The organism is Superficieibacter sp. (genome assembly GCF_032071645.1).
GTDB lineage: Bacteria > Pseudomonadota > Gammaproteobacteria > Enterobacterales > Enterobacteriaceae > Superficieibacter.
Genome location: NZ_DAMAPU010000005.1, coordinates 90,014 through 205,356, shown reverse-complemented (window position 1 = coordinate 205,356; position 115,343 = coordinate 90,014). Strand labels below are relative to the sequence as shown.

Sequence of the window (115,343 nt, the reverse complement as noted above, 5' to 3'; positions counted from 1 at the left end):
CAGCGTGCTGGCGGTTCTGCTGCTGATTGTGGTGATGATCGGCGAGAAACGGCATCATCAGCAGCTGGAGCAAAAACGACGTTAAACCGTGCCGGGCGGTGCAATGCCGCCCGGTAAAGCGGTTACATATCCAGTTCGATATCGCCTTTTGCCCGACAACAGCAGGGTAAAATTTCTCCCTGCTGTACCAGCGCCAGCGGCTGGGTCAACCATTCTACCTGACCTGCCACCAGACGCATCCGGCAGGAGCCGCAGTAACCTTCGCGGCACTGATATTCCACCGCAACCTGGTGAAACTCCAGCGCCGCCAGCAACGACGGATGTTCATCCTGGCACAGCAGATGCGTGCCGGAGATGCGTAGCGTGACCCGACTCATCAGAGCTGGAAATCGCTTAAATCGTCGGTGTTAACTTCCGAGTCAATCTGACCGACCAGATAGGAGCTGACTTCCACCTCCTGCGGCGCGACCTGAACGTTATCGGACACCAGCCAGGTGTTGATCCACGGGATCGGATTCGAGCGGGTCTGGAACGGCAGATCGAGGCCCACCGCCTGCATACGGATATTGGTGATGTACTCGATATACTGGCACAGAATATCTTTGTTCAGGCCAATCATTGAGCCGTCGCGGAACAGATAGCCAGCCCACTCTTTTTCCTGAAGCGCCGCGTGGACGAACAGGTCATAGCACTCCTGCTTACACTCCTGCGCAATCTCCGCCATTTCGGGATCGTCGCTGCCGGAACGCAGCAGGTTCAGCATATGCTGGGTACCGGTCAGATGCAGCGCTTCATCGCGGGCAATCAGGCGGATGATCTTGGCGTTGCCTTCCATCAGCTCGCGCTCGGCGAAAGCGAAGGAGCAGGCAAAGCTGACGTAGAAACGGATCGCTTCCAGCGCGTTAACGCTCATCAGGCACAGATACAGCTTTTTCTTCAGCTCGCGCAGATTAACGGTAACGGTTTTACCGTTTACCTGGTGCGTGCCTTCGCCCAGCAGATGCCAGTAGCTGGTCATCGCGATCAGATCGTCGTAGTAGTGAGAAATACCTTCCGCGCGTTTCTGGATCTGTTCGTTGGTTACGATATCGTCGAAAACAATCGCCGGATCGTTAACGATATTACGGATGATATGGGTGTAAGAGCGCGAGTGGATCGTCTCGGAGAACGCCCAGGTTTCAACCCAGGTTTCCAGCTCCGGGATTGAAATCAGCGGCAGCAGCGCGACGTTCGGGCTACGACCCTGGATGGAATCCAGCAGCGTCTGGTATTTCAGGTTGCTGATGAAAATATGTTTTTCATGTTCCGGCAACGCCTGGTAGTCGATACGGTCGCGGGAAACGTCAACTTCTTCAGGACGCCAGAAAAAGGAAAGTTGTTTTTCGATCAGCTTTTCGAAGATGTCATATTTTTGCTGATCGTAGCGCGCTACGTTCACCGGCTGGCCGAAAAACATCGGTTCCAGCAACTGGTTATTTTTCGTCTGTGAAAAAGTGGTATAGGCCATTAGGTGTGTCCTGTTGTTTATGTATCCCTCACCCAGGGGAGAGAGCCGGAGGGAGGAGGAGCGTTTGCGCTCCTTCCTCCACAGCGGCTGGATCAGATCTTACATGCGCCGCTTTCGCAGCCATCATCCTGAATAGAAGGGGCCAGATCGTCCTGCGCATCTTCGGCACCGTCGCGGGTGTTCTGATAGTACAGGGTCTTCACGCCAAATTTGTAGGCGGTGAGCAGATCTTTCAGCAATTGTTGCATCGGCACTTTCCCGGACGGGAAACGCGTCGGATCGTAGTTGGTATTTGCAGAAATCGACTGATCGATAAACTTCTGCATAATCCCGACCAGTTGCAGGTAGCCGTCGTTATTCGGCATTTCCCACAGCAGCTCGTAATCGTTTTTCAGATGCTCGTAGTCCGGCACCACCTGACGCAGAATGCCGTCTTTCGACGCTTTAATGCTGACGTGACCGCGCGGCGGCTCAATACCGTTGGTGGCGTTCGAAATTTGCGAAGAGGTCTCGGACGGCATCAGCGCGGAGAGCGTGGAGTTACGCAGACCGTGGGTTTTGATGGATTCACGCAGCGTTTCCCAGTCGTAATGCAGCGGCTCGTTGGCGATGCTATCGAGATCTTTCTTATAGGTATCGGTCGGCAGAATGCCTTTCGCATAGGTGGTTTCATTGAACCACGGGCAGGCACCTTGTTCTTTTGCCAGCTCGTTAGAGGCTTTCAGCAGGTAATACTGAATGGCTTCGAACGTTTTATGCGTCAGGTTGTTGGCGCTGCCATCAGAGTAGCGCACGCCGTGTTTCGCCAGGTAGTAAGCGAAGTTAATGACGCCAATACCCAGCGTGCGACGACCCATCGCCCCGCGTTTTGCCGCCGGGATCGGGTAATCCTGATAATCAAGCAGTGCATCCAGCGCACGCACGGCGAGGACCGCCAGATCTTCCAGCTCGTCGAGGTTTTTGATCGCGCCGAGGTTGAAGGCGGAAAGCGTACACAGGGCAATTTCACCGTTTTCGTCGTTAACGTCGAGCAGCGGTTTGGTGGGCAGCGCAATTTCCAGGCACAGGTTGGACTGGCGCACCGGGGCGATCTGCGGATCGAACGGGCTGTGGGTGTTGCAGTGGTCCACGTTCTGAATGTAGATACGACCGGTGGAGGCGCGCTCCTGCATCATCAGCGAGAACAGCTCAACGGCTTTGATACGCTGCTTACGAATGCTGTCGTCTTTTTCATAACGGGTGTACAGGCGTTCGAATTCGTCCTGATCGGCGAAGAAAGCGTCATACAGACCCGGCACGTCGGACGGGCTGAACAGCGTGATGTCTTCGCCTTTCAGCAGGCGGGTGTACATCAGCTTGTTAATCTGGACGCCGTAGTCCATGTGACGCACGCGGTTGCCTTCAACGCCACGGTTGTTTTTCAGCACCAGCAGGCTTTCCACTTCCAGATGCCACATCGGGTAAAACAGCGTTGCCGCACCGCCGCGCACGCCGCCCTGCGAGCAGGATTTCACTGCGGTCTGGAAGTGTTTATAGAACGGAATACAGCCGGTATGGAACGCTTCACCGCCGCGAATCGGGCTACCCAGCGCGCGAATGCGCCCCGCGTTAATGCCGATGCCTGCGCGCTGGGAAACATATTTCACAATCGCGCTGGAGGTGGCGTTAATAGAGTCGAGGCTGTCGCCGCACTCAATGAGCACGCAGGAACTGAACTGGCGGGTCGGGGTGCGCACGCCGGACATGATCGGCGTCGGCAGCGAAATTTTGAACGTAGAAACCGCGTCATAAAAACGCTTCACGTAATCCAGACGGGTTTCACGCGGATAGTTGGAGAACAGGCAGGCCGCCACCAGGATGTACAGGAACTGGGCGCTTTCGTAGATTTCACCGGTGACGCGGTTCTGCGCCAGGTATTTGCCTTCAAGCTGCTTTACGGCCGCGTAGGAGAAGGTCATATCGCGGTCGTGGACGATGAACGAATCCATCTGCGCGAACTCTTCTTCCGTGTAGTCTTCCAGCAGATGGCTATCGTATTTTCCCATCTCCACCATTCTGGTGACGTGGTTGTAGAGCGCGGGTGGCTCAAACTCCCCGTAGGCTTTTTTACGCAGGTGGAAAATCGCCAGGCGCGCGGCCAGGTACTGGTAATCCGGGGCATCGCGGGAGATCAGATCGGCAGCGGCCTTGATAATCGTCTCGTGGATATCGGACGTTTTGATCCCGTCGTAAAACTGGATATGCGAACGCAGCTCCACCTGCGAAATCGAGACGTTGTTCAGCCCATCTGCTGCCCAATCCAGCACGCGATGGATTTTGTCGAGATTGATGCGCTCGGTGCTACCGTCACGCTTTGTCACCAGCAGACTTTGATTCATGTATTTTTTACCTGTCCGTGAAAAAATGTCCCCCGCTTATCCACAAAACGTCGCTGTGACTAACTCTGTGGATAAATACTATATATAGGGGGTGATGGATAAATTGAACGCTATATGGTGAGTATTCTAGTAAGGATTCTTTTCAGCACAAGAGTTGATTTTGGTATGAATTTGATGTTGCAAAAGCGTAACAAAGGTAAAAAGCACGTCCCATCTGGCCTGGAGGGGATGTCAACCAGGTACAAAAAAAATAGAAATTTTGATCGAATGCTGCTTTCTTCTACGGATAAGAAATTGCGCAACGCGAGGTCGCGCAATCTTTAGCAGGAAAAGTTCTAACGTCAGTCGTTTTTAGCAGTGGTATGCAACATATAATTAACATCAACGCCCGGCGCGAGCTTAAAAGTATTGCTCAGCGGGTTGTAATGTAAACCGGTCATATGCACTTCTTTCAGCACGGTTTCGTCGACCCAGCCCAGCAACTCAGAGGGGCGAATAAATTTCTTCGCGTCGTGAGTGCCTTTCGGCACCATCCGCAGCACGTACTCCGCACCGACCACGGCCATCAGCCAGGCTTTACCGTTACGGTTAATGGTAGAGAAGAAAACGTGGCCGCCGGGCTTCACCAGCCGGGCGCAGGCGTTGACCACCGACTGCGGGTCCGGCACGTGCTCCAGCATTTCCATACAGGTCACCACGTCATATTGCTGTGCGTATTTGGCGGCGTGCTCTTCCACCGTTTCCTGCACGTAATCAATCTGCACGCCGGATTCCAGCGCATGCAGCCGGGCGACCTGCAACGGTTCCGCGCCCATATCCAGCCCGGTGACCGTTGCGCCTTCCCGCGCCATGCTTTCCGCGAGGATCCCGCCGCCGCAGCCGACGTCCAGCACCTTTTTACCAAACAGGCCGCCTGAACGCTCGGCAATGTATCCCAGACGCAGCGGGTTAATACGGTGCAGCGGCTTAAATTCACCTTCCAGATCCCACCAGCGTGACGCAACGGCTTCGAATTTAGCGATCTCTTGATGGTCGACGTTGTGAGCCACTGACGATTTTTCGGCATTCATTGGCGCTTCTACTCCTTATTTGGCAAGTGGTTCGAGTATATCAGCTGGCAGGCATGAATAAACTGTATTGGTTTACCTCTCTTAATACGACTGTGTTATAATTTGCGACCTTTGAATCCGGGATACAGTAGAGGGATAGCGGTTAGATGAGCGACCTTGCGAGAGAAATTACACCGGTTAACATCGAGGAAGAGCTGAAGAGCTCCTATCTGGATTATGCGATGTCGGTCATTGTTGGCCGTGCGCTGCCAGACGTCCGAGATGGCCTGAAGCCGGTACACCGTCGCGTACTTTACGCCATGAACGTATTGGGCAATGACTGGAATAAAGCCTATAAAAAATCTGCCCGTGTCGTTGGTGATGTTATCGGTAAATACCACCCTCATGGTGATACCGCCGTTTACGACACCATCGTGCGTATGGCGCAGCCTTTCTCCTTACGTTATATGCTGGTCGACGGCCAGGGTAACTTTGGCTCGGTAGACGGCGACTCCGCCGCAGCGATGCGTTATACGGAAATCCGTATGTCGAAAATCGCCCACGAGCTGATGGCTGACCTGGAAAAAGAAACGGTCGATTTCGTTGATAACTATGACGGAACGGAACGCATTCCTGACGTCATGCCGACCAAAATTCCTAACCTGCTGGTCAACGGCTCGTCCGGTATCGCGGTCGGGATGGCGACCAACATTCCGCCGCACAACCTGACGGAAGTGATCAACGGCTGCCTGGCCTACATTGACGATGAAGACATCAGCATTGAAGGGCTGATGGAACACATTCCGGGGCCGGATTTCCCGACCGCCGCCATTATTAACGGCCGTCGCGGTATTGAAGAAGCCTACCGCACCGGTCGCGGCAAAATCTACATTCGCGCCCGCGCAGAAGTGGAAGCCGATGCCAAAACCGGTCGCGAAACCATCATCGTCCACGAAATTCCCTATCAGGTGAACAAAGCGCGCCTGATTGAGAAAATCGCCGAGCTGGTTAAGGATAAACGCGTTGAAGGCATTAGCGCGCTGCGCGACGAGTCTGATAAAGACGGGATGCGCATCGTCATTGAAGTGAAACGCGATGCGGTAGGCGAAGTGGTGCTGAACAACCTCTATTCGCAGACCCAGCTTCAGGTTTCCTTCGGCATCAACATGGTTGCGCTGCATCACGGTCAGCCGAAGATCATGAACCTGAAAGATATTCTTTCCGCGTTCGTGCGTCACCGCCGTGAAGTCGTGACCCGTCGTACCATTTTTGAACTGCGTAAAGCCCGTGACCGTGCGCATATCCTCGAAGCGCTGGCGATTGCGCTGGCGAATATCGATCCGATTATCGAACTGATCCGCCGTGCGCCGACCCCGGCGGAAGCGAAAGCAGGGCTGATCGCGCGTTCATGGGATCTGGGCAACGTTTCTGCGATGCTGGAACGTGCGGGCGATGACGCCGCGCGCCCGGAATGGCTGGAGCCGGAATTTGGCGTGCGCGACGGTCAATACTACCTGACCGAACAGCAGGCCCAGGCGATTCTGGATCTGCGTCTGCAAAAGCTGACCGGCCTTGAGCATGAAAAACTGCTCGACGAATACAAAGAGCTGCTGGAACAAATCGCTGAACTGCTGCACATCCTCGGCAGCGCCGATCGCCTGATGGAAGTGATCCGCGAAGAGCTGGAACTGGTACGCGAACAGTTTGGCGATGAGCGTCGCACCGAAATCACTGCTAACAGCGCCGATATCAATATCGAAGATCTGATTAGCCAGGAAGACGTAGTGGTTACGCTGTCGCATCAGGGCTACGTGAAGTATCAGCCGCTGACCGATTACGAAGCCCAGCGTCGCGGTGGCAAAGGGAAATCAGCCGCCCGCATTAAAGAAGAAGACTTTATTGACCGCCTGCTGGTGGCGAACACCCATGACACCATCCTCTGCTTCTCCAGCCGTGGACGTCTGTACTGGATGAAAGTGTATCAGCTGCCAGAAGCGAGCCGTGGCGCGCGTGGTCGTCCTATCGTTAACCTGCTGCCGCTGGAAGCGAACGAACGTATCACCGCTATCCTGCCGGTGCGCGAGTACGAAGAGGGCGTCAACGTCTTTATGGCGACTGCCAGCGGTACGGTGAAGAAAACGGCGCTGAAAGAGTTCAGCCGCCCACGCTCTGCCGGGATTATCGCGGTGAATCTGAACGAAGGCGACGAGCTGATTGGCGTTGACCTGACGTCCGGCGCGGATGAAGTCATGCTGTTCTCCGCTGCGGGTAAAGTGGTGCGTTTCAAAGACAGCGCGGTGCGTGCGATGGGTCGTACGGCGACCGGCGTGCGCGGTATTCGTCTGGCGGAAAATGACAGCGTCGTTTCGCTGATCGTGCCGCGCGGTGAAGGCGCAATCCTGACCGTGACGCAAAACGGTTATGGCAAACGCACCGCAGAAACCGAGTACCCGACCAAATCTCGCGGTACGCAGGGCGTTATCTCGATCAAAGTCACCGAGCGTAACGGCTCCGTGGTGGGCGCGGTGCAGGTTGATGACTGCGACCAGATCATGATGATCACCGACGCTGGCACCCTGGTACGAACCCGCGTATCGGAAATCAGCGTGGTAGGGCGTAATACCCAGGGCGTGATCCTCATCCGCACGGCGGAAGATGAAAACGTGGTGGGGCTACAGCGCGTTGCCGAGCCAGTTGATGATGAAGAACTGGACTCCATCGACGGTAGCGTCGCGGAAGGGGATGAAGATATTGCCCCGGAAGCGGACACCGACGACGACGTTGCTGACGACGCCGAAGAGTAAACCTTTCTGTATGCAAAGGGCTGGATCTCCAGCCCTTTTCTTTATCATTGCGGCTAATGAATTTTACCGCTACCTTATTTCCATCCTGAATGTGCACATGGCTTATCTTCTTTGAAATACCTTGCCTCGTTTCGCAATACGCTCAAAATCTCGCGCTATATGTTTCGCGCGCTGGCGCTGCTGCTATGGCTGCTGATTGCCCTCGCATCAGTCTTTTATATCGTTAATGCGCTTCATGAAAAAGAGGCTGAAATCCATCAGGAATTCACTCTGAGCGCCGATCAGGCGCAGCGTTATATTCAACGCACTTCAGACGTGATGAAGGAACTAAAATATATCGCTGAGAATCGTCTGACGGCGGAAAATGGCGTGATGGTGGCGCGCAGCCGCATCAACGAAATGAACGTCCCGGAATTTTCGCCTTTATTCCCGGACTCTGATTGCACCTCGGTGGGCACCGCCTGGCGCGGGTCGCTGGAATCTATGGCGTGGTTTATGCGCTACTGGCGGGATAATTTCTCCGCCGCTTACGATCTCAATCGCGTTTTTTTAATCGGCAGTGAAAATCTGTGCATGGCTAATTTTGGCCTGCGCGATATCCCGGTAGAGCGTGACGAGGCGTTAAGCGCGCTGCATGAGCGGATCCTCAAGTATCGCAGCGCGCCGCAGGAAGAGCGTGGCGATAATCTGTTCTGGATCAGCCGTGGACCCCGTCCGGGCGTAGGCTATTTCTATGCGTTAACGCCGGTGTATCTCGCCAATCGTCTGCAGGCGCTGCTGGGCGTAGAACAAACTATCCGCATGGAAAACTTTTTCACTCCCGGCAATCTGCCGATGGGAGTCACCATTCTGGATGAGAGCGGTCATACATTAATTTCGCTAACCGGTCCTGAGAATACGATGGACATCGACCCGCGCTGGATGCAGGAGCGGACGTGGTTCGGTTATACCTCCGGCTATCGCGAACTGGTGTTAAAGAAAAATCTGCTGCCGTCTTCGCTGAGCATTATCTATTCCGTGCCGGTCGATCTGGTGCTGGAACGCATCCGAATGCTGATCATGAACGCGGTGCTGCTGAATTTACTGATTGGCCTCGGGCTGTTCTGGCTGGCAAGGATGTACGAGCGGCGGCTGTTTATTCCGGCGGAAACGGATGCCCAGCGGCTGGAGGAGCATGAACAGTTCAACCGTAAAATCGTCGCCTCTGCGCCGGTGGGGATCTGTATCCTGCGTACGCTCGACGGCACCAATATTCTGAGTAACGAACTGGCGCACGACTATCTCAACATGCTGACCCATGAAGATCGCCAGCGACTGACGCAGATTATCTGCGGTCAGCAGGTGAACTTTGTTGATGTGCTGACCAGTAACAATACCAACCTGCAAATCAGCTTTGTACATTCGCGTTATCGTAATGAAAACGTGGCGATTTGCGTGCTGGTGGATGTCTCATCGCGCGTCAAAATGGAAGAGTCGCTTCAGGAAATGGCGCACGCCGCCGAGCAGGCCAGCCAGTCGAAATCGATGTTCCTCGCGACCGTCAGCCACGAACTGCGCACCCCGCTGTACGGGATCATCGGTAACCTGGACTTGCTGCAGACCAAAGAACTGCCGAAAGGCGTGGATCGGCTGGTCACCGCGATGAACAACTCTTCCGGGCTGCTGCTGAAAATTATCAGCGATATCCTCGACTTCTCGAAGATCGAGTCCGAACAGCTGAAGATTGAGCCACGCGAATTTTCGCCGCGCGAAGTAATGAGCCATATTACTGCCAACTACCTGCCGCTGGTGGTCAGAAAACAGCTTGGTCTGTACTGCTTTATCGAGCCTGACGTACCGCTGCAAATGAAAGGCGATCCGATGCGTTTACAGCAGGTTATTTCTAACCTGCTGAGTAACGCCATCAAGTTCACCGATACCGGCTGTATTATTTTGCATATTCAGCGCAGCGAAGAGTATCTGTCGATCCGCGTGCGTGATACCGGCGTCGGCATTCCGGCAAAAGAGGTGGTGCGCCTGTTCGATCCTTTCTTCCAGGTGGGCACCGGCGTACAGCGTAACTTCCAGGGCACCGGACTGGGACTGGCGATCTGCGAGAAGTTAATCAGCATGATGGACGGCGATATCTCGGTAGATACTGAGCCGGGCATGGGTAGCCAGTTTACCATTCGTATTCCGCTGTATGGCGTCGATGAGATGCCGGAAATCACCGTGGCGGGGCTGAGTGACAAACGCTGCTGGCTGGCGGTCAGCAACGCCTCGCTGTTTGTGTTTGTGGAAAATCTGCTTCTGCGCCACGGCGTGCGCGTCGAACGCTACGAGGGGCAATACCCGGACCGTGAAGATACGCTGATCACCGATGGCGTGGCCCCGCAGGCATGGTCGGGTAAAGCGACAATCGCGTTTTGCCGTCGCCATATCGGTATTCCGCTGGAGCGAGCGCCGGGCGAATGGGTTCACAGCGTGGCGGCTCCGCATGAGTTGATGGCACTGATGGCGCGGATCTACAGCCTTGATGTAGAAAATGCCGAAAGCGGTAACGCGTTACCCGCAGGCGAAGCGGCGATTGCCGAAAACGATGACATGATGATCCTTGTGGTGGACGATCATCCGATCAACCGCCGCCTGCTTGCCGATCAGCTTGGATCGCTGGGCTACCAGTGCAAAACGGCCAACGATGGCGTTGATGCGCTCAATGTGCTGAGCAAAAACCATATCGATATTATCTTAAGCGACGTCAACATGCCGAATATGGACGGCTACCGTCTCACCCAGCGCATTCGCCAGCTTGGGTTGACCCTGCCGGTGGTGGGCGTGACGGCGAACGCGCTGGCGGAAGAGCGGCAGCGTTGTCTGGAGTCGGGGATGGATAGCTGTCTGTCGAAGCCGGTCACGCTGGACGTGCTGAAGCAGACGCTGACGACCTATGCGAATCGGGTGAGAAGGGCGAGAGGGTAAAAAAGTCACCCCGGCGGGAGCCGGGGTGACTGAGAGAGATTAATCTTTGTCCGCAGGCGCAAGCGTCACGGAGGAAAGATAGTTCAGCAGGGCAATATCATTTTCCACACCCAGTTTCATCATCGCTGATTTTTTCTGGCTGCTGATGGTCTTGATACTGCGGTTCAGTTTTTTGGCGATCTCCGTCACCAGAAAACCTTCGGCAAACAGGCGCAGCACTTCACTCTCTTTCGGTGACAGGCGTTTGTCACCGTAGCCGCCAGCGCTGATTTTCTCCAGCAGGCGCGATACGCTTTCCGGCGTAAACTTCTTCCCTTTTTGCAGCGCGGCCAGCGCTTTTGGCAGGTCGGTCGGTGCGCCCTGCTTAAGGACAATCCCTTCGATATCCAGTTCCAGCACGGCACTCAGAATCGCCGGGTTGTTATTCATCGTCAGGACAATGATCGAGATGCCGGGGAAATGGCGCTTGATATACTTGATCAAGGTGATCCCATCGCCATATTTATCGCCTGGCATCGACAGATCGGTGATCAGCACATGAGCGTCCAGCTTCGGCAGGTTATTTATCAACGCTGTGGAGTCTTCAAATTCGCCAACGACGTTAACCCATTCGATCTGTTCCAGAGATTTACGAATACCAAACAGGACAATGGGATGGTCGTCAGCAATAATTACGTTCATGTTATTCATCTATAAGGCTACCTTGCTACAGTAAGCTCTTGACGTAAGCGTCAATGTCGCTGATGTATTTTTTTATGCCTGAAGCATCTTTCTCACGAATTAAATGCTCCAGCGTTTCACATAACTGCTTGCCGGGTACCAGATTGAGCATGGCAAATACCCCTTTAAGGCGGTGAGCCGTCTGCGCCAGCGCAGCGAAATCATCCGTTGCCGTCTCAGTATACAACTTCTTAACATCATCCGGTACTGTGTCAACAAACAGTGCATAATAGCCGCTGGCGTGAAGTTCGGCGTTTTCATTGTTCGCGCCGGGAGACTCCACGATCTCTTCCTGAGCCAGTTGCTCTTCAATCAATTGCAGGACTGCATCCTGCATGGCGTTGCTCATATTAAAATTGACCCGTAGCTGACCGGGGCCAATTTTCCGCACGCCGGGCTCATCATCGCTTAAAAGCAAGCCCGTGGCTGTAAGATTAGACGGATTATCAGTTAAAAAGAGATCAAACTCTTGACTCCCGCCTCTTTCATCGGGAGTGATGCAGCTTGCCCCCCAGTTTTCGAGCTGTCTGACGACAATACTACGAATTTCACTGGAGGTGATGTCGATCATCGCCACGACCTCATCCAGCAGACGCTCATCGGATTCGTCTTCCGGCGCGCTCGCCGCCATCTTCACATGCAGAGAATAACGCGTTCCCAGTTCATCGCGGGATTTAATATTCAGATGCCCGCCAAGTTTACGTGCCAGCTGGTCGCAGAGCCAGAAGGTGAGGGCATTGGCTTTGCTGTAGCGATCGGACTGGGTATCGTTAAGATACGGGAAGTGAAGATTATCGATTTCCCGGCTGGAAACCCCGTTGCCGGTATCCAGAATACGGAAGGTCAGGCGGTCGGAGGCCGACTCGTCAGCGCTCACTTCAAGGGTAATTTTACCGATTTGCGTAGCGGTAACGGCGTACTGGATCAGCAGCAGCAGGATCCGCCGCAGGGCATCGCGATCGCCGTAGCGCTGCTCGCTGGCGGGCAGGCTGTTATTGATCAGCAGTTGCAGACCTTTGCGTTTCACCGACGGCAGCACTTCCGGCACGACTTCATCAATCAACTGCTGGATTGAAAACTCGCTGGTCGCACTCTGCCAGCTACCGTCTTCAAGCATATTCGCCAGCTGGATTTCGTCGATCAGACGCACCAGCACATCGGCATGGTGAGAGAGTTTTTTGCCGTCGCCGGAGGCCAGCAGCGCGGCTTCCGCAGCCAGCGTTTTTACCGGCTGACGAAGGGCTTCAGCAATGTGATGCATGAAAGCGGTGCGGGCGTGCTGATTCTTCTCATACAGTCGCTGGGCCTGCTTGAGTTTTTTGCTCACCAGCACTTCACGATCCTGATCGCGGATAATAAAAATTTGGGTGCGCGGCACGGTCTGGCTGCGGAACTGGCGAATTTCGTACAGCTCATTGTTGATCGTCGCCTGAATCACGCCCTGGTGCTGATCTGCCATGCTGGTAATGTTCTGCAAATTCAGATGCGGCAGGAGATGATCGGCGATTTTGTTGCTCATCAGCGTGCGGTTGGATTCGAGATCGTGTACCAGCAGGCCCAGCGGCAGCATGGAGACAATCTCTTCATTAATTGCACGCAGCACGCGCAGTTCGTTGCTGACGACGGAAGGCGAAGCCGGTTCGCCCTGTTGCCGTGTTGGCTGATGGCGGAAGGTCGTGTAGCCAAACAGCGCCAGCGCCAGCAGGCCAATATTCAGCAGCAGCGGCAGTAAAATATTTTGCAGCGTATCCAGCAGCAGGGTGCCGAAAGGTACCTGCCAGACCAGACGCATCCCGGTTGAATTGATGGCTGAAGAAATTTCGATGCGCGAGCCGTTAAGGTTAACGCTGGCGCTGTCCGCCGCCTCTTTTTCCGCGCTGCGCAGATTGGCCTGCGAGGTATCCTGATCCAGGCGGAAGCTCTCCAGCGGCATGGTTGGCGGGATCAGATCGTTAACCGGTAAATCAAACGCGACGACCGTCGCCAGATGCCCCGGCTGGTTAAAGGTGGTGCGCAGCGTAAAATAATAGCCGTTTTGCCAGGCCAGGCGACGCAGGCCGGAAAAGCTCTCGCGCTCGTCCAGCGAGTTCGCCTGCTGGAGCATTTCCGCACGGCGGGAGTCAACGTCACCGCCGACATTAGATTCTTTAAGCCCGGAAGAGAGATCTTTCAGCGGCAGCGTGGAAACGAGGATCAGGCTGTTATCCTGACCGTTCAGATAATACATCGACCAGGGAATGGTTTCCGCTCCCCAGAGCGTATCCAGATAAGCGGACATGCGCTGGGTCATTTCCAGCGTCGAGCTGTCGTGTGAGCCAAAAATCAGCGCTTCCGTTTTCCGACGCGGCTTTTCAAGATAGTACACGTCCTGTTTCAGGCGGGTTTCTTGTAATCCTTCACTGGAAGAAAGCGGAGTGGCGGCAACGTTGTCATAAATCTGCCAGGTCGCATAGCGCCAGGTATCAACGCGTTTATGGATGGCGTGGGTGATATCAACCACCTGATAGCTTTTATCTTTCAGCCAGGCATTGACGGCGCTCTGAACCATTACTCCCATAGTGACCAGTAATACAATGATGAGTAACAGGAAGAAGCGGGTGAGACTCCCCGGCATCAGGGAAAACCTGGAAGGGGTCATAGTATCAGAGTGACTCATTATGCGTGTGTACCTGTTGTGACTGCACTGATAAGAGAAAAGCTCAGAGCCCGTAGCGCAACTGAGATACTGTGTCGATCATGCTTGTTGCGGTCAGCCAACATTCATAAGCAAATGTAAGCCTTTATGCTGCATGATTTTGTACTGCTGGCAGTATAAAGGGTAATGGATGAATTTCCAGACTCTCAGCGCGGCGGCAGCGACTTTTTTGTTTGCAGCCGCAAACGCGCGTCAGTTGCGCATCAGCGCGGGAAATGGGCCAGCAGAATCGCCGAAATAGCGAGGCGGCTAAAGAGTAAATAGCACAAAATATCAAAAAAATACCTACAAAAGCTGAGCGGATATCGTCGGCATAAGTCATTAAAATGATTAATTAATAGTCGTTATGATTTCGTACGGGTAGCATAATCTGATGGAGGTAACGTAAAGAAAGGTAAAAAAAAACCGAACGCGAAGCGTTCGGTAGAAATAGGGGTAAACAGACATTCAAAGCTGAATGACGGTAATAAATAAAGTTAATGATGATAGCGGAATCTATTCTAGTCGCGTTTTAGAGCTTTGTTTTGGCAATAGATGCTATAAAAATGCTCTATTTTAATTGCATGATTTTATTGATAAAAATTTATATTTTGATTATTAGTGCTCATTTCTTTAGCTATTTGTGGCAGTAAAAAGTTCCCTCACATTTACAAAATGAAACATCTATGCGGCTAAATGAAACATCTTAAAAGTTTTAGTATCATATTCGTGTTGGATTATTCTGTATTTTGCCGCAAAATGGGTTCGCCGACTGATTGACGGGTTAATCAGTAAGCAGTGGCAATAAAAAAGCATATAAAAGGCATATAACAGAGGGTTAATAACATGAAAGTTAAAGCACTATCCCTCCTGGTACCGGCTCTGCTGGTAGCAGGCGCAGCAAATGCGGCTGAAATTTATAACAAAGACGGCAACAAATTAGATCTGTACGGTAAAGTTGATGGTCTGCACTATTTTTCCGATGACGACGGTAGCGATGGCGACCAGACTTACGTGCGTCTCGGCTTTAAAGGCGAAACCCAGGTCAATGACCAAATCACCGGCTACGGTCAGTGGGAATACCAGGTGCAGGGCAACACTGACGAAGGTCAGAATGATTCCTGGACCCGTGTGGCGTTTGCCGGCCTGAAATTTAACGAAGCGGGTTCTTTCGACTATGGTCGTAACTACGGCGTCGTTTACGATGTAACATCATGGACCGACGTTCTGCCGGAATTCGGCGGCGACACTTACGGTGCGGATAACTTCCTGCAATCGCGTGCTAACGGCGTGGCGACCTACCGTAACACCGACTTCTTCGGTCTGGTTGACGGCCTGAACTTTGCCCTCCAGTACCAGGGTAGCAACGGCGACGCCAGCGGCGAAGACATTGGTGGTCGTAGCGTACTGCGTCAGAACGGTGACGGCTTCGGCGGTTCTGTAACCTACGATATGGGTTACGGTTTCAGCGCGGGTGGTGCCGTTGCCAGCTCCAAACGTACTTCCGATCAGAACGACCTGCCGGGCATCTACGGTAGCGGCGATCGTGCAACCACTTACTCCGGCGGCGTGAAATACGACGCGAACAATGTTTACCTGGCTGCACAGTACTCCCAGACCTATAACGCTACCCGCTTTGGCGGCAGCAGCGGTTCTGACGCGTACGGTTTTGCAGACAAAGCGCAGAACTTTGAAGCGGTTGCCCAGTACCAGTTTGACTTCGGTCTGCGTCCGTCCGTGGCTTACCTGCAATCCAAAGGTAAAGACATCAATAACGGCGTTGTAAACTATGGCGATCAGGATCTGCTGAAATACGTTGATGTGGGTGCGACTTACTACTTCAACAAAAACATGTCTACCTACGTTGACTACAAAATCAACCTGCTGGATGACAACGACTTCACCCGCGCTGCGGGCGTAAGCACCGACGATATCGTCGCGCTGGGTCTGGTTTACCAGTTCTAAAAATCCGTTCACATGCTAAAGGGCCTGCGGGCCCTTTTTTTATGCGCACAGTTCGGATGTTCTGAGACTATCGAACAGGTGTACTCTTGCGCTGCAAAAGTAAGAGGATAATGACAGATGGAAATAACTTTTTTTCGTGCGGCCCTGTTGGCTGCCACCGTATTGCTGGCGGGCTGCGATGATGCGCCGGTTGCTGCCGCGCCTGCCCCGGCAGCGTCCACCGTGCTGGAAGGGAAAACGATGGGCACCGTATGGCGGGTAAGCGTTATTAACGCCGATCCGCGCCGGGCGGAAGAACTACAGCAAAAAATTCAGACCCAGCTTGATGCTGACGACCAGCTGCTTTCGACCTGGAAGCCAGACTCAGCGTTAATGCGCTTCAATCATTCGCAAAGCATTACGCCGTGGCCGGTGAACGAAGCGATGGCGGATATCGTCACCGAAGCGCTGCGCATTGGGGCTAAAACCCACGGCGCGATGGATATCACCGTCGGACCGCTGGTAAACCTGTGGGGATTCGGCCCCGACAAACAGCCGGAAAAAATCCCGGATGACCAGCAGATTGCCGCCGCCAAAGCGCGCACGGGATTACAGCATCTCACGGTAATCAACATGGCCGGACGTCAGTACCTGCAAAAAGATATTGCTGATTTGTTTGTCGATCTCTCGACCGTCGGCGAAGGTTATGCCGCCGATCACCTTGCACGGCTGATGGAGCAGGAGGGGATTTCCCGCTATCTGGTGTCCGTCGGCGGCGCGCTGGTCAGCCGGGGCAATAACGGCGAAGGCAAACCGTGGCGGGTGGCAATTCAGAAACCGACCGACCGTGAAAATGCGGTGCAGGCGGTGGTGGATATCAACGGTCACGGTATCAGCACCTCCGGCAGCTATCGTAATTATTACGAACTGGACGGTAAACGCATCTCGCACGTGATCGATCCGCAAAGCGGGCGACCTATCGAGCACCGACTGGTTTCGGTGACGGTTATCGCGCCCAGCGCGCTGGAAGCGGATAGCTGGGACACCGGGCTGATGGTGCTTGGGCCGCAACAGGCGAAAGAGGTGGCGCGCGAGCAGGGGCTGGCGGTGTATATGATTGTCAAAGAGGGCGACGGTTTTACCACCTGGATGTCACCGCAGTTTGCCAGCTTTGTCATCGACACAAAAAATTAGAAAGCAAGATTGTCGGTTTTTTTACGTCCGCTTTCCGCCAGAGTAAGGCTACCCTTATAGCAGGAGCCTGCGTATGAAACTCAAAACCATGACTGACGATGAGCGCCGCTGGCAGGCGGTGCTCAGTCGCGATGCCACCGCCGACGGGCAGTTTGTCTTTGCGGTGATCACCACCGGGATCTTTTGCCGCCCCTCGTGCCGGGCGCGTCATGCCCTGCGGCAAAATGTGCGTTTTTATGCCGATGCGCAGGCTGCGCTGGCAGCGGGATTCCGTCCCTGCAAACGCTGCCGCCCGGATGCGCTCTCGCCGCAGGCCGCCCGCCATGAAATCGTAGCCCGCGCCTGCCGGTTGCTGTCCCGGGAGCCGCCGCTGACGCTTACGGCGCTGGCAAGCACGCTGGCCGTCAGTCCCTTTCATTTACATCGCCTGTTTAAATCCGTCACTGGCGTCACCCCGAAAGCCTGGCAGCAGGCACAGCGCGCGCAGCGGTTACGAACCGCACTGGCGGAAGGAGAAACCGTGACCGACGCGGTGATGAACGCGGGCTTTTCTGCCAGCAGCGCTTTTTATCGCCGCGCGGATGCCACGCTTGGCATGACCGCGCGTCAGTATCGCAGCGGCGGCGAGGCGATGATCGTTCGTTTTGCAGCGGGTTACTGTTCTCTTGGCGTCTGTCTGGTTGCTGCCAGCGAAAGAGGGATCTGCGCGATCTTACTCGGCGACAGCGAAGATGAACTCACCGCCTCTCTTCAGCGACTGTTTCCCCGCGCGCAATTACAGACGGGCGACACCGCGTTTGGTGAGCAGGTAAAAGAGGTCATTGACCGGCTGGAAACACCCACTTCTGCGCTACCGTTGCCGTTAGATTTACGCGGCACCGCGTTTCAGATGCGGGTCTGGCAGGCGCTCTGCGAGATCCCGGCAGGCGAAACCCGCAGCTATCAGCAAATCGCGCAGGCGGTGGGTCAACCTCTGGCGGTGCGGGCGGTTGCCAGCGCCTGCGCTGCCAATAAACTGGCGCTGATTATTCCCTGCCATCGGGTTATCCGTCAGGACGGCGCGCTGTCCGGCTATCGCTGGGGAACGGCGCGAAAAGCCGCCTTACTGCGTCGTGAAGCTCAACAGGAGGAATCATGCTCGATCTCTTTGCCGAAGCCGAACCCTGGGACGAGCCGTTAGCGCCCGGTGCTACCATCCTGCGCCGGTTTGCCCTTAGCCGCGGCGGGCAACTGCTGGCGGCCATTGACGACGTGGCCCGCGTCTCTCCCTTCCGCCAGATGACCACGCCCGGCGGCTACACCATGTCGGTGGCGATGACCAACTGTGGCCCGCTGGGCTGGACCACCGACAGCCGGGGCTACCTGTACGCCACGCGCGATCCGCTGACCGAAGAGCCCTGGCCGCCGGTCCCGGCGGTCTTCAGTCAGCTGGCGGATGCGGCGGCGAAACGCGCGGGCTACCCGGATTTCCGCCCGGACGCCTGCCTGATTAACCGCTATCTGCCGGGCAGTAAACTGTCGCTGCATCAGGATAAAGACGAGAAAAACCTGCGCGCGCCGATTGTCTCCGTATCCCTGGGGCTACCGGCCATTTTTCAGTTCGGCGGTCTGAAACGTAACGATCCGCTGAAGCGTATGTTGCTTGAGCACGGCGACGTGGTGGTATGGGGCGGCGAATCGCGGCTGTTTTATCATGGCATTCAGCCGATTAAAGAGGGCGATCATCCCGCTACCGGGCGCTGCCGCTATAACCTGACCTTCCGCCAGGCCGGAGAAGTTGAATAAAAATAAGAATTATTCTTGATGTCAGCGGAGGGCAGTTTAAACTGCGGGCTGATTTTTCTCGCGGATGCTATTTATGGAACTTCTCCTGCTGGTCTGGCGGCAGTACCGCTGGCCTTTTATCGCCGTTATGGCGCTAAGTTTAGTCAGCGCTGCGCTGGGCATCGGGCTTATCGCCTTCATCAACCTGCGCCTGATTGAATCCGTGGATACGACGCTAACAGTGCTGCCGGAGTTTCTGGGTCTGCTGCTGCTGTTAATGGCGGTCACGCTCGGTTCGCAGCTGGCGCTGACCACCCTCGGCCATCATTTTGTCTATCGCCTGCGCAGCGAGTTCATCAAGCGTATTCTGGATACTCAGGTTGAGCGTATCGAGAAGCTCGGCAGCGCCGCGCTGCTGGCGGGGCTGACCAGCGACGTGCGTAACATCACCATTGCTTTTGTGCGCCTGCCGGAACTGGTGCAGGGGATTATTCTCACCTTTGGCTCTGCGGCGTATCTGGCAATGCTGTCCACCAAAATGCTGCTGATCACCGCGCTATGGATGGCACTGACCATCTGGGGCGGCTTTATGCTGGTTGCCCGCGTTTACCGGCATATGGCAAGGCTGCGCGAAACCGAAGATAAGCTGTATCACGATTACCAGACGGTGCTGGAAGGGCGCAAAGAGCTGACCCTCAACCGCGAGCGGGCGGAGCATATCTTCAATACCATTTATATCCCGGACGCCAGAGAGTATCGCCACCACATTGTCCGCGCCGATACGTTTCACCTGAGCGCGGTGAACTGGTCGAATATTATGATGCTCGGCGCTATCGGGCTGGTGTTCTGGATGGCAAACAGCCTCGGCTGGGCCGATACCAACGTGGCGGCGACCTATTCATTAACGCTGTTATTCCTGCGCACGCCGCTGCTTTCCGCCGTCGGCGCGCTGCCCACGCTGTTAAGCGCCCAGGTCGCGTTTAAAAAACTCAGACAGTTCGAACTGGCCCCCTACAAGCCGGAATTCCCGCAGCCTGAACTTTATCCGCAGTGGCAGACGCTGGAACTGCGCGACGTGATGTTTCGCTATCAGGACAATGCGTTTTCAGTCGGACCGATTAACCTGACGCTGAAACGCGGCGAGCTGGTGTTTTTGATTGGCGGCAACGGCAGCGGCAAATCCACCCTGGCGATGCTGCTAACCGGGCTGTATCAGCCGGTTTCCGGGCAAATTCTGCTTGATGGCGAGCCGCTGGCTGCCGATCGGCCGGAAGATTATCGCAAACTGTTTTCTGCGGTATTTACCGATGTCTGGCTGTTCGACCAGTTGCTGGGCGCAGAAGGTAAACAGGCCGATCCTGCGCTGGTCGATCGCTGGATCGCCCAGCTTAAAATGAGCCATAAGCTAAAGCTGGAAAACGGTAAGATCCTCGACCTGAAGCTGTCGAAAGGGCAGAAGAAACGCGTGGCGCTGCTGCTGGCGCTGGCAGAAGAACGCGATATCATCCTGCTGGATGAATGGGCGGCGGATCAGGACCCACATTTCCGCCGTGAGTTTTATCAGGTGCTGCTGCCGCTGATGCAGGCAATGGGCAAAACGATTTTTGCCATCAGCCATGATGACCATTATTTCATCCATGCTGACCGGCTGCTGGAAATGCGTGACGGTCAGCTTTCAGAGTTAACTGGCGAAGAGCGGGATTTAGCGTCGCGCGACGCCGTCGCCCGCACCGCCTGATAAGCGCCGACCTCTGCAGCCCGTGGTCGGCACGGGCTGCTCATTTTTCCCGCATTCGCGCTCGCCGTTTAATCTCGCTGACAAACTCCACGCTATGCTTAATGCGCAGCGGACACGTCGTCCGCTGCGCTGACTTCAAGGATCGCCGATGTCCGTTTCGACTAAACACAGCGCCAGACTGCGCGATGAAGAGCGTGCGCGCCTGATTTGGCTGCTCACCACCGATAAAGCCATTACCTCCTCGCTGCTTAATAAGCTCACTCTGGTTGAGCAATACGACAGCGGCGCGCTGGAAAATCAAATTGCCGAAGTGGGCGTGCTGGTTGAGCATCTCAAACCCGCCGACCTGGCGGATACGCTTGAAGCGCTGCCCGCCGAAGAGCGTCGCGCCCTGTGGCTGCTGATCGGCGATAGCAAACGGGGCAAAGTGCTGCTCGAAGCCTCGGAAAGCGTGTGGGATGACCTCGTGGCAGGCATGAGCGACCGGGCGCTGCTGGAGGCGCTGAATACCCTTGATATCGACGAGCAGATCTACATTGTTCAGCATCTGCCGCGTAATCTGACCGGCAGACTGCTGGCGACGCTGCCGCCTGCTGAACGGGCCCGGGTGCGCCAGGTAATGAATTACGACCCCGGCAGCGTCGGCGCGATTATGGAGTTCGAGGTCATTACCGTGCGCCCGGATGTGACGCTCGGTACGGTCCAGCGCTATTTGCGGCGGCTCGGCAAAATGCCGGAAAACACCGATAAACTGTTTGTCACCGACCGCGACAAAACCCTGCTCGGCGAGCTTGAACTGAAAATGATTTTGATCTCGCCCGCTGGCCTGAAGGTTAGCGAGGTGATGGAGCGCGATATTCTGGCTTTCCATCCGCAGGAAGATGCGGAACAGGCCGCGCGAACGTTTGAGCGTGACAACCTGATTAGCGCCGCGCTGGTCGATCCTGACGGCAGGCTGATGGGGCGTATTACCATTGATGAAATTGTCGATGTGGTTTACCGGGAAACCGATAACGACCTGCGCAGAATGGGGGGATTAAGCGGCGACGAAGACGTTTTCGCCCCGGTACATAAAGCGGTAAAAACGCGCTGGGCGTGGCTGGCGGTCAACCTCTGCACCGCTTTTATTGCCTCGCGGGTGATCGACGGTTTCGAACACACCATCTCGCGGCTGGTGGCGCTGGCTTCGCTGATGCCCATTGTGGCAGGCATTGGCGGCAATACCGGCAATCAAACCATTACCATGATTGTGCGCGCGCTGGCGTTGCAGTACATCCAGCCGGGCAACTTTTCGTTCCTGATCCTGCGTGAAATGGGCGTGGCGCTAATCAACGGCCTGGTATGGGGCGGCATTATGGGCGCAGTCACCTGGTGGCTGTACGGCGACCTGGCGCTCGGCGGCGTGATGACGCTGGCGATGGTGCTCAACCTGCTGGTGGCGGCTTTTATGGGGGTGATTATCCCGATGGTGATGACCAAACTGGGGCACGATCCGGCGGTCGGTTCAAGCGTGATGATCACTGCCATCACCGACACCGGCGGCTTCTTTATTTTTCTGGGGCTGGCGACGATTTTCCTGCTTTGAGCGAAAACCGACGCGGCACCAGCGCCATTGCCAGCGTACCCGCCAGCACGCCAATCGCCAGATTATCCGTCGTCACGGTGGCGGCGATGGTTATGATCATCGCCACGGTTTCCGGCCACGGCGCGGCTTTGAGCTGCGCAGGCCGCAGGCTGTGCCAGCTAAAGGTTTTCAGCGCTACGATAACCATAATCCCCGCCAGTACCGCCATCGGGATTTGCGCCATCACCTCACTTAACGCCGTGACCAGCAGTAACAGCACCGCGCCTGCCGCAAAAGTGGAAATGCGGCTGCGTCCGCCGCCCATTTCGACGTTAACGATCGTCTGACCAATCATTGCACAGCCCGCGATCCCGCCGTAAAAGCCCGCCAGGATATTGGCAATGCCCAGCCCGGCGCTTTCCCGATGTTTATTTGACGGCGTGGCGGTCAAATCGTCCACCAGCTTTGCGGTCAGCAGCGATTCCATCAGCCCGACAAAAGCAATGCTCAGCGCGCAGGGCCAGATAATTTGCAGGGTGCTGAGATCCAGCGGCACTTTTAGCTCGCTGAGCCCCGGCAGGCCGCCGCCCATGGCGCCAGCATCACCTACGGTCGGCAATATCTGCCCGCTGGTAACGGTAAACAGGGTCAGCAGCACGATGGCGATCAGCGGCGAGGGCACGCTTTTCGTGAACATCGGCACCCACAGCACGATCAGCAGCGTCAGGGCAAACAGGCCGAGGATCAGTGGGTTGCGGCTCCAGAAATGCGGTACCTGAGCGAAGAAAATCAGAATGCCCAGCGCATTCACAAAGCCGGTCATGACCGCCTGCGGAATAAAACGCATCAGCCGCGCCATGCCGGTCAGACCGAAAATAATCTGCACGATCCCGGCTAAAATCACCGCAGGCAGAATATAAGCCACGCCGTGCGCATGGACCATTGGGGCAATTACCAGCGCGACCGAGCCTGCCGCCGCCGTGACCATCGCCCGACGCCCGCCCAGAACCGACATCACCAGACACAGCACTACCGAGGCGATCAGGCTGACTTTTGGGTCAACGCCAGCAATCACTGAAAAAGAAATCACTTCCGGGATCAGCGCCAGCGCGGTAATTACGCCCGCCAGCGTCTCGCGCATCAGCAGCGACGGCGAGCGTATTACGGTGGTCATCGCCGCCTGCTGAACGGGCGACAGAGAGGATTGAATTTCAGGCATACAGATCCGCAAACAGAGAAGGGGCTTCCATAACGTTTACCGTGCGTCCGTGCGGAAAATCACAAAGCGGAGAATGGTAACGGTTAGTCCCCCCGCTAACCAGCACTTTTTATCATTTGCCGACAGCAGTTATTAAACATTTTTATAACTGTTCTAAAAACTAATCTTAAAGATTAAACAATATTTAATTTTTTAACCGGGAGTGCTAACGTAAAAATCCCGAATCGATTCACCTGCACTGAGTCGCGCTTTCTGTAAGGCATTTAAGATAATGAAAACTCAAAAAGCCATCCAGGGGTCCGCTTCCGTCCCTTCCAACCTCTCTTATCCCCGCGAACAGACGACGGACGTTCTGTTGATCGGGGGCGGTATTATGAGCGCCACACTCGGCACCTGGCTACAGGAGCTGGCCCCGGAGTGGTCCATCACCCTCGTTGAGCGAATGGGGAACGTCGCTCAGGAAAGCTCCAACGGCTGGAATAACGCGGGCACCGGACACGCGGCGTTAATGGAACTGAACTATACGCCGCAGCAGGCGGACGGCTCGGTCAGCATCGAAAAAGCGATTGAAATTAACCAGGCCTTTCAGCTTTCGCGCCAGTTCTGGGCGCATCAGGTTTCTCGCGGCGTGCTGCGCGAGCCGCGCCGTTTCATTAACGCGGTGCCGCATATGAGCTTTGTGTGGGGTGAGAAGCACGTTAACTTTCTGCGCGCCCGCTATGCGGCGTTGCAGCAAAGTCCGCTGTTTCAGGATATTCGCTACTCGGAAGATCACCAGCAGATTAAAGAGTGGGCACCGCTGGTGATGGAAGGGCGCGATCCGCAGCAAAAAATCGCCGCGACCCGGACGGAGAATGGCACTGACGTCAACTACGGTGAGATCACCCGCCAGTTTATCGCCGCCCTGCAAACGCGGGACAACTTCTCGCTACAGCTTAACACTGAGGTGCGCGGTTTTAAGCGCAACGCCGACGGCAGCTGGACGGTGCGCGTTTCACTGGCGGATAACCCTCGCGCCACCCGGCTTATCCGGGCAAAATTTATTTTCATCGGCGCGGGCGGGGCGGCGCTTCGTCTGTTGCAAAAAACACGTATTCCGCAGGCAAATGATTATGCCGGATTCCCGGTTGGCGGCCAGTTTCTGGTTGCGGAAAACCCGGACATTGCCAGCCACCACTTAGCGAAAGTGTACGGCCAGGCCGCAACCGGCGCGCCGCCGATGTCGGTCCCGCACATTGATACCCGGATCATCGACGGCAAACGGGTGATCCTCTTCGGTCCTTTTGCCACCTTCTCTACCCGATTCCTGAAAAACGGATCTCTCTGGGATCTGCTCCGCGCGACCAACGCAGCTAATCTGCTGCCGATGGTCAATGTCGGGCTGGATAACGTTGCGCTGGTCAAATATCTGGTCGGTCAGGTATTGCAAAAGGATGAGGATCGCTTTGCGGCGTTGCAGGCTTATTATCCGCAGGCACAAAAAGCCCACTGGCGACTGTGGCAGGCCGGGCAGCGGGTGCAGATTATCAAGCGCGACGCTGAGAAGGGCGGGGTATTACGTCTTGGGACTGAGGTCGTCTGTGACGATGCGGGGACGGTTGCCGCGCTGCTGGGCGCGTCGCCCGGCGCCTCAACCGCCGCCTCAATTATGCTGCAACTGATGGAAAAGGTGTTCCCGCAGCAGATGTCCTCCCCGCAATGGCAGGCCCGTTTGCAACAGATCCTGCCCGGCTACGGGCGCCCGGAAGCGGCGCAGGAGATGATGGCGTGGACCAGTGAGGTGCTCGGTCTGCATTACGCTCCGCCTCGCCAGCCGGATGCGATACCGCAGCCGCAACGCCAGCCGCAGCCGGTAAACGTCGAGCCAGTAGCGGATATCGCGCTGTAAGAACAACGGTGCGGAGTGAGGATTTACTCCGCAACCAGCCACATATCGGCTTCATCGAACATCTCTTCCAGCATACGGTTGAGCTTTTCGCGATCGTTTTTGCTGGCGTCGCTGTTCAGCCCGTTGGCCTGCATCGGTTTGACCCGGACCTCCGCATCAGGAAAAATGCGATGTACGCGGCGGGTCAGCTCCTCAAGGATAATTTCCCGCGCGCCAGGTAAGCCCGCAACGTTACGCTTGTCGTAAACCAGTTCTACAAACATTTTACCGCCTCGAATATACTGTTTTTATGTACAGCAATTTACCAGCCACGGCGGGAAAGTACAGCGCTTTCCAGCGCTTTTTTGTGCGCTGTGAAGGGTACGCCGGGAGTTGCAACATTATTTCACCATCGGCAAGATGGAGACGAAAAAAAACCAACCATAAATGGTTGGTTTTCTTGGGGAATTTTGGTCGGCACGAGAGGATTTGAACCTCCGACCCCCGACACCCCATGACGGTGCGCTACCAGGCTGCGCTACGTGCCGACTGATGGGGGCTAATAGTACCTCTTTCATCGGCGATTGCAAGCCGGTGATTTACTGACTGATTCATAATTAATCAATCAGTTAGCGACAAAGCGTTTTTCGTCGGTCAGAACCTGAAGCAGCAAACTCATCTGTGGTTTTTGATCGCGTATTTTCTCGCCGTCCGCGCGCCAGGTTTTGTAATCGCCGTTATGACCGAGCACCACCGTTTCCTGCGGCGTGGTAATAGCAAGCGTGTTGCCGCTGGCGGCAGTCACCCAGTTAAAGCGGCGGGCAACGCTGAACAGATCCTGTCCCTGCGAATACTCATTGGCAGGCGTGCTGACTCGCAGCAGGCGCTGCATCAGCGTTGCCATCACGTCTTTATGGTCGGTCAGCGTATCAATGCGCTGGGCTGGCGTGCCCGGCCAGTGGATGACCAGCGGAACCTGAAGGTGAGCGCGGGACCAGTCAAACTCTTCGCGCTGGTGATCCAGCGGCATACCGTGACCCGCCGTGATGATCACCACCGTGTTGTCCAGCTTGCCGGAGGCTTTCAGTGCATCCAGCACGCGGGTAATTTGGGTGTCTACATCCGTCGCCGCCCGCGTATAGCGGCGGGTAAAGTTCTGCTGATGACTGTCGTCGATATTGGTCCCGTTAAGGGCAATCCACGAGAACCAGCGGTTGTCTTCCCCGGCGTAACGTTCAAGCCAGTTGATCCACTGATTTGCCGTTTGCGCATCGGACTGCGCTTTCGCTGGCGGCAGCGAGAAATCGGAAAGCAACGCCTGACGGTAGAGTGGACTACTAAAGCCGTCAGAAGAGAACAGCCCGAGCTGATATCCCTGCTGATTCAGCGCCGTAACCAGCGCGGCGGGAATGCGGGATGACAGCACGCCGTCCATATAGCCTGGCGAAATACCGTAAAACAGACCGAAAATGCCGTTGTCGGTGCTGTTGCCCGAACTCATATGCTGGGTAAAGTTAACGTTTTGCTGGGCAAAGCTGGCCAGCCCCGGCATTTGTTGCTCGTAGCGTGAATAGTTCAGGCCATCAACGGTGATCAGCAGCACATTTTGACCGGTGCCCATATCGCGATAGTGCAAATCGCTTAGCGGATACTGGACGGAGACTGCTTCCGGGTCGCCCTGTTCAATTAATCGACGCTGATAATCCTGTGCATCAAGCAGGCCGTGTTTTTCGAGGAACCGACGGGCGGTCATCGGATACGAGAGCGGCAGGTTGGCGCGTTGCATGGTGATTGGGCGATAAAAGTTAGCATCTGCCCAGATATACAGGCTGTGAGAGGCAATAAATGCGACAAAAAATAGCCCGACGACCGGCCTCGCGTAACGGCGGCGGCGGGTGAGGCTGCGCAGCTTTTGCCAGCTCCAGGTGGCGACCAGCATCTCAATCAGCAAAATCACCGGCACGCTGATAAACATTAGCTGCCAGTCGCGCGCGGTTTCGTTCTGGTCGGGATTGAACACCAGTTCCCAGACGATGCGGTTGAGATGCAGGTGGAAGCGGGTAAACACTTCGCTGTCGATCAGCAACAGCGTGATCCCGACGGTCGCGAGGATGGCGGACAAAAAGCGCATCAGCCGCTGCGACATCACCACAAAGGTGAGCGGGAAGAGGATCAGCAGATAGGTGGCGAAAACCAGGAAACTGAAATGCCCGACAATACTCAGGTACGAATAAACGCGCCCGACAAGCGTTGTCGGCCAGTCGGCGACAAAAAGATAGCGGCTGCCGATCGCCGTGGCCAACAAAATGTTGAACAGGGCAAACCAGTGCCCCCAGCTAACCATCTGGGAGACTTTTTCACGGTAGCGCTGACGATGAGTCACCATATGCAGTCGTTCGTTTTCCTTAGTGCGCCTGTTGGTCGCTGACCGAGGATTGCAGCGCCTGAGCGAACGAGCGGGCAATAGCCTGGCGCTGTGCCGGTGCGACGCTGGTATTAATCAGATTCGTCACCATGTTCCCCAACACCATCAGCGAAAGATCGGTGGGAGTCTTATGTTTTTCTAATACATTGACCAGTTCGCTGAGCAGTTGTTCAACGTGTTCATCACTATAGCGGGAGTGTTGTGGCATAAATCGATATCAGTCTGTTTATGAAAGGGCAACATATTACCGTAGCAGCAGCTTTTTTTCCCCTTTTTTTCATCTTACACTGTGCCCCCGGCGGTGGGTAAATACCGTTCGGTCTAACAGGAGAGTTTAAGATGAGTCTGGATATCAACCAGATTGCCCTGCATCAGTTAATCAAGCGTGATGAACAAAACCTTGAACTGGTGCTGCGCGATTCATTGCTGGAGCCAAATGCCACCGTGGTGGAGATGATGGCCGAGCTGCACCGGGTATATAGCGCCAAAAATAAAGCTTACGGTTTGTTTAGCGACGAGAGCGAACTGGCACAGGCGCTGCGCCAGCAACGTCAGGGCGAGGAAGAATTCCTTGCGTTCAGCCGTGCGGCAACCGGGCGACTGCGCGATGAGCTGGCGAAATATCCGTTTGCTGACGGCGGCATCGTGTTGTTCTGCCACTATCGCTATCTGGCGGTGGAGTATCTGCTGGTGGCGGTGCTGAACAATTTAAGCAGTATGCGCGTGAACGAAAATCTGGATATCAGTTCTATTCATTATCTGGATATTAATCATGCCGATATCGTCGCCCGTATCGATCTCACCGAGTGGGAAACTAACCCTGAATCCACGCGCTATCTGACCTTTCTGAAAGGGCGGGTAGGGCGCAAGGTCGCCGATTTCTTTATGGATTTCCTCGGTGCCAGCGAAGGGCTGAACGCCAAAGCGCAAAACCGGGGGCTGTTGCAGGCGGTAGATGACTTCACCGCCGAAGCGCAACTGGACAAATCCGAGCGGCAGAACGTCCGCCAGCAGGTTTATGACTACTGCAGCGAACAGCTTCAGGCCGGTGAGGAAATTGCGCTGGAGTCGCTGTCGAAAGAGATTTCCGGGGTGAGCGAGGTCAGCTTCAGCGAATTCACCGCAGAGAAAGGCTACGAGCTGGAAGAAACTTTCCCGGCCGACCGCAGCACGCTGCGCCAGTTGACGAAATACGCCGGTAGCGGCGGCGGGCTGACCATTAATTTTGATGCGCTGCTGCTGGGTGAGCGTATTTTCTGGGACCCGGCGACCGATACGCTGACCATCAAAGGCACGCCGCCGAATCTGCGCGATCAATTACAGCGCCGCACATCCGGCGGAAAATAAGCCATAAAAAAACCCCGCCGTGGCGGGGTTCTTCTTTTCAACACGTTTGCGATTACGCGCGAACGAAGTCGATGTGAGACAGTTTCGGTTTGTACGGATGACGCTGTACAGCCTGAACTTTCACTTTTACTTCTTTGCCATCGATGACCAGAGTCTGCACTTCGCTGTAGAAACCTTCTTTAGCTTGCAGGTTCATCACTTTATCGTGATCCAGCTCGATAGCGATCGGAGCTTCAGTTCCACCGTAGATGATAGCCGGGAACTTGTTAGCTGCGCGCAGGCGGCGGCTCGCACCCTTACCCTGCTCTTTACGTACTTCTGCGTTGATAGTAGACATTTATTTCTCTCTTAAATAATTCCTGCTACAGGCGACCCAGTAACAGGTAAGTGTTCTGCTTTGCGTGTGCAAAAGCGGGCGGTATTCTATACCCGTCCGCTGTTAACGGCAATGAAAAGCGCGACTAGCCGCGTAATTCATTCGCGCGACGAAAACGTCCCTCGTAATCAAACAGCTTTTCGCGCACCTGCCAGTACGGGCCTTTCTTGCGCGCTACGACAAAATCCGGGTGGCGCAGTAGCGGCTGTTGCGCGACGATATCGGCGGCGGTGATCCAGCGCAGCGGCACGCCCGGCGTGCGCGTATGCGGGCGGATAAACAAGTGTTCGAAGGCGGTGCGCTGGGCGGGTGTCTGAAGACGAAAACGCTCGCTGACGTCCGCGCCGTCCTCATCGTAATAGACGATCTTCAGCCATTCGCCTTTTTCGTCTGCGCCGTTCTGTACGCTCATGCCGCTACAGCGCAGCACCAGCGCGTCTTTTAACTTCAGCGCCGCTTTCAGCATATCGTCAGGATCGACCAGCACCGTGTCGCATTCCCGGCAGCGGCGAGCGGCAATGTCGTTCTCCGCGTTACACTGCGGGCAGTTTTTAAAGCGAAAACGGTAATCGCACTGTTCGCGATGGCCTTCGTCATCTTCAAACCAGCCCTGACAGCGGCGGCCGAAATGCTCAATCAGCGTGCCGTCGGCGGTGGTTTTTCCCCAGAACGTATTGGCAAAACCGCAGCCCGGACAGAATACCTGCACCGGAACGTTGTCGCTTTTGCCTTTCGGCGCGCCGACTTCCGGGGCGTAAAGATCGTGCGGGTTGCCCGCATAGTCAAGGATCAGACAGTCGGTTTTGCCCGGTGCCAGCCGCAGCCCGCGCCCGACAATCTGCTGATACAGGCTGACGGACTCGGTCGGGCGCAGGATAGCGATTAAATCCACGTGCGGCGCATCGAAGCCGGTGGTCAGCACCGACACGTTCACCAGGTAGCGAAACTGCTGCGCTTTAAAAGCAGCGATCAGCTCATCGCGCTGTGCGCCCGGCGTTTCACCGGTGATCAGCGCGGCATCGCTGGCGGGCAGCAGGCCGACGATTTCCCGCGCGTGCTCGACCGTGGCGGCAAAAATCATCACGCCCTTACGCGCGGCGGCAAATTCAACGATCTGGCTGATAATATGCGGCGTAACGCGCCGTTGTTTTTTCAGTTCCTGATTTAACTCCGCCTCGCTGAACAGGCCGTTACTTTGCGCCTGCAGGCGACTAAAGTCATACTGAACGACGGGCATATCCAGTCGCTCCGGTGGCGTCAGGTAGCCGTGCTTGATCATATAGCGCAGCGGCAGTTCGTAAATACAGTCGCGGAAAAGCGCTTTTTCATCGCCGCGCACCATGCCGTGATAGTGAAAGCGGTAAATCCAGCCTTTACCGAGGCGAAAAGGCGTGGCGGTCAGTCCCAGCAGCCGTAGCCGGGGGTTGGCGCTGGAAAGATGCGCGAGGATTTGCTGATACTGGCTGTCGCTGTCATCGCTGATGCGATGGCACTCATCGACGATCAGCAGCGAAAATTCGCCCCGGAAGGCATCAAGGTTGCGCGCCACCGATTGCACGCTGCCAAAGACCACTTTGCCGTGGCTCTCTTTGCGTTTCAGCCCGGCGGCAAAAATATCCGCCTCCAGCCCCAGCGCCAGATATTTGGCATGGTTTTGCTCAACCAGCTCTTTAACGTGAGCCAGCACCAGTACACGTCCGCGCGCCACTCTTGCCAGTTCAGCAATCACGAGGCTTTTTCCGGCACCCGTAGGCAGCACAATGACGGCGGGTTCGCGGTGTTGACGAAAATGGGTGAGGGTGGCGTCCACCGCTTCCCGCTGATAGGGGCGAAGAGTAAAGGTCATATTCATCTTAAATAGTCTGCCGGGTGCTTTTTCCCTTGAGCGGCGGCCAGCGCTCGCTATACTGAGAGGTGCAGAACCGCTTCATTTTTCGGACGTCTTTGTCCGACTCCAGGCATAATTACAGGCAAAAATCATTCATGCGACTTGATAAATTTATCGCTCAGCAGCTTGGCGTCAGCCGTGCTATTGCCGGGCGTGAAATTCGCGCTCACCGCGTTACGGTTGATGGCGAGATAGTAAGGGACAGCGCGTTTAAACTTCAACCGGAACATGACGTCGCCTATGACGGCAATTCTCTGATCCAGCAGCACGGACCGCGTTATTTCATGCTGAATAAACCGCAGGGCTACGTGTGCTCGACCGACGATCCCGACCATCCGACCGTGCTGTACTTCCTCGACGAGCCGGTCGCGTACAAACTCCATGCCGCAGGCCGTCTGGATATCGACACCACCGGGCTGGTTTTAATGACCGACGATGGTCAATGGTCGCATCGTATCACCTCTCCGCGCCATCACTGCGAAAAAACCTATCTGGTCACGCTGGAGTCCCCGGTGGCCGACGATACGGCTGAACAGTTTGCTCGCGGCGTCCAGTTGCATAACGAAAAAGATCTGACCAAACCCGCCACGCTTGAGGTTATCACCCCAACAGAGGTGCGCCTGACAATTAGCGAAGGGCGTTACCATCAGGTTAAACGTATGTTTGCTGCGGTGGGAAATCATGTGGTGGGGCTGCACCGTGAACGCATTGGCGCGATTGCGCTGGATGATGACCTCGCGCCGGGCGAGTACCGGGCGCTGACGGATGAAGAAGTTGCCAGTATCGGCATGTCATGATGTTAAGAACGGGAGATTAGGGTGACAACAAAGCAGCGCTCTTCGCTGGGCATCGTATTTATTCTTGGCCTGTTGGCCATGCTGATGCCGCTTTCGATTGATATGTATCTGCCTGCTTTACCGGTGATCTCCGCACAATTCGGCGTGCCTGCTGGTAGTGCGCAAATGACCCTGAGCACTTATATTCTCGGCTTTGCGCTTGGACAACTGCTTTATGGACCGATGGCGGACAGCCTGGGCCGTAAGCCAGTGATCCTCGGTGGCACGCTGGTTTTTGCCGCAGCGGCGGCGGCCTGCGCGCTCTCGCAGACCATCGAGTATCTGATCCTGCTGCGCTTCTTTCACGGCCTGGCGGCAGCGGCGGCAAGCGTGGTGATTAACGCCCTGATGCGCGATATTTATCCGAAAGAAGAATTTTCGCGGATGATGTCGTTTGTGATGCTGGTGACCACCATCGCCCCGCTGGTCGCGCCGATGGTCGGTGGCGCGGTGCTGATCTGGTTTAGCTGGCACGCTATTTTCTGGATCCTCGCCGTGGCTGCGCTGCTGGCGTCGCTGATGATTTTCTTTTTCATCGACGAGACGCTGCCCGTCGAGCGGCGGCAGAAATTCCACATTCGCACTACCGGCGGCAACTTTGCTGCGCTGTTCCGCCACAAGCGGGTGCTGAGCTATATGCTGGCAAGCGGCTTCAGCTTTGCCGGGATGTTCTCTTTTTTAAGCGCCGGGCCGTTTGTTTATATCGAGCTGAACCACGTTTTACCGCAGCATTTCGGTTATTACTTCGCGCTGAATATCGTGTTCCTGTTTGTGCTCACCATCATTAACAGCCGTTTTGTGCGGCGGGTCGGGGCGCTGAATATGTTCCGTGCCGGGCTGTGGGTCCAGTTTGCGATGGCGGTGTGGCTGGTGGTCTGCGCGCTGCTGGATGTCGGCTTCTGGTCGCTGGTGGTGGGCGTTGCCGCATTTGTCGGCTGCGTGTCGCTGGTATCGTCTAACGCGATGGCGGTGATCCTTGACGAGTTCCCGCACATGGCGGGCACGGCTTCGTCGCTGGCTGGCACTTTCCGTTTCGGGATCGGGGCGATTGTTGGCGCGCTGCTGTCAATGGCGACGTTTACCACCGCCTGGCCGATGCTGCTGTCGATTGCCTTCTGTGCGACCAGCTCTGTTCTCTTCTGCCTGTACGCCAGTCGCACCCGAAAACGCGCCCGTTGATGTCCCTTCCGGGGCGAATTCCGCCCCGTTTTCCCTTCTGATTTCTCGCTGCTCTTGCTGTTTTACACGATATATGTTTATTTTATGTAAAATCTATTTGTGTAAAAAGTCACGCTCATGTTGTTAAAAAGGTTGTTTTAGATCACAAAAACGCGTACATATAGCGCCAAAAGGCTCCTGTAACGCGGATAAACCGCTTTACGGATGAGCCTGTGAAGCCTTACTGGTTGTAGATGAAAGCGTTTTCTTCAGGATGCACGACGAATTGTCAACCATGTGTTAATATTGATGTGAATCAATTGTTAATTTTACTGCTCCGGGGATTAAAAAGTGACCAATCAACAACTCTCCATCGTCCACCGTTTACCGCAGAGCTATCGCTGGCTGTCCGGTTTTGCAGGTTCCAGAGTTGAACCGATTCCGCAGAACGGTCCGGCCTCTGAGAATTGCCTGGTTGCGTTAAAATTGCTCAGCCCGGACGGCGACAGCGCCTGGCCGGTTATGCATACCCTAAGTCAGGCGCTGAGCGACATTTCAGTCGATTGTTCGGTGCTGGAATGCGAAGGGGAACCCTGCCTGTTTGTGAACAGACAGGATGAGTTTACGGCAACCTGCCGTCTGAAAAACTGCGGTGTGGCGATTGCCGAGCCGTTCTCCGGCAACAATCCTTTCTGACCGTCAGCTTAGCGTTAAAAGCTGACGGGTATATTCCTGCTGCGGTGCGCTGAAGACGCGCGCGCATTCACCCTGCTCAATGACCTCTCCCTGACGCAGTACCATGACCTGATGGCACAGCGAACGCACAACGTGTAAATCGTGGCTGATAAAGATATAGGCCAGCCGGTGTTTTTGCTGTAACGACTTCAGCAGCGCGAGGATTTGCGCCTGCACGGTGCGATCCAGCGATGATGTGGGTTCATCCAGAATAATCAGTTCCGGTTTTAAAATCAGCGCGCGGGCGATGGCGATGCGCTGCCGCTGACCGCCAGAAAACGCCGCCGGGTAGCGCTGGCGCATTTCGCCGTCCAGTCCTACTTCCTGCATAACCTCGATCACCTGCCGCTCGCGCTCCAGGGCGCTTAAATCCGGCTGATGCACGCGCAGACCTTCCTCGATAATTTGCAGCACGTTCAGGCGCGGATTCAGCGATGAATTCGGGTCCTGAAACACCACCTGAATGCGGTGTCTTACCGGCAACAGCTGTTTACGGCTTAAGCCGTTGAGCGTGATGCCGTCAAAGACAATGGTGCCTTTTGAGGCGATCAGCCGCAGCAGCGCCAGCCCGGTCGTGCTTTTGCCGGAACCCGATTCGCCGACCAGCCCCAGCGCTTCGCCGGGACGCAGGGTAAAGCTGACGTTTTTCACCACCCGATTATGATCGACCACGCGTCGCAACAGCCCTTTGCGCAGCGGAAATTCCACGCACAAATCAGAAACCTGAAGCAGGGGAGTCTTCTCTGCGGGCAGCGGGACCGGATCGCCGGACGGTTCGCTGTTCAGCAGGCGCTGGGTGTAAGGGTGCGCAGGCGCGGAAAACAGCGTGGCGGCGCGGTTTTGCTCGACGCATACACCGTTTTGCATCACCGCCACGTTGTCGGCCAGTTTACGCACGATGCTGAGGTTATGGGTGATAAACAGCAGCCCCATATTCAGCTCCTGGCGCAGCTCGCGCAGCAGTTGCAGGATTTGCGCCTGCACCGAGACATCCAGCGCGGTCGTTGGCTCGTCGGCAATTAATAATTCAGGGCGCGTCAGCAGCGCCATCGCAATCATCACCCGCTGGCGCTCGCCGCCGGAAAGCTGATGCGGATAGTCCGCCAGTCGGCGCGCCGCATTGCGGATGCCGACCCGATCCAGACAGGTAAGCATCTCTGCGCGCGCAGCTTCCCTGCGCATACCGCGATGCAGGGACAGTACTTCATAGAGCTGTTTTTCCAGGGTATGCAGCGGATTCAGCGATACCATTGGCTCCTGAAAAATCATTGCAATGCGATTACCGCGAATGCCGCGCAGGGTCTGCTCGTCAGCGTGCAACAGCGACTGACCGTGGAAGCGAATGTCGCCCGTCGGCCAGCTCACCGGCGGAGAGGGGAGCAGGCGCAGCACCGAGAGAGCAGAGATCGTTTTACCGGAACCGGATTCGCCAACCAGCGCAAGGGTTTCACCTGCCTCCACCTGAAGCGACAAATCGCGCACCACCGTGCGGGTTTCTCCCTGCTGGGTAAAGGCGATGGAAAGCTGGTCGATGGCTAATAAAGGGTGCGTCATCTTATACCGCCTTGCTGGGATCGAAGGCATCGCGCACGGCTTCGCCAATAAAGATAAGCAGCGAGAGTAGTACCGCTACCGACAGAAAAGCGGCTATTCCCAGCCACGGAGCCTGCAAATTATTTTTGCCCTGTAACAGCAGTTCGCCCAGTGAAGGCGAGCCGAGCGGCAGACCGAAGCCGAGAAAATCCAGCGAGGTCAGCGTGGTCACGGAGCTGCATAAAATAAACGGCAGAAAGGTGAGCGTGGCGACCATCGCATTAGGCAGCATATGGCGGAAAATAATCCCCCGGTCACTGACGCCCATCGCCTGCGCCGCGCGGATGTAATCGTAATTACGGGTGCGCAGAAATTCCGCGCGCACTACGCCGACCAACGCCATCCAGCCAAACAGCACGGTAATCCCCAGCAGCCACCAGAAATTGGGCTGGATCACGCTGGAGAGCAGGATGATCAGAAAGAGCGTCGGCATCCCGGACCATACCTCAATAATACGCTGGCCCCAGAGGTCAATTTTACCGCCGTAATAGCCCTGAATCGCTCCCGCCACCACGCCCAGCACGCTGGTACAAAAGGTCAGCATCAGGCCGAAGAGCAACGAAATGCGGGTGCCATACAGTATTCGCGCCAGCACATCGCCGCCGTTGGCGTCGGTGCCGAACCAGTTTTGCGCGGACGGCGGGGCAGGGAAGGGCTTGTCGCTGGCAAAGTTAATGCTGTTTGCCCCGAAGCGAATCGGCGTCCACAGAATCCAGCCATGCTCTGAAAGTTGCTTTTGCAGCCACGGATCTTTGTAGTCCGCCAGCGTTGTAAACGGCCCGCCAAATTCCTGCTCGCTGTAATCTTTCAGCACCGGCACATACAGACTTCCCTGATAACTGACCAGCAGCGGTTTGTCGTTGGCAATAACTTCGGAAAGCAGGCAGCAAATGAAGATGACCATAAACAGCCACAGCGACCAGTAGCCGCGACGATTTTGTCGAAAACGTGCCCAGCGGGCCTGATTAATAGAGCTTAAACGACGCATCAGCGGCCCTCAAAATCAATACGTGGGTCTACAAATGTATAGGTGATATCGCTGACGATATTCAGCAGCAGCCCGACCAGGGTAAAAATATACAGCGTGCCGAACATCACCGGATAATCACGGGAAACCGTGGATTCATACCCCAGCAGCCCCAGCCCATTGAGTGAAAACATCACTTCGATCAGCAGCGATCCGGTAAAAAACATACTGATAAAGGTTGCCGGAAAACCTGCGATGACCAGCAGCATGGCGTTACGAAAAACGTGACCAGAGAGGATTTTTTTCTCGCTGACGCCTTTTGCCCGCGCCGTCACCACGTACTGCTTGCGGATTTCATCAAGAAACGAGTTTTTAGTCAGCATAGTCAGCGCGGCAAATCCGCCGACCACCGTCGCCAGCACCGGCAGGGTGATATGCCACAGATAGTCGGTAATTTTTTGATACCACGGCAGGGTGTCGAAATTAGCTGACACCAGCCCGCGCAGCGGAAAGAGATCGTAATAACTGCCGCCTGCTAACAGGACGATCAGTAAAATCGCAAACAGAAACGCCGGGATCGCGTAGCCAATAATAATAAAGGCGCTGCTCCAGGTATCGAAACGGCTGCCGTTATGCACCGCTTTGCGAATGCCCAGCGGGATCGAAACCAGGTAGATAATCAGCGTGCTCCACAGACCCAGAGTGATCGAAACCGGCAGGCTTTCTTTAATAAGCTGAAGCACCGAGGCGTTGCGGAACAGGCTGTCACCAAAATCGAAGCGCAAATAGTCGCCGAGCATTTTAAAATAACGCTCGTGCAGCGGCTTATCGAAGCCGTAACGATGAGTGATTTCAGCGATGACTTCCGGGTCGAGGCCACGCCCGCCCCGGTACTGGCTGTTGCTGATATTGCCGACGCCTGGCCGCGCGTGAGAAACACCCGCGCCGCCGCCCGCGCCGGGGAGGACGCCAGCGTTGCCAAATTCAACGGCAGCAATGGCCTGATCGACCGGGCCGCCGGGCGCGATTTGCACAATAAAAAAGTTAATGGTGATAATCGCCCACAGGGTTGGGATCACCAGTAATAAGCGACGTAGTAAATAACCGCCCATGCCTGCTCCTTAACGTCTGGCTGCGGGCAATTTTGCCGCTTTGTTAACATCGTACCACCAGTTTTCTAAGCCGATGGAATATACGGGCGGGGTCGCCGGATATGAAAATTTATCCCAGTAGGCCAGTCTGTCCTGGGCCATAAACCACATTGGCAGCATGTAGTAATTCCAGGTTAACACCCGATCCAGCGCGCGGCCAAGCGGCAGCAGTTTCTCTTTATTTCCCTGCTCGCGGACGATTTGCGCAATCAGCGCATCCACCACCGGGCTTTTAACGCCCGGCCCGTTATAGCTGGAATCAATATATTCGGAAGACCAGTTAATTTGTAAATCGCCGCTGGGCCAGGGCATGGCACGCACCAGGCGCGGCATCATGTCATAATCGCGGCTGCGCATTCGGCTGGTCACCTGCGAGTTATCAACCTGACGAATATCCATCGTCACGCCGATGCGCGTCAGGTTATGCTTAAAGGCCAGCACCCACTGATCGTTGCCGCCGGAGGGCAGCAGAAGCTCAAAGCGTAGCGGTTTACCGGTCTGGCTGTTAACCCGCTGCTGGCCCTTCATGACCCATCCGGCGTCAGTTAATATCTGGCTGGCCCTGAGCAGATTATCGCGATTGTAGCCGTCTCCGGCGGATTGCGGCGGCTGATAAACGGACGTGAAGACTTCAGGCGGCAGATCTTTTTTCAGCGGCCCGAGCAGCGTTAACTCAGCGGCGTCCGGGTAATTGCGCGCCGCGTATTCGGTATTAAGGAAATAGCTGTTAGCGCGGGTATAGGCTTTATAGAAAAGCGCTTTATTCATCCATTCAAAATCAAAGGCGAGGCTGATGGCTTCACGCACCCGGCGATCGTTGAATACCGGGCGCTGAATGTTAAACGCCAGCCAGTTGGCGTTCTGCGCGGCGTCGCTTTTGACCTCTTCCTTAACGATATAATGATTATCGAAATTTTTGCCGAGATAGCGTGTTGCCCAGTTTTTGGCGCTGCTTTCGGTACGGAAATCGAACGCGCCAGCTTTGAAGGCTTCAAAGGCAACGTTGTCATCAAGGTAATAGTCATAACGCAGCGTATCAAAGTTCCAGCGGCCCCGGTTTACCGGCAGGTCGGCGGCCCAGTAATCTTTCACCCGCGAATAGGTGATGTACTGCCCCATCCGCCAGGCGGAGATTTTATACGGTCCGCTTGCCAGCGGCGGGGCGGAAAGTGGCTCATTGAGCTTGTGATTACGCCAGAACTTTTCTGGCATAACCGGCAGTGATAAAAGGCTGAGCATATCTTCTTTACCCGGTTTGGCGAGTTCGATACGCACGGCCTGCGGTGCGATGGCCTTAACGGTCACGCCTTTATACACCAGGCGAAATTGCGGCACGCCTTCAGTCATAAATTTGTTAAAGGTAAAGACCACATCCTTAGCGGTCATCGGCGAACCGTCGTGAAAACGGGCCTTCGGGTTCAGCGTCAGTTCCATCCACGAGTAATCATCGGCGTAGCGCGCCATTTCCGCTACCAGCGGATAATAACTGCCGGGCTCATCATCCGACGTGGTGAACAGGCTGTCGTAGAGGGAATCCGTTCGCACGCCCGGATTACCGCGCATCGCATAGCGGTTGAAATTGTCGAAGGTGCCAATCGTCGCCTGGGTCATCATGCCGCCTTTCGGCGCGGCAGGATTGACGTAATCAAAATGGGTAAAATTGACGGCGTATTTCGGCTCGCCGATCACCGCGAACGCATAGCTTTCTTTAATGGTTTGCGCCTGGGCGGACAGGCTGAATATGGCGATGATTAAGAGAAATAGGCGTACTAGCATACCTGTGAAGCCATCCTTTACGTGAGCTGAACTCAATCCCTGAATAGTAATTGACGTCAAAGAAAACGAGAAATTTTTCGCGGGCTCGTCATGAACCCTGTTACGTAAACGTCGATAAGCGCCGACGTTCTGGCGCGTCATAATAGCGCATTCTGGCGGGGGTTAAGAGCAAAAAAAAACACTGCAAGGCAGTGTTTTTTTTCGTTTCCTGTTGTCAGCCAAGGGAAAACCGACAACAGAAACATTAAGAACGGCTCAGGACGCGACGCGCTTCGTTATAACGCTTCTTCCAGTAAGGCTCGTCCATACTGGAGATGGTGACGCCGCTGCTGGTAGAGGCATGGACGAACTGGTTATTGCCGATATAGATACCGACATGTCGCCCTGTCGAACCGGCACGGAACAGAACCAGGTCGCCGGTGCGTAAATGACCACGCGAAACGGATTTACCCATTTCCTGCTGCTCATAGGTTGAGCGCGGAAGTTCCATATTAAACTGCTCGCGGAAAGTACGCTGTACGAAACCGGAACAATCAATGCCTTTTTTAGTGCTGCCGCCCAGACGATAGCGCACGCCCTTCCAGCTGGCATACTGATCCATCAGGCGTGACCTAACGTCAAGATTACGCACCATGGATTCAAATTCATCCTGAGAGGCTTGCAGTGAAGAGGTATCTTCAGGCACTGCATGCGTCTCAGAATGCATGTTTCTTGCTGTATTAGTCGAACTACATGCTGAAAGCAAAACTGCAACTGCTAACGCGGGGATGGCCCGCCAGATGTATCTCAAAATCGGCTGAGATGTGACCATGTTGTTTATTTTCCCTTGTAGTCCTTAACGAAAAGATCGTTATAAAAATGCCAACCGTGACGAGCCTAATTACCTGCGCACACCGAGACAATTCTTTCTGTGCAAATTTGTGCTGGAACGCACAAAATTATTCACGATGAGAATAATTTATCTCTGAGAGGCAAAACGTAAACGAGAGTACCCTATCACCTCATGCATTGCGAGTGCTTTTAATCGATTTTTTATATGAAAAAGTGATACAGAAAGTTAAAAAGGTGAATTGATTAAAAAATGATCTATTTTAGATAAAAAAACACCAATTCATCGACTTACGTAGATCTCATCGCGACGAGAAGAGGATTAAGTGGTCTGAGCAGCGCACGAAAGGCTAAAAAAACCAGAAGCGATATCTATTAGCAAGTGTTAATTGTGGTTATTTATTTGTTGTATTTATGTTTCTTTTCTGCCGGGTAAATAGCGCGCCATAACACAAATCATTTTATCGCTGACAGGCGTTAGCAGGATCCACGGCAGACCGATGAGTACCGATGATAATGAACCAATAACAATATCGGTTAACCAGTGAGCGCCGATCATCACTCGCGGAAAAGCGAAAATAACAAATATCACCAGCGAGAGCAGGAATGTTTTCAGGCCAAAATAGCGCCACATAAAGGCGCTGAAAATCAGCAGCATCATACCGTGGTCGCCGGGGAAGCTGTCTTTCGACGCGTCTTTGGTCGAAATGTGCAGCACGTCGCTGACCCGCAGGATATCGGTAAAGAACAGTGTCGGGCTGGCGCGCTTGACCGGCATCAGCAACTGCGCAAGCTGATTGACAATAACGGCCGTCAGCAGCATGACCAGCCCGATAATCACAATCCGGCGGCGCTCTGACGGCCCGCTACGCAGCCAGAAGCGGAGCATCAGACAACCCATCGCCAGCAGGGAGCAGGCGTCAAAAGCACGATTATTGACGATAGCCAGAAACCAGACAAAGGCACGATGATCCGCCAGCGCATGGTTGAAAAAATGAAAAACGGCCGCGTCGAGCGCGAACCAGAAACCGTGGTTTTCCGGCAGATACCAGCACAGAAAGAGCGCAAATCCTGCCGCATTCAGCAGCAGGATTGAAGAGAGTCGGGTTTTCATTTTAAGGCCACGTGAGTTAATAACGAACGAAACCTTAGCGGTATCAGCTTAAACGTAGCTTCAACAGTGACGTTTGCAACGCGTTCCAGTCAGCGTCGGCATCGCTAATCAGTTCAATCCGGCTGTCCGGTGGGGCGACGTTCTGCGTTTCGATATGCAGATCCTGTCCCTGCCGGTTGATGCGCACCAGGCCTTCGGTTATCCGCATCACACCTTTTACCCGATCCACCGGCGCGAGCCTCGCCCATTCCAGCAGGCCAATAGTGTCAAACCGGGTATCCGCATCAAAAACCCAGCCGCAGGACTGGTAGCCCTGCCCGCTGTTAAGGCTGCGCCGCCAGCGCTGGTGCTCCGGTAAACTCAGTGCGGCAAGCCCCTTAGTCCGGGCGTGCGCGTGGCTGTGTCCGCCTGCGTCAGGCAGCTCAGCCTTATTCAGACGCGGTTTGTCCAGCAGAGTGGGGGAGATTTTGCCCTGCTCGCTGTGGATCAGTTCGCGTGTACCACCAAAATTTTGCCACCAGTTTTCCAGCGCTTTTTCGCTGGTTTCACTGGCCCGATCGCTTTTATTCGCCACGATGATATCGGCGGCGGCCAGCTGGTCACGGAAGTTCTCATTATTTAGCGCTTTTTCGTCCAGCAGCAGACGCGGATCGAGAACGCAGAGGGTGGCCTGTAATTCAATCCACGGTTCATAAACCGGCGCGGTGAGAAGGTCGAGGGTCTGCTTCGGATGGCCCAGCCCGGTAGGTTCAATCAGCAAACGGTCGGGTTTTCCCTGACGCAGCAGCGTGTTCAGCCCTACCTGCATCGGCAGGCCATTTACGCAACACATGCAGCCGCCGGGGATCTCTTTGAGCAGCGCACCGCTTTCGGCCAGCAGCGTGCCGTCGATGCCAACCTCACCAAATTCGTTGACCAGAACGGCCCATTTTTCATTCGCGGGTTTATGCGCCAGCAGATGCAGGATCGAGGTGGTTTTCCCGCTGCCGAGAAAACCGGTGATGAGATTGGTTTTGGTCACGTAAGCTCCGTACAATATAACAAATTTGTCACAGCTTACTCTACTCTGCGCGGCGAGATCTAATCGTTCAGCACGTCGATAATCGCCTGCCGCGCGCCGTTTTCTGCCAGACATTGCCAGGCGTGCTGAATCGCGGCGACAAATTCCGCGTTCTGCGGTAAATCAGCGGCGAAAATCTCCTTTAGCGTCAGCAGGGCGGCCACGCGCTGGTCTTCACTGCTATTGGTGACCAGCGGGTGAATTTTTTCTGCCAGCGGATCGCGAACATCAATGGTATTACCCGCTTCGTCTTTTCCGCTGACGTAGCGCATCCAGCCCGCAATGCCCAGTGCCAGCAGCGGCCAGCGGGTGCGACGCTGCAAATGTACGCGCACGCTGTCCAGCATCCGCTGCGGCAGTTTCTGGCTGCCGTCCATCGCAATTTGCCAGGTACGATGCTTCAGCGCAGGGTTGGCAAAACGGGCGATCAGACTGTCGGCGTAGGCATTAAGATCGACGCCGGTAATGCTGAGAGTGGGAGCCTGCTCGTCGGACATCAGACGACGCGCCGCCTGGCGAAACGGGGTGTCCTCCATACAGTCGCTGATATGCTGATGCCCTGCCAGATAACCCAGCCAGGCGAGAAAGGAGTGGCTGCCGTTGAGCATCCGTAGCTTCATCTGCTCCCACGGCATCACGTCGTCGACCAGCTGTACATCAGCGGCTTCCCACGCCGGGCGACCGGCAACAAAATTATCTTCCACCACCCATTGAATAAACGGCTCGCAGCTAATCGCACACGGGTCGAAGACGCCCGTTTCAGCCGCGATTTCAGCCAGTGCTTCGTCCGTGGCGGCGGGAACAATGCGATCCACCATGGTTGCCGGAAAAGTGACGTGCGCTTCAATCCATGCCGCCAGTTCAGCCGAGCGTTTTCGTGCCATCCCCAGCACCGCGTTTTTCACTACGTGGCCGTTATCAGGAATGTTATCGCAGGAGAGCACGGTAAAAGGCGCAAGTCCGCGCTCGCGGCGACGTGACAGCGCTTCCACCAGAATGCCCGGCGCAGAATGGGGTTCAGCCGGATTTTGCAGATCGTGAACGATACGCGGCTGGGTTTCATCAAGACGCCCGGTTGCCGGATCGATGCAGTAGCCTTTTTCGGTAATGGTTAAGGAAACAATCGCCACCTGCGGTTCACAAAATTTCTCAATAATCGCCGCCAGCGAATCCAGCTTCGCGTTCAGGCATTCATTGACCGCACCAATAATTATCGCCGTGTTACCCCGCGCGCCTTTTTCCAGCACGGTATAAAGATGATCCTGCTGACGTAGCTGGCTCATAAGCTGGTCGCCGCTGAACAGACTGATTTCACAGATCCCCCAGTCGCCGCCTCTGGCATTCAGCACCCGGTCGGTAAGCAGCGCCTGGTGCGCCCGGTGGAATGCGCCAAAGCCGAAATGGACAATGCGTGAACGAAGCTGCTGACGATCGTACTGCGGTTGTTGCACCTTGTCGGGAAGCGGAGTTGAGGCGATAGTTTCCATTATGCGTACACTCTATTAACTAAGAATTAACAAGCGACAGTGTAAAGTTATATGACAGCAAAATGAATTGGTGTGCCTTAAATATGCGGGGAATGTGAGCTGGATCAATCAATGACCGGGAGCAAATTGACGTTCCGCAGGAAGCATGTATGGTAGTCATCATTAAATGGTTTTAATTGGTATAACAACTTGAGAGGGTGAGGCGATGGAGCAAACCTGGCGTTGGTATGGACCAAACGATCCGGTATCTCTGGACGATGTGCGTCAGGCTGGCGCAACTGGCGTAGTGACCGCACTGCATCATATTCCGAATGGCCAGGTCTGGCCGGTGGAGGAGATCAAACAGCGTCAGGCGCTGCTGGCGGAAAAAAGCTTAACCTGGTCGGTCGTCGAAAGCATTCCGGTGCATGAAGAGATCAAAACCCACTCCGGCGACTGCGCGACCTGGATCGCAAATTATCAACAAAGCATCCGCAATCTTGCCGCCTGTGGGATTGATACCGTGTGCTACAACTTTATGCCGATCCTCGACTGGACGCGTACCGATCTCGAATATACGTTGCCGGATGGTTCAAAAGCGCTGCGTTTCGATCAAATCGCCTTTGCCGCGTTTGAATTGCATATCCTGAAGCGCGACGGTGCCCGTGCCGATTACAGCGAGCAGGAGCAACAGCAGGCGCAGGCGTATTTTAACGCCATGAGTTCCGCTGATATCGAAAAGCTGACGCGTAATATTATCGCCGGGCTGCCGGGGGCGGAAGAAGGTTATACCCTGGATCAGTTCCGCGCGCGCCTGGCGGAGTACGATCGAATTGATAAAGCGCAGCTGCGTGAAAATATGGCGCATTTCCTGCGGGCGATTGTTCCCGTGGCGGAAGAGGTGGGGGTCCGCCTGGCCGTTCACCCGGACGATCCGCCGCGTCCGATCCTCGGCCTGCCGCGCATCGTTTCTACCATCGATGATATGCAGTGGCTGAAAGAGACCGTCGACAGCATTAACAACGGCTTTACGATGTGTACCGGCTCCTACGGGGTGCGCGCCGATAACGATCTGGTTCGCATGGTCGAGACCTTCGGCGATCGCATTCATTTCACCCATCTGCGGGCCACCTGCCGGGAAGAGAACCCGAAAACCTTCCACGAAGCCGCGCATTTGCAGGGCGATGTGGACATGGTGGCGGTGGTGAAGGCCGTGCTGACCGAAGAACTGCGGCGTAAGAAAGCGGGCGATCTGCGTCCGATCCCGTTCCGCCCGGATCACGGACATCAGATGCTCGATGACTTGCGTAAGAAAACCAATCCGGGTTATTCCGCAATCGGTCGTCTGAAAGGTATGGCGGAAGTGCGCGGCGTTGAGCTGGCACTGAAACAAACGCTGTTTCCTGAACTGCTGTAAGCCATAAAAAAAGCGATAGCGGCGGCTGCCGTTATCGCTTTTCACATCCGTTAAAATTGCGCCAGATTAATCAGCGCGGCCCATAAAACGGCGCTCTTCAATATGAATACGGATCTTCTCACCGATGGTCAGATATTCCGGCACCTGAACAACCAGGCCGGTCGCCATTTTTGCCGGTTTAGTCCGCGAGCTGGCGGAAGCGCCTTTGATGCCCGGTGCCGTTTCGATAATTTCCATGTCCACCGTCTGCGGCAGTTCCAGCGCTAACAGCTGGCCGTCCCAGGTCAGCACCTGCATATCCGGCATACCGCCTTCCGGGATAAACAGCAGCTCTTCTTCGATCTGATCTTTGGTGAAGGTATACGGGGTGTAGTCTTCTTTATCCATGAAGACATACTCGTTACCGTCAACGTAAGAGAAGTCAACGAAACGGCGGGTCAGGGTCACGGTATCAAGAATATCGTCGCCCTTAAAACGTTCTTCTACCTTCAGGCCGGTGCGAACGTCGGAAAAACGCATTTTGTACAGCGTTGCTGCGCCACGGGCGCTGGGTGACTGAATATCAATGTCTTTGACAATCAACAGTTTGTTGTTGTAATTCAGCACCATACCTTTTTTAATTTCATTCGCTCTTGGCATTGCAATAATCCTGTTTACGGAGGTGTATAAAATATCGCGTCAAGGTACTCGTGACGGGGCTTTCAGGCAAGTGGAATTGACGTGTTTTGCTATCACTGCGCCAAAGGTGATACTGTGTGATGTGTTGCCTGCCCATCAAAGAGAAAACCTATGCAGTGTCGAGCGGACTGCGGTGCCTGTTGTACTGCGCCTTCTGTTTCCAGTCCGATCCCCGGTATGCCGGACGGCAAACCGGCAAATACGCCCTGCGTTCAACTGGATGCGCAGCTACGCTGTAAAATCTTTGCTTCACCGCTACGTCCAAAAGTCTGCGCCGGGCTACAGCCTTCCGCTGAAATGTGTGGACGCACGCGCGACGAGGCGATGACCTATCTGATTGACCTCGAAATCCTGACCGCGCCCTAAACGTCTTTAATCCGCATCAGGCAGGCAAACCCGGCCACGCACATGACCAGCGCGATCCAGAAAACCGCATGGTAGCTCCACAGCTCCGCCACAATTCCCGCCAGCGATCCGGCGATAATCCAGCCCACACGGGTGGTATTGCTGTACAGCGTGGTGGCTGAACCCGCCTGACCAGGCATCAAATCCTGAAAATAGAGCATTCCGATGCCCGCCAGAATACCGATGTAAATGGCGTTCAGCAGTTGCATGGCAAGCAGAAGGGCGGGGGTGTGGACCGTCAGCATCCCGACATAAAATATCAGCCCGGCGACAACGGCAATGCGCATTAAAAAGCGTTTGCCGAATCGTCTGGCGTAATAGCCAGCGATCAGCATGGTCGGGATTTCCAGCCCGGCAGCCGTACCCATCATCAGGCCCGCCAGTTTTTCCGGCAGGTGCAGTTCATTAATAATAAACAGCGGCATATTAATGATATACAGGCTGTTAGTTCCCCACATCAGGGTACAAATGATGAACAGGAGCAGCGCGTCCCGACGATTGCGGCGCGGGGCTTCAATACTGCCGGATGCCACAGGAGCCAGCTTCGGCATGGTCGGTAAAAACAGCCACACCATGACGCCGCAGACCACAAACGCCACCGACGCGCTGAGATACATCACGGTAAAGCCAAAACCCATCGCCAGCGCATAAGCCAGCGGCGGGCCAATCACCCACGCCAGCGAGACCTGCGCCCGCAGAATCGAGCTGAACATCACCGCTTCGCGGCCGGTGCGATCCGCGTGCTCACGCGCCAGCGCAAACATCTGCGGGTTGGCCGTGGAGCCAAAGCTGCTCAGGAAAACCCCAATAAACAGCAAAATAAAATAGTTGCGATTCCAGGCGAACAGGACACACGCCAGCACGCCGAGCACGCAGCAAAAGATAATCAGATTCTTACGATCGCCTTTGCGATCCGAGCGCCCGGCCAGAAACTGGCTCACCAGAATGCCGATCACCGCGCTGCCGGTAAAAAAGAAGCCGACCATTGCCGGACGCGCATGAACTTCATTGGTCAAAAACAGGCTTAGCGTTGGCGTTTGCAACGCGCCCGCAATACCGGTGAGAAACGCGACAATTAAAAATGAGGCGGAGGTGAAGTCAAAGGCGCGCGCTGGACTGGCGACAGGGGTATTTTGCATCGGATTTTGTAAGTCAAAAAGAGAGACGCGGGAGTTTACGCCGCCGCGAGAAAAATAAACAGGGCGTGAAATCAAAACAGGCACGATCAATCAAAACGGTTTTTCACCCTCCGGGTGAGTCATGCTGAAAGAGCTGAAGCGAGCATAAAATCGTCTATTCAGCTTCAGCAAAAAATCCCCTCCGGGCGATAAAGTGTGCTGCACCTCTAAATTCTGCAATCCAGATCATAACATTACTTGCAGTAACGCGCCGGAAGATTAAAAATTATTGAAACGTTTCAGCGTGATCTCTTCATGTTCCATGATCGGGATAGCGCATTTTTTCTCAATTTAGCTGAAACGATTCAAGTTCAGCAGGAGAGGAGACCCATGTTCCAGTTATCTGTGCAGGATATTCATCCCGGCCAACAGGCAGGGAATAAAGAAGAGGCCATTCGTCAGGTCGCCGCCGCGCTCGTGCAGGCAGGCAACGTGGCTGACGGCTATGTCAACGGGATGCTGGCGCGCGAACAGCAGACTTCCACCTTCCTCGGTAACGGGATTGCTATTCCTCACGGCACCACCGACACCCGCGATCAGGTGCTGAAAACCGGCGTACAGGTTTATCAGTTCCCGCAGGGCGTGACCTGGGGTGAAGGCCAGACGGCTTACGTCGCGATTGGTATTGCCGCCAGCTCTGATGAGCACCTCGGCCTGCTGCGTCAGCTTACGCACGTATTAAGCGATGACTCGGTGGCTGAACAGCTGAAATCCGCCACCACCGCTGAAGAGTTGCGCGCGCTGTTGATGGGCGAAAAGCAGAGTGAAGTGCTGAAGCTGGATAACGAAACGCTGACGCTGGACGTGGTTGCTAGCGATCTGGTGACGTTGCAGGCGCTGAACGCTGGCCGTCTGAAAGAAGCTGGCGCAGTAGACGCGGGCTTTGTTGCTCGCGCCATTAATGAACAGCCGCTTAATTTGGGGCAGGGCATCTGGCTGAACGACAGCGCGGAAGGCAACCTGCGCAGCGCAATCGCGGTGAGCCGCGCGGCAACGGCTTTCGCGGTTGATGGTCAGCCTGCGTCGCTACTGCTGACCGTCGCAATGACGGATTCGCAGCCGGTTGCAGTGCTCGACCGTTTGAGCCAGCTACTGCTGAACAACAAAGCTGAACGTCTGCTGAATGCCGATGCCGCCACGCTGCTAGCATTGCTGACCAGCGATGACGCGCTGGCTGACGATCTGCTGAGCGCAGAGTTTGTGGTGCGCAACGAGCACGGCCTCCACGCGCGTCCGGGCACCATGCTGGTGAATACTATCAAGCAATTCAACAGCGAAATCACCGTGACGAATCTCGACGGCAGCGGTAAACCGGCGAACGGTCGCAGCCTGATGAAAGTCGTCGCGCTGGGCGTTAAAAAAGGTCATCGCCTGCGCTTTACCGCTCAGGGTGAAGATGCGCAACAGGCACTGGATGCCATCGGTGCCGCTATCGCCGCCGGTCTTGGGGAGGGCGCAGCATGAGCCGTCGCGTCGCAACCATTACGCTCAATCCGGCCTATGATCTGGTGGGATTCACTCCTGAAGTGGAGCGTGGTGAAGTTAACCTGGTGCGCACGACTGGCCTCCATGCCGCAGGTAAAGGGATTAACGTCGCCAAAGTGCTGAAAGATCTGGGCATTGATGTCACCGTCGGCGGCTTCCTGGGGAAAGACAACCAGGACGGTTTTCAGCAGTTGTTCAGCGAACTGGGCATCGCCAACCGTTTTCAGGTGGTACAGGGCCGCACGCGTATTAACGTTAAGCTGACCGAAAAAGATGGTGAAGTCACCGACTTTAACTTCTCCGGTTTTGAAGTAACCCCTGCCGACTGGGAGCGCTTCGTCGCGGATTCGCTAAGCTGGCTGGGCCAGTTTGATATGGTTTGCGTCAGCGGTAGCCTGCCGAGCGGCGTCAGCCCGGAAGCCTTTACTGACTGGATGACGCGTCTGCGCAGCCAGTGCCCGTGCATTATTTTCGACAGCAGCCGTGAAGCGCTGGTGGCCGGATTAAAAGCAGCGCCGTGGCTGGTTAAACCTAACCGTCGCGAGCTGGAAATTTGGGCAGGGCGCAAGCTGCCTGAATTGCAGGACGTCATTGAGGCCGCGCACGCACTGCGCGAGCAGGGGATTGCCCACGTCGTCATTTCCCTCGGCTCGGAAGGCGCACTGTGGGTTAACGCCTCCGGCGAATGGATCGCCAAACCACCGTCCGTTGAGGTGGTCAGCACCGTTGGCGCGGGAGACTCGATGGTTGGCGGGCTGATTTATGGTCTGCTGATGCGTGAATCCAGTGAACACACGTTACGTCTGGCCACTGCCGTTGCTGCACTGGCGGTCAGTCAGAGTAACGTTGGTATTACCGATCGTACCCAGTTAGCCGCGATGATGGCGCGCGTTGACTTACAACCCTTTAATTAACAGCAGGAGAGGCATAATGAAAACGCTGCTGATTATTGACGCCGGTCTCGGACAGGCTCGCGCTTATATGGCGAAGACTCTGTTGGGTGCTGCGGCGCAAAAAGCACATGTTGAAATCACCGATAACCCGAACGACGCTGAACTGGCGATTGTTCTGGGCACTGCACTGCCTGCGGACAGCGCGCTGAACGGTAAACAGGTTTTTCTCGGCGACATCAATCGCGCTGTGGCACACCCTGAACTGTTTCTCGGCGAAGCGAAAGCCCAGGCGACCGCCTATACCGCACCGGTTGCGGCAGCGCCTGCGGTAGCCGCGGCGGGCCCGAAACGCATTGTGGCCGTCACCGCTTGCCCGACCGGCGTGGCTCATACCTTCATGGCGGCAGAAGCGATTGAAACCGAAGCCAAAAAACGCGGCTGGTGGGTGAAAGTCGAAACGCGTGGCTCGGTTGGCGCGGGTAATGCGATTACGGCGGAAGAAGTGGCGCAGGCCGATCTGGTGATCGTGGCGGCAGACATCGAAGTCGATCTGGCGAAGTTTGCCGGTAAACCGATGTACCGCACTTCCACCGGGCTGGCGCTGAAGAAAACCGCTCAGGAGCTGGACAAAGCCGAGGCGGAAGCACGTCCTTATCAGCCTGCGGGTCAGTCCCAGGCAGCGGGTACTGAAACGAAGAAAGAGAGCGCAGGAGCCTATCGCCACCTGCTGACCGGCGTGTCGTATATGCTGCCGATGGTGGTCGCGGGCGGTCTGTGTATCGCGCTTTCCTTCGCCTTTGGTATCGAGGCATTCAAGACGCCAGATACGCTGGCGGCAGCGTTGATGCAGATTGGTGGCGGCTCGGCGTTCGCGCTGATGGTGCCGGTCCTCGCAGGCTACATTGCGTTTTCTATTGCTGACCGTCCGGGCCTGACGCCGGGTCTTATCGGCGGCATGCTGGCGGTGAGTACCGGTTCGGGCTTCATCGGCGGGATTATCGCTGGCTTCCTCGCAGGCTATATCGCGAAGATGATCAGTACCCAGGTAAAACTGCCGCAGAGTATGGAAGCGCTGAAACCGATTTTGATCATCCCGCTGGTTTCCAGCCTGATTGTCGGCCTCGCGATGATCTACCTGATCGGTAAACCGGTAGCCGGTATCCTCGAAGGGCTGACCGCCTGGCTGAAAAATATGGGCACGGCGAACGCGGTTCTGCTGGGTGCAATTCTCGGTGGCATGATGTGTACCGATATGGGTGGCCCGGTGAACAAAGCGGCCTATGCATTCGGGGTAGGGCTGTTAAGTACCCAGACCTACGCACCGATGGCAGCGATTATGGCAGCCGGGATGATCCCACCGCTGGCCATGGGCGTGGCAACGCTGGTAGCCAGCCGTAAATTCGACAAAGGTCAACGTGAAGGTGGTAAAGCGGCGCTGGTGCTGGGTCTGTGCTTTATCTCTGAAGGGGCCATTCCGTTTGCAGCGCGCGATCCAATGCGTGTGATCCCATGCTGTATCGTCGGTGGTGCCATCACTGGCGCTATCTCAATGGCGATTGGCGCGAAACTGATGGCACCGCACGGCGGTCTGTTCGTACTGCTGATCCCAGGCGCTATCACTCCGGTGGTAGGTTATCTGCTGGCGATTGTTGCCGGTACGCTGGTTGCAGGTCTGGCCTACGCCTTCCTGAAACGCCCGGAAGCGGAAGCAATAGCGAAAGCGGCGTAATTCTTTTTCGCTGATAAAAGGGCCGACTCGTCGGCCCTTTTTTATTTACGCGACGGTTTCTTCCGTTTGCTGTGCCTTCAGCCAGGCAATTTCTTCTGCCCAGATATCCGGGTTAACCGTCTCCAGAATAAGTGGGATGCCGTCAAAACGGTTGTCCTGCATGATCCAGCGAAACGCTTCGTGACTGATATTTCCTTCGCCCAGGCTGTGATGACGGTCAACGCGGCTGGCAAACTGGCTTTTCGCATCGTTAAGATGCATGCCGCGCAGATAGTTGAAGCCGACGATCCGTTCGAATTCGGCGAAGGTTTTTGCCGTCGCTTCAGCGCTGCGCAGGTCATAACCCGCAGCGAAAGCGTGACAGGTGTCGATGCAGACGCCGACGCGGGATTTATCTTCCACGCCGTCAATGATGGCCGCCAGATGCTCAAACTTAAAGCCCAGGTTACTACCCTGACCGGCGGTATTTTCGATGACGGCGGTGACGCCTTTGGTTTTTTCCAGCGCGATGTTAATGGATTCGGCGATGCGGGCCAGACACTCGTCTTCCGGGATCTGCTGTAAATGGCTGCCGGGGTGAAAATTCAGCAGCGTTAATCCGAGTTGCTGGCAGCGCGTCATTTCATCAATAAACGCGTCGCGCGATTTCTCCAGGGCTTCGCTGACCGGATGACCAAGATTAATCAGGTAGCTGTCGTGAGGGAGAATTTGCGCAGGGGAGTAGTGATATTTTTCACAGGCGGCGTTGAAATCATTAATGATTTCATCATTAAGCGGGGCCGCGCGCCACTGGCGCTGGTTTTTGGTGAATAACGCAAAAGCGGTGGCGTTAATTTCAGCGGCGCGAATGGCGGCGTTCGCCAGACCACCGGCGGCGCTGACGTGCGCTCCAACATACTTCATAGAAAACTCCGGTTAAGCCCGCAGGGCAGAGTGCTCTATCATACGGGTTAACCGGGTTGCGTCGTAAGGTTTATCTTACCAGCGCGTGCACTATCAGGTTAATCGTACCACCGCCGACAATCAGCCAGATAAACAGTATCAGCGCCATCAGCAGCGGTTTAGCCCCGGCTTTTTTCAGCGCGCTGACGTGCGTTGTCAGACCCAGCGCGGCCATTGCCATAGCCAGCAGGAGAGTATCGAACTTGATCAGTCCGGCGACTACCGCAGTGGGCAGCAGATGAAACGAGTTGAAAATTGCCACCACGATAAACAGCACCGCAAACCACGGAATGGTGATTTTACTCTGCTGCCCGCTGGCTGCCGGGGTCAGCTGGCGTACCCGTGCCGCGAGAATGAGCAGGAAGGGCGCGAGCATCATGACGCGGATCATTTTGGCGATCACCGCCGTGTTTTCTGTTTGCAGGTCAATGGCATGTCCGGCAGCCACCACCTGGGCAACTTCATGCACGGTCGAACCGATGTAAATGCCGTAATTTTCCGTGCTGAACCACGGTGCCAGCAGGTGATACATCGCCGGATAGAGAAAAATGGCGATAGTACCGAAGATTACCACGGTGGCCACGGCGACCGTCACTTTACTGGCTTCTGCTTTGATCACCGGCTCTGTCGCCAGCACCGCCGCCGCGCCGCAGATGCTGCTGCCTGCGCCAATCAGCCAGGTCGTTTGTTTATCCAGACCCAGTATTTTTTGCCCGATAAAACAGGCCAGCATAAAGGTGCTGGCGAGGGTCAGGATATCCGTCACCACGCCGCTGACGCCGACGTCAGCAATCTGGGAAAACGTCAGACGAAAGCCGTATAAAACGATCCCCAGCCGCAGCAGATGCGCTTTGGCGAACTGAACGCCGGGATCGTAATGCTCACTGACGCGAGGATAAACGGTATTGCCAACGATCATCCCCAGCAGGATCGCCAGCGTCAGCGCACTGAATCCGGCATTGGCGATGGATGGAAAAGAACTGGCCCACATTGCAAAGACGACCAGCAGGGCGCAGATCGCTAATCCTGGAAAAAAGTGTCCAGGCTCACGCCGGGGTGCTTCTGTCGTTATCTCAGTCATAACCTTCTCCTCAATAGGGTTATAAGGTTATAACGGTGAGGAATAAAAATAAAATTGATTGTTTATCTGTAATTAACCAGAATAAGTGGTAAGCATTTAACTTATTGCCCGGAGTCTTTATGCACGTCACCCTGCGCCAGCTTGAAGTCTTTACCGAGGTGTTGAAAAGCGGTTCAACCACCCAGGCCTCGCTCGTTTTGTCGCTGTCCCAGTCCGCCGTCAGCGCGGCGTTAACCGATCTGGAGGGGCATCTGGGCGTACAGCTTTTTGACCGCGTGGGCAAACGACTGGTGGTGAACGAGCACGGCAGACTCCTTTATTCACGGGCGCTGGCACTGCTGGAAGAGGTCAGTGAAATAGAGCAACTGTTTAAAGAGGACAACGGGGCGATCCGCGTCTGTGCCAGCAGCACCATCGGCAATTATATTTTACCGGAAGCGATTGCCCGCTATCGTCAGGATCACCCGGATCTGCCGCTGGAAATGACCGTGGGCAATAGCCAGGATGTGGTCAATGCGGTAGCGGATTTTCGTGTCGATATCGGCCTGATTGAAGGTCCGTGTCACCACGCGGATATTATTGCTGAACCCTGGCTGGAGGATGAACTGGTGATCTTCGCCGCGCCATCGTCATCGCTGTTTCAGGAGCCGATTACGCCTGAAAAGCTGGCGGCGATGCCGTGGATTTTGCGTGAAAACGGGTCCGGCACCCGCGAAATCGTCGATTTTCTGCTGCTGTCCCATTTACCGCAGTTCCGTCTGGGAATGGAGCTGGGCAATTCTGAAGCCATCAAGCACGCGGTACGTCACGGCCTCGGCGTAAGCTGTCTTTCCCGGCGGGTGATTGCTGAACAGCTGGAGTCCGGGACGCTGCGCGAAATCTCGCTACCGTTACCGCGCCTGACCCGCACGCTATGGCGTATTCATCACCGGCAAAAGCATTTGTCGCGGGCGCTTGAGCGCTTTTTGCAATATAGCGAAATATAAGAGCGTCGCGAGGCGCTTAATCCACGCGCGGATTTTGGCTTATTTATCACTGTGCTGCTTTACTTATAATCCGGCGGAGATCATGAAGGTCTCTTATAACCGCGCATTTGTGCCAGAAGGACGGCGGATGGTCTGCTACAATCGCGCCTCAATTTTTGGATGGATAGTTTTTTCCTATGGTTTCCCAGACTAAAAACACACAAGCGCCCGCGCTACGCCGCGAACTCAAGGCGCGTCATCTGACGATGATTGCCATTGGTGGCTCCATCGGGACAGGTTTGTTTGTCGCATCCGGGGCGACAATTTCTCAGGCGGGTCCGGGCGGCGCGCTGTTCTCCTATATTCTTATCGGGCTGATGGTCTATTTCCTGATGACCAGCCTGGGCGAGCTGGCGGCGTATATGCCGGTCTCCGGCTCCTTTGCCACCTACGGGCAAAAGTATGTTGAAGAAGGTTTCGGCTTCGCGCTGGGCTGGAACTACTGGTACAACTGGGCGGTTACTATTGCCGTCGATCTGGTGGCCGCTCAGCTGGTCATGAACTGGTGGTTCCCCGATACGCCGGGCTGGATCTGGAGCGCGCTGTTCCTGTGCGTCATCTTCCTGCTGAATTACATCTCGGTGAAAGGCTTTGGCGAAGCAGAATACTGGTTCTCGCTGATTAAAGTGGCTACGGTCATCATCTTTATCATCGTCGGCGTATTGATGATCCTCGGCATTTTCCAGGGCGCGAAACCGGCGGGCTGGAGCAACTGGAGCATTGGCGAAGCACCGTTTGCCGGTGGCTTTGCGGCGATGATTGGCGTGGCGATGATCGTGGGCTTCTCTTTCCAGGGAACGGAGCTTATCGGTATTGCGGCGGGTGAATCCGAAGAGCCGGAGAAGAATATTCCGCGTGCCGTGCGTCAGGTGTTCTGGCGTATCCTGCTGTTCTATGTGTTTGCGATTTTGATTATCAGCCTGATCATTCCTTACACCGATCCAAGCCTGCTGCGCAACGACGTTAAAGATATCAGCGTCAGTCCGTTTACTCTGGTATTCCAGCACGCGGGCCTGCTTTCTGCGGCTGCGGTGATGAACGCGGTGATCCTGACGGCGGTGCTGTCAGCGGGGAACTCCGGGATGTACGCTTCCACCCGTATGCTGTACACCCTGGCCTGCGATGGCAAAGCGCCGCGTATTTTTGCGAAACTCTCGAGAGGCGGCGTGCCGCGTAACGCGCTGTATGCCACCACGGTGATCGCCGGGCTGTGCTTCCTGACCTCCATGTTTGGCAACCAGACGGTTTACCTGTGGCTGCTCAATACTTCCGGGATGACCGGCTTCATCGCCTGGCTGGGGATTGCGATCAGCCATTATCGTTTCCGCCGTGGTTACGTGCTCCAGGGCTACGATATCAACGACCTGCCGTACCGTTCCGGCTTCTTCCCGATTGGGCCGATTTTCGCCTTCGTGCTGTGTCTGATCATCACCCTGGGCCAGAACTACGAAGCGTTCCTGAGCGATACCATCGACTGGGGAAGCGTTGCGGCCACCTACATCGGCATTCCGCTGTTCCTGATCATCTGGTTCGGCTACAAGCTGAGCAAGGGCACACGATTTGTGAGCTATAAAGAGATGGATTTCCCGGAACGGTTCAAGCAGTAACCGCTCCGTAAGACAGAAAAAGCCCGGCGCATCAAGATGATGCCCGGGCTTTTTGTTTATCGGGCGGCGGTTATTTCAGCAAATGCTGCGCGTGAAATCGCAGGTGATCCTCAATAAAGGAGGCAATGAAATAATAGCTGTGATCGTAACCCGGCTGGATGCGCAGCGTCAGCGGCCAGCCGCGCTGTTGCGCGATGTCTTCCAGACGTGCGGGCTGGAGCTGGTCGGCGAGAAACTGATCGCTGTCGCCCTGATCGATCAGCAGCGGGATGGCCTGCGCTTTTTCTGCCGTCTGCATTAACGCACAGCTATCCCAGCCCTGCCATGCGGCGGTGTTCTCGCCCAGATAAGCGGTGAACGCTTTTTGCCCCCACGGCACGTTAAGCGGATTGACGATCGGCGCGAAAGCGGAAGCGCTGGTGTATTTGCCCGGATTTTTCAGCGCCAAAATCAGTGCGCCGTGGCCTCCCATCGAATGACCGCTAATCGCCGAGCGTTCGCTGACGTTAAACTTTTCCTGCACCAGCGCGGGCAACTCGTCGCGCAGATAATCATACATCCGGTAGTGGGACGCCCAGGGCTGCTCGCTGGCATTAAGATAAAACCCTGCACCTTTGCCTAAATCGTAGCCTTCATCGTCAGCCACATCATCACCGCGCGGGCTGGTATCCGCCATCACCAGCACGATCCCCAGTTCAGCGGCTACGCGCTGCGCACCGGCTTTGGTGGTGAAGTTTTCATCGTTGCAGGTTAACCCGGACAGCCAGTACAGCACGGGCGGTGGGGTGTTACCCTGCGGCGGCGGTAAAAAAATGCTGAACGTCATCGGGCAGTTCAGCGTCGTGGAGTCGTGCCGCCAGCGTTGCTGCCAGCCTTCAAAACAGCGGTGCTCTTCGAGCAGTTCCATGCGTGGCTCCTTTTGGGGTAGAGAAAGATTTTCAATATCATACAGAGAATTCACTGGCGTTGAGTAACTTTCACTTTCCCAATACTTATACATATTGCATCATAAACATAACTTTACATTAACGTTTGGGGCAGGCATGGCGCTGCGGATCGCGTTCAGCGGTTTTATCGTTCTGGTCGTGGCGATGGGAATAGGGCGTTTTGCCTATACGCCTCAGGTGCCGCTAATGATTGCGGATGGGCAGCTCACGTTAACCAGCGCCGGGCTGGTGGCGGCGGTGAATTACCTCGGCTATCTGGTGGGCGCGTGGGATGCAATGCGCGCTCAGCGCCACGTTGAGATGCGACTGTACGTCGGGATTTTCGGCGTGGTGGCGCTGACGTTTCTCTCTTCCCTGGCCGATAACGCGCTACTGCACGGCGTGCTGCGCTTTATCATCGGTGCAATGAGCGGCTGGGCGATGGTGAGGACGGCAGGCTGGACCAACGAGCATTTGATGCGCTCCGGGCACGCGGGCCTGAGCGCGGCGGTGTTTGCCGGACCGGGCTGTGGCATCGCCGTTAGCGGGCTGCTGGCGGTGGCCATTCAGTCAAGAGCGCTCAGCGCAGCCGATGCTTGGCTGGTGTATGGCGTACTGGCGCTGGTGCTGATCCTCTTTATCGCCCGCTATCTACCGCGACCGGGGGAGTTGCACCGTAGCGGGGAAAAGCCAACGCCGCTGCCCTTAACCGTGGATCTGAAGCGTCTGGTCTGGAGCTATGCGCTGGCGGGCTTTGGTTATATTCTTCCGGCGACTTTTTTATCGCAAATGGCGGCGCTGCGCTTTCCTGGCAGCCTGTTCGCGCAATTTGTCTGGCCGATGTTTGGCGCAGCGGCGGTGGTCGGGATTGCGCTGAGTATTGCGGCCCGGCATATCGGTCAAAGCTATCAGCGGCTGGCGATAGTCCTGTGGCTTCAGGCGGCTGGCGTGCTGGCGGCCTGGCTGGTGCCGGGCATGAGCGGGCTGGTGCTCGGTGCGTTGCTGGTTGGTGGCGGGTTTCTTTGCGCGTTGCAGCTTTCGCTCCAGTATGGACGGGAACTGGCACCGAAGCATACTCGCTATCTGGCGGGCCTGCTGACGACGGTGTATGCCGTGGGGCAATTGCTGGGACCGATGACCTCGGCCATTTCGACCTGGCTGACGCACCGGCTGGAGCCCGCGCTGGGCGTGGCGGGCATTACGCTTATCATTGCGGGCGTGCTGGTTTGGAAGCCGCATAATCAAAGGCCGTAGTGATTGCAATAATTATCGTCCTGAATACTGGATTATGTGCGCTACCTCACGCACAATGAGTACGCACTTTGCGCAGCTACCGCAAAGGCCGTCACACCTGCAGGAGAAACAAACAATGTCATTACTCAGTAAAGAAGCTGCACTGGTTCATGAAGCGCTGGTTGCGCGTGGACTGGAAACGCCTCTGCGCCCGCCGGTGCGCGAGATGGATAACGAAACCCGCAAGCGCCTGATCTCCGGGCACATGACCGAAATCATGCAGCTTCTGAATCTCGACCTGAGTGATGATAGCCTGATGGAGACGCCACATCGCATCGCCAAAATGTATGTGGATGAGATTTTCTCCGGTCTGGATTACGCCAACTTCCCCAAAATCACCGTCATTGAAAACAAAATGAAGGTTGATGAAATGGTGACGGTGCGCGACATCACCCTGACCAGCACCTGCGAACACCATTTCGTCACGATTGATGGCCAGGCGACGGTCGCTTATATCCCGAAAGATTCGGTAATTGGCCTGTCGAAAATCAACCGCATCGTGCAGTTTTTTGCCCAGCGTCCGCAGGTGCAGGAGCGTCTGACGCAGCAGATTTTGACCGCCTTACAAACGCTGCTGGGTACCAATAATGTGGCGGTATCTATTGATGCAGTGCATTATTGTGTGAAGGCGCGCGGCATTCGTGATGCCACCAGTGCCACGACCACAACCTCGCTGGGCGGCTTGTTTAAGTCGAGCCAGAATACTCGTCAGGAGTTCCTGCGCGCGGTACGGCACCGTAACTGATCTTCCCCATCACGCAGAAAGAGGAACCATGGAACGAAACATTACGCTGGATTTTTTGCGTGGCGTGGCCATCCTCGGTATTTTACTGCTGAATATAACCGCCTTTGGTTTGCCGAAGGCGGCCTATCTTAATCCCGCCTGGTACGGCGAAATCACTCACCGCGACGCCTGGACCTGGGCTGTGCTGGATCTCTTTGCGCAGGTCAAATTTCTGACGCTGTTTGCGCTGCTGTTCGGCGCCGGGCTTCAGATCCTGCTGGCGCGCGGCAAACGCTGGATCCAGTCTCGTTTGACGCTGCTGGCGCTGCTTGGGTTTCTCCACTGCCTGTTTTTCTGGGAGGGGGATATCCTGCTGGCCTATGCGCTGGTTGGGCTGGTGTGCTGGCGAATGGTGCGCGATGCCACCCATATCAAAAATATGTTTAACACGGGAGTGGTGCTGTATCTAATCGGTATCGGCATTCTGCTGCTGTTAGGCATCATTTCCGGCACGGGGAATCCACGCTCGTGGGTGCCGGATATGGCTAATCTTCAGTATGAATATTTCTGGCGCACCCAGGGCGGCGTTGAGGGGATCAGCAACCGCGTGGATATGCTGTCGAATAATCTGCTGGCGCTGGGCGCGCAGTACGGCTGGCAACTGGCCGGGATGATGCTGATTGGCGCGGCGCTGATGCGCAGTGGCTGGCTGAAAGGCCAGTTCAGTCTCGCGCACTACCGGCGTACCGGTGCGCTGCTGGTGGTTATCGGAATGCTCATCAACCTGCCGGGGATCGTCGCCCAGTGGCGGCTGGGCTGGGATTATCGCTGGTGCGCCTTTCTGTTACAGGCCCCGCGTGAGCTCAGCGCGCCGTTTCAGTCCATCGGTTATGCGGCGCTGGCGTATGGATTCTGGCCGCAGCTTTGTCGCTATCGACTGGTGGGCGCGGTAGCCAGCGTCGGGCGCATGGCGCTGAGCAACTATTTGCTGCAAACCCTCATCTGTACCACGCTGTTCTGGCATTTCGCCCTGCTTATGAAATTTAACCGTCTGCAACTGCTGGCATTTGTTCCCGCAATCTGGCTGGTGAATATCCTCTTTTCTGTTATCTGGCTGCGCTATTACCGTCAGGGGCCGGTTGAATGGCTGTGGCGGCAGTTAACCATGCGTGCTTCAGGGATATCATTAACCAGCACATCCAGATAACGATCTGGATCACATTCATTAACAAAATGGATGTAACCGTTTTCATTCATGTGACCTCTCTCACGTAGTCAGCATCTTATCGCTGCCAGAATAGACGCCTTGCTCAACACAGGGGGTGGCCGTGAGTCGCTGCAATTTACAACGGGGTGGTGATTTATGATCACCATTCGTGATGTTGCCCGTCAGGCGGGCGTTTCCGTGGCTACCGTTTCGCGGGTGCTGAACAATAGCGCGCTGGTCAGCCCTGAAACCCGTGAGGCGGTGATGAGCGCCGTGACCCAACTCGGATACCGGCCTAATGCCAACGCTCAGGCGCTGGCAACGCAGGCGAGTGATACGATTGGCGTCGTCGTCATGGATGTGTCCGATGCGTTTTTCGGTGCGCTGGTCAAAGCGGTGGATATCGTCGCCCAGCAGAATCAGAAATACCTGCTGATCGGCAATAGCTATCATGAAGCCGAAAAAGAGCGCAACGCTATTGAAGTGTTGATCCGCCAGCGCTGTAGCGCGCTCATCGTCCATTCCAAAGCGCTCAGCGATGATGAGCTAAGCGAATTTTTGCAGCATATTCCTGGCATGGTGTTAATCAACCGCATCGTGCCGGGTTTCGCGCATCGCTGTGTGTGTCTGGATAATATCAGCGGGGCACAGATGGCAACAAAAATGCTGCTCAATCATGGGCATCAACGCATTGGCTATCTCGGCTCCAGCCACAGTATTGAAGACGACGATATGCGCAAAGAGGGCTGGCTGCGGGCGCTTCAGGAACACGATATTGTGCCGCCGGAGAGTTGGGTGGGCGTGGGTTCCCCGGATTTACAGGGGGGCGAAGCCGCGATGGTGGAATTGCTGGGGCGTAACTCAGGGCTTACCGCCGTCTTTGCTTACAACGACAGCATGGCGGCCGGGGCGCTGACGGCGCTAAAAGACAACGGCATCGCCGTGCCGCAGCATTTGTCTCTTATTGCTTTCGATGATATTCCGCTGGCGCGTTACACCGACCCACAGCTCACAACCGTGCGCTATCCCATTGCTTCTATGGCGAAACTGGCGACCGAGCTGGCGCTTCAGGGCGCGGCAGGCAAGCTGGATCGCAACGCCACGCACTGCTTCATGCCGACCTTAGTCAGACGCCACTCCGTCGCCCAACGGCAAAATGTGGGGCCGATCACTAACTTATAAATTTCCGTGATGTAACCGTTTTCAATCTGTGAGTAAATTCACAGTATATTAACAACGCGGTAGCTATGATTACACCGTTTGCAGGGCTGAAACACTATGTAACGAACCCATAGTCGCCGGACCTGAAACAAATAATAAAGCGCATTACCAGAAACAGACGTCAGAAATTTAAAAGTGAATTCACGTGCAGCCATCCTTCCCCGGATGTTACCTGCCGGACGTTATTCACCCGTACTACCCTGCATAACAAAAACCGGAGATATCATGAATAAGAAGGTGTTAACCCTGTCTGCTGTGATGGCGAGTATGTTATTTGGTGCGGCTGCTCATGCTGCCGATACCCGTATTGGCGTGACGATTTATAAATACGACGATAACTTTATGTCCGTCGTACGTAAAGCCATCGAAAAAGATGCGAAAGAGGCTTCTGGCGTTCAGCTGTTAATGAATGACTCGCAGAACGACCAGTCCAAACAGAATGACCAGATTGACGTGCTGCTGGCAAAAGGCGTGAAAGCGCTGGCTATCAACCTCGTTGACCCGGCTGCGGCAGGCACCGTGATTGAAAAAGCGCGTGGACAAAACGTTCCTATCGTTTTCTTCAACAAAGAACCTTCCCGCAAAGCACTGGATAGTTACGACAAAGCCTTCTACGTGGGTACTGACTCCAAAGAATCCGGCATTATCCAGGGCGATCTGATTGCGAAGCACTGGGCGGCAAACCAGGGCTGGGATCTGAACAAAGACGGTCAGATCCAGTTCGTGCTGCTGAAAGGCGAACCGGGTCACCCGGATGCTGAAGCACGTACCTCTTACGTGATCAAAGAGCTGAATGACAAAGGCATCAAAACCCAGCAGTTGCAGATGGACACCGCCATGTGGGATACCGCAATGGCAAAAGACAAAGTGGACGCGTGGCTCTCTGGCCCGAACGCTAACAAAATTGAAGTCGTAATTGCTAACAACGATGCGATGGCAATGGGTGCGGTAGAAGCGCTGAAAGCACACAATAAGAGCAGCATTCCGGTATTTGGCGTTGATGCCCTGCCAGAAGCGCTGGCGCTGGTGAAATCCGGTGCGCTGGCGGGAACGGTACTGAACGACGCGAATAACCAGGCTAAAGCGACTTTCGATCTGGCGAAAAACCTCGCCGATGGTAAAGGCGCGGCTGACGGCACCACCTGGAAACTGGAAAATAAAATCGTCCGTATTCCTTACGTTGGCGTAGATAAAGAAAATCTGTCGCAGTTTACCAACAAATAAGTTTTTGAATTTTGGGCGTGCAACTGCACGCCCAATTTATAACGTTAAAGAAATATCCTGACTCAGTCGGGGTGCGCTGAATGCGCGCCACGGTACACAGCGGGAACCACACTATCGCAGCCAGGTATAGCTATGGTCAGCAATAACACAGAGTCGTCAGGCGAATTCTTGTTGGAAATGAGCAACATCAACAAGTCCTTTCCAGGCGTTAAGGCACTCGATAATGTTAATTTAAAAGTCCGTCCTCACTCTATTCATGCATTAATGGGGGAGAACGGGGCAGGCAAATCAACATTATTAAAATGTTTGTTTGGTATTTACCAGAAAGATTCCGGGAGCATTGTTTTTCAGGGTAAAGAGATCGACTTTCACTCGGCAAAAGAAGCGCTGGAAAACGGGATCTCAATGGTACACCAGGAGCTGAACCTGGTATTACAGCGTTCAGTCATGGACAACATGTGGCTGGGACGTTATCCCACGAAAGGGATGTTTGTCGATCAGGACAAAATGTATCGCGATACCAAAGCGATTTTTGACGAGCTGGATATTGATATCGATCCGCGTGCGCGCGTCGGTACGTTATCCGTTTCGCAAATGCAGATGATCGAAATTGCCAAAGCGTTCTCGTATGATGCCAAAATTGTCATTATGGACGAGCCGACTTCTTCGCTTACTGAAAAAGAAGTGGGGCACCTCTTCACGATTATCCGTAAGCTGAAAGAGCGCGGATGCGGTATTGTTTATATCTCGCATAAAATGGAAGAAATATTCCAGCTTTGCGATGAAATCACTATTCTGCGTGACGGACAGTGGATTGCTACCCAGCCACTGGAAGGGCTGGATATGGATAAAATCATCGCCATGATGGTAGGCCGTTCGCTGAACCAGCGCTTCCCGCACCGTGAGAACAAGCCGGGAGAAGTGATCCTCGAAGTGCGTAATCTGACCTCTCTTCGTCAGCCCTCCATCCGCGATATCTCTTTTGATCTGCATAAAGGCGAGATCCTCGGTATTGCCGGGCTGGTGGGCGCCAAACGTACCGATATCGTTGAAACATTATTTGGTATCCGTGAAAAATCAGCGGGCACCATTACGCTGCACGGCAAAAAAATAAATAATCACAGCGCCAACGAAGCGATTAACAATGGCTTTGCGCTGGTCACGGAAGAGCGTCGTTCTACGGGTATTTATGCCTATCTGGATATCGGTTTTAACTCGCTCATTTCGAATATTCAAAATTACAAGAATAAAGTCGGGCTGTTGGATAACTCGCGGATGAAAAGCGATACCCAGTGGGTTATCGATTCCATGCGGGTAAAAACGCCGGGGCACCGCACGCAGATTGGTTCGCTTTCCGGCGGCAATCAGCAGAAGGTGGTTATTGGGCGCTGGCTGTTAACCCAGCCGGAAATCCTGATGCTTGATGAACCGACGCGCGGTATCGACGTCGGCGCGAAATTCGAAATCTATCAGTTGATCGCTGAACTGGCTAAAAAAGGCAAAGGGATCATTATTATCTCTTCAGAAATGCCCGAACTGCTGGGGATCACTGACCGTATCCTGGTAATGAGCAATGGTCTCGTTTCTGGAATTGTTGACACCAAAACCACAACGCAAAACGAAATTCTCCGTCTTGCGTCTTTGCACCTTTAAGATCAGGGGCTTCTCATGAGTGCGCTAAATAAAAAGAGTTTTCTCACTTATCTGAAAGAGGGCGGTATTTACGTCGTTCTTTTAGTCTTACTGGCTATTATTATTTTCCAGGACCCCACGTTCTTAAGCCTGCTGAACCTGAGTAACATTCTTACCCAGTCATCGGTGCGTATTATTATTGCTCTGGGTGTCGCCGGACTCATCGTTACCCAGGGGACTGACCTTTCTGCCGGACGTCAGGTTGGTCTGGCGGCGGTGGTGGCCGCCACCCTGTTACAGTCGATGGAAAACGCTAACAAGGTTTTCCCGGAAATGGCGACCATGCCGATTTTCGTGGTGATCCTGATTGTCTGCGCCATCGGTGCCGTTATTGGTCTGATTAACGGTATTATCATCGCGTACTTAAACGTGACGCCGTTTATTACCACTCTGGGTACGATGATCATCGTTTACGGTATTAACTCCCTGTATTACGATTTCGTCGGCGCTTCACCGATTTCCGGTTTCGACAGCGGCTTCTCAACGTTCACCCAGGGATTTGTCGCGCTGGGCAGTTTCCGTCTCTCCTACATCACGTTCTATGCGCTGATTGCCGTCGCTTTTGTCTGGGTCCTGTGGAACAAAACGCGCTTTGGTAAAAACATTTTCGCCATCGGCGGCAACCCGGAAGCGGCAAAAGTCTCAGGGGTAAACGTTGCGCTGAACCTGCTGATGATTTATGCGCTCTCCGGCGTGTTCTATGCCTTCGGCGGGATGCTGGAAGCCGGACGTATCGGTTCGGCAACCAATAACCTCGGCTTTATGTACGAACTGGATGCAATCGCGGCCTGCGTGGTGGGCGGCGTGTCATTCAGTGGCGGCGTGGGTACCGTGCTGGGTGTGGTCACCGGTGTGATCATCTTTACCGTTATTAACTACGGTTTGACCTACATCGGTGTTAACCCTTACTGGCAGTACATCATCAAGGGCGGCATTATTATCTTTGCCGTCGCGCTGGATTCTCTGAAATACGCGCGTAAGAAGTAATTTTCTGGTGGATCAGCCCGGCAGCAAAACTGCCGGGCTTTTTATTTTTCTCATTCCAGTAACGACGCTAATAATGTCTTAGAGGCGGGCACCAGGCCGACAACCAGGCCAAACGGCTTAAAGGCTTTATTTACGATCTCAACGGAGTAATTCCCTTTATCATTTTCAATTTCAGACAGGGTTTTACGTGAGACCGATACTAAATCCGCATAGGCTGCCTGCTGCAATCCGAGAACATCGATACGGCGAACTTTCTTCGCGGATTACGCTTTTTTTATTCTGCCTGCGCAACCTTTCCACGGTTTCCCTGACGTCGGCCATTTTTTATCTTCTATGTAACCTATATCACACAAAGACTATTTGCTGCTTTTGGCCTGCATTTCCAGCAGTTGTTCTGGCGTGACGGCCGGGTAGCCCTGGGTGTCTTCCGGGATTTCATGGCGAGTGGGGATGGGGATAAGCGGTCCCAGAAAGCGCGGTTCGCGTTTGAAGATATAGAGATCGGCCAGCGCGCCGAAGCGGGCACCGAATTCACGCACGCGAACGCTCCACATATCTTTTGGCGACGGCACCGCATAACATTGCGCCTGGATGCCCATATGCAGGGCGATAAACAGCGCGCGCTCGCAGTGGAAACGCTGGGTAATGATAATAAAATCGTTGGTATCGAATACTTTTCGGGTGCGGACGATGGAGTCCAGAGTGCGGAAACCGGCGTAGTCCAGCACGATATCCGCCGGATCGACGCCAGCGGCAATCAGATCCTTACGCATGGTCATCGGTTCATTGTAGCTTTGCAGAGCATTGTCGCCGCTAAGCAGCAGATAGTTTACCTTGCCGCTGTTATAGGCGTTTAACGCGCCCTGAATGCGATAGCGATAATACTGATTAATCACGCCGGTGCGATAATACTTCGCCGTACCAAGAACGACACCGACCTGACGCCAGGGCAGATCCTGCAACTCATCGTAAATATAGGGAGAGGTTTTCCAGCTCATCCAGCGGTCAAGGCCGAGCACCGTTAACAGCAGTAAGCCGATCAGGACTAACAAACTGTATAACAAACGCTTTAACATGGACCTGACCTGGCGATGGCTAAAATTTTATTCAGGCTACTTTACCCGTCGGGTAAGCGCAAGAAACGGACGTTCAACTGAAGGGATTTTCACCAATGCGGGCCGCAAAGCCCGCATTAAGGGATTAGCTAAGCTGAATACGTTCAATATGCTGGCAGCCCAGCGCCCTGAGCGTGGCTGAAGTAGCATCCCACTGGATGAGCGAAGCATCAGCGTGCTCAGCCAGGATTGCCCGCTGGATATCCGGGTAATCATAACCGTTCAGGCTCAGCAAATTCAGCGCGCCCTGAAGCGGTGGCAGGGAAGGGTTGAAGGCGGCGTTCTCCGCGTAGCTGCCGCTAAAAATGGTGCCGTCGCGGCACTCCAGCGCGACGCCGGAAAAGGCGTTGCTGTACGGGGCATGACTGCGGCTGGCGGCACGAATGGCAGCCTGCGCCAGCGCATCGCCCTGCAGCGCGTAGCCCCGATCCTGCTCGTCCATCAGCAGCGTTTTAATTTCCAGATCTTTGGGGCCGAAGGCATCCGGCAAATAATGGCCCAGCGTATGCGCCGCACGTCCCGGCAAATGAATATAAATATCCAGCCCGCTGTTCAGCTCGTTCATAAACTGGCGGCAATGACCGCACGGCGTGTAGTTAACGGTAATCGCCTTCAGGGATTTTTCACCGCGCAGCCAGGCGTGAGTAATCGCGCTCTGCTCGGCATGGACGGTTTGCTGCATCGTCGCGCCGTGGAACTCCATATTGGCACCGAAGTACCAGTTGCCGCTGATCCCGCGCGCAATCGCACCGACGTTGAAATGGGATAAACCGGCACGCGCGCAGGCGGCGGCGAGCGGCAGGAGCGCGAAAGCCAGCGCGTCTTCGTCCATGCCCGTTGCGCTTAACAGTGACGAAACCTGCCCGGCGCTGAGCATCGCAGGAAAATGCTCCTCATCCAGCAGCGGAGCCAGCGCGGACTGCACCTTAGCCGGAAGCTGCGCAAAAGCAGATTGAAAACGGTGATGCATGGAGTTGCCTCATAACAATGTAATGGGATCGTAGTTTACGAGGCGTCATGGAATTTGTAACGTGATCCAGATCTCATTATTTATGCAACTCATGCAATGAAACTGAAAATTGCGCGACGCATCGCAAATTTTAGCCAATTACTGCCAGGATCAGCGGAAACAAAAACGGGGCAAGAAGCGAAGTAATAATGCCGCAAATGACCAGCGCCAGGGAGCTGAACGCGCCTTCCTGATAGTCCAGCTCCGCGCAGCGCGCCGTACCCAGCGCGTGCGAAGCGGTGCCCATCGCCAGGCCGCGCGCCGCTTTGGTCCGAATGCCCATAATATTAAGCAGCGTATGCCCAAACACCGCGCCGAGGATGCCGACGAAAATCACGCAGACGGCGCTGATGGCCGGAATACCGCCAATGCTGCCACCCACTGCCATCGCAATCGGCGTGGTGACTGATTTTGGCAGCACCGAGGCCGCAATTTCTGGCGTGGCTCCCATCAACAGCGCCACGCTGGTGCCGGTGATCATCGCCACCACGCTGCCCACAAAGCAGATCGTAATGATGGATTTCCAGCGGGCGCGGATCTGGTGCAGCTGCTCATAAAGCGGAAAGGCCAGCGCAACCACGGCAGGCTGGAGAAGATCGTTAAGGATTTTACTGCCCTGAAAATAGCGGTCGTAGGAGATACCGGTCAGCAGCAAAAACGGGATAATCACCACCATCGCCACCAGCAGCGGGTTAAGCAACGGCATTTTAAACCGGGCGGCAAGTTTACGTGCTGCGAAAAAGACCACCAGCGTCAGCGGTAATGACCACCACATATTCGCCATCATTTTTTATTTTCCTTCTGTCCGACGATTTTACGTTCACCGTGTACCAGATGGGAACTCCAGCTCACTACCAGAAAAACAACCAGCGTACTGATCGCGCAGGAGACCACCACCGGGCCAAACTGCGCCCGCAGTACATCAAAATATTGCATCACCCCGACGCCAATCGGCACAAACAGCAGCGCCATATAGCGGATCAGAACATAGCAGCCAGGGTTAACCCATTGCGCGGGCAAAATTTGCAGCGCCAGCAGGACGAAGAGGATCAGCATCCCGATAATGCTGCCGGGAATGACGATCGGCAGAAGAGACGCGATATAAATGCCCGCGTACAAACAGGCGTAAATGAGGACAAATGCGCGCAGGTATTGCCAGATAATCGTTAATGTTTTACTCATGGTATCAGTCCTTGCCGAAACGCATTCATCATACAATTAAAGCCAAAAGTGTGCTACCGATCACATCATGAATTCGAAGCATAGCTGACATAGATGGCTGGAACATTGGGCAAATGTCCTTATCAGCTTAGTCGATTCCGTTACGGCAACGGGCTGGCGCTTTAAACCCTGGCGCAGAGGCGCTAACATAGCGCCTCTTTTTTTACGGGTAAAGATATGCGTGTACTTCTGGCACCGATGGAAGGCGTGCTCGACTCGCTGGTGCGCGAGCTGCTGACTGAGGTTAACGATTACGATCTGTGCATCACCGAATTTCTGCGGGTGGTGGATCAGCTCCTGCCGGTAAAATCGTTTTATAAACTTTGCCCGGAACTTCATCACCAGAGCCGGACATCTGCCGGTACGCTGGTGCGGATTCAGTTGCTGGGGCAGTACCCGCAATGGCTGGCGGAAAATGCAGCCCGCGCGGTGGCGCTCGGCTCGTACGGCGTTGACCTCAACTGTGGCTGTCCGTCGAAAGCGGTTAACGGCAGCGGTGGCGGGGCGACGCTGCTTAAAGATCCCGAACTTATCTATCAGGGTGCAAAGGCGATGCGTGAAGCGGTGCCTGCGCATTTACCGGTGACGGTTAAAGTCCGCCTCGGCTGGGACAGCGACGATCGTCAGTTTGAAATTGCCGATGCCGTGCAGCAGGCGGGCGCAACGGAACTGGTGGTTCACGGGCGCACGAAAGAAGACGGCTATAAAGCGGAACGTATCAACTGGCAGGCGATTGCCGCAATTCGCCAGCGGCTTTCTATTCCGGTGATTGCCAACGGTGAAATCTGGGACTGGCAAAGCGCGCAGGCGTGTCTGCAAACCACGGGCTGTGACGCGCTGATGATTGGTCGCGGCGCGCTGAATATCCCGAATCTGAGCCGGGTGGTGAAATACAACGAGCCGCGAATGCCGTGGCCAGAAGTGGTTGAGCTACTGCGTAAGTATTCACGTCTGGAAAAGCAGGATGATACAGGCCTGTATCACGTGGCGCGCATCAAACAGTGGCTGGGGTATTTGCGTAAAGAATATGATGAGGCGCTGGCGTTGTTCACCGCCATCCGCACGTTTCAGGATTCGGCGTCTATCGCGCGGGTTATTGAGCACTGGTCATAAAACGGTTATCGCCCCCGATTACGGGGGCGATAATCATCAGAAAATCATCTTAAATACGCCTGTCACCACCAATAATCCGATCAGAAAGATAATCAAAACAGCCCATAGTAAAATTTTCATCGCGCAGTCCTTCTTTGTTGTATTCGCATCAAGTATAGGAACGCTATGAATAATTTTCCTCCCCTCGTTAAAAAAATGTAAACAAATTAACGTGCTAATTATTTGTTTGGTGAATAATTTTCCAGGTGTTTCATTCTATTTCTGGTTATGCATTGCCACGCGTTACTAAAAAAAAATTTCCTCTGCCACGTAATCTTCCCGCCTCTTTTTTCATGTAAAAAAACGCTATGAACCGTCTCTTTATTCTGGCCGGACTGCCGCTGGTTTTCGCTCTGACGGCCTGCGCGCCCTCGCACGACGTTACCTCATCCATGACAGCAACCACACCTGCCTCGTCCGTTAATACTTCGCTCCCCGCCGCGCTGCAAAACGGCTGGCCGGAAAGTCAATGGTGGCTGCAATATCAGGACCCGCAGCTCAACGCGCTGATTGCGCGTGCGTTAAGCAGCTCACCGGATTTAAACGTCGCGCAACAGCGGATCGCGCTTGCCGAGGCGCAGGCCAGAATGGCGGAAGCCGCCAGCGGTCCGGCGCTTAATTTCTCTACCGACATCGAGCGGCAAAAAATGTCGGCTGAAGGGCTGATGGGGCCGTTCGCCTTTACCGATCCGGCTGCTGGCACCACCGGGCCGTGGTACACCAACGGTAACGTGGGTTTAACCGCTGGCTGGGATCTGGATCTGTGGGGGAAACATCGGGCGGAACTGGAGGCGCGGATCGGCATGATCCGGGCGCGTGAAGCTGAACTGCAACAAACTCGCCAGTTGCTCGCCAGCAGCGTGGCGCGGCTGTACTGGGAGTGGCAGACCGAAGCGGCGATCCAGCAGGTACTGAAAGATATCGAAAAGCAGCAGCAGACCATCGTCGCGGTTGATCGCGCGCTTTATGAGCACGGGATCACCTCATCGGTTGAAGGCGTCGATACCGATATCAACGCTGGCAAAACGCAGCAGAAGCTGGCAGAAGTTACCGGAAATATGAAAATGATCGAAGCGCGACTGCTGGCGCTGACCGATAGCCAGTCCTCGGCACTGACACTACAGCCGGTGACGCTGCCGACGGTACAGACGCAGATGCCCGCCAGACTGGGCTACGAGTTGCTGGCGCGGCGTGCGGATTTACAGGCTGCCCACTGGTACATTGAGGCTTCGCTGAAAGAGGTGGACGCGGCAAAAGCGGCTTTTTATCCCGACGTTAATCTGATGGCATTTCTCCAGCAGGATGCGTTGCATTTAAGCGATCTGTTCCGTCATTCCGCGCAGCAAATGGGCGTGACCGCCGGGCTGACGCTGCCGATTTTTGACAGCGGACGGCTGAACGCCGGTCTTGATATTGCGAGCGCCGAAAGCGGCCTGTCGGTTGCCAACTATAACAAAGCGGTGATCGAGGCGGTCAATCAGGTCGCCCATAGCGCGGCGCAGGTTGAGACGCTGATCGACAAAAATCAGCATCAGCAGCAGGTTGAGAAAGACGCTGCCCGCACGCTGGCACTGGCGCAGGCGCGTTATAACGCCGGGATCATCGCGGGTTCGCGCGTCAACGTCGCCCGTATTCCCACGCTTGAAGAGCAAATTGTCGGCCTGCGATTACAAGGGCAATGGCTGGACGCCGCGATCCAGCTCACTTCCGCACTGGGCGGCGGCTATCATTTTTCCTCCTGAGGCTCATATCCGGGCAGGGTTTTCTATACTTACCTCCTGAACTTAACGGGAGGTAAATATGGCGTCGAATAAAGTAGCAGTTGTCACCGCGTCGGATTCCGGCATCGGCCAGCAAAGCGCGCTATTTCTGGCGAAAGCAGGCTATGACATTGGCGTCACCTGGCACTCAGATGACGAAGGGGCGAACGAAACCGTCCGGCAGGTTGAAGCGCTGGGGCGCAAGGCCAAAGCCGTGCAGATGGATCTGAGCAAGCTGTCGGAAGGCGCGCAGGGACTGGAAAAGCTGATCGCCCATTTTGGTCGCATTGACGTGCTGGTCAACAACGCGGGAATGATGACCAAAGACAGTTTCCTCGATGTCAAACTTGACGACTGGCGCGCTATTTTCACGGTTGACGTGGACGGCGCATTTCTGTGCTCGCAAATTGCCGCCAGAAAAATGGTGGAGCAGGGCGAAGGCGGGCGCATCGTCAACATTACCTCCGTGCACGAACACACGCCGCTACCGGACGCCAGCGCTTACACGGCGGCAAAACATGCGCTGGGTGGCCTGACCAAATCAATGGCGCTGGAACTGGTGCAGCACAATATCCTGGTGAACTCGGTGGCGCCTGGCGCAATCGCCACGCCGATGAACGACATGGATGACGGCGACGCGAAGCCCGGTTCGATGCCGAATATCCCGCTGGCGCGCCCCGGCAAAACCGAGGAAATTGCCAGCCTCGTCGCGTGGCTGTGTTCGGAGCACGCCACCTATACCACCGGACAATCGTTTATTGTTGACGGCGGCTTCATGCTGGCGAATCCGCAGTTTAAAGGTGGCCAGTAACTCTTCCGGCGGTTCGTCAGCGCTTTTTATGGCGCTGGCGTAGCCACCAGCGCACGGCGAACACCGCAACAACCGCGATCCCCAGCCACACCGCATGTTTAAGATGCTGATTGAGATGATGCAGCCACGGGCCAATCACCTCGCCGCCCACATAGCCGAGGGTGGTGAAAATCAGCGCCCAGACCAGCGCGCCAAAAATATTTAACGGTAAAAACAGCCCAGGCCGCAGGCGGCTGGCTCCGATCAGCAACGGGCCGATAATGCGAAAGCCGTACATAAACCGGCTGCCAATCACAAACAGATAAGGACGGCGCTGGATCAATGTCTGCGCGCGGTCGATTTTATCCTGATGGCGATGAAAGCGGGCGAGAATGCGGTTGCCAAAACGACGGCCTAAAAAATAGAGCAACTGGTCGCCTGCGATCCCGCCAAGCGCGACGGCCAGTACCACCAGCGGAAATTTCAGCAGCCCCTGATGGGCCGCGACGCCGCCGAGCAGGGTAATCGTCTCGCCTTCGGCCAGGCTACCGATAGTCAGGGCCGCGTAGCCGTAATGGGCGATCAACAGATTAATATCCATACGTAAAATAATACTCCCGGGTAAAAATTGCCCCTTAAGCATAATCCCTGTGGCAAATGTTGCAGGCGTGAAGGACGCTGCATTTTTTATTTGTACATTAAATAATCAATTATACTTAAAGCTCATTCGTATCACGTCGAGAAGAGGGGATCGTATGAACCATGTCTGGGGACTTCTCTCCCACCCTGAACGCGAAATGCTGTCGATCAAACGCGAGAACGAAACGGTCTCGCATCATTACACGCACCACGTGCTGATTATGGCGGCGATCCCGGTGATCTGCGCGTTTATCGGCACAACGCAAATCGGCTGGAACTTTGGCGAAAATAACGTGGTCCGGCTGTCGATGTTTACCGCCTTTGCGCTGGCGATCCTGTTTTACGGGCTGATGCTGGTGGGTGTGGCGGTGATGGGCCGGGTGATCTGGTGGATGGCGCGTAACTATCCGAACCGTCCCTCACTGGCCCGCTGTATGGTTTTCGCAGGCTATGTCGCCACGCCGATTTTTCTCAGCGGCGTGGTGGCGCTCTATCCGCTGGTCTGGCTTTGCGCGCTGGTCGGTACGGTAGCGCTGTTTTACACCGGCTATCTGCTGTATCTGGGTATCCCGACTTTCCTGAATATCAATAAGGAGGAAGGGCTGAGTTTTTCCAGTTCAACGCTGGCGATTGGCGTGCTGGTGCTGGAAGTGCTGCTGGCACTGACGGTGCTGCTGTGGGGCTACGGCTACCATCTTATTTAACGACAGCGCACGGCGGAGGTGGCGCTTTCCGCCGTGCAGTATCTGGACACGATTCTTCTCTGGCGATGCGCATGGCCGCCGGGTATGATGCGCGGGCGTGTTTATTATTGATATGTATAATGAATACGTAACAAACATAACCTGTGGCCATAATTACCAGAATCTCATCATGCCGAAATTACGCTTTTCATTGCTTAGCCTCGCGCTAATGCTCCCGGGGGTTTTTGCACCACAGGTCAGCGCCAAAACGGCCATTGCCGCCACGGCCGCCCAGCCGGAGATCGCTTCCGGTAGTGCGATGATTGTCGATCTCCAGACCAATAAAGTCATTTACTCCAGTCACCCGGATCTCGTTCGTCCCATTGCCTCCATCACCAAACTGATGACCGCGATGGTGGTTCTCGACGCCCGTCTGCCGCTGGATGAAAAACTGAACGTGGATATCAGCCATACGCCGGAGATGAAGGGGATTTACTCGCGGGTGCGTCTGAACAGCGAAATCAGCCGTAAAGATATGCTGCTGCTGGCGCTGATGTCGTCGGAAAACCGCGCGGCGGCGAGCCTGGCGCATCATTATCCGGGCGGCTATGACGCATTTATTCGGGCGATGAATGCAAAAGCCAAAGCGCTGGGGATGACGCATACGCGCTACGTTGAACCGACCGGGTTGTCGATCAAAAACGTCTCAACGGCGCGTGATTTGACGAAAATGCTGATTGCCAGCAAGCAGTATCCGCTGATCGGGCAGCTGAGCACCACCCGTGAAGATATGGCGACGTTCTCCAGCCCGGCCTATACGCTGCCGTTCCGCAATACCAACCATCTGGTCTACCGCGATAACTGGAATATTCAGCTGACCAAAACCGGCTTCACCAATGCGGCGGGTCACTGCCTGGTCATGCGCACGCTGATCAATCAGCGTCCGGTTGCGCTGGTGGTGATGGATGCGTTTGGTAAATATACCCATTTTGCCGACGCCAGCCGCCTGAAAACCTGGATTGAAACCGGAAAAGTCATGCCGGTTCCGGCGTCAGCGCTGAGCTATAAGAAGCAAAAAGCCGCGCAGATGACCAGCACGGATTTTACCGCGCAAAACGATTAAGCCTCATGAAGATCCCCGGTGGCGCTCACGCCTGCCGGGGCGTCGGCTGTTCGCCTATTCCGGCAGCGTCCAGTCGCCGTCATTGAGGGCGCGCTGCATAATCAGCGTATCGCGCCAGTCGCCTTTTTTATATCCCACGCTCCGCAAACGTCCCGCTTCCTCAAAGCCCAGCTGTTGATGAACCCGCAGCGAGCCAGGATTATTATGCCCGTCGCCCACTACCGCCAGCATTTGCCGCCACGGACCCTGCTCACAGCGGGCAATCAGCGCCGTCAGCAGGCGCGAGCCGATGCCGCGCCCGGTCATGGCGTTATCAACATAAATCGATTCTTCAAGGGTAAAGCGATACGCCGGACGCGGACGATACTGCGTTGCATAGCAGTAGCCCACGACCACCCCGCGATAGAGCGCCACCAGCCACGGCAGTTCCTGCGCCGCGACGTTCTCCATCCGCTGGTGCATTTCTTCGTCAGACGGCGGCACCTCCTCGAAAGATGCGCGACCATTTAGCACATGCCATGCATACAGCGCTGCGATGGCATGAACATCGTCCGGCAGGGCATCGCGGATCTCAATATCAACATCGTCGGAAATTTCCAGCGCAGACATAGTGCAAACTCCTCAGCATAAAAAAGCCAGAGAACCTTTCTCTGGCGTGAGTGATTAATCTATTACGAGTCGGAAGCCGAATTCAAATCACCGGCGGTGGTGTTTGAGGAATATCTGAAGCCCCGGTGGCACTTTCTGCTGGTGACGCCGTTTCACCCCAGTTCTTCTGCTTGCTGGTCTTGCCGATGCCGGGATTCATGCTGTTTGTCGGATCGTTTTTACGATAAAACGTCTTTAAACTTTCCGCTGCTTCGTAAAGATGGCCTACGTTATGTTCCGCCGGATATTGCGCGCCGCGCGCACGCAGCAGTTCCAGCATCTGTTCTTTCAGGTGGTGGGCATCAACGCCTTTTTTGACGATATAGTCCTGGTGGAAAACGTGACACATAAAGTGCCCGTAATAGAGTTTATGCACCAGCTGGCTGTCGATTTCCGGTGGCAGATGCTCAAACCAGTCGTCGTCATTCCGGCGCAGGGCGATATCCAGCGCCAGAATATCTTCCACTTCGTCCGCATGGACCGCCTGATAGCGAATCGCCGCGCCCGCCGCCGCAAAGCGATGCAGAAACGCCTTACTGCCTTCTTCCGGGGTGCAGGCAAAAAATCCCCCTTCGGCCGTTTTGAAATAGTCGCTAAGCCAGTTCTGCGCTTCGCTGACGCCATCACCGGCCATTTTTAGCAGCAGGTGATGCTCATACTTATCGCGCCAGCTTTTCATGCGCGGTGGCAGATGCGCCGGGAAGACGCGGGTCAGCTTTTGCATTGTGCGGTCGGTAAAGTGGGGCTTAAAAAGGGGAACCTTTTCCAGCAGCGCATCGGTGCGCCCTTTGAGCGTAAAGAACAGCGGCATTTTGTCGGTGCCGAGCTTGTCGATCATCAGGAAAGTGTCTTTGCCATAGCGTTCGGCAATGTCATAAATATCGCGATGCATATACTCACCGGCCACCGGCAGGTTGGCAAAATTAGCCAGAATATGGCGGCGGATTTCCGTCAGCACCTGCGGCTGGTTAGTGCCGATATAAAAGACCTGCTGATTTTTTGCTGCCGGGAAGGTATCGAGCCGGACGGCGAACACCGCCAGTTTGCCCGCGCAGCCGGAAGATTCAAACAGGCGATCCGGGTCGGCGTTATAGCGGGCGGGGGTGTCGGCTTCGACGTCGCGCACGCGGGTAACATAATCGTGATCGTGCCCGTGACGCCCGTCATGCCGCACGTCGGTTGCCATCACGCGCTCGTCGTCGAGCTTGCTGAGGATCTGTTCCGGCGTCTGTCCAAGCTCAATCCCCAGATGATTGACCAGTTGTAATTTGCCATGTTCGTCAATGCGGGCGAACAGCGACATTTCGGTAAACGCCGGGCCGCGCTGCACCAGCGCGCCGCCAGAGTTATTACAGATCCCGCCAATTACCGACGCGCCGATGCACGATGAACCAATCACCGAATGCGGCTCGCGTCCCAGCGGCTTAAGTGCTTTTTCCAGCGAATACAGCGTAGTACCGGGAAACGCCAGCACCTGCTCGCCGTTGTCCAGCAACTGAAGCTTATCCAGCCGCAGAGTGCTGATAATGACAATATCGCGGTCGTAATCGTTGCCGTCAGGTGTGGAACCTTCCGTCAGGCCGGTATTCGCCGCCTGCATCAGAATAATTTTATCGGCCTGGACGCAGGCGCTGAGCACCCGCCACAGTTCCAGCAGCGAGCCGGGGAAGACCACCGCCAGAGCGTCCCCGTGGCCGGAGCGAAACCCTTTGCGATAGCGGGCGGTTTTCGCCGGATCGGTTAACAGATGTGCGTGGCCCACCAGGCGGGTCAGTTCGTTGAGTAGCGCGTGATTATCATGAAGAGTTGTAGACATCTTCCACTCCTTGTGGTGAGCAAATAAACGTCTATAAGAATAGCCTGTTAAAACCGGAACGCAGGATAAAATGGCTATAAAAATAAGAGAATAAGCGAGGCAAGATACTGCAACCCCGGTTACGATTATGGCAAACTGCGATCTTCGCATGGACAGGCCGGCCCCCGGCTTTAGCATAAGAGAGTAAACCATATGAAATGGCTATGTTCTGTAGGTCTCGCTGTGAGCCTGGCGTGTCATCCCGCGCTGGCAGAGGACGTCAAAAATCAACTCCCGTTAACCCCGCAAGCGCGTGATGCTTACGTCACCGATCTGCTTAAAAAAATGACGGTTGATGAAAAAATTGGTCAGCTGCGCCTGATAAGCGTGGGGCCGGATAATCCGAAAGAAGCCATCCGCGAGATGATCAAAGAAGGGCAGGTCGGGGCGATTTTTAACACCGTGACCCGCGAAGATATCCGCAAGATGCAGGATCAGGTCATGGAACTTAGCCGCCTGAAGATCCCGCTGTTTTTTGCCTATGATGTGGTTCACGGTCAGCGTACCGTTTTCCCGATCAGCCTCGGTCTGGCGTCCACCTTTAACCTCGACACGGTGAAAACCGTTGGACGCGTCTCGGCGTATGAAGCGGCGGATGACGGTCTGAATATGACCTGGGCGCCGATGGTTGACGTCTCGCGCGATCCGCGCTGGGGCCGCGCGTCTGAAGGCTTTGGCGAAGACACCTACCTTACCGCCACGATGGGGAAAACGATGGTTGAGGCGATGCAGGGCAAAAGCCCGGCGGATCGCTATTCCGTCATGACCAGCGTTAAACACTACGCCGCGTACGGCGCGGTGGAAGGCGGGAAAGAATACAACACCGTTGATATGAGCCCGCAGCGCCTGTTCAACGACTACATGCCGCCCTACAAAGCGGCGCTGGACGCGGGCAGCGGCGGCGTGATGGTGGCGCTGAACTCGCTGAACGGCACGCCAGCCAGTTCAGATTCCTGGCTGCTGAAAGATTTACTGCGCGACCAGTGGGGCTTTAAAGGCATCACCATTTCGGATCACGGTGCCATTAAAGAACTGATTAAGCACGGCACCGCCGCCGATCCCGAAGATGCGGTACGGGTGGCGCTCACCTCTGGTATCAACATGAGCATGAGCGACGAATACTACAGCAAGTACCTGCCGGGGCTGGTTAAATCAGGCAAAGTGTCGATGGCAGAGCTGGATGACGCCGCGCGCCACGTGCTGAACGTCAAATATGATATGGGATTGTTTAACGATCCCTACAGCCACCTGGGGCCGAAAGAGTCCGATCCTAAAGACACTAACGCAGAAAGCCGCCTGCACCGTGAGGATGCCCGCAACGTAGCGCGTGAAAGTCTGGTGCTGCTGAAAAACAGGCTGGAAACGCTGCCGCTGAAAAAGACCGCGACCGTGGCGGTGATCGGGCCGCTGGCCGACAGCAAGCGTGACGTAATGGGCTCCTGGTCCGCCGCAGGGGTGATCGATCAGTCGGTTACCGTCCTGACGGGAATCAAAAATGTCGTGGGCGATCAGGGCAAAGTCATTTTTGCTAAAGGGGCAAATGTCACCAACGATAAAGACATTGTGGCCTTCCTGAATCAGTACGAGCCTGCGGTGCAGGTGGATGAGCGCACGCCAAAAGCGATGATTGACGAAGCGGTTGCTGCCGCGAATCAGTCTGACGTGGTGGTTGCTGTGGTCGGCGAAGCACAGGGAATGGCGCATGAAGCCTCCAGCCGTACCGACATTACGCTGCCGCAAAGCCAGCGTGATTTAATCAGCGCCCTGAAAGCCACCGGCAAACCGCTGGTACTGGTGCTGATGAACGGTCGCCCGCTGGCGCTGGTGAAAGAAGATCAGCAGGCGGATGCGATCCTCGAAACCTGGTTTGCGGGTACGGAAGGCGGCAACGCCATTGCCGACGTGCTGTTTGGCGATTACAACCCGTCCGGCAAGCTGCCGATGTCTTTCCCACGCTCGGTAGGCCAGATCCCGGTGTACTACAGCCATCTGAACACCGGTCGCCCGTACAATGCGGATAACCCGAACAAATACACCTCGCGCTATTTTGACGAGGCTAACGGTCCGCTTTATCCGTTCGGTTACGGTCTGAGTTACACCACGTTCAGCGTATCGGACGTCAAACTCTCTGCGCCGGGCCTGAAACCTGACGGCAGCGTGACCGCCAGCGTTGAGGTGACCAATACCGGCAAACGCGAGGGCGCGACGGTGATCCAGATGTATTTGCAGGACGTCACTGCCTCGATGAGCCGTCCGGTGAAGCAGCTGAAAGGCTTTGAAAAAATCAGCCTGAAACCGGGTGAAAGCAAAACCGTCAGCTTCCCGATTGACGTCGAGGCGCTGAAATTCTGGAATCAGCAAATGAAATACGTTGCCGAGCCGGGCAAATTTAACGTCTTTATCGGTACGGATTCTGCCCGCGTCAAGCAGGGCGAATTCGAACTCCAGTAACAGTTCAAGGCCGGGAAACCGGCTTTTTTTGTCGAAATCCGCAGGATTATCAACGGTCTGACTCGCTTGCTATAGGGTAGCAAGCAGGGTGAAAATACGGCGGGCTGCTTTTACCTTCACAATATGAAAACCCGGCATCGCGCCACGTCTTCGGCGAATGCCTCACAGTAACCATAAACATCAGGGAATACGATGGAACAGAGTGTGATGATCCAACAGGGAATATGGGCAAAAATCGGTTTACCGCACGAATTGTGCTGGGGGTTTATCGGGGTTTTTCTGTTTATTACCGGTGCCACGATTGAGCAAAGCTGGCTGGCATCAATGCTGCAAGGTCGTGGGTTTACGGCGTTTGATATTTCACTCCTCTCTTCCGTTTTCGGACTGTGCGTCGCAGCCGTCTCCTGGTTTTCCGGGATTGGGGCAGGGGTGCTGGGCGTGCGTCGCCTGATGTGGATCGCCACCGTCTTCTATTTTGCCGGATCGCTGCCTTTTATTTTTGTCGCGCTGCCGCAGAATAACTACCCGATGATGCTGATCAGCTACTCGCTGCGGGGAGTGGCCTATCCGCTGTTCGCCTATTCATTTCTGGTGTGGATCAACCAGCGCTGCGAGAGCCGTATTCTCGGTCGCGCCGTCTCATGGTTCTGGATGGCCTTCGGCGTCGGCATGACCGTGGTCGGCCCGTGGTTTTCTGGCCTTGTCATTCCCGCCTGGGGCGAGACGGCAACGCTGACCTGCGGTTTTGGGTTTGTGGCGCTGGGTGCGGTTTGCGGGCTGATCCTCAACCGCGATCGCCCCGGCTGGCAGCGCGGTCTGCCGCTTGGCCCGGCGCTGGCGGAGGGGATTCTGGTCCTCGGACGCGAGCCGAAAATGCGCTTTGCGGTGGTGGTCAAAACCATCAACGATATCGGTAAATTTTCGCTGGTGATCCTGATGCCGGTCTACCTGCCGCGTTTTGGCTTCAGCATCGCCGAATGGCTGACCGTCTGGGGGCTGGTGAACGTGCTGAATATTTTCTCCGGCTATTTCTTCGGCTGGCTTGGCGACACTATTGGCTGGCGCAATACGGTGGTCTGGTTCTCCGGCACGCTCTGCGGGCTGGCGTCGCTGGCGGTCTGCTACGCGCCGGTCTTTTTCGGTCACAGCAATGCGGCGCTTTTTGGCGCGCTGTCGCTGTATGCCATTGGCCTTGGCGCATTCGGCCCGCTTAGCGCGCTCATCCCTTCTCTGCTGCCGGAAAATAAAGGCGCGGCCATCTCGTGCCTGAATCTCGGCTCCGGGCTGAGTAATTTCGCTGGCCCGGCGATTGTCACGCTGTGCGTTAATCCCCTTGGCGTGGAAGGCACCCTGTGGACCATCGCCATCCTCTACTTCGCCGCCAGTATGTTGACCCTGCCATTAAAACTGCCCGAAAGCGCGGAAAAATAATCGTTCATCGTCTACGCTTTTCTCTCAAGCTCCTGAAAAGGAGCAGCAAAATAACGAGGAAAGCGCGATGACGATCACAAAGGGGATGATGGGTTCACTGGTGCTGATGGCGGCGGTCAGCCTGCCTGCGCTGGCGGCAGAGCCGGTAAAAGTCGGATCAAAAATCGATACCGAAGGCGCACTGCTGGGCAATATCATTTTACAGGTGCTGGAAAGCCACGGCGTTAAAACGGTCAACAAAGTTCAGCTGGGCGCCACTCCGGTGGTGCGCGGAGCCATTACCTCCGGCGAGCTGGATATCTACCCGGAATACACCGGCAACGGGGCATTTTTCTTCAAGCTGGAAAACGATGCGGCGTGGAAAAATGCCCGGCAGGGCTACGATAAAGTCAAACAGCTGGACGCCGAAAAGAACAAACTGGTCTGGCTGACGCCTGCCCCGGCGAACAATACCTGGACCATTGCGGTGCGTCAGGATCTGGCCGCGAAAAATAAACTGACTTCCTTAAGCGATCTCAGCCGCTATCTGAAAGAGGGCGGCACCTTCAAACTGGCAGCCTCAGCGGAATTTATCGAACGCACCGACGCGCTGCCTGCTTTTGAAAAAGCCTACGATTTTAAACTGAAACAGAACCAGCTGCTGTCGCTGGCGGGCGGCGATACGGCGGTGACGATTAAAGCCGCCGCGCAGCAAACGTCCGGCGTGAATGCCGCCATGGCCTACGGCACCGATGGCCCGGTCGCCGCGCTGGGTCTGCAAACGTTGACCGATCCGAAAGGCGTCCAGCCGATTTACGCGCCTGCTCCGGTAGTGCGTGAAGCGGTACTGAAAGCCTACCCGCAGCTCGACGACTGGCTGAAGCCGGTATTTACCAGCCTGGATGAAAAAACGCTGCAAACGCTGAATGCGAAAATTGCCGTGGAAGGGCTGGACGCGAAGAAAGTCGCCGCTGACTATCTGAAGGAAAAAGGGCTGACGAAGTAATCCGGGACGCGTTGTGCAACTAAAATGTCAAAACCGCGTCCTGCTGCTGCTGACCCTCATTGCGCTGGCAGCGGCGATGCTACCGTTTGTCAATTACGCGCCGAATCGGCTGGTATCCGGTGAGTCGCGTGCGCTATGGCAGATCGGGTCTTTTCCTGCGCTGTGGCTGCTGGCGATCCCGCTGGCGCTGGTGCTGTTAAGCCTGCTGCCGGGACGCGTGCCGCTTATTCTGACCCTGCTGGCTGCCGAACTGCTGTTTATCGCCCTGTTCTGGGGGGCGGGGAAATCCGCCAGCTGGCTGGCGCAAACCGGCAGTCCGCTGGCGCGCACCTCGCCGGGCAGCGGGTTGTGGCTCTGGCTGGCGCTGGCGCTGCTGGCCGGGAGCGATGCGATCCGTCGCCTGACTCCCCACGCGGCCTGGCGCTGGCTGTTAAACGCGCAAATCTGGCTGCTGCCGCTGGCGCTACTGGCAACCGGTGCGCTGGACGAGCTGTCGCTGCTGAAAGAGTATGCCAACCGTCGGGACGTTTTTAACGACGCATTGCTTCAGCATCTGACCTTACTGTTTGGCACGCTGCTTCCCGGCCTGCTGATTGGCGTGCCGCTGGGACTGTGGTGCTACCGTCATCCGGGGCGGCAGGCGCCGGTATTTACGCTGCTGAATATTATCCAGACCATTCCCTCCATTGCGCTTTTCGGCCTGTTAATCGCGCCGCTCGCCGGGCTGGTACAGCAGTTTCCGCTGCTGGGCAGTCTGGGGATTGGCGGCACCGGACGAGCGCCTGCGTTGATCGCGCTGGTCCTCTATGCGCTACTGCCGCTGGTGCGCGGCGTGGTGGCGGGGATGAATCAGGTGCCCCACGACGTACTGGAAAGCGCCGCCGCGATGGGCATGAGCCAGCGCGAGCGTTTTTACCGTATCCAGCTCCCGCTGGCGCTGCCGGTGCTGGTGCGCGGGTTGCGGGTCGTCACCGTGCAGACTATTGGTATGGCGGTGATCGCCGCGCTGATCGGCGCGGGGGGCTTCGGCGCGCTGGTCTTCCAGGGGCTGCTTAGCAGCGCCCTTGATCTGGTGCTGCTGGGGGTGATCCCGGTGATTGCGCTGGCGGTGGTGGTGGACGCGCTGTTTAGTTTATGGAGCGCCCTGCTTAAGGAACATGCGCATGATTGAATTTAACCAGGTCAGTAAATCGTTTGCCGGGCAGGATGCGGTCAAAAACCTCAATCTGCATCTGAAAGAAGGGGCATTCACGGTGCTGATCGGCACTTCCGGGTCCGGTAAATCCACGACCCTGAAGATGATCAACCGGCTGGTCGAGCACGACAGCGGCACCATCCGTTTTGCGGGCGAAGATATCGGTCAGTTGCCGTTGTTGGCGCTGCGCCGCCGCATGGGGTACGCGATCCAGTCCATCGGTCTTTTTCCGCACTGGACCGTCGCGCAAAATATTGCCACGGTGCCCCAGCTCCTGAAGTGGAGCCGCTCGCGCATTAATGAGCGCATTACAGAGCTGATGACGTTGCTGGGGCTGGATGCGTCACTGCGCGACCGCTATCCACATCAGCTTTCCGGCGGACAACAGCAGCGGGTGGGCGTGGCGCGGGCACTGGCGGCAGACCCGGACGTGCTGCTGATGGACGAGCCGTTCGGTGCGCTCGATCCGGTCACCCGCAGCGCGCTCCAGCAGGAGATGAGCCGCATTCACCGCCTGCTGGGACGCACCATTGTGCTGGTCACGCATGATATTGATGAGGCGTTGCGGCTGGCGGATCATCTGATCCTGATGGACCAGGGCGAAGTGGTGCAGCAGGGAACGCCGATGCAGATGCTCACCCATCCGGCGAATGATTTCGTCCGCGAATTTTTTGGGCGCAGCGAACTGGGCGTACGCCTGCTGTCGCTGCGCGAAGTGCGCGATTATACGCGCCCCGGCGAGCCGGTGGCCGGTGAGCCTGTGGCGGCGACCCTGACGCTGCGCGATGCGCTTTCGGCCTTCGTCGCCCGGCAGTGTCTGATTTTACCGGTGGTGGATGGCGAAGGGCGTCCCTGCGGCAACCTGCGCTTTGACGATCTGCTGCGCGAGGAGGGAAACCGTGAACGTGATTCGTGATCCGCTCCTGTGGCTGACTGGCCTGTTTATCGCGCTGCTGTTCTGGCTGCCGCACAGCACCGGTCTGTTCAGCGCGCTTTTCCCGGAGCTACCGCGCCCGGTCTATCAGCAGGAGAGTTTTCTGGCGCTGACGCTGGCGCATTTCTGGCTGGTGGGTCTTTCCAGCCTGATCGCCATTGTTGTCGGCGTCGGGGGCGGCATTCTGGTGACGCGGCCTGCGGGGCGGGAGTTTCGCTCGCTGGTGGAAACCATCGCAGCGATGGGGCAGACGTTTCCGCCCGTCGCGGTGCTGGCGATAGCGGTGCCGGTGATGGGTTTTGGTCAGCAGCCTGCCATTGTCGCGTTGACGCTGTATGGCATCTTACCGATTTTACAGGGTACGCTCGCCGGGCTGGCGGCGGTGCCTGCTGGCGTGAGCAGCGTGGCGGAAGGGATGGGGATGAGCCGTCGGCAACGGCTGATGAAGGTGGAGCTGCCGCTGGCGGCACCGCTGATCCTCGCCGGGATCAGAACGTCGATCATTATTAATATCGGCACCGCCGCGATAGCCTCAACGGTCGGTGCGAGCACCCTCGGCACGCCGATAATCATCGGCCTGAGCGGGTTTAACACAGCGTATGTGATTCAGGGCGCGGTGCTGGTCGCGCTGGCGGCGGTCATTGTCGATCGCGGATTTGAACGACTGGGGCGTTATCTTAGCCGCCATGCACAATAAAGGTATAGCCCGCCAGCATCACGCCGCCGATACCGCTAATCGCCATGACTAAGAAAAGGGTGATAATACCCAGTTTGGCTGCGCTCATCGTTTGCTCCTTATGTTAATCAAAAGATTATACGGCGAAGCTGGTGTGTTAATGAACTATTAATTTCCTGCCGCGCCAGGCGTAATCACCAGACTGCCTGGTATTTGACCATTTTTGCGCTTATTTAGTGATCGGGCGCACGAATTTTCATTTTTATGCCGCGCTTCAAAGAAAGTTAAACGTTCACCCTGTATGTTACGCGCTTTCGGAATGTGTGGTTGGCAGGTATGTACGAATTTAATCTTGTGTTGCTATTACTGCAACAAATGTGCGTGTTCCTGGTGATCGCCTGGCTGATGAGTAAAACGCGCCTGTTCATACCGTTAATCCAGGTGACGGTCCGCCTGCCGCACAAGCTCCTCTGCTACGTGACGTTCTCCATTTTTTGTATTCTGGGCACCTATTTCGGCCTGCATATTGAAGACTCGATAGCCAACACCCGGGCAATTGGCGCGGTGATGGGTGGTCTGCTCGGCGGGCCGGTGGTTGGCGGGCTGGTCGGGCTGACCGGGGGGCTACACCGTTATTCGCTGGGCGGCATGACCGCGCTAAGCTGCATGATTTCGACGATGGTCGAAGGGCTGCTGGGCGGGCTGGTGCACAGTCTTCTGATCAAACGCGGGCGCACGGATCGGGTGTTTAATCCGCTTACTGCCGGGGCGGTGACTTTTGTCGCAGAACTGGTGCAGATGCTGATCATCCTGCTGATTGCGCGCCCGTTCCAGGACGCGCTGCATCTGGTGAACAGTATTGCCGCGCCGATGATGGTCACCAATACCGTCGGTGCCGCGCTGTTTATGCGCATTTTGCTCGACAAGCGTGCGATGTTTGAGAAATACACCTCGGCGTTTTCGGCAACGGCGCTGAAGGTGGCTGCCTCAACGGAAGGTATTCTTCGCCAGGGGTTTAACGAAGAAAACAGCATGAAGGTGGCCCAGGTGCTGTATCAGGAGCTGGATATTGGCGCGGTGGCGATTACCGACCGCGACCGGCTGCTGGCCTTCACCGGCACCGGCGACGATCACCACCTTCCTGGTCGGCCGATTGCGTCCGCCTATACGCTAAAAGCCATCAATACCGGCGAAGTGGTCTACGCTGACGGGAATGAAGTGCCGTACCGTTGCTCGCTGCATCCGCAGTGCAAGCTCGGCTCAACGCTGGTGATCCCGCTGCGCGGCGAGAATCAGCGGGTTATTGGCACCATTAAACTGTATGAAGCCAAAAACCGCCTGTTCAGCTCAATCAACCGCACGCTGGGGGAGGGCATCGCCCAGTTGTTGTCTGCGCAGATCCTCGCCGGGCAGTATGAGCGGCAAAAAGCGCTGCTGACCCAGTCGGAAATCAAACTGCTCCATGCGCAGGTTAATCCGCATTTCCTGTTTAACGCGCTGAACACGCTGAAAGCGGTCATTCGCCGCGACAGCGATCAGGCCAGCCAGCTGGTGCAGTATTTATCCACCTTCTTTCGTAAAAACCTGAAGCGTCCGTCGGAGTTTGTGACGCTCGCCGATGAAATTGAGCACGTTAACGCTTATCTGCAAATTGAGAAGGCGCGCTTCCAGTCCCGTCTCCAGGTGCAGCTTTTTGTGCCGGAATCGCTGGCTCATCATCAGCTTCCGGCTTTTACCCTGCAACCGATCGTCGAGAATGCCATCAAACACGGGACTTCACAGCATCTGGGCGTGGGCGAAATCAGCATTCACGCCAGCCAGCACGAGCGCTATTTGCAGCTGGATATTGAAGACAATGCCGGTCTATACCAGCCGAGCGCCAGCAGCAGCGGGCTGGGCATGACCCTGGTCGATAAACGCCTGCGCGCCCGTTTCGGCGACGACTGCGGTATCACCGTGAAATGTGAGCCGGAATGTTTTACCCGAATCACCCTGCGATTGCCTCTGGAGGAAAACGCATGTTAAGAGTGCTGATTGTGGATGACGAGCCGCTGGCACGGGAGAATCTGCGCATTCTGTTACAGGATGAAAGCGACATTGAAATTGTGGGTGAGTGCGCTAACGCCGTGGAAGCCATCGGCGCGGTGCATCGTCTGCGCCCGGACGTACTTTTTCTCGATATCCAGATGCCGCGCATCAGCGGGCTGGAGATGGTCGGAATGCTCGACCCGCAACACCGTCCGTGGGTGGTTTTTCTGACCGCGTTTGATGAGTACGCGGTAAAAGCGTTTGAAGAACACGCCTTTGATTATTTGCTCAAGCCGATTGAATCTGCACGGCTGAATAAGACCCTGACCCGCCTGCGTCAGGAGCGCGGCGAGCAGGATGTGTCGGTACTGCCGGAAAATCAGCAGGCGCTGAAGTTTATCCCCTGTACCGGCCACAGCCGGATTTGGCTGTTACAGATGGAAGACGTGGCCTTTGTCAGCAGCCGGATGAGCGGGGTATACGTCACCAGTCATGAAGGGAAAGAAGGCTTTACCGAGCTAACGCTAAGAACGCTGGAAAGCCGCACGCCGCTGTTGCGCTGCCATCGGCAGTATCTGGTGAATATGGCGCATCTGAAGGAAATCCGCCTCGAAGAAAACGGTCAGGCCGAGCTGCTTTTACGCGCCGGACAGACGGTGCCGGTCAGCCGTCGCTATCTGAAAAGTTTAAAAGAGGCGCTAGGGCTGTAAAAGACTGGTAAAATGCCTTTTTGCCACTTTATTTGCGAAGGCCCCATGCTGAGTAACGATATCCTGCGTAGCGTGCGCTACATCCTGAAATCCAATAATAACGATCTGGCGCGTATTCTGGCGCTGGGCGGAGCCGAAGCCACGGCGGAGCAGATCGCCGTCTGGCTGCGAAAAGAGGAAGAAGAAGGATTCCAGCGCTGCCCGGATATTATTTTATCTTCTTTTCTGAACGGCCTGATTTATGACAAGCGTGGCCGGGACGAATCCTCCCCGGCACTGGAGCCGGAACGCCGGGTGAATAACAACATCGTGCTGAAAAAGCTGCGCATCGCGTTTTCCCTGAAAACCGACGATATTCTGGCGATCCTCACCGCGCAACAGTTCCGCATTTCGATGCCGGAAATCACCGCCATGATGCGCGCGCCGGAGCATAAAAACTTCCGCGAATGCGGCGATCAGATGCTGCGCTATTTCCTGCGCGGCCTCGCCGCCCGTCAGCACGCGCCCAGGGCATGATGATCCCGGCGGCAGCGGTCCGCCGGACATCTTTGCTTCCGGCCAGCTTCAGCAAGCCGTCCCTGAAACCAGAAGATGCGTCAGATTAATAAACCGAAGGTTTCAGGGCGGATCGGGTTCGTCAGATGCGGCAGCAAGGCTCGCTAACGTTCAGGAAGGGAGGGGCAGGGGGAACTCACTGCATTTTGTTCATGACCATCTGGCGCGCCGCTGCATAGATGGACTTTTCCCGACAATCGGTCACTTCCGCTTCTCTGGCACGCAGGACCATGATGATGCTCCGTGCTTTGATTGGCTGAAAGGATTTCATCAGCCATGTTGCGGCGATACCAATGACCTCATGGATTTCATCGAGCTTAACGTGTTCATCTTCGATCAATTCTCCCCCCTGGAGCTACATTGATGAGCTGATATGGCCGGGGCAACAAACCATATATGCCGGGTGTTCTGGAATGACAACAGCGGGTCAGGATACGTCTTCTGCTGTGGTGGCGATATTAATGTTTTTTATCATTGCTGCCCGGTGGATCGCCGTTGAAGCGCAGCAGAATGCTGTCCTTGCTGAAAAGAGGCCGCTCGGTCGTCCCGTCCTGCTGATTGATATTGGCTTTGAAGGCGCGCACATCGCTTAAGGTTCTCGCATAGGCCTGACGCCGCTGTGGGTCGGTTTCGCTATGCATACTTGTGCGAAGCTGGTCGATCAGCGCGTCATACGAGATGGCGGCATCCGACTCAAGAAGTTTCAGGACAGCTTCGCCCATAATGATGTCTACCAGCTTGTCGATATCGCTTTTGCTCATTCTCAACCTCATGGCGGCATCGTGTCATCGATGCCTTCGCTTCCGCAGTCGGAAGGCGAAATAAAAGCTGTGCCGTTAATAATAGCGCCCGGTTGCGTAACCCGTGCTGCGCTAGCGAATGCCCTTGCCGAGCAGTATAGCCAAAAGTTCGCCATAATGAACTTCCATCACCGGATCGGAGGTTTGCTCCAGCCGTGCGGCTAGCTTAAGACAAATGCTGTGACGACTGACGCCTTTCCCGTTACGCAGTAGCTCAATGACTATCGCACCCAGAGTCTCTTCGCCAGAGGGCATCCAGGGGACGGGAGGTGTTGCCACATTGTCAGGACCTTTACTACGGCTACCCTTCATACCAGCCCTCGCTCGTTAGCTACGCCAAAATTCATAACCGTAAGTAAAATATACATTTTAAAAGCAATAATCAATAAAGAATTCAGGATTAACTGCATCAGGCAGAATGAAAATGAGTGTGCAGTATTATCCTGAAATTAAAAAACTTTAACGGATATTATTATCCCTGATTGTGAATAATAAAAATACGTTCAGAGGGAAATAATTAGCGAATTCATTCGTTGCCATCAGCCGGTAATGCGCCGCCAGGATAGCGTCCACTGGCATCTGCCTCCGGCTCATCTGGCATCGTATTGAGTAATTCTCTGCCGATACGTAATCGGCTGGCGCGTTCATCGCAGGTCTCGCTTACGGCCATTTTGCCCAGCTCTTTCAGCAGCGACTGCTTGCTGATTTCCTGCTTTTTGACGATATGGCTAATGACCGCTTCGCCTATAGCTATATAGCCTTTTCTCTCTTCGTCGGCGCGGGACATTCAACTACACCTCCATCTGGTTTACCCTGATAAAAAATAACATATTGCTTAATATTATAACTACGTAATGCGTTGCCGATAATAACAGTACCGGGCGGCATTCACATAATTAAAACTTTAAATAGTTATATATGATGGCGATATTTACATAGCTTTTGCGATTTTACGCAAGAGATAAAGATGAGCAATGATGAGAGGTGAAAAAGCTCTCCGGCGCGGATAAGCGCCGGAGAGGGGATACATTACTTAACCTGCTGACCCGGTTTTGCGCCTTCATCCGGGCTTAACAGGAAAATATCTTTTCCACCAGGACCGGCAGCCATCACCATGCCTTCAGAAATACCGAAGCGCATTTTACGTGGTGCCAGGTTCGCCACCATCACCGTCAGGCGACCTGTCAGCACCTGCGGATCGGGATACGCAGAACGGATGCCGGAGAAGACGTTGCGCTTCTCGCCGCCGAGATCCAGCGTCAGGCGCAGCAGCTTGTCGGAGCCGTCAACAAACTCCGCGTTTTCAATCAGCGCTACGCGCAGATCGATTTTGGCGAAATCGTCAAAGGTAATGGTTTCCTGAATCGGATCGTCCGCCAGCGGACCCGTCACCGGCGCGGCAGCCGCTTTCACTTCTTCTTTGGACGCTTCAACCAGCGCTTCGACCTGCTTCATGTCGATGCGGTTGTAGAGCGCCTTAAAGGTGTTGACCTTGTGGCCCAGCAGCGGTTGCTCAATCGCCTCCCACTCCAGCGATGTGTTAAGGAAGGCTTCAACGCGTTCGCTCAGCACAGGCACTACCGGTTTCAGCCAGGTCATCAGCACGCGGAACAGGTTGATACCCATTGAACAAATCGCCTGTAGTTCGGCATCACGACCTTCCTGCTTCGCCACTACCCACGGGGCTTTTTCATCAACGTAGCGGTTAGCCACGTCTGCCAGCGCCATAATTTCACGGATGGCTTTGCCAAACTCACGGCTTTCCCACGCTTCGCCAATCACCGTCGCGGCATCGGTAAAGGTTTTATAAAGCTGCGGGTCGGCCAGTTCAGAAGCCAGCACGCCGTCGAAACGCTTCGCGATAAAGCCTGCGTTACGGGAGGCGAGGTTGACCACTTTGTTAACGATATCGGCGTTGACGCGCTGGACGAAATCTTCCAGGTTCAGGTCGATGTCATCAATGCGTGACGAGAGCTTGGCAGTGTAGTAATAGCGCAGGCTGTCGGCGTCGAAGTGGTTCAGCCAGGTGCTGGCCTTAATGAACGTGCCGCGTGATTTCGACATCTTCGCGCCGTTCACCGTCACGTAGCCGTGAACGAACAGGTTGGTCGGTTTGCGGAAGTTGCTGCCTTCCAGCATGGCTGGCCAGAACAGGCTGTGGAAATAGACGATGTCTTTGCCGATGAAGTGATACAGCTCGGCGCTGGAATCTTTCTTCCAGTATTCGTCAAAGCTGGTGGTATCGCCGCGTTTGTCGCACAGGTTTTTGAAAGAACCCATGTAGCCGATCGGCGCATCCAGCCAGACGTAGAAATATTTGCCCGGCGCATTAGGGATTTCAAAGCCGAAGTAAGGCGCGTCGCGGGAGATATCCCACTGTTGCAGGCCGGATTCAAACCACTCCTGCATTTTATTCGCTACCTGCTCCTGCAACGCACCGCTGCGGGTCCATGCCCGCAGCATTTCGCTGAACGAGGGTAGGTCGAAGAAGAAGTGTTCGGAATCACGCATCACTGGCGTAGCACCGGAAACGACAGATTTCGGCTCGATCAGTTCGGTCGGGCTGTAGGTTGCGCCGCAGACTTCGCAGTTATCGCCGTACTGATCCGCCGATTTACATTTCGGGCAGGTGCCTTTAACAAAACGATCTGGCAGGAACATGCCTTTTTCCGGATCGTAAAGCTGAGAGATGGTGCGGTTTTTGATAAAGCCGTTCTCTTTCAGGCGGGTGTAAATCAGTTCCGACAGCTCACGGTTTTCGTCGCTGTGCGTGGAGTGATAGTTATCATAGCTGATGTTAAACCCGGCGAAATCGGTCTGGTGCTCCTGGCTCATCTCACCAATCATCTGCTCCGGGGTCACACCAAGCTGCTGCGCTTTCAGCATGATTGGCGTGCCGTGCGCGTCGTCCGCGCAGATGAAGTTGACCTCATTGCCGCGCATTCGCTGGTAACGGACCCAGACATCAGCCTGGATATGCTCCAGCATGTGGCCGAGGTGGATTGAGCCGTTGGCGTACGGCAGCGCGCACGTTACCAGAATTTTCTTCGCGACTTGAGTCATAGTGAGTATTACTTCTTCTGTAGTAAAAAGGGGTTTTGATGTTACCTGAATGGCGGGATTTTGGTAAGCCTTAACCTTGTCCGCAATGGGAATTAGGCCCGGAAGGCCAAATGTAACCTGCCAGGAGATCTGATATGCTTAACTCACGGCAATGTTAATCGACTACAAAAAAAAGAGGAGTCGGGATGAACGCACAATCCCAGGCCAGGTCCCCGGAGCGCCTGCGTGCAATGGTCGCCGGAACGCTGGCGAATTTTCAGCATCCCACGCTGAAACACAATCTCACGACGCTGAATGCGCTGCATCATGTGGCCTGGCTGGATGACATTATCCACATTGAGCTGCTGATGCCCTTCGTCTGGACCCGCGCCTTTGAGGATCTCAAAGACCAGACCAGCGCGGAGCTGCTGCGCATCACCGGCGCGAAGGCGATTGACTGGAAGCTGTCGCACACCATCGCCACGCTGAAACGCGTGAAAAATCAGCCGGGCATTAACGGCGTAAAAAATATTATTGCGGTCAGCTCGGGTAAGGGCGGCGTGGGGAAATCGTCCACGGCGGTCAATCTTGCGCTGGCATTAGCCGCTGAAGGCGCAAAAGTGGGGCTGCTGGATGCGGATATCTACGGGCCTTCCATCCCGACCATGCTGGGCACGGAAAACCAGCGTCCAACCTCGCCGGATGGCACCCACATGACGCCGATTGTCGCGCACGGGCTGGCGACTAACTCCATTGGCTACCTCGTCACCGACGATAACGCTATGGTCTGGCGTGGTCCGATGGCCAGCAAAGCGCTGATGCAAATGCTCCAGGAAACGCTGTGGCCGGACCTCGATTATCTGGTGCTGGATATGCCGCCAGGCACCGGCGACATTCAGCTGACGCTGGCGCAGAACATTCCGGTCACGGGTGCCGTGGTGGTGACCACGCCGCAGGACATCGCCCTGATCGACGCCAAAAAAGGCATCGTGATGTTCGAGAAAGTGGATGTCCCGGTCCTGGGGATAGTCGAAAATATGAGTATGCACGTTTGCAGCAACTGCGGTCATCATGAGCCTATCTTTGGCACAGGCGGCGCAGAGAGGCTGGCGGAGCAGTATCGCACCCAGTTACTCGGGCAGATGCCGCTGCATATTAGTTTGCGGGAAGATTTGGATAATGGCACGCCGACGGTGATCCATCGACCTGAAAGCGAATTTACCGCTATCTACCGCGATCTCGCCGGACGCGTGGCGGCCCAGCTTTACTGGCAGGGTGAAGTCATTCCGGGTGAAATCGCCTTTCGCGCGGTGTAATGATGACAATGGCTGCCCTGGGGCAGCCATTCATTTTAACGGCGATAGAATTTAACGATGATAGAAAATCTCGCCGTCGTAGACCTTCAGGATCTTTCCTTCCGCATCGGTAATCAGGACATAATTCCCGCCCATATAGGTCCAGTGCGTGCCGGCATCCGGCGCGGGCAGATTTCGCTGCTTCCATTGTTTGATGTTGTACTCTTCGGTGCGGTACATTTCCGGCACCGTATCGCCAATGGCAAAATGGGTAAAATCTGCAAAAAATTCTTTCAGTTCATAAGATTGCGTGCCCGGCGCTTTCACTGCCGTCTGCGGAGCCGCGCTAACGCAGGTTGCCACGCCGAGCGCAACGCCCAGTAACAGGGGGGTAAATCTTCTCATTATTTCTCCATATCTTCAGTCAGAGCCTTGCTGGTGCCTGTTTTTACCACAATTAAGATATCAGAGGTGGACTGAATGTGGCAGACAACTCTGCTTTCCCTCTGCTTTTCGGCATGGTCCGAACGACCAGCTTTCCATACTGCACAATTTCGCTAAGATCCACTCCATTAATTATGCGGATTTATGACCCTAACGAAATAATATCGATAAGCTTGCAAAAAAATATATTTGTTCTACGCCTGCCGGGCGTCGCAACATTCAGTTTGAATTGGCGCTATTAACGCCCTGAAACATTTAACGAAGCGGTTCTACTGCCAAATTTAGTAGGTTTTACAAGGGATTGGTAACAATTTGAACAATATATTATGCACAAGACGTTGTTCTGCAATACCCCAATTTGTTAGATTCTTCAAAACATCGTTTCTGGATGTTGTTTTTCATGTTGCTAAGACTTATCCTACCATTTCATTGAATAAAAAATCAGTTATCTATTAATAAACGTGCCACTGATACGTAACTTTCATCGCCCGTGCATTAAGGATTTGCCTAAGCTGATTAAATAGGCATTGATGAAATGTGGTTATTAAGTTAACTGTTTGAAATGTAATGTCTTTATGGCATTCACGGCTATCTCGATGAGTATTAAATAGTGAATTGCCGGGTTTCTGATTTCCGATCCTGGCAGAAAAGGAAGTTAGTGCAGGGTGGTAGCTTTAAGCCACGGCGGTAGCCTGCCTGCTATTCAGTCCAAAATCTGAACGGTATGGTATGCTAATATTGCCTGGTTTTCAGGCTATCAATTTTACATTCGTTGAATGAAGAGGAACGTGAATGAAAAAGACAATGTGTGCGGTTCTCGCAGCGTTGGCGCTGGCCGGTTTTAGCACGGCTACGTTTGCTGCGCCTGCCACCGGGTCAGATACAACTTCTGGCGGTGCTGCTACCGGTGCAGTCGGTACTACTACCATCGTAACCGCTACCGCTGTAGCGGGCCTGGTTGCTCTTGCTGCTGTCGCTGCAAGCGATGATGGCAGCTCTGGCAATGGCGTTAACCTGACTACCACCACCACTACGCGTTAAGCTTGAGAATTAGCTGAACTTCTGTACAGTTAATTCCCAATGTGGGATGGTATATAAGTGCCCCGGCAGATTTGCTTTGCCGGGGCGCTTAAAAAAGTGAATAATATCTCTGTAAAACTATTTTCATCGCCAATTATATCTAACGTCGAATGACGCTTTCTATAGCGCTTCGGCTTATAAGTGCGTGCAAATAACGGGCTTATCGCCGTTATTTTTTGTATTAACACATTGTGAAAGGGATCCTCTGGTGCGCATACCTCTCTTCCTTCTGGCCTGCCTGCTGTTGCAGGGTTGCACCCACAGCCAGCAAAGCGTTGTTGATACCCTACAGTCCGCCATTACGGGTCCGCAGGACGTGACTGTCCCCGACCAGCAAATCCAGGCAATACCCTACACCACCATGTACCTGCGTATTAATGACGGCCAGCGCATCTTTGTCGTGCTGGGCTATCTGGAAAACGGCCAGCGTAAATGGCTGACGCAGGATCGCGCGATGCTGGTCACGCAAAACGGACGCCTGATTAAAACCGTGAAATTGCCGGATAATCTTCTCGACGTCAGTAATCAGCAGCAGGACCCCCTTCTTAACGCCCGACAGCTTAAAAACGGATCGACCTGGACCCGCAGTATTGGCTGGACGGAAGATGAACGTTACCGCTCCGCGACCGTTGTTTCCCGCTTTGCGCCTGCCGGGGAAGAGGTATTAACCATTGCCGGTAAGCGGGTACGCTGCCTGATATGGCACGAATTTGCCCATACCGATTCTCCATCGCGCGACTGGCAAAACACCTTCTGGGTTGATGCCGTAACCGGGCAGGTCCGTCAGGGCCGCCAGATGTTGGGAGCCGGGGTTCTTCCCATCGAATTCACTATTCTGAAACCCGCGACGCTATGAAAATAAAAATATTACTCACCGGTGCCGGGCTTCTGGCAGTCAGTGGATTCGTCCAGGCGGAAAGTCAGGTGACGGTTCACGCGCTGACGACGGGCAAAACGCTGACCATTGAACACGCGCAAAACCTGGCGCAGCTGGTAACGGTTGCCGATCTGCCGAAACACGTCTGGTGGCCGGGGGCGGTGATCGCCGAACCGCAGGCCACGGCGGTAGCGCAGCAGCAATATCAGCAGACACTGCGCGATTTAAATCGTTGGGCGGCAACGGAAGATGGGGATCAGGCCGCCAGCATCCGCACCGTCATTCAGCAACTTCAGGCGATTAAGGTTACCGGGCGGCAGTTTGTTGCGCTCGACCCTGATCAGGTTCGCACTCGCGATGACAATAATCCGCGTCTGGAAGGGCGTTACTCGCTCTGGCTTCCGGCTTATCCCACGACCGTAACGCTACTCGGCGCAATTGAAGGGACGGGGAAAACAAGCTGGCAGGCGGGGCGCAGCGTGCGTGATTATCTCGCCAGTCATGAGCGTTTGACCGGCGCCGACCGCAACATCGCGGTCGTCATTCACCCGGACGGCAGCACCCAGCAAGCGCCGGTGGCGTACTGGAATCATCGCCACGTCGAGCCTGAACCGGGCAGCATTATCTGGGTGGGATTTTCCTCATGGGCGGTCCCTGGCGAATTCGAAAAAATAAATCAGCAAATCGTCTCTGTTCTGACGCACCGGATACCTGACTGATGAATAAAAAATACCTCTTCAGCCTGCTGGCCATTGCGGTATCCAGCGCATGTCATGCGGATGTGCTGACATACCCGGACCCGATTGGGCCTTCGCAGTCTGACTTCGGCGGTACGGGGCTGATGCAAACCCCGAACGCCCGTATCGCCAAAGAAGGCGAATTCAGCGTTAACTACCGCGATAACGATCAATACCGCTTTTATTCAACCTCAATTGCGCTGTTCCCGTGGCTGGAAGGGACTATCCGCTATACGGATGTGCGTACCCGTAAATACAGCAGTAACGAAGATTTCAGCGGCGATCAAACCTATAAAGATAAGTCGTTCGACTTCAAAGTACGGCTATGGGAAGAGGGCTACTGGATCCCTGAAATTGCTTTCGGTAAGCGCGATATTTCGGGGACCGGCCTGTTCGACGGCGAATATATGGTCGCCAGCAAAATGGCCGGGCCGTTTGATTTCACGCTGGGGATGGGCTGGGGATACAGCGGTAACAGCGGCAACATTACCAACCCGTTTTGCCGCGCCAGCGACAAATACTGTACCCGCGCTGAATCGCATGATGCCGGTGATATCAGCTTCACCGATATCTTTCGCGGCCCGGCGGCGATTTTTGGCGGCGTAGAATATCAGACGCCGTGGACGCCGCTGCGCCTGAAGCTCGAATATGACGGCAACGACTATCAGGATGACTTTGCCGGTAAAATTGACCAGCGCAGCCACTTTAACGTCGGGGCGATTTATCGCGCGGCGGACTGGGCGGATGTCAACCTTAGCTACGAGCGCGGTAATACCCTGATGTTCGGCTTTACGCTGCGGACCAACTTCAACGATCTGAAGCCGAATCAGAAAGATCGTCCGAAACCGGCTTATCAGCCGAGTCCGGCCACCGACTCGCTACAGTACACTTCCGCTGCGAATCAGCTGACCCAGCTGAAATATAATGCCGGATTTGATGAGCCGGAGATCATCCAGCGCGGCAATACGCTGTATATGACCGGCGAGCAGTATCGCTATCGCGATACCCGCGAAGGTATCGATCGTGCAAATCGTATTCTGGTAAATAACTTACCTGCGGGCGTTGATACTATCAGCATCACAGAGAAGCGTTTCAATCAGCCACAGGTAACGACGAATACCCGCGTAGCCAGCCTGCGTAAAGAGCTGGAAGGCTATCCACTCGGACATGAAGGCACTCTGGAGCAGCAGCGGGTTAATCCTGTCGATACGGATGCGCTGGGACGGGGCTATCGTATTCGCCCTGAACGGTTTGGTTATTCCATTTCCCCGGTGCTTAACCAGTCCCTGGGTGGGCCGGAAAACTTCTACATGTTCCAGATTGGTGTATTGGGCAGCGCAAACTACTGGCTGACCGATCACTGGCTGGTCGATGGTGGCGTATTTGGCAACGTTTATAACAACTACGACAAATTTAAAACCACCGATTCTCCGCGCGACTCGAATCTTCCTCCGGTGCGTACCCATATTCGCGACTACGTGCAAAATGATGTCTATTTGAACAACCTGCAAAGTAACTATGTCCGCTACCTGGGCAATGGTTTCTACGGCCAGGTGTACGGTGGTTATCTGGAGACGATGTACGGCGGTGCCGGGGCTGAAGTGCTGTACCGTCCGCTGGACAGTAACTGGGCGGTGGGCATTGACGGTAACTACGTCAAACAGCGTGACTGGGACAACATGATGCGCTTTATCGATTATAAAGCGCCGACCGGTCATCTGACGGGCTACTGGAACCCATCATCCATGAATGGCGTGCTGGTGAAACTTAGCCTCGGACAATATCTGGCGAAAGATAAAGGCGGCACGCTCGATCTTTCTAAACGCTTTGACAGTGGTGTGACGGTAGGTGCCTGGGCCGCAGTCACCAACGTCTCGAAAGATGATTACGGCGAAGGTGGTTTCAGTAAAGGTTTCTATGTTTCCGTTCCGCTGGATCTCATGACGGTTTCACCATCCCGCAGTCGTGCAACGGTGGCCTGGACACCGCTGACGCGTGACGGTGGACAGATGCTGGGTCGTAAATACCAGCTCTATTACATGACAACGGATCGCGATATTCAGAGCGGACAGTAAATACATGCCCGATGAAGATGAAAATTTCTATCTTTGAGAACAACGTTCATTTTAGGGCTGACATTCTGTTTTTATCTCGCAGCGTGACGTGATAAAAACAACGTTGATAGCGCACGTCAATATGATTGAGGAAAAAGCAATCAGATTGACACTAAACCATTTGAACCACAGATGATTTTATATAATGAAAAAGAGTATTCTTAAGTTTTCTCTCGTGGCATTGGCAGTTGGAGCGTTAGCAGGCTGTACCGTCGTCCCCGGACAGGGTTTAAGTACCGGTGGAAAAGACGTTATTGAGTCCCCTGACAGCGATTATGATTTGAACCAAATGGTCAACGTTTATCCGCTGACGCCGGGGTTAATCGACCAGCTTCGCCCGGTATCGGTGATTTCTAAAGCTAACCCGCAGCTTGACGAGATGGTAAAAAGCTATCAGTACCGGATCGGTGTGGGCGACGTTCTGATGGTCACCGTCTGGGATCACCCGGAACTGACTACCCCTGCCGGTCAATATCGCAGCGCCAGCGATACAGGGAACTGGGTAAACGCTGATGGCACCATTTTCTATCCTTACGTGGGCAAATTACTGGTAGCGGGTAAAACCCTAAGCCAGGTGCGTGATGAGATCACCGCCCGCCTTGATACCGTTATCGAAAGCCCGCAGGTCGCCGTCACTATTGCCGCTTTCCGCTCGCAGAAAGCCTATGTAACCGGTGAAGTGGCGAAATCTGGTCAGCAGCCGATCACCAACATTCCGTTGACGGTGATGGATGCCATTAACGCGGCGGGCGGTCTGACCCCTGACGCCGACTGGCGCAACGTGGTACTGACCCACAACGGCCAGGACACCAAAATTTCGCTATGGGCGCTGATGCAGCGCGGCGATTTAACGCAGAATAAACTACTCTATCCAGGTGACATCCTGTTTATCCCACGCAATGACGATCTGAAAGTGTTCGTGATGGGTGAAGTGGGCAAACAGAGCACCCTAAAAATGGATCGCAGCGGCATGACGCTGGCCGAAGCACTCGGCAATGCGGAAGGTGTAAGACAGGATATGTCTGATGCGACCGGCATCTTCGTCATCCGCTCAATGAAAGGCAAGCAGAACGGCAAAATTGCCAATGTTTATCAACTTAACGCTCAGGATGCCTCGGCGATGGTATTAGGCACCGAATTCCAGCTTGAGCCGTACGATATTGTTTATGTGACTACCGCGCCGCTGGTGCGCTGGAACCGCGTAATTTCTCAACTGGTGCCAACTATCACCGGTGTTCACGACCTGACGGAAACCGCGCGTTATATCGAAAGATGGCCAAATTAATGTTTAGCTCGATTCTGGTGATTTGTACCGGAAATATATGCCGTTCCCCGACCGGGGAACGTTTGCTGCGCCATACTATGCCCGACATGAAAGTGGATTCCGCTGGCACGTTTGGCTTAAGCGGCCAGCCTGCGGACGCTACCGCCGCCGAAGTGGCAGCGGCGCACGGCGTTTCGCTGGACGGGCATATCGCACGCAAACTCACTCCCGCCATGGCGCGCGATTACGACCTGATTCTGGTCATGGAACCGGCTCATATTGAGCAGGTGACGGCGATCGCGCCCGAGGTAAGAGGCAAAACCATGCTCTTCGGTCAATGGGCGGGGAAAAAGGAAATTCCTGACCCCTATCGTAAAAGCCATGAGGCCTTCGAACACGTTTATGGGCTGCTTGAGCAAGCCAGTAAAGAATGGGCTGTCAGGCTCGGAAAATAAAACGGGATAAACATTCGTTATGTCGACAAAAGTCACAACTGCTCCTGCTGAAAGCGCTAATAACGAGCTGGATCTGGGGCGTCTTCTGGGCGATCTGATCGACCACAGGAAACTCATTTTTTGCGTCACTGTGTTCTTTACTCTTATCGCAGTGATCTACGCGCTTTTCTCAACGCCTGTGTATCAGGCGGATTCCTTAATTCAGGTGGAACAGAAGCAGGGGAATGCCATTCTCAGCAGTCTGAGCCAGATGATCCCGAATACCTCGCCGGATTCAGCGCCAGAGATCCAACTGCTTCAGTCGCGAATGATCCTCGGAAAAACCATTGATGACCTGAATCTGCGTAACGTCGTAGAACAGGATTATTTTCCCGTCTTTGGGCGCGGTTTTGCCCGCTTAACCGGTGAGCAACCGGGTAAAATCGCGCTGTCCTGGTTTGCGGTGCCAAAAGAGATGGCCCAGCAGGTCTTTACCTTAACGGTAGAGGAAAAAGGTCATTTCACCGTCGAAGGTGATGACTTTACCGTTAACGGTCAGATTGGACAGCTGATCGACAAAAACGGTTTTGCGCTTAAAGTGGCGGATATCGCCGCTCAGCCCGGCACTCAGTTCAAACTTCGTCAACTGACTGAACTTGAAGCCATTAACAACTTGCTTAATCAATTTACCGTTAGCGAGAAAATAAAAGACAGCGGAATGCTCGGTCTGACCGTCACCGGCGAAGACCCGCAGCTTATTGCGCGTATTCTTAACAGCATTTCTGATAACTATCTGCAACAGAACATTGCCCGCCAGGCGGCGCAGGATTCGAAAAGCCTCGAGTTTTTGCAAAAGCAGCTGCCGCAGGTGCGTGGCGATCTCGATCAGTCGGAAGATAAACTCAACGCCTACCGTAAGAAAAGCGACTCCGTTGACCTGAATCTCGAAGCGAAATCGGTGCTGGAGCAGATCGTAAACGCGGATAACCAGCTGAATGAGCTGACCTTCCGCGAAGCAGAAATTTCCCAGCTGTATAAAAAGGATCACCCGACCTACCGGGCGCTGATGGAAAAACGTCAGACGCTGGAGCAGGAAAAAACGCGCCTTAATAAACGTGTTTCATCCATGCCCGCGACCCAGCAGGAAATTCTGCGCTTAAGCCGTGACGTGGAGTCTGGCCGTGCGGTATATCTGCAATTGTTAAACCGTCAGCAGGAGCTGAGTATTGCCCAGTCGAGCGCCATCGGTAACGTGCGCATCATCGACCCGGCCGTCACCCAGCCGCTGCCCATCAAACCGAAGAAAGCGCTGGTCGTTGCGCTGGGCTTGCTCATGGGGCTGTTTGTCTCCATCGGCCTGGTCCTGGCGCGTATGCTGCTGCGTAAAGGGATTGATTCGCCGGAACAGCTGGAAGAGCAGGGGATCAACGTTTACGCCACCATCCCGATGTCCGACTGGCTGGCGCAAAAAACGCGCTTGCGGAGTAAGAATATTTTCTCCTCCCGCCACCAGCACAAAACGAAAAACATCCCGTTCCTGGCGGTGGATAACCCGATTGACCTGTCGGTGGAAGCCATCCGTGGGCTGCGTACCAGCCTGCACTTCGCGATGATGGAATCCACCAACAACGTGCTGATGATTTCCGGGGCGACGCCGGACAGTGGGAAAACCTTCGTCAGTAGCACGCTGGCGGCCATCGTTGCGCAGGCCGGACAGAAAGTGATCTACATCGACGCGGATATGCGCCGTGGCTACGCTCACGATCTGTTTAACCTGAGCAATAACCACGGCCTCTCTGCAGTACTGTCCGGTAAGACGCCGGTTACGGCTGCCGTGCAGACCTTCACCAAGGGCGGATTCGACATCCTTACCCGTGGTCAGGTGCCGCCGAACCCGGCAGAGCTACTGATGCACGACCGTTTCCGCGAGCTGCTGAACTGGGCGAGCGAACATTACGATATGGTGATTATCGATACGCCGCCGATCCTCGCCGTGACCGATGCCGCCGTCATTGGCCGCTCCGCCGGAACCTGCCTGGTGGTCGCGCGCTTCGAGGTCAACAGCGTGAAAGAGATGACCGTCTGCGTTCAGCGTCTGGAACAGGCTGGTGTCAACGTCAAGGGTGCCATTCTGAACGGCGTGATCAAGCGCGCCAGCAGCTACTACGGTTACGGCTACAATCATTACGGCTACAGCTATACCGATAAGAAGTAATCTCCGCAGTGCTCCCCGGCATCCTCTGCCGGGGAATCAATCTCAGTAAAAAAACCAACAATAACGTCGCCAGACTTCGCGTCTGGCGGTCTGTCTATGCGCACGCAAAAATTCTGGAGAATGATATGGATTTTGTGATGATCCTGATCAGTGCTATCGGGGGTCTTGCCATCGCGGGATTAACCGCGCCGGTGTTTGGCCTGGTCGATAAACCGGATGCACGTAAAGTTCATGAAGGGCATATTCCCCTCGTTGGCGGTATTTCTGTGTGGGTGGCGATGAGTGCCCTGCAATATCTGAATCCGCAGTGGCTGCCCCACCAGCAGGTATTCTGGTTCTGTATTTCAATGCTGTTGATCGTCGGCGTGCTGGATGACCGCTTTAATCTGCCGGTGCTGCCACGGGTCATCGCGCAGGCAGTGGCCGCCGTACTGATGATGAAATCCGGGCTGTGGCTGGCGTCGCTGGGCGAACTGATCCCCGGCTACGTCATTACCCTCGGCGCGGTCGGCTACCTGATCACCCTGATTGCTATTTGGGCATCGATTAATGCTTTTAACATGATTGACGGCATTGATGGATTACTCGGCGCAGTGTCGTGTGTGACTTTTGGCGCACTGGGGGTGTTGTTTTATATCCACGGACACATGGGCGCGTGGCAGTGGTGCCTGGCGCTGGTGCTCGCCATCATGCCGTACCTGATGGCGAATCTCGGACTGTTTGGCGTTAAGCGACTGAAAGTCTTTATGGGCGATGCGGGTAGCACGGTGATCGGCTTTGCCGCGATCTGGCTGCTGGTGGTAGCGACCCAGGGTGACGACGCCATTATTGCGCCAGTCACCGCCCTGTGGCTGATCGCGCTGCCGCTGGCGGATATGTCGGCGGTGTCGCTGCGCCGCATTCTTAACGGTAACAGCCCGTTCCGCCCGGACCGTGGTCACATTCACCATATTATTATGAAATGTGGCTACAGCCCCCGCCGGACGCTGGCGATTCTGTTCCTCGCCGCCGTGGTCTTTGCTTCCGTCGGCATTCTCTTCGACCGCTTACGGGTGGCGGATTGGGTCAGCCTGACCCTGTTCCTGCTCTTCTTTACCGCGTGGGTTCGTTTCTCCGTCGACGTGTTCCGCCGTTGATCCTCTTCTGATGCGCGCGACGGATCGCTCCGTCGCGCCGCCCCGTCCTGCTTTCCCTCTTTCATAATCCCTTCGGCAGTGGTAAACACTTATCAGGCTGACGAATTAATCTCAGTCTTCATCTGCGGGAATAATCATGCTCAGGCTGGAAGATTTAACGCTCTTTGTTCGTGCGGCAGCGCTGAACAGTTTTAGTGACGCGGCGCGCGAGGCGGGCGTGCCGCCCGCGCAGGTCAGCTCGGCAATCAAGCGGCTGGAAAATGCGCTGCATATTCGTCTGTTCGCCCGTTCGACCCGCAGCCTGCGCCTGACGGTAGAGGGGGAAAGCTGGCTGCCTTATGCCCTGCAAATGCTGGAGACGCTGCGCGCCGGACTGCAAAAAATTCAGGCATCCGACAATGAGGTCAGCGGCACGCTGCAAATCGCCGTGCCTTCGGATCTGGGCCGCCACCTGCTGCTGTCCGTCTTTCGTGATTTTCGCGAGCGTCATCCGGCGCTGCGTCTGCGCCTGCTGTTCTCCGATCAAATTGCCGACGTATTTAAAGATCCGGTGGACGTTGCCTTCCGCTACGGTGTCAACGCTGATGCCTCCTATGTGGCACTGCCGGTCGCGCCCGATAACCGTCGGGTGCTGGTGGCGTCACCCGACTGGCTGGCCCGACACGGCAGGCCGACTACCCTCGGCGAACTGGCGCAGCATAATGCGCTGACCTTCGTCCTGCGCGGTAAATTACACGACCGCTGGACGCTGCTGGCCGACGGCAACATTCACGAGGTGAATGTTCAGAGCACGATCATGAGCGATGATGCCGAAGCGATCCGCCGTCTGGCGATAGCCGGGGAGGGCATTGCCTACAAATCCTGGCTCGACGTCAGCGAAGATGTGCAGGCCGGGCGGTTGCAGGTGATCCTGCCACAATATCAGGGAGAGCGCGTGCCGCTGAATATGATCTGCCCGCATCGCCAGCAGCTTTCTCCCGCCGTGCGCCTGCTGTACGAGGCGGTGAAAGCCCGCTGCGATAGCCTGGCTAGTTTCGCTGCACAATCGCATTGTAATTAAAGCGCTGATAATGATAGCGGCTGGTACAGTATTCGAACGGCTGGCCGTCATTAAGATAGGTCACCGACCGCGTCACGCTCACCGGTTCATTGACGTCTAAATGCAGCCACTCCCGCGCTTCTGCATCGCTCGGCAGCGAATAAAACTGGGTATGGGAGCTACAGGGAATTTTGCGCAGCGATTTCTCGACAAACTCATACACGGAACCGAGCGCGTGCTGACGAGTGAAAGCGGGCAGGATCCGCACCGGTATCCAGGTCTCTTCAATAGAAAGCGGATCGTTACCGACATAGCGCACCCGCTTAAAATGCCAGGCATACTGGTCTTCCGACATCGCCAGTTGTCCGGCGATTTCTCCGCCAGGAACGTCGATGTCAAAATGCAGCAAATGGCTGTGAACTTCCATCCCCTGCGACTCGTGCAGGCGGCTGACGCCCTGAATCGGCAGATTCACTGAAGGATGCTGCGGCGACGCGGTTTTCACCACCGTACCCAGCCCGCGCTGGCGGGTAATAAATCCCTCCTGAACCAGAATATCCAGCGCATTATTCAGCGTGATTTTACTACAGGAAAATTCTGCGCATAGCTGATGCCCGTAGGGGATCTTCTCGCCGGTAATATATTCACCACTCTTAATTCTTCCCTTTATTATATTCGATATCTGAATATATCTGCGCAAAATAACTCTCCTTTATCATGACTTTTCTGATTATATCCTGCCGGGCAAAACATTATCCATATCTCATTTATTTTAAAAGTAGACTACTTTTAAAATAAAAACCTTGATTTTAAGGTCGCAGACGTTTCATGCTGTCGGTGCTCCGGGTGCATGGCGTTAAATATAAATACGATCTGTTGGTTTGATTGATTATTGGTGTGAATGGATAATTCGCACCCATCGAGGAAAAATCATGAAAGAGATTTTTTTAAAGAAAACCCTCGCGCTGGCGCAGTGGATGGCGTCACAAATTCATCTGCGCACCATGCGTGACGCATTCATCATGCTTATTCCTTTTCTGGTGTTAGCAGGAATGATGATATTAGTTAATAATGTGATCATTAATCCGGGCGGTATTCTTTCTGGTTTTATTGCCGATACCACGCTGGCCTCCTGGCAGGAGATGGGAAATAAAGTCGTTAACGGGACAATGAATATTCTCGGTATGCTGATCGGGATTATTTTTAGCTATAACCTCGCCCGCAATCGCCAGTTTGCCAACCCACTGATGGCCGCGCTGGTAACGCTAAGCTGCCTGTTCGTGCTGATGCCAGTGCTTAACGGTTTTACCCCGGAAGGCGCAACCGGTGAAGTCATGATTAAAAGCGCTGTGCCGTATGCGCTGCTCGGTACCAGCGGAACCTTTATTTCCCTGCTGTGCGGCGGGCTGGCAACGGAATTGTTCACCCGGATTTGCAAAAATAAACACCTGCAAATCCGCCTTCAGGGCAACGTGCCTCCGGCGGTGATCCAGTCGTTCAATACCCTGTTTGCTGTGATGATCACCGTGCTGCTGTTTGCGTTCTGCTCCTGCACGATCGTAGCCTTAACCGGGCTGGAATTGCATGAAATCATTAATAAAGTGATTCAGACACCGCTGCTGGGTCTGGCAACCAATCTGCCAGCGTATATCCTGATCGACATTATCAATAACTTTGTTTTTTCGATGGGCATTAACCCCGGCGGCATTACCGGTGCGATTATGGAAGCGCCGATTATGGTTGCCACCCAGCAAAATATGGACGCGTGGGCGGCAGGCAAAGAAATCCCCAATATTATCGTGCGCCCGTTCTGTGATTTATACGGCCGCATGGGCGGCACCGGCATGACGTTATGCCTGGTGATTGCGGTATTTCTGCGAAGTAAACGCCAGGAGTTGCGCTCATTTTCCCGCACGGTAATGCCGACGACGATTTTTAATATTAATGAACCGGTTATTTTCGGCTTTCCGATCATCTTCAACCCGATACTGATGATCCCTTTTACCTTTATTCCGTCGATTCTTTACGTCATTGCGTATTACGCCACCGTATTGGGCTGGGTATCGAAAATCGTGGTCTATATTCCCTGGTCGGTGCCTCCGCTGATCTCCGGCTATCTCGCCAGCGGCGGCGATTATCGCAACGTCATCCTGCAAGTGATTTTACTGGTGCTCGGTGTCCTGCTTTATCTGCCTTTCCTGATGCTGTATGAAAAAATGCTGACGATGCAGGAAAGCAACGCGCAAAAAATATAATCGAGGAGCGTCATCATGAAAAAAATACTGCTTATCTGTAATGAAGGTATGTCCACCGGTTTCCTGTGCAACAAAATGAATGACTATGCGCAGCAACAGGGGCTGGATATTCATGCCTGGGCGATCCCGGAATCGGCGCTGGAAGGGCACTATCGCGAGGCGGATATTGTCCTGCTGGGGCCGCAGATCGGCTACTTAATGGCGTCGATCCGTAAGCGCGTGCAGGACACGCTGCCGGTTGCCGCAATCAGCCCCATTGATTTTGGCCGTATTAACGCCCAGGCGGTGGTGGAACAGGCGCTGTCGTTAATCGACGGACAGTAAGGACGCGCAATGAGTAACGCAACGCTACTGCAAAAAGTCACCGATATTTCGCAGAAAATGGCCTCGGAGATCCATCTGCGCAGTTTACGTGACAGCTTTATCATCACCGTGCCGTTCCTGGTGCTGGCCGGTTTATTCATCATGGTGAACTTTGTCTTTCTCGATCCTAAAGGCATGTTGTCCTCGTGGGTCGCCAGCGAAACGCTCATTTCATTGCGCGGCGTTGGTGACCGTATTCTTAACGGCACGATGAATATTCTGTCGCTGATGCTGGTGGTGCTGATTGCCTTCAGCATCGCCAGCAAGCGTAAATTCGCCACGCCGATTATTCCGGCGATGGTATCGCTGGCGGCGTTCCTGGTGCTGATGCCGAACTCGCTTTCCCTGGTGCCTGCTGGCAGCACGCAGGCGGTGGCGGTGAGCGGGGTGATTTCCTTCGGGCTGACCAACGCGGGCGGGGTGTTTATGGCGATCCTGACGGCGGTCATCGCCACCGATCTGTTTCTGTGGATCTCCCACAATCAGCGGCTGCAAATTCGCCTGGGCGATGAAGTGCCGCCGATGGTGGCGCAGTCTTTTCAGTCGATGTTCTCGATTATGCTCACCGTGCTGGCGTTCTCGGTAGTGGCGGCGCTGGTCTACGGCCTGTTTCAGCTGGAGATCCACGACATTATCCAGCGGGCGATTCAGGCTCCGCTGGTGCATCTGACCACCAACCTGCCGGGATTCCTGACGCTCACCACCTTAACCAACCTGCTTTTTTCGCTGGGTATCCATCCGTCGGGGATTATTAACCCGATTCTGGAGCCGCCGCTGCTGGTGGCGATGCAGGAAAATATGGCGGCGTTTGCCAAAGGAGAGCTTCCGCCGCATATCATCGTGCTGCCGTTTCGCGATCTCTACGGTCACATGGGCGGCACCGGGACCACGCTGGCGCTGTTGATTGCGCTGTTTCTGCGCAGCAAAATGTCGAGCCACAAAAAATTCGCCCGCACGGTGCTGGCACCGGGGATTTTCAACATCAACGAGCCGGTGATTTTCGGCTTTCCGGTGCTGTATAACCCGCTGATCATGATCCCGTTTATCGTCTATCCGCAAATCAACTTTATCATCGCTTACTTCGCCACCTCGTGGGGGATGGTGTCCCGCATCGTGACTTACGTGCCATGGTCGGTGCCGCCGCTGCTGTCCGGCTGGCTGGGTTCCGGCGGCGATTGGCGCAACGTCATCCTGCAAATTGTTTTGCTGGCGCTGGGGGTGATGATTTATCTGCCGTTCCTTGCCGCCTATGAAAAATCGCTGATCGCAGGGAAAAATCAAAAGCTGGTCAATGAGATAGCCGAAAACGCAAAAACGGATACCGTCGCACCCGACCCTAAAACACAGCGGGAAAAAACCATTATCCTGATGTGCAATGAAGGCATGTCCACCTCCATCATGGCGAAAAAAATGAGCCAGTTCGCGCAGTCGGCGGGCTATCCGTTCACCATTTATGCCATCAACGTGGGCCGTCTTCAGGAGGAGTATGAAAAGGCCGATCTGATCCTGCTGGGCCCGCAGCTCGGCTACATGCGGCAAAGCCTCTGCGAGGAAATTAACAACCGCTGCCCGGTTCAGATACTGGAGGCGGGTTATTTCAGCAGGCTGGACGGAAAAGCCGCCGTGCTGGCCGCACTGTCATTTTTAGCAAGTTAAGGAGAACAACTGTGATTTATAGTGCTTTTATTGGTTTTGGCAAAAGCGCCACCCGCTACCATCTGCCTTACGTTTTAACCCGCAAAAATAAATTTACCGTCACGCGCATCTTTGACATCGTGCGCAATCCGCAGCGCGAGAGCCAGCCGGAGTATGAAGGCATTGCGTTTACCGATCGCGTCGAAGAGATTTTGAACGACCCGCAGATCACCCTCGTCACCATCTGCACCCGCCCGGATAGCCACTTCCATTACGCAAAACTGTGCCTGGAGCACGGCAAAAACGTGCTGGTTGAAAAACCGTTTACCACCACGCTGGACGAGGCGAAAACCCTGTTTGCGCTGGCGAAAGAGAAGGGCTTAGTGGTGTCGCCGTTCCAGAACCGTCGCTTTGACAGCTGTTTTATGAGCATGAAGCAGGCGATTGAGAGCGGCAAGCTGGGCGATATCGTGGAAGTAGAAAGCCACTTTGACTACTTCCGCCCGGAAGCCGACGTTCAGCCGGGCGGCGCGTTTGACGGTGCCTTTTACGGACTGGGGGTGCACACGCTGGATCAAATCCTCTCGCTGTTTGGTCGCCCGCAGCAGGTCGCTTACCACCTGCGTCACCTGCGGCAGAAAGCCAACCCGGACGATACCTTCGAAGCGCAGCTGTTTTACGGCGACATGAAGGCGATCATCAAAACCAGCCACATGGTCAAAGTGCCGTACCCGAAATTCCTTGTCCACGGCAGTAAAGGTAGCTTTGTGCGTTATCAAATCGACCAGCAGGAAACCAGCCTGAAGGCCGGGATCATGCCGGACCACCCGGATTTCGCCGCCGACGACCAGTGCGCACGGCTGGAATATGTTGACGAGCACGGCGAAACCCACGTCGAAAACCTGCCGCCGGTGAAAGGTGATTACGGGCTGGTGTACGACGCGATCTACGCCACGCTCACCGAAGGCAAGCCGAACTATGTCAGCGAGGTCGAGGCGTTAACCAATCTGGAAATCCTCGAAACCGCATTCCGTCAGCCGTCGCCTGCGCTGGTGACGTTGTCGTAAGGAGCACAGGATGCAGCGTATTCTGAACTGTCGGACCAGCGATTTTAGCCAACCGGCGAGCGGGAAAGATCTGAAGCAGGCGATTATTGCCTCGGAAGGTCGGGTCATCATGACGGAAGTGGCGGCGGGAGCCGCGCCGTTATATGGCGAAGTGACCAACGGCGAATTGCTCTGCGCTTTTGGCGCGGACCTGCTGCTGGTCAAAGGGATTGACTGCCAGACCCAGGCCATTCAGGGCTGTCGGGATCTGTCACACTTTAAGCAGCTCACCGGACGGATGGTCGGCGTCAGCCTGGAAGTAATGGCTGACGATGCGGCAGACAACCCGCGCGCCTGCAACTCGGCAAACTTTGCCCGCGTTGCCGGAGCCGATTTCTTCTGCCTGACCGCCTACGATCGCCCCGGCGTCACCGCTGAGCGCGTTTGTGAAGCGCTGAAGCAGATCCGCGCGCAGACCGACAAAATGATCGTCGTGGCGAAGTTTTACGCGGCGGGGCTGGCACCGGCAGAGGAATACGCCCGTTACATCAACGCGGGTGCAGACGGAGCGATGGTGCCAGCGCCTGCCAGCTGCCGTGGCGCGTCTGAGGCGCGCGTGGAACAGGCGCTGTCCGCCATTCGTCAGGCGGGCGGGCTTGCCATCACCACCATCAGCAGCAGTCAGGAAGGCGCGGACGAAGACACCGTGCGGATGATGGGCCTCGCCAGCAAACGCTGCGGGGCAGATCTCTGTAACTTCGGTGACGCAGGCGTGGCGGGAATGGCCGATCCGCAGGCGGTATACACGTTGTCGATGGCGGTGCGCGGACGCAGGCATACCTGGGTCAGAATGGCGGCGTCGCTGCACCGCTAGAGGTGAATGCCGTGCCGGTTGCAGGCGCGGCATTTTTCCCCGTCCGGGTTTGTGGTAACGCCCGGTCCCGTTTTCGCCCTCTTCCTCCAGGAGAGAGGGCATTTTTCACATCTGTCACAACAATCCCCACCATCCATCTCTCCCCTTTAATAGCGCATTAAATCAGCAGGTTGGGCCAAATGGCCGAGTGGTGACAGCCATGGGTTACGACTATGATGTATTCAGGCACTGAGTAAATATGCGCTTCAGTAACCTGATCCAGCATTTGTCATCATGGAGCGCTTTTCCCCTCAAGGACGATTTATCATTGAGGAGTCCATCTCTTGACCACATTTACCGCTCGGCTCATTTCAGGTCTTGGCCTGATGACCGTCGCTTTTATTCCCCCGGCCTTTTCAGCAACCGCCGTGATGGGTGGGGTGATTCACTTTTATGGCGCCATCGTTGCCTCTCCCTGCGAGGTTTCATCGCAGCCGGAAAAGTTAGCGGTGTCGTGCCCGGAAAATAACGTGATGAAAACGCGCAGGGTCAGTTATAAGGATGTCCTGAACGGCCAGACTCCCCCTGACAGTCCGGCCTCCCTGAGTATGAAGTATCTTAATCCTGAAAAGACGCTCGCCGTTGTACAACTTGATTATCGGTAATCTCTTCTCTTCCGCCGGGCGGCGGAAGAGATTTATTGTTTACGCTGGACCCCCGTGGCGACGTATTTGCCAGAGGCAATGTTCCGCGCCAGGGTTATTACTCTTCCGTGGCCGTGCGCAGCAGCGGCTGCTCAAGGATCATGGTCTGGGTCTGGCTTAACGAAATTTCTTCCGCGCGCAGCATTTTTAAAATCTCGTACAGCAGATCGCTACGGGTGGCGCTGACCATGCGCGGGCTGTTAACGTAGCCGGTCACGCTTAACACGATCCCGGTCGGCCCCAGCTCTTTAAAACTGACCGACGGCTGCGGCGTTTCCAGAATAGATTCATGCAGGTTATAGGCTTCCAGCAGCAGATTACGCACTTTCTCCGGGTCGATATCCAGCGGGAAGGTCAGCGTGATGGTGGCGACCCCCTGCGCATTGCCCATTGTGGCGTTACGCACGTTCTGCGAGATCAGTTGCGAGTTCGGCACAATCACCGTGGATTTATCGCCAAGCTGAATTTCCGTGGCGCGCACATTAATCCGGCGAATATCCCCTTCGACGCCGCTGATGCTGACCAGATCGCCCACTTTTACCGGGCGTTCGGTCAGCAGGATCAGACCGGAGATAAAGTTCTTCACAATTTCCTGCAAGCCGAAACCGATCCCCACCGACAGGGCGCTGACGATCCATGCCAGCTTATTCCATTCAATGCCGAGCATGGAGAGGGTGAGCATAATAATCAGCACGTAGCCGACGTTGGTAAACAGCGTCACCAGCGAAGCGCGCAGTCCGCGATCCATCATCGTCTTCGGCAGGAAATCATTATCCAGCCAGCGCCGCGACGAGCGCAGCACGTACCAGCCGATGACCAGGCACAGCACGGCGTTAACCGCGTGGGCCGGAATGATATTCATCCCCTCCAGACCCTTGCCGCCCCAGATATCGGCGATTTTATTCAGTAGCTCGAGCGGCGTGGTGGTGCCGAAAGTGCCGTTCAGCAGGGCGACGGCGGCGAGGATCAGCAGTGAGCTTTTACCTACGGCGGAGAACAGCGTCGCCGCCAGCGAAAGATGGCGGTCATTGACGCTCAGCGTGCTTTTCAGGATCTTGCCGCTGTGGGTGGTGGGGGAGAACACGCTTTCGCACAAATCGACGACAAAATGCAGCAGCAGATACAGCGAGCTGACCACCAGCCCAATCCACAGCAGTTCAAAGGTGACGAAACGCGCCAGCGGAATATAGCCGATCAGCAGCGCCAGCAGGATCACAAAGGCGGTCAGGCTGATCAGCAGATGAATCAAGCCCGCCAGCGTGGAGCGCGATTCGGTTTCTTCACCCTCAGCGCGCATCCGCCGCCGCATCCGGTTAACCCGGATGGGCGCGACAATGCAGTTGACCGCCACCAGCAGAGCTGACAGCCCGTTACCGAAGAGGGTGGCGTCGATGCTGGCACCGACCAGCCCGTTAAGCTGCTCGACAATGCCGAAAATAAAAATAAAGGTCGCCAGCAGGATCGGGAACGAAGCCAGCGTTTTCGCCAGCGGGTCGGCAATCCCTGGCAGACGCCACGACGGGTGACGGTTCGACAGCAGCGCAATGCCCAGCCCGGCGATCACCGCCGAAAAATAGGTCAGGTCAATAAGCTGCCCGGTAAATTCAATCACCGGCTGCGACGTCTCCGGCAGCCGGGTAAAGATGTAGCACAGCAGCTGCATACTGATCCCCAGCGTCAGCGTGGTGCTCAGGGTCGTAAAGCAGGCAAGAAAACTGCGGCGAAAACGGCCCTGCGGCAGCCAGCGCGGCAGGATCCAGTTGATGGGGCGGTCGAGGATCCGCCGACCCCACAGGCCAATTCCCAGCGCCAGAAGCAGCAGAAAACCGCTGCCGACACGCCATTCGTCATCCCACGCCTGATGCCAGGCGCTGCCAAGCTGGGAACCGAAATCATCAAACCGCACGGCGTCTCTTTCGCTGGGATTAATCAGCGGCGTCCAGAACTTCGCGCCAAGAATACTGCCGGTATTCAGCGCAATCTGCGTTTTCAGCGCGTCGCGACGCAGGCCGGAAATCTGCGCCGACAGGTTTTGCGCGCCGACGCCAATGGCTTTCGTTTGCTCTATCTGATTAGCGAGCTGCGTTTTGCTGTTATTCAGTTTATTACGCTGGCTAATCACCTGCGGCGTTTCGGTGAGCGTACCGGGCGCGGGTGCCGGGCCGAGAACGTCGAGCTGCCCCTGAATCTGCGCCAGTTGGGGAGCCAGCGCCACCGCCAGCTTCTCTGCATCACTGGCAAGTTTCTGCGCATCATCGTTCAGGCTGGTGAACTGTTTATCCGCTTTTGCCGTGGAAACCCGCTGCTTGAGGGAATCCAGACGCTTTTGCAGCGCGGGCAGGGCGGTGCTGACATTCACTTTAACCGGCTGCTCTTGCTCATTTTGCCCCGTCGCTTCATCCGCCTGGGAGAAAGCGGGCAGCAGTATCAGACAGGACAACAGCGCCAGCAGCAGCGGCAGTTTTACTCGTTTTTGCATAGAAGGATCGTTCCGCGAAATCAATGGGATCAGGGCGCAGGGCCTCGCTAAGCATACATGTTATTCATAAGATAAATAGTACCGCATGTCCGAGTTCGACAGAAAAATCAGCGGCCGTTTTCTGCAAGTGTGGCGGTCAGCGGGGATTGTCGCTCCGGGGGGAATTAGTTACCCCATGAATATGTAAGCGTTAATTATTATTTGGTTATATAACATAATTGCAATATTGAGCTTTATCAATAAAACAACTTATTAACATTGTATTTTCATTATGGCTATGCGAATTTCATCTGCACGGAGAGTGTTTTATTTTACCTGCCTGATCGTCCACGGATAATCGGGAAGCTCAGGCTGATGACAGAGCGGAGGAAAATATGAATGATATTTTGATGATGCCCAGACTGCGCGAGCTATTGGTTATATTTATGCATACCCGTTCGCTGCGGGATAAATCCGCCGACGCGCTGCGGTATTGCAGCGAAAACCTTCCGGCACACAGTGTTTCAGTGGGGGTATACGGTGAGTATCAGGAAATTATTGAACAACTGAATTATTTAGCGGATGAGCAGAACCGCATTGCGCCGGACGATCTGTTATCTTACGGCGGAGAAATGATGCTCAGTATTTTGCTCCTGTATGAAAAGCTGGCGGCAAATATTGCTATTGATGATTTCATGCAGCAGTCAAATGGATTTCAATCGTAGCAGAAGCAGAAGCAGAAGCAGAAGCAGAAGCAGAAGCAGAAGCAGAAGCAGAA

General features: G+C 55.1%; 102 protein-coding genes, 1 tRNA gene and 1 pseudogene (1 of these 104 cut by a window edge). 59 read left to right on the top strand and 45 right to left on the bottom strand.

The genetic code is table 11. The features are described from left to right. On the top strand, nucleotides 1-85 hold the 3' portion of the coding sequence (gene glpT / locus RT197_RS12135) for a glycerol-3-phosphate transporter (protein ID WP_312950912.1). 1,268 nt of this gene lie to the left of the window's left edge; the window shows 85 of its 1,353 coding nt (coding positions 1,269-1,353); the start codon falls outside the window, past its left edge; it ends in the stop codon at nucleotides 83-85. 37 nt (nucleotides 86-122) lie between these two features. Here glpT and yfaE read toward each other — a convergent pair whose 3' ends face one another. The 4 genes from yfaE to ubiG form a co-directional block, all read right to left on the bottom strand. Next, entirely contained in the window at nucleotides 123-377 is a 255-nt protein-coding gene (gene yfaE, locus RT197_RS12130) for a class I ribonucleotide reductase maintenance protein YfaE (protein ID WP_312950909.1), read from the bottom strand. Next, nucleotides 377-1,507, bottom strand: a complete 1,131-nt coding sequence (nrdB, locus tag RT197_RS12125) for a class Ia ribonucleoside-diphosphate reductase subunit beta (RefSeq protein WP_312950907.1) — start codon at nucleotides 1,505-1,507, stop codon at nucleotides 377-379. The genes yfaE and nrdB overlap by 1 nt, the downstream gene beginning before the upstream one ends. A gap of 92 nt (nucleotides 1,508-1,599) precedes the next feature. Continuing rightward, complete coding sequence (gene nrdA / locus RT197_RS12120) at nucleotides 1,600-3,885, bottom strand: class 1a ribonucleoside-diphosphate reductase subunit alpha (protein ID WP_312950905.1); 2,286 nt, start codon at nucleotides 3,883-3,885, stop codon at nucleotides 1,600-1,602. A 341-nt stretch (nucleotides 3,886-4,226) separates the two neighbouring features. After that, a complete protein-coding gene (gene ubiG / locus RT197_RS12115) occupies nucleotides 4,227-4,955 on the bottom strand; it encodes a bifunctional 2-polyprenyl-6-hydroxyphenol methylase/3-demethylubiquinol 3-O-methyltransferase UbiG (RefSeq protein WP_312950903.1) in 729 nt (242 codons plus the stop codon). A 146-nt stretch (nucleotides 4,956-5,101) separates the two neighbouring features. Between ubiG and gyrA the strand changes: the two genes are divergently transcribed. Both gyrA and rcsC read left to right on the top strand, forming a co-directional pair. Next, nucleotides 5,102-7,738 carry a DNA topoisomerase (ATP-hydrolyzing) subunit A gene (gene gyrA / locus RT197_RS12110; RefSeq protein ID WP_312950900.1) on the top strand — a complete coding sequence of 879 codons (2,637 nt, stop codon included), beginning with the start codon at nucleotides 5,102-5,104 and terminating at the stop codon, nucleotides 7,736-7,738. A gap of 111 nt (nucleotides 7,739-7,849) precedes the next feature. Next, entirely contained in the window at nucleotides 7,850-10,696 is a 2,847-nt protein-coding gene (rcsC, locus tag RT197_RS12105) for a two-component system sensor histidine kinase RcsC (protein WP_312950898.1), read from the top strand. A 39-nt stretch (nucleotides 10,697-10,735) separates the two neighbouring features. Here the strand turns inward: rcsC and rcsB are convergent, their stop codons facing one another. Then, a complete protein-coding gene (gene rcsB / locus RT197_RS12100) occupies nucleotides 10,736-11,386 on the bottom strand; it encodes a response regulator transcription factor RcsB (protein WP_312950896.1) in 651 nt (216 codons plus the stop codon). A 16-nt stretch (nucleotides 11,387-11,402) separates the two neighbouring features. Next, a complete protein-coding gene (gene rcsD / locus RT197_RS12095) occupies nucleotides 11,403-14,072 on the bottom strand; it encodes a phosphotransferase RcsD (RefSeq protein WP_312950893.1) in 2,670 nt (889 codons plus the stop codon). 864 nt (nucleotides 14,073-14,936) lie between these two features. Between rcsD and RT197_RS12090 the strand changes: the two genes are divergently transcribed. From RT197_RS12090 to mgtE, 6 genes are all read left to right on the top strand, one after another. Then, nucleotides 14,937-16,055, top strand: coding sequence for a porin OmpC (locus RT197_RS12090; RefSeq protein WP_312950891.1), 1,119 nt, complete (start codon nucleotides 14,937-14,939; stop codon nucleotides 16,053-16,055). A 117-nt stretch (nucleotides 16,056-16,172) separates the two neighbouring features. Next, entirely contained in the window at nucleotides 16,173-17,228 is a 1,056-nt protein-coding gene (apbE, locus tag RT197_RS12085) for an FAD:protein FMN transferase ApbE (protein WP_312950888.1), read from the top strand. 73 nt (nucleotides 17,229-17,301) lie between these two features. Beyond that, entirely contained in the window at nucleotides 17,302-18,408 is a 1,107-nt protein-coding gene (gene ada, locus RT197_RS12080) for a bifunctional DNA-binding transcriptional regulator/O6-methylguanine-DNA methyltransferase Ada (RefSeq protein WP_312950886.1), read from the top strand. Then, nucleotides 18,363-19,013: a DNA oxidative demethylase AlkB gene (gene alkB / locus RT197_RS12075; protein ID WP_312950884.1), complete on the top strand. Its 651-nt coding sequence runs from the start codon at nucleotides 18,363-18,365 to the stop codon at nucleotides 19,011-19,013. The genes ada and alkB overlap by 46 nt, the downstream gene beginning before the upstream one ends. A gap of 73 nt (nucleotides 19,014-19,086) precedes the next feature. Beyond that, a complete protein-coding gene (locus RT197_RS12070) occupies nucleotides 19,087-20,730 on the top strand; it encodes a multidrug ABC transporter permease/ATP-binding protein (protein ID WP_312950881.1) in 1,644 nt (547 codons plus the stop codon). A 148-nt stretch (nucleotides 20,731-20,878) separates the two neighbouring features. Continuing rightward, nucleotides 20,879-22,315, top strand: a complete 1,437-nt coding sequence (mgtE, locus tag RT197_RS12065; protein WP_312950879.1) for a magnesium transporter — start codon at nucleotides 20,879-20,881, stop codon at nucleotides 22,313-22,315. On the opposite strand, the gene RT197_RS12060 is transcribed toward mgtE, so the two are convergent. Continuing rightward, nucleotides 22,278-23,513, bottom strand: coding sequence for a SulP family inorganic anion transporter (locus RT197_RS12060; protein WP_312950876.1), 1,236 nt, complete (start codon nucleotides 23,511-23,513; stop codon nucleotides 22,278-22,280). The genes mgtE and RT197_RS12060 overlap by 38 nt on opposite strands. Nucleotides 23,514-23,784: 271 nt before the next feature. Here RT197_RS12060 and mqo point away from each other — a divergent pair, with 271 nt between their 5' ends. Then, nucleotides 23,785-25,401, top strand: a complete 1,617-nt coding sequence (mqo, locus tag RT197_RS12055) for a malate dehydrogenase (quinone) (RefSeq protein ID WP_312950874.1) — start codon at nucleotides 23,785-23,787, stop codon at nucleotides 25,399-25,401. 23 nt (nucleotides 25,402-25,424) lie between these two features. Here mqo and RT197_RS12050 read toward each other — a convergent pair whose 3' ends face one another. The 5 genes and pseudogenes from RT197_RS12050 to RT197_RS12035 all read right to left on the bottom strand — a co-directional run bounded on the left by RT197_RS12050 (nucleotide 25,425) and on the right by RT197_RS12035 (nucleotide 28,013). Further along, complete coding sequence (locus RT197_RS12050) at nucleotides 25,425-25,664, bottom strand: DinI family protein (protein WP_312950872.1); 240 nt, start codon at nucleotides 25,662-25,664, stop codon at nucleotides 25,425-25,427. 142 nt (nucleotides 25,665-25,806) lie between these two features. Continuing rightward, a pseudogene (locus tag RT197_RS22000) lies at nucleotides 25,807-25,896 on the bottom strand (hypothetical protein); the annotation flags it as partial. Next, nucleotides 25,852-25,928: transfer RNA gene (locus RT197_RS12045), tRNA-Pro, on the bottom strand. The gene RT197_RS12045 and the pseudogene RT197_RS22000, both read right to left, overlap by 45 nt. A gap of 77 nt (nucleotides 25,929-26,005) precedes the next feature. Then, nucleotides 26,006-27,766, bottom strand: coding sequence for an LPS biosynthesis-modulating metalloenzyme YejM (yejM, locus tag RT197_RS12040; RefSeq protein ID WP_312950869.1), 1,761 nt, complete (start codon nucleotides 27,764-27,766; stop codon nucleotides 26,006-26,008). Nucleotides 27,767-27,785: 19 nt separating this feature from the next. Then, a complete protein-coding gene (locus RT197_RS12035; RefSeq protein ID WP_312950866.1) occupies nucleotides 27,786-28,013 on the bottom strand; it encodes a YejL family protein in 228 nt (75 codons plus the stop codon). A 131-nt stretch (nucleotides 28,014-28,144) separates the two neighbouring features. Here RT197_RS12035 and yejK point away from each other — a divergent pair, with 131 nt between their 5' ends. Beyond that, the gene (gene yejK, locus RT197_RS12030) at nucleotides 28,145-29,152 is read left to right on the top strand and encodes a nucleoid-associated protein YejK (RefSeq protein WP_312950863.1); all 1,008 of its coding nucleotides are present in this window, start codon (nucleotides 28,145-28,147) and stop codon (nucleotides 29,150-29,152) included. A gap of 52 nt (nucleotides 29,153-29,204) precedes the next feature. Here the strand turns inward: yejK and rplY are convergent, their stop codons facing one another. Both rplY and RT197_RS12020 read right to left on the bottom strand, forming a co-directional pair. Further along, on the bottom strand, nucleotides 29,205-29,489 hold the full coding sequence (gene rplY, locus RT197_RS12025) for a 50S ribosomal protein L25 (RefSeq protein ID WP_312950860.1): 285 nt from the start codon (nucleotides 29,487-29,489) through the stop codon (nucleotides 29,205-29,207). Nucleotides 29,490-29,613: 124 nt separating this feature from the next. Further along, nucleotides 29,614-31,374 (bottom strand): DEAD/DEAH box helicase, encoded by a 1,761-nt coding sequence (locus RT197_RS12020; protein WP_312950857.1) that lies wholly within the window; start codon nucleotides 31,372-31,374, stop codon nucleotides 29,614-29,616. A 137-nt stretch (nucleotides 31,375-31,511) separates the two neighbouring features. Here RT197_RS12020 and rsuA point away from each other — a divergent pair, with 137 nt between their 5' ends. From rsuA to RT197_RS12005, 3 genes are all read left to right on the top strand, one after another. Then, the gene (gene rsuA, locus RT197_RS12015) at nucleotides 31,512-32,213 is read left to right on the top strand and encodes a 16S rRNA pseudouridine(516) synthase RsuA (protein ID WP_312950855.1); all 702 of its coding nucleotides are present in this window, start codon (nucleotides 31,512-31,514) and stop codon (nucleotides 32,211-32,213) included. 21 nt (nucleotides 32,214-32,234) lie between these two features. Beyond that, nucleotides 32,235-33,431: a Bcr/CflA family multidrug efflux MFS transporter gene (locus RT197_RS12010; protein WP_312950852.1), complete on the top strand. Its 1,197-nt coding sequence runs from the start codon at nucleotides 32,235-32,237 to the stop codon at nucleotides 33,429-33,431. Nucleotides 33,432-33,761: 330 nt separating this feature from the next. Beyond that, nucleotides 33,762-34,106, top strand: coding sequence for a YejG family protein (locus RT197_RS12005; protein WP_312950849.1), 345 nt, complete (start codon nucleotides 33,762-33,764; stop codon nucleotides 34,104-34,106). A gap of 3 nt (nucleotides 34,107-34,109) precedes the next feature. On the opposite strand, the gene yejF is transcribed toward RT197_RS12005, so the two are convergent. From yejF to RT197_RS11965, 8 genes are all read right to left on the bottom strand, one after another. Further along, the gene (gene yejF / locus RT197_RS12000) at nucleotides 34,110-35,699 is read right to left on the bottom strand and encodes a microcin C ABC transporter ATP-binding protein YejF (protein ID WP_312950846.1); all 1,590 of its coding nucleotides are present in this window, start codon (nucleotides 35,697-35,699) and stop codon (nucleotides 34,110-34,112) included. Nucleotide 35,700: 1 nt separating this feature from the next. Continuing rightward, entirely contained in the window at nucleotides 35,701-36,726 is a 1,026-nt protein-coding gene (locus RT197_RS11995; protein WP_312950845.1) for a microcin C ABC transporter permease, read from the bottom strand. Then, nucleotides 36,726-37,817: a microcin C ABC transporter permease YejB gene (locus RT197_RS11990; RefSeq protein WP_312950842.1), complete on the bottom strand. Its 1,092-nt coding sequence runs from the start codon at nucleotides 37,815-37,817 to the stop codon at nucleotides 36,726-36,728. The genes RT197_RS11995 and RT197_RS11990 overlap by 1 nt, the downstream gene beginning before the upstream one ends. Before the next feature lie 9 nt (nucleotides 37,818-37,826). Further along, nucleotides 37,827-39,632 carry an extracellular solute-binding protein gene (locus tag RT197_RS11985; RefSeq protein ID WP_312950837.1) on the bottom strand — a complete coding sequence of 602 codons (1,806 nt, stop codon included), beginning with the start codon at nucleotides 39,630-39,632 and terminating at the stop codon, nucleotides 37,827-37,829. Between the two features lie 244 nt (nucleotides 39,633-39,876). Next, entirely contained in the window at nucleotides 39,877-40,443 is a 567-nt protein-coding gene (mepS, locus tag RT197_RS11980) for a bifunctional murein DD-endopeptidase/murein LD-carboxypeptidase (protein WP_312950834.1), read from the bottom strand. 429 nt (nucleotides 40,444-40,872) lie between these two features. Continuing rightward, nucleotides 40,873-41,574: a phosphatase PAP2 family protein gene (locus tag RT197_RS11975; protein WP_312950832.1), complete on the bottom strand. Its 702-nt coding sequence runs from the start codon at nucleotides 41,572-41,574 to the stop codon at nucleotides 40,873-40,875. Between the two features lie 43 nt (nucleotides 41,575-41,617). Beyond that, nucleotides 41,618-42,595: a GTP-binding protein gene (locus tag RT197_RS11970; protein WP_312950830.1), complete on the bottom strand. Its 978-nt coding sequence runs from the start codon at nucleotides 42,593-42,595 to the stop codon at nucleotides 41,618-41,620. Nucleotides 42,596-42,654: 59 nt separating this feature from the next. Continuing rightward, entirely contained in the window at nucleotides 42,655-44,121 is a 1,467-nt protein-coding gene (locus RT197_RS11965; protein ID WP_312950827.1) for a fructuronate reductase, read from the bottom strand. A 205-nt stretch (nucleotides 44,122-44,326) separates the two neighbouring features. On the opposite strand from RT197_RS11965, the gene uxuA reads away from it, so the two are divergent. Further along, nucleotides 44,327-45,517 (top strand): mannonate dehydratase, encoded by a 1,191-nt coding sequence (gene uxuA, locus RT197_RS11960; protein ID WP_312950825.1) that lies wholly within the window; start codon nucleotides 44,327-44,329, stop codon nucleotides 45,515-45,517. Nucleotides 45,518-45,583: 66 nt separating this feature from the next. On the opposite strand, the gene yeiP is transcribed toward uxuA, so the two are convergent. Further along, a complete protein-coding gene (yeiP, locus tag RT197_RS11955) occupies nucleotides 45,584-46,156 on the bottom strand; it encodes an elongation factor P-like protein YeiP (protein WP_312950822.1) in 573 nt (190 codons plus the stop codon). Between the two features lie 150 nt (nucleotides 46,157-46,306). On the opposite strand from yeiP, the gene RT197_RS11950 reads away from it, so the two are divergent. Further along, nucleotides 46,307-46,561 carry a YkgJ family cysteine cluster protein gene (locus RT197_RS11950; protein ID WP_312950819.1) on the top strand — a complete coding sequence of 85 codons (255 nt, stop codon included), beginning with the start codon at nucleotides 46,307-46,309 and terminating at the stop codon, nucleotides 46,559-46,561. Here RT197_RS11950 and setB read toward each other — a convergent pair. Then, on the bottom strand, nucleotides 46,558-47,739 hold the full coding sequence (gene setB / locus RT197_RS11945) for a sugar efflux transporter SetB (RefSeq protein ID WP_312950816.1): 1,182 nt from the start codon (nucleotides 47,737-47,739) through the stop codon (nucleotides 46,558-46,560). The genes RT197_RS11950 and setB overlap by 4 nt on opposite strands. 369 nt (nucleotides 47,740-48,108) lie before the next feature. On the opposite strand from setB, the gene fruB reads away from it, so the two are divergent. The 3 genes from fruB to fruA are packed head-to-tail and all read left to right on the top strand — an operon-like array spanning nucleotide 48,109 to nucleotide 51,885. Next, a complete protein-coding gene (gene fruB / locus RT197_RS11940; RefSeq protein WP_312950814.1) occupies nucleotides 48,109-49,242 on the top strand; it encodes a fused PTS fructose transporter subunit IIA/HPr protein in 1,134 nt (377 codons plus the stop codon). After that, nucleotides 49,239-50,177, top strand: coding sequence for a 1-phosphofructokinase (gene fruK / locus RT197_RS11935; RefSeq protein ID WP_312950812.1), 939 nt, complete (start codon nucleotides 49,239-49,241; stop codon nucleotides 50,175-50,177). Before fruB ends, fruK begins: the two co-directional genes overlap by 4 nt. Before the next feature lie 16 nt (nucleotides 50,178-50,193). Continuing rightward, the gene (gene fruA, locus RT197_RS11930; RefSeq protein WP_312950809.1) at nucleotides 50,194-51,885 is read left to right on the top strand and encodes a PTS fructose transporter subunit IIBC; all 1,692 of its coding nucleotides are present in this window, start codon (nucleotides 50,194-50,196) and stop codon (nucleotides 51,883-51,885) included. Nucleotides 51,886-51,930: 45 nt separating this feature from the next. Here the strand turns inward: fruA and nfo are convergent, their stop codons facing one another. Beyond that, nucleotides 51,931-52,788 (bottom strand): deoxyribonuclease IV, encoded by an 858-nt coding sequence (nfo, locus tag RT197_RS11925; protein WP_312950806.1) that lies wholly within the window; start codon nucleotides 52,786-52,788, stop codon nucleotides 51,931-51,933. A gap of 70 nt (nucleotides 52,789-52,858) precedes the next feature. Beyond that, on the bottom strand, nucleotides 52,859-53,908 hold the full coding sequence (locus tag RT197_RS11920; protein ID WP_312950803.1) for a YeiH family putative sulfate export transporter: 1,050 nt from the start codon (nucleotides 53,906-53,908) through the stop codon (nucleotides 52,859-52,861). Nucleotides 53,909-54,027: 119 nt separating this feature from the next. On the opposite strand from RT197_RS11920, the gene yieE reads away from it, so the two are divergent. Continuing rightward, nucleotides 54,028-54,894, top strand: coding sequence for a DNA-binding transcriptional regulator YeiE (gene yieE / locus RT197_RS11915; protein WP_312950801.1), 867 nt, complete (start codon nucleotides 54,028-54,030; stop codon nucleotides 54,892-54,894). A gap of 176 nt (nucleotides 54,895-55,070) precedes the next feature. Next, a complete protein-coding gene (locus RT197_RS11910) occupies nucleotides 55,071-56,540 on the top strand; it encodes an amino acid permease (protein WP_312950798.1) in 1,470 nt (489 codons plus the stop codon). 70 nt (nucleotides 56,541-56,610) lie between these two features. Here the strand turns inward: RT197_RS11910 and fghA are convergent, their stop codons facing one another. Beyond that, complete coding sequence (gene fghA, locus RT197_RS11905) at nucleotides 56,611-57,447, bottom strand: S-formylglutathione hydrolase (RefSeq protein ID WP_312950795.1); 837 nt, start codon at nucleotides 57,445-57,447, stop codon at nucleotides 56,611-56,613. Nucleotides 57,448-57,583: 136 nt separating this feature from the next. On the opposite strand from fghA, the gene RT197_RS11900 reads away from it, so the two are divergent. The 7 genes from RT197_RS11900 (at nucleotide 57,584) to mglC (ending at nucleotide 65,814) form a co-directional block, all read left to right on the top strand. Then, nucleotides 57,584-58,720 carry a YbfB/YjiJ family MFS transporter gene (locus RT197_RS11900; RefSeq protein ID WP_312950793.1) on the top strand — a complete coding sequence of 379 codons (1,137 nt, stop codon included), beginning with the start codon at nucleotides 57,584-57,586 and terminating at the stop codon, nucleotides 58,718-58,720. Between the two features lie 115 nt (nucleotides 58,721-58,835). Beyond that, nucleotides 58,836-59,504, top strand: coding sequence for a GTP cyclohydrolase I FolE (gene folE, locus RT197_RS11895; protein WP_312950790.1), 669 nt, complete (start codon nucleotides 58,836-58,838; stop codon nucleotides 59,502-59,504). 28 nt (nucleotides 59,505-59,532) lie between these two features. Further along, nucleotides 59,533-60,690, top strand: coding sequence for a DUF418 domain-containing protein YeiB (gene yeiB, locus RT197_RS11890; RefSeq protein WP_312950787.1), 1,158 nt, complete (start codon nucleotides 59,533-59,535; stop codon nucleotides 60,688-60,690). Nucleotides 60,691-60,846: 156 nt separating this feature from the next. Further along, nucleotides 60,847-61,872, top strand: a complete 1,026-nt coding sequence (galS, locus tag RT197_RS11885) for an HTH-type transcriptional regulator GalS (RefSeq protein ID WP_312950784.1) — start codon at nucleotides 60,847-60,849, stop codon at nucleotides 61,870-61,872. A 264-nt stretch (nucleotides 61,873-62,136) separates the two neighbouring features. Further along, a complete protein-coding gene (gene mglB, locus RT197_RS11880) occupies nucleotides 62,137-63,135 on the top strand; it encodes a galactose/glucose ABC transporter substrate-binding protein MglB (RefSeq protein WP_312950782.1) in 999 nt (332 codons plus the stop codon). A 132-nt stretch (nucleotides 63,136-63,267) separates the two neighbouring features. After that, nucleotides 63,268-64,788 (top strand): galactose/methyl galactoside ABC transporter ATP-binding protein MglA, encoded by a 1,521-nt coding sequence (gene mglA, locus RT197_RS11875; RefSeq protein ID WP_312950780.1) that lies wholly within the window; start codon nucleotides 63,268-63,270, stop codon nucleotides 64,786-64,788. Nucleotides 64,789-64,803: 15 nt separating this feature from the next. Further along, a complete protein-coding gene (gene mglC, locus RT197_RS11870) occupies nucleotides 64,804-65,814 on the top strand; it encodes a galactose/methyl galactoside ABC transporter permease MglC (RefSeq protein ID WP_312950777.1) in 1,011 nt (336 codons plus the stop codon). Between the two features lie 50 nt (nucleotides 65,815-65,864). On the opposite strand, the gene RT197_RS11865 is transcribed toward mglC, so the two are convergent. The 5 genes from RT197_RS11865 to RT197_RS11845 all read right to left on the bottom strand — a co-directional run bounded on the left by RT197_RS11865 (nucleotide 65,865) and on the right by RT197_RS11845 (nucleotide 69,120). Then, the gene (locus RT197_RS11865; protein WP_312950774.1) at nucleotides 65,865-66,041 is read right to left on the bottom strand and encodes a hypothetical protein; all 177 of its coding nucleotides are present in this window, start codon (nucleotides 66,039-66,041) and stop codon (nucleotides 65,865-65,867) included. A gap of 129 nt (nucleotides 66,042-66,170) precedes the next feature. Further along, entirely contained in the window at nucleotides 66,171-66,890 is a 720-nt protein-coding gene (gene sanA, locus RT197_RS11860) for an outer membrane permeability protein SanA (RefSeq protein ID WP_312950772.1), read from the bottom strand. Between the two features lie 124 nt (nucleotides 66,891-67,014). Continuing rightward, nucleotides 67,015-67,899, bottom strand: coding sequence for a cytidine deaminase (cdd, locus tag RT197_RS11855; protein ID WP_312950769.1), 885 nt, complete (start codon nucleotides 67,897-67,899; stop codon nucleotides 67,015-67,017). Between the two features lie 130 nt (nucleotides 67,900-68,029). Next, entirely contained in the window at nucleotides 68,030-68,725 is a 696-nt protein-coding gene (locus tag RT197_RS11850) for a CidB/LrgB family autolysis modulator (RefSeq protein ID WP_312950766.1), read from the bottom strand. Next, nucleotides 68,722-69,120: a CidA/LrgA family protein gene (locus RT197_RS11845; protein WP_312950763.1), complete on the bottom strand. Its 399-nt coding sequence runs from the start codon at nucleotides 69,118-69,120 to the stop codon at nucleotides 68,722-68,724. Before RT197_RS11845 ends, RT197_RS11850 begins: the two co-directional genes overlap by 4 nt. A gap of 216 nt (nucleotides 69,121-69,336) precedes the next feature. On the opposite strand from RT197_RS11845, the gene dusC reads away from it, so the two are divergent. Then, the gene (gene dusC, locus RT197_RS11840) at nucleotides 69,337-70,272 is read left to right on the top strand and encodes a tRNA dihydrouridine(16) synthase DusC (protein ID WP_312950760.1); all 936 of its coding nucleotides are present in this window, start codon (nucleotides 69,337-69,339) and stop codon (nucleotides 70,270-70,272) included. A 36-nt stretch (nucleotides 70,273-70,308) separates the two neighbouring features. On the opposite strand, the gene yohP is transcribed toward dusC, so the two are convergent. Then, nucleotides 70,309-70,392 carry a small membrane protein YohP gene (gene yohP, locus RT197_RS11835; protein WP_071785213.1) on the bottom strand — a complete coding sequence of 28 codons (84 nt, stop codon included), beginning with the start codon at nucleotides 70,390-70,392 and terminating at the stop codon, nucleotides 70,309-70,311. 227 nt (nucleotides 70,393-70,619) lie between these two features. Between yohP and mdtQ the strand changes: the two genes are divergently transcribed. Both mdtQ and RT197_RS11825 read left to right on the top strand, forming a co-directional pair. After that, nucleotides 70,620-72,053 carry a multidrug resistance outer membrane protein MdtQ gene (gene mdtQ, locus RT197_RS11830; RefSeq protein WP_312950758.1) on the top strand — a complete coding sequence of 478 codons (1,434 nt, stop codon included), beginning with the start codon at nucleotides 70,620-70,622 and terminating at the stop codon, nucleotides 72,051-72,053. Between the two features lie 58 nt (nucleotides 72,054-72,111). Beyond that, on the top strand, nucleotides 72,112-72,882 hold the full coding sequence (locus RT197_RS11825) for an SDR family oxidoreductase (RefSeq protein ID WP_312950756.1): 771 nt from the start codon (nucleotides 72,112-72,114) through the stop codon (nucleotides 72,880-72,882). A gap of 16 nt (nucleotides 72,883-72,898) precedes the next feature. Here the strand turns inward: RT197_RS11825 and RT197_RS11820 are convergent, their stop codons facing one another. Further along, the gene (locus RT197_RS11820) at nucleotides 72,899-73,462 is read right to left on the bottom strand and encodes a DedA family protein (protein ID WP_312950754.1); all 564 of its coding nucleotides are present in this window, start codon (nucleotides 73,460-73,462) and stop codon (nucleotides 72,899-72,901) included. Nucleotides 73,463-73,616: 154 nt separating this feature from the next. Between RT197_RS11820 and RT197_RS11815 the strand changes: the two genes are divergently transcribed. Then, nucleotides 73,617-74,204 (top strand): Yip1 family protein, encoded by a 588-nt coding sequence (locus tag RT197_RS11815; protein WP_312950751.1) that lies wholly within the window; start codon nucleotides 73,617-73,619, stop codon nucleotides 74,202-74,204. A gap of 169 nt (nucleotides 74,205-74,373) precedes the next feature. Further along, nucleotides 74,374-75,306 (top strand): D-alanyl-D-alanine endopeptidase, encoded by a 933-nt coding sequence (gene pbpG / locus RT197_RS11810; RefSeq protein ID WP_312950749.1) that lies wholly within the window; start codon nucleotides 74,374-74,376, stop codon nucleotides 75,304-75,306. 54 nt (nucleotides 75,307-75,360) lie between these two features. Here the strand turns inward: pbpG and RT197_RS11805 are convergent, their stop codons facing one another. Next, the gene (locus RT197_RS11805; protein WP_312950747.1) at nucleotides 75,361-75,915 is read right to left on the bottom strand and encodes an N-acetyltransferase family protein; all 555 of its coding nucleotides are present in this window, start codon (nucleotides 75,913-75,915) and stop codon (nucleotides 75,361-75,363) included. Between the two features lie 82 nt (nucleotides 75,916-75,997). After that, complete coding sequence (gene dld, locus RT197_RS11800) at nucleotides 75,998-77,770, bottom strand: D-lactate dehydrogenase (RefSeq protein ID WP_312950744.1); 1,773 nt, start codon at nucleotides 77,768-77,770, stop codon at nucleotides 75,998-76,000. A gap of 192 nt (nucleotides 77,771-77,962) precedes the next feature. Between dld and bglX the strand changes: the two genes are divergently transcribed. The 6 genes from bglX (at nucleotide 77,963) to RT197_RS11770 (ending at nucleotide 85,502) form a co-directional block, all read left to right on the top strand. Then, complete coding sequence (gene bglX / locus RT197_RS11795) at nucleotides 77,963-80,260, top strand: beta-glucosidase BglX (RefSeq protein WP_312950742.1); 2,298 nt, start codon at nucleotides 77,963-77,965, stop codon at nucleotides 80,258-80,260. Nucleotides 80,261-80,452: 192 nt separating this feature from the next. Next, on the top strand, nucleotides 80,453-81,691 hold the full coding sequence (locus RT197_RS11790) for an MFS transporter (protein ID WP_312950739.1): 1,239 nt from the start codon (nucleotides 80,453-80,455) through the stop codon (nucleotides 81,689-81,691). Nucleotides 81,692-81,758: 67 nt separating this feature from the next. Further along, complete coding sequence (locus tag RT197_RS11785) at nucleotides 81,759-82,676, top strand: ABC transporter substrate-binding protein (protein ID WP_312950737.1); 918 nt, start codon at nucleotides 81,759-81,761, stop codon at nucleotides 82,674-82,676. A gap of 13 nt (nucleotides 82,677-82,689) precedes the next feature. After that, nucleotides 82,690-83,847: an ABC transporter permease gene (locus tag RT197_RS11780; RefSeq protein WP_312950734.1), complete on the top strand. Its 1,158-nt coding sequence runs from the start codon at nucleotides 82,690-82,692 to the stop codon at nucleotides 83,845-83,847. Then, the gene (locus RT197_RS11775) at nucleotides 83,840-84,787 is read left to right on the top strand and encodes an ABC transporter ATP-binding protein (protein WP_312950732.1); all 948 of its coding nucleotides are present in this window, start codon (nucleotides 83,840-83,842) and stop codon (nucleotides 84,785-84,787) included. The genes RT197_RS11780 and RT197_RS11775 overlap by 8 nt, the downstream gene beginning before the upstream one ends. After that, a complete protein-coding gene (locus RT197_RS11770) occupies nucleotides 84,771-85,502 on the top strand; it encodes an ABC transporter permease (protein ID WP_312950729.1) in 732 nt (243 codons plus the stop codon). The genes RT197_RS11775 and RT197_RS11770 overlap by 17 nt, the downstream gene beginning before the upstream one ends. On the opposite strand, the gene RT197_RS11765 is transcribed toward RT197_RS11770, so the two are convergent. Then, the gene (locus RT197_RS11765; RefSeq protein WP_312950726.1) at nucleotides 85,483-85,590 is read right to left on the bottom strand and encodes a protein YohO; all 108 of its coding nucleotides are present in this window, start codon (nucleotides 85,588-85,590) and stop codon (nucleotides 85,483-85,485) included. The two genes, RT197_RS11770 and RT197_RS11765, sit on opposite strands and share 20 nt — an antisense overlap. Before the next feature lie 227 nt (nucleotides 85,591-85,817). On the opposite strand from RT197_RS11765, the gene RT197_RS11760 reads away from it, so the two are divergent. The 3 genes from RT197_RS11760 to RT197_RS11750 are packed head-to-tail and all read left to right on the top strand — an operon-like array spanning nucleotide 85,818 to nucleotide 88,735. Continuing rightward, nucleotides 85,818-87,506, top strand: a complete 1,689-nt coding sequence (locus tag RT197_RS11760) for a sensor histidine kinase (RefSeq protein ID WP_312950724.1) — start codon at nucleotides 85,818-85,820, stop codon at nucleotides 87,504-87,506. Beyond that, nucleotides 87,500-88,219, top strand: a complete 720-nt coding sequence (btsR, locus tag RT197_RS11755; RefSeq protein ID WP_312950722.1) for a two-component system response regulator BtsR — start codon at nucleotides 87,500-87,502, stop codon at nucleotides 88,217-88,219. Before RT197_RS11760 ends, btsR begins: the two co-directional genes overlap by 7 nt. A 45-nt stretch (nucleotides 88,220-88,264) precedes the next feature. Then, the gene (locus RT197_RS11750; protein ID WP_312950720.1) at nucleotides 88,265-88,735 is read left to right on the top strand and encodes a DUF1456 family protein; all 471 of its coding nucleotides are present in this window, start codon (nucleotides 88,265-88,267) and stop codon (nucleotides 88,733-88,735) included. A gap of 175 nt (nucleotides 88,736-88,910) precedes the next feature. On the opposite strand, the gene RT197_RS11745 is transcribed toward RT197_RS11750, so the two are convergent. The 5 genes from RT197_RS11745 to metG all read right to left on the bottom strand — a co-directional run bounded on the left by RT197_RS11745 (nucleotide 88,911) and on the right by metG (nucleotide 92,637). Beyond that, complete coding sequence (locus tag RT197_RS11745; RefSeq protein ID WP_312950717.1) at nucleotides 88,911-89,114, bottom strand: hypothetical protein; 204 nt, start codon at nucleotides 89,112-89,114, stop codon at nucleotides 88,911-88,913. Nucleotides 89,115-89,232: 118 nt separating this feature from the next. Next, on the bottom strand, nucleotides 89,233-89,535 hold the full coding sequence (locus tag RT197_RS11740; protein ID WP_312950714.1) for a hypothetical protein: 303 nt from the start codon (nucleotides 89,533-89,535) through the stop codon (nucleotides 89,233-89,235). Nucleotides 89,536-89,646: 111 nt separating this feature from the next. After that, on the bottom strand, nucleotides 89,647-89,853 hold the full coding sequence (locus tag RT197_RS11735) for a biofilm development regulator YmgB/AriR family protein (protein ID WP_312950712.1): 207 nt from the start codon (nucleotides 89,851-89,853) through the stop codon (nucleotides 89,647-89,649). A gap of 247 nt (nucleotides 89,854-90,100) precedes the next feature. Continuing rightward, the gene (locus RT197_RS11730; RefSeq protein ID WP_312950709.1) at nucleotides 90,101-90,361 is read right to left on the bottom strand and encodes a hypothetical protein; all 261 of its coding nucleotides are present in this window, start codon (nucleotides 90,359-90,361) and stop codon (nucleotides 90,101-90,103) included. 242 nt (nucleotides 90,362-90,603) lie between these two features. Beyond that, nucleotides 90,604-92,637: a methionine--tRNA ligase gene (gene metG, locus RT197_RS11725; protein ID WP_312950708.1), complete on the bottom strand. Its 2,034-nt coding sequence runs from the start codon at nucleotides 92,635-92,637 to the stop codon at nucleotides 90,604-90,606. Between the two features lie 185 nt (nucleotides 92,638-92,822). Here metG and apbC point away from each other — a divergent pair, with 185 nt between their 5' ends. Beyond that, on the top strand, nucleotides 92,823-93,932 hold the full coding sequence (apbC, locus tag RT197_RS11720; protein WP_312950706.1) for an iron-sulfur cluster carrier protein ApbC: 1,110 nt from the start codon (nucleotides 92,823-92,825) through the stop codon (nucleotides 93,930-93,932). Between the two features lie 51 nt (nucleotides 93,933-93,983). Here apbC and RT197_RS11715 read toward each other — a convergent pair whose 3' ends face one another. Further along, nucleotides 93,984-94,316, bottom strand: a complete 333-nt coding sequence (locus RT197_RS11715; protein WP_312950704.1) for an RcnB family protein — start codon at nucleotides 94,314-94,316, stop codon at nucleotides 93,984-93,986. Between the two features lie 843 nt (nucleotides 94,317-95,159). Here RT197_RS11715 and RT197_RS11710 point away from each other — a divergent pair. The 9 genes from RT197_RS11710 to RT197_RS11670 all read left to right on the top strand — a co-directional run bounded on the left by RT197_RS11710 (nucleotide 95,160) and on the right by RT197_RS11670 (nucleotide 105,272). Then, nucleotides 95,160-95,396 (top strand): hypothetical protein, encoded by a 237-nt coding sequence (locus tag RT197_RS11710; RefSeq protein ID WP_312950702.1) that lies wholly within the window; start codon nucleotides 95,160-95,162, stop codon nucleotides 95,394-95,396. Nucleotides 95,397-95,643: 247 nt separating this feature from the next. Beyond that, the gene (locus tag RT197_RS11705) at nucleotides 95,644-96,291 is read left to right on the top strand and encodes a YjbF family lipoprotein (protein WP_409529692.1); all 648 of its coding nucleotides are present in this window, start codon (nucleotides 95,644-95,646) and stop codon (nucleotides 96,289-96,291) included. Continuing rightward, a complete protein-coding gene (locus RT197_RS11700; protein WP_312950699.1) occupies nucleotides 96,288-97,031 on the top strand; it encodes a capsule biosynthesis GfcC D2 domain-containing protein in 744 nt (247 codons plus the stop codon). Before RT197_RS11705 ends, RT197_RS11700 begins: the two co-directional genes overlap by 4 nt. Beyond that, nucleotides 97,031-99,124 carry a YjbH domain-containing protein gene (locus RT197_RS11695; protein ID WP_312950696.1) on the top strand — a complete coding sequence of 698 codons (2,094 nt, stop codon included), beginning with the start codon at nucleotides 97,031-97,033 and terminating at the stop codon, nucleotides 99,122-99,124. Before RT197_RS11700 ends, RT197_RS11695 begins: the two co-directional genes overlap by 1 nt. A gap of 184 nt (nucleotides 99,125-99,308) precedes the next feature. Next, nucleotides 99,309-100,448: a polysaccharide export protein gene (locus tag RT197_RS11690; protein WP_312950693.1), complete on the top strand. Its 1,140-nt coding sequence runs from the start codon at nucleotides 99,309-99,311 to the stop codon at nucleotides 100,446-100,448. Continuing rightward, nucleotides 100,436-100,882, top strand: a complete 447-nt coding sequence (locus tag RT197_RS11685) for a protein tyrosine phosphatase (RefSeq protein ID WP_312950690.1) — start codon at nucleotides 100,436-100,438, stop codon at nucleotides 100,880-100,882. Before RT197_RS11690 ends, RT197_RS11685 begins: the two co-directional genes overlap by 13 nt. Nucleotides 100,883-100,901: 19 nt before the next feature. Further along, on the top strand, nucleotides 100,902-103,076 hold the full coding sequence (gene etk, locus RT197_RS11680) for a tyrosine-protein kinase (protein WP_312950688.1): 2,175 nt from the start codon (nucleotides 100,902-100,904) through the stop codon (nucleotides 103,074-103,076). 125 nt (nucleotides 103,077-103,201) lie between these two features. Beyond that, on the top strand, nucleotides 103,202-104,212 hold the full coding sequence (gene wecA, locus RT197_RS11675) for a UDP-N-acetylglucosamine--undecaprenyl-phosphate N-acetylglucosaminephosphotransferase (RefSeq protein WP_312950685.1): 1,011 nt from the start codon (nucleotides 103,202-103,204) through the stop codon (nucleotides 104,210-104,212). Nucleotides 104,213-104,348: 136 nt separating this feature from the next. Further along, complete coding sequence (locus RT197_RS11670; RefSeq protein ID WP_312950683.1) at nucleotides 104,349-105,272, top strand: LysR family transcriptional regulator; 924 nt, start codon at nucleotides 104,349-104,351, stop codon at nucleotides 105,270-105,272. Here RT197_RS11670 and RT197_RS11665 read toward each other — a convergent pair. Then, nucleotides 105,241-105,951: a GntR family transcriptional regulator gene (locus tag RT197_RS11665; protein WP_312950680.1), complete on the bottom strand. Its 711-nt coding sequence runs from the start codon at nucleotides 105,949-105,951 to the stop codon at nucleotides 105,241-105,243. The two genes, RT197_RS11670 and RT197_RS11665, sit on opposite strands and share 32 nt — an antisense overlap. A 232-nt stretch (nucleotides 105,952-106,183) precedes the next feature. Here RT197_RS11665 and RT197_RS11660 point away from each other — a divergent pair, with 232 nt between their 5' ends. The 6 genes from RT197_RS11660 to RT197_RS11635 all read left to right on the top strand — a co-directional run bounded on the left by RT197_RS11660 (nucleotide 106,184) and on the right by RT197_RS11635 (nucleotide 112,068). Beyond that, the gene (locus tag RT197_RS11660) at nucleotides 106,184-107,506 is read left to right on the top strand and encodes a PTS transporter subunit EIIC (protein ID WP_312950678.1); all 1,323 of its coding nucleotides are present in this window, start codon (nucleotides 106,184-106,186) and stop codon (nucleotides 107,504-107,506) included. Nucleotides 107,507-107,521: 15 nt separating this feature from the next. Continuing rightward, a complete protein-coding gene (locus RT197_RS11655) occupies nucleotides 107,522-107,830 on the top strand; it encodes a PTS sugar transporter subunit IIB (protein WP_312950675.1) in 309 nt (102 codons plus the stop codon). A gap of 9 nt (nucleotides 107,831-107,839) precedes the next feature. Next, nucleotides 107,840-109,525, top strand: a complete 1,686-nt coding sequence (locus RT197_RS11650; RefSeq protein WP_312950673.1) for a PTS transporter subunit EIIC — start codon at nucleotides 107,840-107,842, stop codon at nucleotides 109,523-109,525. An 11-nt stretch (nucleotides 109,526-109,536) separates the two neighbouring features. Further along, entirely contained in the window at nucleotides 109,537-110,571 is a 1,035-nt protein-coding gene (locus RT197_RS11645; protein WP_312950672.1) for an oxidoreductase, read from the top strand. Nucleotides 110,572-110,581: 10 nt separating this feature from the next. Next, on the top strand, nucleotides 110,582-111,424 hold the full coding sequence (locus RT197_RS11640) for a hypothetical protein (RefSeq protein ID WP_312950669.1): 843 nt from the start codon (nucleotides 110,582-110,584) through the stop codon (nucleotides 111,422-111,424). 323 nt (nucleotides 111,425-111,747) lie between these two features. Next, the gene (locus tag RT197_RS11635) at nucleotides 111,748-112,068 is read left to right on the top strand and encodes a type 1 fimbrial protein (protein ID WP_312950666.1); all 321 of its coding nucleotides are present in this window, start codon (nucleotides 111,748-111,750) and stop codon (nucleotides 112,066-112,068) included. Nucleotides 112,069-112,165: 97 nt separating this feature from the next. On the opposite strand, the gene RT197_RS11630 is transcribed toward RT197_RS11635, so the two are convergent. Further along, a complete protein-coding gene (locus RT197_RS11630) occupies nucleotides 112,166-114,586 on the bottom strand; it encodes a DUF3772 domain-containing protein (protein WP_312950663.1) in 2,421 nt (806 codons plus the stop codon). Between the two features lie 374 nt (nucleotides 114,587-114,960). Between RT197_RS11630 and RT197_RS11625 the strand changes: the two genes are divergently transcribed. Further along, complete coding sequence (locus RT197_RS11625; RefSeq protein ID WP_312950661.1) at nucleotides 114,961-115,290, top strand: hypothetical protein; 330 nt, start codon at nucleotides 114,961-114,963, stop codon at nucleotides 115,288-115,290. The last annotated feature ends 53 nt before the right edge of the window (nucleotides 115,291-115,343 follow it).

Bases quoted from the DNA above. Each gene is read 5' to 3' on its own strand.
- RT197_RS11975 (WP_312950832.1), bottom strand. From the start codon at position 41,574: ATGAAAACCCGACTCTCTTCAATCCTGCTGCTGAATGCGGCAGGATTT.
- RT197_RS11850 (WP_312950766.1), bottom strand. From the start codon at position 68,725: ATGATGGCGAATATGTGGTGGTCATTACCGCTGACGCTGGTGGTCTTT.
- gyrA (WP_312950900.1), top strand. From the start codon at position 5,102: ATGAGCGACCTTGCGAGAGAAATTACACCGGTTAACATCGAGGAAGAG.
- apbC (WP_312950706.1), top strand. From the start codon at position 92,823: ATGAACGCACAATCCCAGGCCAGGTCCCCGGAGCGCCTGCGTGCAATG.
- RT197_RS11785 (WP_312950737.1), top strand. From the start codon at position 81,759: ATGACGATCACAAAGGGGATGATGGGTTCACTGGTGCTGATGGCGGCG.
- yejK (WP_312950863.1), top strand. From the start codon at position 28,145: ATGAGTCTGGATATCAACCAGATTGCCCTGCATCAGTTAATCAAGCGT.
- mglC (WP_312950777.1), top strand. From the start codon at position 64,804: ATGAGTGCGCTAAATAAAAAGAGTTTTCTCACTTATCTGAAAGAGGGC.
- RT197_RS11775 (WP_312950732.1), top strand. From the start codon at position 83,840: ATGATTGAATTTAACCAGGTCAGTAAATCGTTTGCCGGGCAGGATGCG.
- rsuA (WP_312950855.1), top strand. From the start codon at position 31,512: ATGCGACTTGATAAATTTATCGCTCAGCAGCTTGGCGTCAGCCGTGCT.
- bglX (WP_312950742.1), top strand. From the start codon at position 77,963: ATGAAATGGCTATGTTCTGTAGGTCTCGCTGTGAGCCTGGCGTGTCAT.
- setB (WP_312950816.1), bottom strand. From the start codon at position 47,739: ATGCAAAATACCCCTGTCGCCAGTCCAGCGCGCGCCTTTGACTTCACC.
- metG (WP_312950708.1), bottom strand. From the start codon at position 92,637: ATGACTCAAGTCGCGAAGAAAATTCTGGTAACGTGCGCGCTGCCGTAC.
- btsR (WP_312950722.1), top strand. From the start codon at position 87,500: ATGTTAAGAGTGCTGATTGTGGATGACGAGCCGCTGGCACGGGAGAAT.
- fruA (WP_312950809.1), top strand. From the start codon at position 50,194: ATGAAAACGCTGCTGATTATTGACGCCGGTCTCGGACAGGCTCGCGCT.
- RT197_RS11715 (WP_312950704.1), bottom strand. From the start codon at position 94,316: ATGAGAAGATTTACCCCCCTGTTACTGGGCGTTGCGCTCGGCGTGGCA.
- RT197_RS11625 (WP_312950661.1), top strand. From the start codon at position 114,961: ATGAATGATATTTTGATGATGCCCAGACTGCGCGAGCTATTGGTTATA.
- RT197_RS11710 (WP_312950702.1), top strand. From the start codon at position 95,160: ATGTGTGCGGTTCTCGCAGCGTTGGCGCTGGCCGGTTTTAGCACGGCT.
- yeiB (WP_312950787.1), top strand. From the start codon at position 59,533: ATGGAACGAAACATTACGCTGGATTTTTTGCGTGGCGTGGCCATCCTC.
- uxuA (WP_312950825.1), top strand. From the start codon at position 44,327: ATGGAGCAAACCTGGCGTTGGTATGGACCAAACGATCCGGTATCTCTG.
- RT197_RS11655 (WP_312950675.1), top strand. From the start codon at position 107,522: ATGAAAAAAATACTGCTTATCTGTAATGAAGGTATGTCCACCGGTTTC.
- RT197_RS11825 (WP_312950756.1), top strand. From the start codon at position 72,112: ATGGCGTCGAATAAAGTAGCAGTTGTCACCGCGTCGGATTCCGGCATC.
- nrdB (WP_312950907.1), bottom strand. From the start codon at position 1,507: ATGGCCTATACCACTTTTTCACAGACGAAAAATAACCAGTTGCTGGAA.
- sanA (WP_312950772.1), bottom strand. From the start codon at position 66,890: ATGTTAAAGCGTTTGTTATACAGTTTGTTAGTCCTGATCGGCTTACTG.
- nfo (WP_312950806.1), bottom strand. From the start codon at position 52,788: ATGAAGTATGTTGGAGCGCACGTCAGCGCCGCCGGTGGTCTGGCGAAC.
- yieE (WP_312950801.1), top strand. From the start codon at position 54,028: ATGCACGTCACCCTGCGCCAGCTTGAAGTCTTTACCGAGGTGTTGAAA.
- galS (WP_312950784.1), top strand. From the start codon at position 60,847: ATGATCACCATTCGTGATGTTGCCCGTCAGGCGGGCGTTTCCGTGGCT.
- RT197_RS11640 (WP_312950669.1), top strand. From the start codon at position 110,582: ATGCAGCGTATTCTGAACTGTCGGACCAGCGATTTTAGCCAACCGGCG.
- RT197_RS12090 (WP_312950891.1), top strand. From the start codon at position 14,937: ATGAAAGTTAAAGCACTATCCCTCCTGGTACCGGCTCTGCTGGTAGCA.
- RT197_RS11670 (WP_312950683.1), top strand. From the start codon at position 104,349: ATGCTCAGGCTGGAAGATTTAACGCTCTTTGTTCGTGCGGCAGCGCTG.
- RT197_RS11685 (WP_312950690.1), top strand. From the start codon at position 100,436: ATGGCCAAATTAATGTTTAGCTCGATTCTGGTGATTTGTACCGGAAAT.
- fghA (WP_312950795.1), bottom strand. From the start codon at position 57,447: ATGGAACTGCTCGAAGAGCACCGCTGTTTTGAAGGCTGGCAGCAACGC.
- ubiG (WP_312950903.1), bottom strand. From the start codon at position 4,955: ATGAATGCCGAAAAATCGTCAGTGGCTCACAACGTCGACCATCAAGAG.
- RT197_RS12070 (WP_312950881.1), top strand. From the start codon at position 19,087: ATGGAACTTCTCCTGCTGGTCTGGCGGCAGTACCGCTGGCCTTTTATC.
- RT197_RS12035 (WP_312950866.1), bottom strand. From the start codon at position 28,013: ATGCCACAACACTCCCGCTATAGTGATGAACACGTTGAACAACTGCTC.
- dusC (WP_312950760.1), top strand. From the start codon at position 69,337: ATGCGTGTACTTCTGGCACCGATGGAAGGCGTGCTCGACTCGCTGGTG.
- RT197_RS11630 (WP_312950663.1), bottom strand. From the start codon at position 114,586: ATGCAAAAACGAGTAAAACTGCCGCTGCTGCTGGCGCTGTTGTCCTGT.
- RT197_RS11900 (WP_312950793.1), top strand. From the start codon at position 57,584: ATGGCGCTGCGGATCGCGTTCAGCGGTTTTATCGTTCTGGTCGTGGCG.
- RT197_RS11740 (WP_312950714.1), bottom strand. From the start codon at position 89,535: ATGAGCAAAAGCGATATCGACAAGCTGGTAGACATCATTATGGGCGAA.
- RT197_RS12050 (WP_312950872.1), bottom strand. From the start codon at position 25,664: ATGTTTGTAGAACTGGTTTACGACAAGCGTAACGTTGCGGGCTTACCT.
- mepS (WP_312950834.1), bottom strand. From the start codon at position 40,443: ATGGTCACATCTCAGCCGATTTTGAGATACATCTGGCGGGCCATCCCC.
- RT197_RS12060 (WP_312950876.1), bottom strand. From the start codon at position 23,513: ATGCCTGAAATTCAATCCTCTCTGTCGCCCGTTCAGCAGGCGGCGATG.
- ada (WP_312950886.1), top strand. From the start codon at position 17,302: ATGAAACTCAAAACCATGACTGACGATGAGCGCCGCTGGCAGGCGGTG.
- RT197_RS11660 (WP_312950678.1), top strand. From the start codon at position 106,184: ATGAAAGAGATTTTTTTAAAGAAAACCCTCGCGCTGGCGCAGTGGATG.
- yejM (WP_312950869.1), bottom strand. From the start codon at position 27,766: ATGGTGACTCATCGTCAGCGCTACCGTGAAAAAGTCTCCCAGATGGTT.
- RT197_RS11990 (WP_312950842.1), bottom strand. From the start codon at position 37,817: ATGGGCGGTTATTTACTACGTCGCTTATTACTGGTGATCCCAACCCTG.
- RT197_RS11985 (WP_312950837.1), bottom strand. From the start codon at position 39,632: ATGCTAGTACGCCTATTTCTCTTAATCATCGCCATATTCAGCCTGTCC.
- rcsD (WP_312950893.1), bottom strand. From the start codon at position 14,072: ATGAGTCACTCTGATACTATGACCCCTTCCAGGTTTTCCCTGATGCCG.
- pbpG (WP_312950749.1), top strand. From the start codon at position 74,374: ATGCCGAAATTACGCTTTTCATTGCTTAGCCTCGCGCTAATGCTCCCG.
- RT197_RS11820 (WP_312950754.1), bottom strand. From the start codon at position 73,462: ATGGATATTAATCTGTTGATCGCCCATTACGGCTACGCGGCCCTGACT.
- folE (WP_312950790.1), top strand. From the start codon at position 58,836: ATGTCATTACTCAGTAAAGAAGCTGCACTGGTTCATGAAGCGCTGGTT.
- mglA (WP_312950780.1), top strand. From the start codon at position 63,268: ATGGTCAGCAATAACACAGAGTCGTCAGGCGAATTCTTGTTGGAAATG.
- RT197_RS11790 (WP_312950739.1), top strand. From the start codon at position 80,453: ATGGAACAGAGTGTGATGATCCAACAGGGAATATGGGCAAAAATCGGT.
- RT197_RS11730 (WP_312950709.1), bottom strand. From the start codon at position 90,361: ATGTCCCGCGCCGACGAAGAGAGAAAAGGCTATATAGCTATAGGCGAA.
- RT197_RS11845 (WP_312950763.1), bottom strand. From the start codon at position 69,120: ATGAGTAAAACATTAACGATTATCTGGCAATACCTGCGCGCATTTGTC.
- RT197_RS11765 (WP_312950726.1), bottom strand. From the start codon at position 85,590: ATGAGCGCAGCCAAACTGGGTATTATCACCCTTTTCTTAGTCATGGCG.
- mqo (WP_312950874.1), top strand. From the start codon at position 23,785: ATGAAAACTCAAAAAGCCATCCAGGGGTCCGCTTCCGTCCCTTCCAAC.
- rplY (WP_312950860.1), bottom strand. From the start codon at position 29,489: ATGTCTACTATCAACGCAGAAGTACGTAAAGAGCAGGGTAAGGGTGCG.
- RT197_RS11695 (WP_312950696.1), top strand. From the start codon at position 97,031: ATGAATAAAAAATACCTCTTCAGCCTGCTGGCCATTGCGGTATCCAGC.
- mdtQ (WP_312950758.1), top strand. From the start codon at position 70,620: ATGAACCGTCTCTTTATTCTGGCCGGACTGCCGCTGGTTTTCGCTCTG.
- apbE (WP_312950888.1), top strand. From the start codon at position 16,173: ATGGAAATAACTTTTTTTCGTGCGGCCCTGTTGGCTGCCACCGTATTG.
- RT197_RS11815 (WP_312950751.1), top strand. From the start codon at position 73,617: ATGAACCATGTCTGGGGACTTCTCTCCCACCCTGAACGCGAAATGCTG.
- fruB (WP_312950814.1), top strand. From the start codon at position 48,109: ATGTTCCAGTTATCTGTGCAGGATATTCATCCCGGCCAACAGGCAGGG.
- yeiP (WP_312950822.1), bottom strand. From the start codon at position 46,156: ATGCCAAGAGCGAATGAAATTAAAAAAGGTATGGTGCTGAATTACAAC.
- fruK (WP_312950812.1), top strand. From the start codon at position 49,239: ATGAGCCGTCGCGTCGCAACCATTACGCTCAATCCGGCCTATGATCTG.
- RT197_RS11690 (WP_312950693.1), top strand. From the start codon at position 99,309: ATGAAAAAGAGTATTCTTAAGTTTTCTCTCGTGGCATTGGCAGTTGGA.
- alkB (WP_312950884.1), top strand. From the start codon at position 18,363: ATGCTCGATCTCTTTGCCGAAGCCGAACCCTGGGACGAGCCGTTAGCG.
- rcsB (WP_312950896.1), bottom strand. From the start codon at position 11,386: ATGAATAACATGAACGTAATTATTGCTGACGACCATCCCATTGTCCTG.
- RT197_RS11650 (WP_312950673.1), top strand. From the start codon at position 107,840: ATGAGTAACGCAACGCTACTGCAAAAAGTCACCGATATTTCGCAGAAA.
- RT197_RS11950 (WP_312950819.1), top strand. From the start codon at position 46,307: ATGCAGTGTCGAGCGGACTGCGGTGCCTGTTGTACTGCGCCTTCTGTT.
- nrdA (WP_312950905.1), bottom strand. From the start codon at position 3,885: ATGAATCAAAGTCTGCTGGTGACAAAGCGTGACGGTAGCACCGAGCGC.
- mgtE (WP_312950879.1), top strand. From the start codon at position 20,879: ATGTCCGTTTCGACTAAACACAGCGCCAGACTGCGCGATGAAGAGCGT.
- RT197_RS11805 (WP_312950747.1), bottom strand. From the start codon at position 75,915: ATGTCTGCGCTGGAAATTTCCGACGATGTTGATATTGAGATCCGCGAT.
- RT197_RS11995 (WP_312950845.1), bottom strand. From the start codon at position 36,726: ATGCGTCGTTTAAGCTCTATTAATCAGGCCCGCTGGGCACGTTTTCGA.
- RT197_RS11965 (WP_312950827.1), bottom strand. From the start codon at position 44,121: ATGGAAACTATCGCCTCAACTCCGCTTCCCGACAAGGTGCAACAACCG.
- RT197_RS11700 (WP_312950699.1), top strand. From the start codon at position 96,288: ATGAAAATAAAAATATTACTCACCGGTGCCGGGCTTCTGGCAGTCAGT.
- etk (WP_312950688.1), top strand. From the start codon at position 100,902: ATGTCGACAAAAGTCACAACTGCTCCTGCTGAAAGCGCTAATAACGAG.
- yfaE (WP_312950909.1), bottom strand. From the start codon at position 377: ATGAGTCGGGTCACGCTACGCATCTCCGGCACGCATCTGCTGTGCCAG.
- RT197_RS11760 (WP_312950724.1), top strand. From the start codon at position 85,818: ATGTACGAATTTAATCTTGTGTTGCTATTACTGCAACAAATGTGCGTG.
- mglB (WP_312950782.1), top strand. From the start codon at position 62,137: ATGAATAAGAAGGTGTTAACCCTGTCTGCTGTGATGGCGAGTATGTTA.
- RT197_RS11910 (WP_312950798.1), top strand. From the start codon at position 55,071: ATGGTTTCCCAGACTAAAAACACACAAGCGCCCGCGCTACGCCGCGAA.
- wecA (WP_312950685.1), top strand. From the start codon at position 103,202: ATGGATTTTGTGATGATCCTGATCAGTGCTATCGGGGGTCTTGCCATC.
- yejF (WP_312950846.1), bottom strand. From the start codon at position 35,699: ATGACGCACCCTTTATTAGCCATCGACCAGCTTTCCATCGCCTTTACC.
- cdd (WP_312950769.1), bottom strand. From the start codon at position 67,899: ATGCATCACCGTTTTCAATCTGCTTTTGCGCAGCTTCCGGCTAAGGTG.
- yohP (WP_071785213.1), bottom strand. From the start codon at position 70,392: ATGAAAATTTTACTATGGGCTGTTTTGATTATCTTTCTGATCGGATTA.
- RT197_RS11750 (WP_312950720.1), top strand. From the start codon at position 88,265: ATGCTGAGTAACGATATCCTGCGTAGCGTGCGCTACATCCTGAAATCC.
- dld (WP_312950744.1), bottom strand. From the start codon at position 77,770: ATGTCTACAACTCTTCATGATAATCACGCGCTACTCAACGAACTGACC.
- RT197_RS11920 (WP_312950803.1), bottom strand. From the start codon at position 53,908: ATGACTGAGATAACGACAGAAGCACCCCGGCGTGAGCCTGGACACTTT.
- RT197_RS12020 (WP_312950857.1), bottom strand. From the start codon at position 31,374: ATGACCTTTACTCTTCGCCCCTATCAGCGGGAAGCGGTGGACGCCACC.